The organism is Enterococcus sp. FR204 (assembly GCF_031143325.1).
Lineage (GTDB): Bacteria > Bacillota > Bacilli > Lactobacillales > Enterococcaceae > Enterococcus_B > Enterococcus_B faecium.
Genome location: NZ_JAKZIW010000001.1, coordinates 57,672 through 147,115 on the forward strand (window position 1 = coordinate 57,672; position 89,444 = coordinate 147,115).

The 89,444-nt window shown below is 38.6% G+C and carries 79 protein-coding genes, 1 tRNA gene, 5 pseudogenes and 2 riboswitches (1 of these 87 only partly in view); of the genes and pseudogenes, 15 read left to right on the forward strand and 70 right to left on the reverse strand.

Annotated features, from left to right (window positions below; genetic code table 11):
- The 17 genes from RG571_RS00300 to pdhA form a co-directional block, all read right to left on the reverse strand.
- Positions 1–329: the 5' portion of a SepM family pheromone-processing serine protease gene (locus tag RG571_RS00300; RefSeq protein ID WP_002295493.1), read on the reverse strand. Its footprint begins 715 nt before the window's first position; the window shows 329 of its 1,044 coding nt (coding positions 1–329); it begins with the start codon at positions 327–329; the stop codon falls past the left edge of the window.
- Positions 319–810 (reverse strand): pantetheine-phosphate adenylyltransferase, encoded by a 492-nt coding sequence (gene coaD / locus RG571_RS00305; protein ID WP_010724013.1) that lies wholly within the window; start codon positions 808–810, stop codon positions 319–321. The genes RG571_RS00300 and coaD overlap by 11 nt, the downstream gene beginning before the upstream one ends.
- On the reverse strand, positions 807–1,367 hold the full coding sequence (gene rsmD / locus RG571_RS00310; RefSeq protein WP_002295491.1) for a 16S rRNA (guanine(966)-N(2))-methyltransferase RsmD: 561 nt from the start codon (positions 1,365–1,367) through the stop codon (positions 807–809). Before rsmD ends, coaD begins: the two co-directional genes overlap by 4 nt.
- 129 nt (positions 1,368–1,496) lie before the next feature.
- Positions 1,497–1,835: a YlbG family protein gene (locus tag RG571_RS00315; RefSeq protein ID WP_002295490.1), complete on the reverse strand. Its 339-nt coding sequence runs from the start codon at positions 1,833–1,835 to the stop codon at positions 1,497–1,499.
- A complete protein-coding gene (locus RG571_RS00320) occupies positions 1,819–2,265 on the reverse strand; it encodes a YlbF family regulator (RefSeq protein ID WP_002295488.1) in 447 nt (148 codons plus the stop codon). The genes RG571_RS00315 and RG571_RS00320 overlap by 17 nt, the downstream gene beginning before the upstream one ends.
- Complete coding sequence (locus tag RG571_RS00325) at positions 2,246–3,370, reverse strand: CAP-associated domain-containing protein (protein ID WP_002298986.1); 1,125 nt, start codon at positions 3,368–3,370, stop codon at positions 2,246–2,248. The genes RG571_RS00320 and RG571_RS00325 overlap by 20 nt, the downstream gene beginning before the upstream one ends.
- A gap of 20 nt (positions 3,371–3,390) precedes the next feature.
- Positions 3,391–6,819: a pyruvate carboxylase gene (locus RG571_RS00330; RefSeq protein WP_308947753.1), complete on the reverse strand. Its 3,429-nt coding sequence runs from the start codon at positions 6,817–6,819 to the stop codon at positions 3,391–3,393.
- A 25-nt stretch (positions 6,820–6,844) separates the two neighbouring features.
- A complete protein-coding gene (locus tag RG571_RS00335; RefSeq protein WP_308947754.1) occupies positions 6,845–8,008 on the reverse strand; it encodes an FtsW/RodA/SpoVE family cell cycle protein in 1,164 nt (387 codons plus the stop codon).
- A gap of 2 nt (positions 8,009–8,010) precedes the next feature.
- Positions 8,011–8,313, reverse strand: coding sequence for a YlaN family protein (locus tag RG571_RS00340; RefSeq protein ID WP_002298990.1), 303 nt, complete (start codon positions 8,311–8,313; stop codon positions 8,011–8,013).
- A gap of 113 nt (positions 8,314–8,426) precedes the next feature.
- A complete protein-coding gene (gene recQ, locus RG571_RS00345) occupies positions 8,427–10,199 on the reverse strand; it encodes a DNA helicase RecQ (protein WP_002288736.1) in 1,773 nt (590 codons plus the stop codon).
- A gap of 260 nt (positions 10,200–10,459) precedes the next feature.
- Positions 10,460–12,289, reverse strand: a complete 1,830-nt coding sequence (typA, locus tag RG571_RS00350) for a translational GTPase TypA (RefSeq protein WP_308947756.1) — start codon at positions 12,287–12,289, stop codon at positions 10,460–10,462.
- Positions 12,290–12,456: 167 nt separating this feature from the next.
- Positions 12,457–13,224, reverse strand: a complete 768-nt coding sequence (locus tag RG571_RS00355) for an inositol monophosphatase family protein (protein ID WP_002295483.1) — start codon at positions 13,222–13,224, stop codon at positions 12,457–12,459.
- A 5-nt stretch (positions 13,225–13,229) separates the two neighbouring features.
- Entirely contained in the window at positions 13,230–13,505 is a 276-nt protein-coding gene (locus tag RG571_RS00360; protein WP_131774384.1) for a UPF0223 family protein, read from the reverse strand.
- A 161-nt stretch (positions 13,506–13,666) separates the two neighbouring features.
- Complete coding sequence (gene lpdA / locus RG571_RS00365; RefSeq protein ID WP_002289686.1) at positions 13,667–15,073, reverse strand: dihydrolipoyl dehydrogenase; 1,407 nt, start codon at positions 15,071–15,073, stop codon at positions 13,667–13,669.
- Between the two features lie 7 nt (positions 15,074–15,080).
- On the reverse strand, positions 15,081–16,724 hold the full coding sequence (locus RG571_RS00370) for a dihydrolipoyllysine-residue acetyltransferase (protein ID WP_029485606.1): 1,644 nt from the start codon (positions 16,722–16,724) through the stop codon (positions 15,081–15,083).
- Between the two features lie 24 nt (positions 16,725–16,748).
- A complete protein-coding gene (locus tag RG571_RS00375) occupies positions 16,749–17,726 on the reverse strand; it encodes an alpha-ketoacid dehydrogenase subunit beta (RefSeq protein ID WP_002289688.1) in 978 nt (325 codons plus the stop codon).
- 2 nt (positions 17,727–17,728) lie between these two features.
- A complete protein-coding gene (pdhA, locus tag RG571_RS00380; protein WP_002289692.1) occupies positions 17,729–18,838 on the reverse strand; it encodes a pyruvate dehydrogenase (acetyl-transferring) E1 component subunit alpha in 1,110 nt (369 codons plus the stop codon).
- Between the two features lie 161 nt (positions 18,839–18,999).
- On the opposite strand from pdhA, the gene RG571_RS00385 reads away from it, so the two are divergent.
- Complete coding sequence (locus RG571_RS00385) at positions 19,000–19,257, forward strand: hypothetical protein (RefSeq protein ID WP_080106322.1); 258 nt, start codon at positions 19,000–19,002, stop codon at positions 19,255–19,257.
- 41 nt (positions 19,258–19,298) lie between these two features.
- Here RG571_RS00385 and RG571_RS00390 read toward each other — a convergent pair whose 3' ends face one another.
- The 5 genes from RG571_RS00390 to chvE form a co-directional block, all read right to left on the reverse strand.
- Positions 19,299–20,723: a PLP-dependent aminotransferase family protein gene (locus RG571_RS00390; RefSeq protein WP_002339361.1), complete on the reverse strand. Its 1,425-nt coding sequence runs from the start codon at positions 20,721–20,723 to the stop codon at positions 19,299–19,301.
- Between the two features lie 263 nt (positions 20,724–20,986).
- The gene (gene guaC / locus RG571_RS00395; RefSeq protein ID WP_010724007.1) at positions 20,987–21,964 is read right to left on the reverse strand and encodes a GMP reductase; all 978 of its coding nucleotides are present in this window, start codon (positions 21,962–21,964) and stop codon (positions 20,987–20,989) included.
- Positions 21,965–22,221: 257 nt separating this feature from the next.
- Positions 22,222–23,427, reverse strand: coding sequence for a multiple monosaccharide ABC transporter permease (mmsB, locus tag RG571_RS00400; RefSeq protein WP_002298996.1), 1,206 nt, complete (start codon positions 23,425–23,427; stop codon positions 22,222–22,224).
- Position 23,428: 1 nt separating this feature from the next.
- Positions 23,429–24,955, reverse strand: coding sequence for a multiple monosaccharide ABC transporter ATP-binding protein (gene mmsA / locus RG571_RS00405; RefSeq protein WP_002287995.1), 1,527 nt, complete (start codon positions 24,953–24,955; stop codon positions 23,429–23,431).
- 53 nt (positions 24,956–25,008) lie between these two features.
- On the reverse strand, positions 25,009–26,097 hold the full coding sequence (chvE, locus tag RG571_RS00410) for a multiple monosaccharide ABC transporter substrate-binding protein (RefSeq protein WP_002339364.1): 1,089 nt from the start codon (positions 26,095–26,097) through the stop codon (positions 25,009–25,011).
- A 219-nt stretch (positions 26,098–26,316) separates the two neighbouring features.
- On the opposite strand from chvE, the gene RG571_RS00415 reads away from it, so the two are divergent.
- From RG571_RS00415 to RG571_RS00425, 3 genes are read left to right on the forward strand one after another with little or no spacing between them, the layout of a single operon-like run.
- Positions 26,317–27,333, forward strand: coding sequence for an ABC transporter substrate-binding protein (locus RG571_RS00415; protein ID WP_002339365.1), 1,017 nt, complete (start codon positions 26,317–26,319; stop codon positions 27,331–27,333).
- A gap of 13 nt (positions 27,334–27,346) precedes the next feature.
- Positions 27,347–28,798, forward strand: coding sequence for a sensor histidine kinase (locus RG571_RS00420; protein ID WP_002339366.1), 1,452 nt, complete (start codon positions 27,347–27,349; stop codon positions 28,796–28,798).
- Positions 28,791–30,359: a response regulator gene (locus RG571_RS00425; RefSeq protein WP_258430256.1), complete on the forward strand. Its 1,569-nt coding sequence runs from the start codon at positions 28,791–28,793 to the stop codon at positions 30,357–30,359. The genes RG571_RS00420 and RG571_RS00425 overlap by 8 nt, the downstream gene beginning before the upstream one ends.
- A 129-nt stretch (positions 30,360–30,488) precedes the next feature.
- Here RG571_RS00425 and RG571_RS00430 read toward each other — a convergent pair whose 3' ends face one another.
- The 10 genes from RG571_RS00430 to purC form a co-directional block, all read right to left on the reverse strand.
- Positions 30,489–31,403, reverse strand: coding sequence for an aldo/keto reductase family oxidoreductase (locus tag RG571_RS00430; protein WP_002339367.1), 915 nt, complete (start codon positions 31,401–31,403; stop codon positions 30,489–30,491).
- Positions 31,404–31,524: 121 nt separating this feature from the next.
- Positions 31,525–32,799: a phosphoribosylamine--glycine ligase gene (purD, locus tag RG571_RS00435; RefSeq protein ID WP_002339368.1), complete on the reverse strand. Its 1,275-nt coding sequence runs from the start codon at positions 32,797–32,799 to the stop codon at positions 31,525–31,527.
- Between the two features lie 15 nt (positions 32,800–32,814).
- Positions 32,815–34,350 (reverse strand): bifunctional phosphoribosylaminoimidazolecarboxamide formyltransferase/IMP cyclohydrolase, encoded by a 1,536-nt coding sequence (gene purH / locus RG571_RS00440; protein WP_002339369.1) that lies wholly within the window; start codon positions 34,348–34,350, stop codon positions 32,815–32,817.
- Positions 34,347–34,925 (reverse strand): phosphoribosylglycinamide formyltransferase, encoded by a 579-nt coding sequence (gene purN / locus RG571_RS00445; protein ID WP_002288010.1) that lies wholly within the window; start codon positions 34,923–34,925, stop codon positions 34,347–34,349. Before purN ends, purH begins: the two co-directional genes overlap by 4 nt.
- Positions 34,922–35,974 carry a phosphoribosylformylglycinamidine cyclo-ligase gene (gene purM, locus RG571_RS00450; protein ID WP_002323447.1) on the reverse strand — a complete coding sequence of 351 codons (1,053 nt, stop codon included), beginning with the start codon at positions 35,972–35,974 and terminating at the stop codon, positions 34,922–34,924. Before purM ends, purN begins: the two co-directional genes overlap by 4 nt.
- A 22-nt stretch (positions 35,975–35,996) precedes the next feature.
- Positions 35,997–37,436, reverse strand: coding sequence for an amidophosphoribosyltransferase (gene purF / locus RG571_RS00455; protein ID WP_258430257.1), 1,440 nt, complete (start codon positions 37,434–37,436; stop codon positions 35,997–35,999).
- Positions 37,421–39,643, reverse strand: a complete 2,223-nt coding sequence (gene purL / locus RG571_RS00460) for a phosphoribosylformylglycinamidine synthase subunit PurL (protein WP_002339372.1) — start codon at positions 39,641–39,643, stop codon at positions 37,421–37,423. Before purL ends, purF begins: the two co-directional genes overlap by 16 nt.
- Positions 39,644–40,315: a phosphoribosylformylglycinamidine synthase subunit PurQ gene (purQ, locus tag RG571_RS00465; protein WP_002288017.1), complete on the reverse strand. Its 672-nt coding sequence runs from the start codon at positions 40,313–40,315 to the stop codon at positions 39,644–39,646. It lies immediately after the preceding gene.
- Position 40,316: 1 nt separating this feature from the next.
- Positions 40,317–40,571, reverse strand: coding sequence for a phosphoribosylformylglycinamidine synthase subunit PurS (gene purS, locus RG571_RS00470; protein ID WP_002339374.1), 255 nt, complete (start codon positions 40,569–40,571; stop codon positions 40,317–40,319).
- Entirely contained in the window at positions 40,571–41,299 is a 729-nt protein-coding gene (purC, locus tag RG571_RS00475; protein WP_131774383.1) for a phosphoribosylaminoimidazolesuccinocarboxamide synthase, read from the reverse strand. The genes purS and purC overlap by 1 nt, the downstream gene beginning before the upstream one ends.
- Positions 41,300–41,554: 255 nt before the next feature.
- Here purC and RG571_RS00480 point away from each other — a divergent pair, with 255 nt between their 5' ends.
- Positions 41,555–41,932, forward strand: a complete 378-nt coding sequence (locus tag RG571_RS00480; protein ID WP_002339376.1) for a hypothetical protein — start codon at positions 41,555–41,557, stop codon at positions 41,930–41,932.
- Between the two features lie 181 nt (positions 41,933–42,113).
- Here the strand turns inward: RG571_RS00480 and purB are convergent, their stop codons facing one another.
- The 14 genes and pseudogenes from purB to RG571_RS00550 form a co-directional block, all read right to left on the reverse strand.
- Complete coding sequence (purB, locus tag RG571_RS00485) at positions 42,114–43,409, reverse strand: adenylosuccinate lyase (protein ID WP_002306865.1); 1,296 nt, start codon at positions 43,407–43,409, stop codon at positions 42,114–42,116.
- 12 nt (positions 43,410–43,421) lie between these two features.
- On the reverse strand, positions 43,422–44,546 hold the full coding sequence (gene purK / locus RG571_RS00490; RefSeq protein WP_002306867.1) for a 5-(carboxyamino)imidazole ribonucleotide synthase: 1,125 nt from the start codon (positions 44,544–44,546) through the stop codon (positions 43,422–43,424).
- The gene (purE, locus tag RG571_RS00495) at positions 44,539–45,027 is read right to left on the reverse strand and encodes a 5-(carboxyamino)imidazole ribonucleotide mutase (protein ID WP_258430258.1); all 489 of its coding nucleotides are present in this window, start codon (positions 45,025–45,027) and stop codon (positions 44,539–44,541) included. The genes purK and purE overlap by 8 nt, the downstream gene beginning before the upstream one ends.
- A gap of 292 nt (positions 45,028–45,319) precedes the next feature.
- A complete protein-coding gene (locus RG571_RS00500; protein WP_002295470.1) occupies positions 45,320–46,627 on the reverse strand; it encodes a nucleobase:cation symporter-2 family protein in 1,308 nt (435 codons plus the stop codon).
- A 2-nt stretch (positions 46,628–46,629) separates the two neighbouring features.
- Positions 46,630–47,211 carry a xanthine phosphoribosyltransferase gene (locus RG571_RS00505; RefSeq protein ID WP_002306871.1) on the reverse strand — a complete coding sequence of 194 codons (582 nt, stop codon included), beginning with the start codon at positions 47,209–47,211 and terminating at the stop codon, positions 46,630–46,632.
- 115 nt (positions 47,212–47,326) lie between these two features.
- Positions 47,327–47,424, reverse strand: a riboswitch (purine riboswitch).
- Positions 47,425–47,781: 357 nt separating this feature from the next.
- Positions 47,782–49,075: pseudogene (locus tag RG571_RS00510) on the reverse strand (Gfo/Idh/MocA family protein).
- A complete protein-coding gene (locus tag RG571_RS00515) occupies positions 49,072–49,695 on the reverse strand; it encodes a hypothetical protein (RefSeq protein WP_002324684.1) in 624 nt (207 codons plus the stop codon). Before RG571_RS00515 ends, RG571_RS00510 begins: the two are co-directional and overlap by 4 nt.
- 2 nt (positions 49,696–49,697) lie before the next feature.
- Positions 49,698–50,534 (reverse strand): annotated as a pseudogene (locus tag RG571_RS00520) (carbohydrate ABC transporter permease).
- A 16-nt stretch (positions 50,535–50,550) separates the two neighbouring features.
- Positions 50,551–51,438, reverse strand: a complete 888-nt coding sequence (locus tag RG571_RS00525) for a carbohydrate ABC transporter permease (RefSeq protein ID WP_258430420.1) — start codon at positions 51,436–51,438, stop codon at positions 50,551–50,553.
- Positions 51,439–51,453: 15 nt separating this feature from the next.
- Positions 51,454–52,737, reverse strand: a pseudogene (locus tag RG571_RS00530) (ABC transporter substrate-binding protein).
- A gap of 682 nt (positions 52,738–53,419) precedes the next feature.
- A complete protein-coding gene (locus tag RG571_RS00535; protein WP_002331840.1) occupies positions 53,420–54,103 on the reverse strand; it encodes a hydrolase in 684 nt (227 codons plus the stop codon).
- Between the two features lie 17 nt (positions 54,104–54,120).
- Positions 54,121–54,738 (reverse strand): glycoside hydrolase family 73 protein, encoded by a 618-nt coding sequence (locus RG571_RS00540; RefSeq protein ID WP_002295461.1) that lies wholly within the window; start codon positions 54,736–54,738, stop codon positions 54,121–54,123.
- Positions 54,739–54,747: 9 nt separating this feature from the next.
- On the reverse strand, positions 54,748–55,572 hold the full coding sequence (locus RG571_RS00545) for a D-alanyl-D-alanine carboxypeptidase family protein (protein ID WP_002321179.1): 825 nt from the start codon (positions 55,570–55,572) through the stop codon (positions 54,748–54,750).
- The gene (locus RG571_RS00550) at positions 55,565–56,125 is read right to left on the reverse strand and encodes a hypothetical protein (RefSeq protein ID WP_002295457.1); all 561 of its coding nucleotides are present in this window, start codon (positions 56,123–56,125) and stop codon (positions 55,565–55,567) included. Before RG571_RS00550 ends, RG571_RS00545 begins: the two co-directional genes overlap by 8 nt.
- A gap of 173 nt (positions 56,126–56,298) precedes the next feature.
- On the opposite strand from RG571_RS00550, the gene RG571_RS00555 reads away from it, so the two are divergent.
- The gene (locus RG571_RS00555) at positions 56,299–57,255 is read left to right on the forward strand and encodes a Gfo/Idh/MocA family protein (RefSeq protein WP_002339381.1); all 957 of its coding nucleotides are present in this window, start codon (positions 56,299–56,301) and stop codon (positions 57,253–57,255) included.
- 304 nt (positions 57,256–57,559) lie between these two features.
- On the opposite strand, the gene RG571_RS00560 is transcribed toward RG571_RS00555, so the two are convergent.
- The gene (locus tag RG571_RS00560) at positions 57,560–58,516 is read right to left on the reverse strand and encodes an aromatic acid exporter family protein (protein ID WP_002339382.1); all 957 of its coding nucleotides are present in this window, start codon (positions 58,514–58,516) and stop codon (positions 57,560–57,562) included.
- Positions 58,517–58,620: 104 nt separating this feature from the next.
- On the opposite strand from RG571_RS00560, the gene RG571_RS00565 reads away from it, so the two are divergent.
- A complete protein-coding gene (locus RG571_RS00565) occupies positions 58,621–59,223 on the forward strand; it encodes an aromatic acid exporter family protein (RefSeq protein WP_002339383.1) in 603 nt (200 codons plus the stop codon).
- An 87-nt stretch (positions 59,224–59,310) separates the two neighbouring features.
- On the opposite strand, the gene RG571_RS00570 is transcribed toward RG571_RS00565, so the two are convergent.
- Both RG571_RS00570 and RG571_RS00575 read right to left on the reverse strand, forming a co-directional pair.
- Positions 59,311–60,810: a flotillin family protein gene (locus RG571_RS00570; protein WP_002297122.1), complete on the reverse strand. Its 1,500-nt coding sequence runs from the start codon at positions 60,808–60,810 to the stop codon at positions 59,311–59,313.
- Between the two features lie 15 nt (positions 60,811–60,825).
- Complete coding sequence (locus RG571_RS00575) at positions 60,826–61,350, reverse strand: NfeD family protein (RefSeq protein ID WP_002295447.1); 525 nt, start codon at positions 61,348–61,350, stop codon at positions 60,826–60,828.
- Positions 61,351–61,524: 174 nt separating this feature from the next.
- Between RG571_RS00575 and RG571_RS00580 the strand changes: the two genes are divergently transcribed.
- Entirely contained in the window at positions 61,525–63,174 is a 1,650-nt protein-coding gene (locus RG571_RS00580; RefSeq protein ID WP_002339384.1) for an ATP-binding protein, read from the forward strand.
- Positions 63,143–63,859, forward strand: a complete 717-nt coding sequence (locus tag RG571_RS00585) for a response regulator (RefSeq protein WP_002321172.1) — start codon at positions 63,143–63,145, stop codon at positions 63,857–63,859. The genes RG571_RS00580 and RG571_RS00585 overlap by 32 nt, the downstream gene beginning before the upstream one ends.
- A 101-nt stretch (positions 63,860–63,960) precedes the next feature.
- Here the strand turns inward: RG571_RS00585 and RG571_RS00590 are convergent, their stop codons facing one another.
- From RG571_RS00590 to RG571_RS00615, 6 genes are all read right to left on the reverse strand, one after another.
- Positions 63,961–64,980 carry a 2-hydroxyacid dehydrogenase gene (locus RG571_RS00590; RefSeq protein ID WP_002339386.1) on the reverse strand — a complete coding sequence of 340 codons (1,020 nt, stop codon included), beginning with the start codon at positions 64,978–64,980 and terminating at the stop codon, positions 63,961–63,963.
- A gap of 18 nt (positions 64,981–64,998) precedes the next feature.
- Positions 64,999–66,000, reverse strand: a complete 1,002-nt coding sequence (locus RG571_RS00595; RefSeq protein WP_306702751.1) for an AEC family transporter — start codon at positions 65,998–66,000, stop codon at positions 64,999–65,001.
- 278 nt (positions 66,001–66,278) lie between these two features.
- Entirely contained in the window at positions 66,279–67,427 is a 1,149-nt protein-coding gene (nagA, locus tag RG571_RS00600) for an N-acetylglucosamine-6-phosphate deacetylase (protein ID WP_002339388.1), read from the reverse strand.
- Between the two features lie 75 nt (positions 67,428–67,502).
- Positions 67,503–68,339: a helix-turn-helix domain-containing protein gene (locus tag RG571_RS00605; protein WP_002339389.1), complete on the reverse strand. Its 837-nt coding sequence runs from the start codon at positions 68,337–68,339 to the stop codon at positions 67,503–67,505.
- Between the two features lie 183 nt (positions 68,340–68,522).
- Entirely contained in the window at positions 68,523–69,740 is a 1,218-nt protein-coding gene (locus RG571_RS00610) for a pyridoxal phosphate-dependent aminotransferase (protein WP_002303757.1), read from the reverse strand.
- A 148-nt stretch (positions 69,741–69,888) separates the two neighbouring features.
- On the reverse strand, positions 69,889–70,068 hold the full coding sequence (locus RG571_RS00615) for a hypothetical protein (RefSeq protein WP_002303756.1): 180 nt from the start codon (positions 70,066–70,068) through the stop codon (positions 69,889–69,891).
- 54 nt (positions 70,069–70,122) lie between these two features.
- On the opposite strand from RG571_RS00615, the gene RG571_RS00620 reads away from it, so the two are divergent.
- Positions 70,123–70,206 (forward strand) — tRNA-Leu (locus tag RG571_RS00620).
- A gap of 239 nt (positions 70,207–70,445) precedes the next feature.
- Here the strand turns inward: RG571_RS00620 and RG571_RS00625 are convergent.
- Positions 70,446–71,816 (reverse strand): DUF6056 family protein, encoded by a 1,371-nt coding sequence (locus RG571_RS00625; protein ID WP_002295438.1) that lies wholly within the window; start codon positions 71,814–71,816, stop codon positions 70,446–70,448.
- A 990-nt stretch (positions 71,817–72,806) separates the two neighbouring features.
- Between RG571_RS00625 and fosX the strand changes: the two genes are divergently transcribed.
- Positions 72,807–73,217, forward strand: coding sequence for a FosX/FosE/FosI family fosfomycin resistance hydrolase (gene fosX, locus RG571_RS00630; protein ID WP_010723919.1), 411 nt, complete (start codon positions 72,807–72,809; stop codon positions 73,215–73,217).
- Between the two features lie 265 nt (positions 73,218–73,482).
- Here fosX and RG571_RS00635 read toward each other — a convergent pair whose 3' ends face one another.
- Together RG571_RS00635 and RG571_RS00640 are read right to left on the reverse strand one after the other, a co-directional pair.
- Positions 73,483–73,773, reverse strand: coding sequence for a hypothetical protein (locus RG571_RS00635; RefSeq protein WP_002295437.1), 291 nt, complete (start codon positions 73,771–73,773; stop codon positions 73,483–73,485).
- A gap of 207 nt (positions 73,774–73,980) precedes the next feature.
- Positions 73,981–74,674, reverse strand: a pseudogene (locus tag RG571_RS00640) (DNA-directed RNA polymerase subunit omega).
- A gap of 394 nt (positions 74,675–75,068) precedes the next feature.
- On the opposite strand from RG571_RS00640, the gene RG571_RS00645 reads away from it, so the two are divergent.
- Positions 75,069–75,692 carry a LysM peptidoglycan-binding domain-containing protein gene (locus RG571_RS00645; RefSeq protein WP_258430419.1) on the forward strand — a complete coding sequence of 208 codons (624 nt, stop codon included), beginning with the start codon at positions 75,069–75,071 and terminating at the stop codon, positions 75,690–75,692.
- 83 nt (positions 75,693–75,775) lie between these two features.
- On the opposite strand, the gene RG571_RS00650 is transcribed toward RG571_RS00645, so the two are convergent.
- The 8 genes from RG571_RS00650 to RG571_RS00685 all read right to left on the reverse strand — a co-directional run bounded on the left by RG571_RS00650 (position 75,776) and on the right by RG571_RS00685 (position 83,740).
- Positions 75,776–76,498, reverse strand: coding sequence for a TatD family hydrolase (locus RG571_RS00650; RefSeq protein WP_131774377.1), 723 nt, complete (start codon positions 76,496–76,498; stop codon positions 75,776–75,778).
- Positions 76,488–77,225 (reverse strand): ABC transporter ATP-binding protein, encoded by a 738-nt coding sequence (locus tag RG571_RS00655; protein WP_131774376.1) that lies wholly within the window; start codon positions 77,223–77,225, stop codon positions 76,488–76,490. The genes RG571_RS00650 and RG571_RS00655 overlap by 11 nt, the downstream gene beginning before the upstream one ends.
- Positions 77,226–77,236: 11 nt before the next feature.
- Complete coding sequence (locus tag RG571_RS00660; RefSeq protein ID WP_002339393.1) at positions 77,237–78,229, reverse strand: ABC transporter substrate-binding protein; 993 nt, start codon at positions 78,227–78,229, stop codon at positions 77,237–77,239.
- Between the two features lie 14 nt (positions 78,230–78,243).
- Positions 78,244–78,987, reverse strand: coding sequence for an ABC transporter permease (locus RG571_RS00665; protein ID WP_002297003.1), 744 nt, complete (start codon positions 78,985–78,987; stop codon positions 78,244–78,246).
- 73 nt (positions 78,988–79,060) lie between these two features.
- A riboswitch (TPP riboswitch) is annotated at positions 79,061–79,165 on the reverse strand.
- A gap of 62 nt (positions 79,166–79,227) precedes the next feature.
- Complete coding sequence (locus tag RG571_RS00670; protein WP_002339395.1) at positions 79,228–80,550, reverse strand: NAD(P)/FAD-dependent oxidoreductase; 1,323 nt, start codon at positions 80,548–80,550, stop codon at positions 79,228–79,230.
- Positions 80,537–81,502, reverse strand: a complete 966-nt coding sequence (locus RG571_RS00675; protein WP_002289763.1) for an ABC transporter ATP-binding protein — start codon at positions 81,500–81,502, stop codon at positions 80,537–80,539. Before RG571_RS00675 ends, RG571_RS00670 begins: the two co-directional genes overlap by 14 nt.
- Complete coding sequence (locus RG571_RS00680) at positions 81,499–83,037, reverse strand: ABC transporter permease/substrate-binding protein (protein ID WP_002289765.1); 1,539 nt, start codon at positions 83,035–83,037, stop codon at positions 81,499–81,501. Before RG571_RS00680 ends, RG571_RS00675 begins: the two co-directional genes overlap by 4 nt.
- A 415-nt stretch (positions 83,038–83,452) precedes the next feature.
- Positions 83,453–83,740: a hypothetical protein gene (locus RG571_RS00685; protein ID WP_002324669.1), complete on the reverse strand. Its 288-nt coding sequence runs from the start codon at positions 83,738–83,740 to the stop codon at positions 83,453–83,455.
- Positions 83,741–83,873: 133 nt separating this feature from the next.
- Between RG571_RS00685 and RG571_RS00690 the strand changes: the two genes are divergently transcribed.
- Positions 83,874–84,542, forward strand: a complete 669-nt coding sequence (locus RG571_RS00690; RefSeq protein ID WP_079157998.1) for a YitT family protein — start codon at positions 83,874–83,876, stop codon at positions 84,540–84,542.
- A 297-nt stretch (positions 84,543–84,839) separates the two neighbouring features.
- On the opposite strand, the pseudogene RG571_RS00695 reads toward RG571_RS00690, so the two are convergent.
- The 4 genes and pseudogenes from RG571_RS00695 to RG571_RS00710 all read right to left on the reverse strand — a co-directional run bounded on the left by RG571_RS00695 (position 84,840) and on the right by RG571_RS00710 (position 87,942).
- Positions 84,840–85,579: pseudogene (locus RG571_RS00695) on the reverse strand (hypothetical protein).
- A gap of 129 nt (positions 85,580–85,708) precedes the next feature.
- Positions 85,709–86,656: a LacI family DNA-binding transcriptional regulator gene (locus tag RG571_RS00700; protein ID WP_002289258.1), complete on the reverse strand. Its 948-nt coding sequence runs from the start codon at positions 86,654–86,656 to the stop codon at positions 85,709–85,711.
- 128 nt (positions 86,657–86,784) lie between these two features.
- Complete coding sequence (locus RG571_RS00705) at positions 86,785–87,549, reverse strand: alpha/beta fold hydrolase (RefSeq protein ID WP_002289259.1); 765 nt, start codon at positions 87,547–87,549, stop codon at positions 86,785–86,787.
- Positions 87,550–87,552: 3 nt separating this feature from the next.
- Entirely contained in the window at positions 87,553–87,942 is a 390-nt protein-coding gene (locus RG571_RS00710) for a hypothetical protein (protein WP_002297001.1), read from the reverse strand.
- 134 nt (positions 87,943–88,076) lie between these two features.
- On the opposite strand from RG571_RS00710, the gene RG571_RS00715 reads away from it, so the two are divergent.
- Together RG571_RS00715 and RG571_RS00720 are read left to right on the forward strand one after the other, a co-directional pair.
- Positions 88,077–88,619, forward strand: a complete 543-nt coding sequence (locus RG571_RS00715) for a DUF2179 domain-containing protein (RefSeq protein WP_002289260.1) — start codon at positions 88,077–88,079, stop codon at positions 88,617–88,619.
- A 147-nt stretch (positions 88,620–88,766) separates the two neighbouring features.
- A complete protein-coding gene (locus tag RG571_RS00720) occupies positions 88,767–89,399 on the forward strand; it encodes a hypothetical protein (protein ID WP_195193466.1) in 633 nt (210 codons plus the stop codon).
- The last annotated feature ends 45 nt before the right edge of the window (positions 89,400–89,444 follow it).

An 89,444-nucleotide genomic window follows, 5' to 3' on the forward strand; every position in this document is an offset into this window, starting at 1 on the left:
TGGGAAGAATCCATATAATACTGCTGCATTTGATTATATTCTTCATTTGTCGCCCCACCAGTCAATTCTTCTTCACTGATCAATTCTTCAAAAGGGGTCATTTTAGCTTTTAAAGCTAAGAAACCTGTAGCTTGCCTGATACCAACAGAGGTAAGAGAGAAAGACCCAGAACCTTTATCTTCCTTATCATTGACTGTAATTAGTTCTTTCAGATCGATCGTGGCTCCCGGTGATTCTACATAATACGGCAAGGGAACTACTACAAATCCAATGATCAACATTCCAAATATGATAATTAGTACTGTTTTCAACCATTGTTTAGCTTTCATTTGATTCACGCTTTCCAGCTAAAGCTTCGTTGATCACTGGCGGTAAGTAGCTGCTCACATCTCCGCCAAAGTGCAGTACTTCTTTTAAAATACTGGAACTCACGTGACTATATTCTGGTTTTGCTAATAAGAAGACAGTTTCCAATTCATCATATAGATGATGATTCATCTGAGCAATCTCTCGTTCATATTCAAAGTCTTTGATACTTCGTATGCCTCTGATCAACGCATCTGCACCAATCTCTTTTGCTGTTTCTACCGTCAATTGATTTTCTTTATGCATGACTTTTACATTAGGAAGATGAGAAACAGCTTTTGTGATCAATGTCATTCTTTCTTCTGGGGGAAACAAACTTTTCTTTGAAGTATTGATAAAAACACCAATTACTACCTCATCGAATAATTTAGCCGCACGTTCCACCGTATCTAAGTGACCTTTTGTAAAAGGATCAAAACTTCCTGGGAATAATGCACGTTTCATTGATTTCCCTCTTTTCTATAGATAGTTACGGCCGTTATGCCATAAATCTGTTTTCTTATTTGATGGAATCCAGCCACAGTTTCTGGCAATTCGACTGTTTTATCCGTTTCGCATACGATAACTGCGGTTTTAGAAAACAGTCCCAGTTCTTCCATTTTATGGATTTGATCGATTATTTTTTGTTTTGCATATGGCGGATCAAGAAACAAGTAGTCGAATTGTTGTTTCTCCGCTGCTAGCCGTTCGATTGCTTTGTCCGCATCAAGTTTTATTGTGGTAAATTTCTCTGGTTCTTTCGTAATTTCGATGTTTTCTTTGATGATTTTTAGCGCTTGGTAATTTTTGTCTACGCATACCGCATGACTGCAGCCTCTAGATACTGCTTCGATAGCTAAACCACCGCTTCCTGCAAACAGATCCAATACTGTCTCTCCATCAAAATATGGTCCAATCATATTGAATATGGATTCTTTTACTTTATCTGTAGTTGGTCTGGTGTTCGCCCCTGCTAAACTTTTTAAACGGCGCCCGCCATAATTTCCTGATATTATCCGCATCTACTCACTCCTTAGAAATGGTACTGGTACTAGTATACCAAAAAAAAGACAAAAAAATACTTGGACAATGATCAAAAATCGATCGTTATCCAAGTTATTTTTTATTTAAAAACTGCTCATAAGAGATTTTTAAAGATGTTCAGCTAATCGGATTTCTGTATTTAGCTCTTCGATTTCGAAACCTTCGTCTTTTAATACTGTTTTGTTTCCTATTTTTTCGGCAAAATTCATTTCGATATCCGGTCGGTAAGAACGTTCTACGTTTCGAACAAAATGTAATTTACGGATTCGTTCTTCTGTTTCTTCAAATGTCTCTTCATTTAAGTAAAGCACGACATATTTCATTCTTCTTGAGACATAATGCAACAAGCCGAACTTTTTCAGATTCTTTAATTGTTTTAAGCTGTAGACCCATACGATCAGCCCGCGTCGTTTTGTTATTTCAAATTCACTATTGTCTAATTGCATGACAATTACCTCCGCATCCAAAGTGTTTTTTCGTTTCAAAAAACGGGCTACCTGCATCTACTTTGATTTCATTAGAAACTTCTTCGGCAAGTACTTGGACAATTTGATCCAACAGACTTTGCAGCTGTGTTTCACTATATCGGAAAGCTGCAACATGCTCATCCATATCAAGCTGTCTTTTTGCTTTTCGAACAGCTCGTTTTTTTTCACGATAATCAGGTGCATACTCACCATATGCCGCTACATTTTCAAATGCTTCTTTCTTAGACAAGAACGCTTCTTTCAACTGGCAAACTTTTGCAGATTCTTCCATTGACTGTTTATGTTCAAGATAAGAAGCCATCGTTTTACTCTTTTTTATCATTTCAGCGACTTGGAGGCATTGATCCTCCAGTTGAAACAGCTCTTCGTTAACGATCACTGCTATCACTACTTTCTCCGTTTTCTTCTTGCAATAAGACTAACATATTTTCTTTAGAAAAAGCAATGCCTACAGAATCCGTTCCCGGGTCCATGAAACGGTCATGGTTGTAAGGATCGCTGTACCAATATAAAAACGAAAAAGTAGCGTCGATCGCCGGATGAATAAATAGCCCACTAGTATTTTCTAATTTTTGTTTACTGATTAACTTCTCCAATTCATCATTCGTCAGTGAGAATTTCACTGTCGTTTGAGCACTGCCTAGCGATTTTTGCCAATCAGCCATACGTTCCTCTGACAATATTTCCTCAGGCCTTGTCAAAAAATCATGTAGTAGCAGCTGACTGTGGTTTTGAAAGGCAAGTGTTTGATTGTATATGGGAAGTTCGTCTTCTCTTCTAAGCATATTTAATAAAGTCGTACTTTTTCGTTCTTTAACGCGATTGATTGATTCCCAATCAGCCGATTTATCTGCTTGATAATGTGGAAGGCCTTCACCAAACACTTGATATGGCAATAGTTTCAAAAGACTATCTTTATCTAAATACACAACTGAAAATAGGCCGTTTGTTGTTTGATCAAAAAATAAAATAGCAAAAGTGTCGTTATCAAAAGCAATTAGCGGACGGTAATTCATATCCTCTTCCATTAGTTCGATTCCAACTTCTGTATCATGGTACTCAAAAGTGAAATTAGTATAGATAGTAGTGATTTTCGTAAGGTCTTGCATCGTCATCCCTAAATAAAACGGCGCGATATCAGCAGGCCCTGTTTGCAGTACTTTAACAGTTGTGACTCTGCTGTCTTGGATGTTCGCTTCAAATGTGAGATGACTAGCTTTATTTTCATAATATCTTGTTTCAAAACCAAATCCGCTAGTTAATCGATCATAGGCTTGGCCAAAATCCTTTTCCAGCTGATCGATCGGTTTTCCGATATAAGTAGAAAAACCAGTTGCTTTAAGCTCCTGGTATTTCCACGTTGTCATTTGGTTTGCTATTTGTTGATCAGAGTTTTCCTTCACTTCAAGTTTTGGCGGAAACAAGACTGGTTCCATGTAGAATGCCACAATAACTAATAGCAGAATCAGCCAAAACAAACCCAGTCTTTTCATGTTTCCCCACCTTTCGCTTATTATTTCTCAGTCACTTCAATCAAAAGGTCACCAGATGAAATAGTGTCTCCTGAAGACACATATACATGTGCGACTTCTCCGTCAAAACGTGCTTCGATGGCCGTTTCCATCTTCATCGCTTCAGTAATCATCAACGTATCACCTTTTTTAACGTTATCGCCTTTTTTCACTAATACATCCAAAACAGAACCAGACATCGTTGCTCCAATTTGTTCTAGGTTTGTCGGTTCAGCTTTCAATCGGGTTTGGACCGTACTGATGATCGAATTATCTTTGATAGTGATTTCACGTCTTTGTCCATTCAAATTGAAGAACAGTACGCGATTCCCTTCGATATCGGGTTCTCCGATTTCATCTAAACGAATGATAAGCGTTTTTCCGCGTTCGATTTGTACATTGATTGTTTCACCCAAACGTATACCTTGGAAAAATGTTGGTGTGTCCAGTAATGTAACATCGCCAAATTGATTATATGCTTTTTGATAGTCCAAAAAGACTTGCGGATACATCAAATAGCTTAATACTTCGTCTTGTTTTGGTTCATAGCCAATTTTTTCTGCCAATTCTTTTTTTACTTCGTTGAAGTCGACTGATTCAGCCAAAAGACCTGGACGTTCATTCAATGCAGGTCTGCCTTTAAGAATAATCTTTTGCAATTTTTTAGGAAATCCGCCAACGGGTTGCCCTAGTTCTCCTTGGAAGAAAGTCACAACAGATTCAGGGAAACTTAGTGTTTCGCCTTTTTCATAAATATCTTCTTCTGTAAGATCATTTTGGACCATAAATAGTGCCATATCTCCAACTACTTTAGATGATGGAGTTACTTTAACGATATCGCCAAACATCAAGTTGACAGTATGATACATTTGTTTGATTTCATCCCAGCGATGACCTAATCCGACAGCTTTTGCCTGTTGCTGTAGATTCGAATACTGTCCTCCTGGCATTTCATGCATATATACTTCTGTTTCAGGAGCATTCAAGCCGTTTTCAAACGGTTTGTAATACATGCGCACATCTTCCCAATAATGGTTTAATTTCTGTGCATTTTCAATCGTGATTTCTGGCAGCCGTGGACCATTGACCAGTGCATAATACAAGCTGCTCATGCTAGGCTGACTAGTATTCCCACTCATTGCACTCATTGCCACGTCAACGATGTCTACTCCTGCTTTTGAAGCAGCAGAATAAGTGATGATTCCATTCCCGCTGGTGTCATGAGTATGCAGATGGATTGGCAGATCTGTCGTTTCTTTCAATTCACTAATCAAACGATAAGCTGCCTGCGGTTTAAGCAGCCCAGCCATATCTTTGATTGCAATGATATGCGCACCCAGTTGTTCTAGTTCCTTTGCCATGTCTTTATAATACTGAACATTGTATTTTGCCCGACTTGGATCGTTGATATCGCCAGTATAGCAAATAGCTGCCTCTGCGATTTTACCAGTATCCCGTACAGCTTGGATACTTTTTTCCATTTGTGGAGTCCAGTTCAAACTATCAAAGATTCGAAATACATCGATTCCTTGCGCTGCTGCTTCTTTGACAAATTCCACCAATACATTGTCAGGATAATTAGAATACCCAACGGCATTTGAACCTCTGAAAAGCATTTGCAGCAACGTATTAGGCATTAAAGAACGAATTTTTCTCAACCGTTGCCAAGGATCTTCATTCAAAAAGCGGTAAGCCACATCAAATGTTGCTCCCCCCCACATCTCACTTGAAAAGAGTTCAGGAAGACCTTCTCCAGTCAAATGTGCAATCTGCTTGAAATCCTTTGTCCGAACACGAGTTGCTAGCAGACTTTGATGGGCGTCTCTAAATGTCGTATCCGTCAACAACAAATTTTCCTGTCCTTTGATCCATTCGACCAAAGCATCGGCACCCTTCGCATCTAATACATTCTTAGCCGTTACGTAATCAGTTCTTGTGATTAGATCTTTAGGCATACGTGGTTCTTCATAAAATGGTTTTTCGCCACTTTCGATACCTGGAAAACCATTCACAGTAATTTCACCGATATATTTCATCGTTTTGTTTCCGCGGTCTCGTAGTCGAGGAAATTCAAATAATGTTGCTGTACTATCAATGAAGGTTGTTTTTGCATTTCCTGATTGGAATTCAGGATGTGTGATGACATTGAGCATAAATGGAATGTTTGTTTTCACTCCACGGATTCTAAATTCTTTCAAGCAACGTTCCATTTTCTGAATGGCTGTTTCAAAAGTAGCACCATGCGTACATACTTTTACTAGCAATGAATCAAAATACGGTGTCACTACATAGCCCGCGTAAGCATTTCCGACATCCAGACGTACGCCAAAACCACCAGGTGAACGATACGTATCGATTTTCCCTGTGTCTGGTAAAAAGTTATTCAACGGGTCTTCTGTAGTGATTCGGCATTGAATGGCTGAACCATTTAATTTAATTCCTTCTTGCTGAGGCAATCCGATTTCTTTATGCAGATCCAAACCTTGAGCAATCAACAGTTGCGTTGTTACGATATCAATATCTGTAATCATTTCTGTGATCGTATGTTCCACTTGGACGCGAGGGTTGACTTCGATAAAGTAAAAATCATCTCCTTCAACAAGAAATTCTACTGTACCTGCGTTGACATACCCGACATATTTCATCAATTGGACAGCTGCCTGGCAGATTTTTTGACGTTGCTGTTCATTCATAGAGACACAAGGCGCTACTTCTACTACTTTTTGGTGACGGCGCTGAACAGAACAATCTCTTTCAAAAAGATGGATGACGTTTCCATGCGTATCCCCGAGAATCTGTACTTCGATATGTTTAGGATTAGCGATGTATTTTTCAACATACACTTCATCACTACCAAAGGCTGCTTTTGCTTCGCTTTTCGCACGTTCGTAGCCCTCTCTTGCACTCTTTTCATCGTGAGCTACACGCATGCCGCGTCCGCCGCCGCCTAGAGCTGCCTTGATCATAATCGGATAACCGTATTGTTTCGCAAACTCCAAGGCATCGTCTATAGAAGCGATTGGTCCATCTGTGCCTGGAATCGAAGCAATCCCCGCTTCGATAGCTGCAGCTTTTGCTTTGATTTTATCTCCAAAAATATCTAAATGATGCAGTTTGGGTCCAACAAAAATGATGCCTTCTTCTTCGCACCGTTGCGCAAAATTCAAGTTTTCCGACAAAAGACCGTAACCCGGATGAATAGCGTCAGCTCCGCATTCTTTCGCGATAGAAATGATCCCTTCAATATCTAGATACGCATCAATCGGTTTTTTTCCTTGTCCTACTAAATATGCTTCATCCGCTTTGAAACGGTGTACGGAATATTCATCTTCTTCTGCATAGATTCCAACAGTTTTAATTCCTAATTCTGTACAAGCACGAAATACACGTACAGCGATTTCACCCCTGTTAGCAACTAAAACTTTTTTCATCGAACCACTCCTACATCTTTTTTTATTATAAACCTAAGCTCTTGCGTTTTTCATCCGCACTGATGTTGAGGACAAAGCCGACACAAATCGAAAGCATCAGCAAACTGGAGCCTCCTTGACTTAAAAATGGGAACGTGATTCCTGTCAAAGGAATAACACCAGTAATTCCTCCAAGATTGACAAATACTTGGATCAAAAACATTGCACCGATCCCAATGCACAAAAGCGAATTGAACGGATCTTTTGAACGGATACCTACAAGGATAATGCGCACAATCATAAAGAATAGCAACGCTAATATCAAAATCCCCATAATCACTCCCAGTTCTTCCACTACGATTGCATAAATAAAATCGGTTTGTGCTTCTTGTAAAAATCCTTTTTTCTGGATACTGTTACCTAATCCCCTGCCAAATAGTCCTCCGTTGAACATGGCATAGTAGCCGTTGACTAGTTGATGCCCTTTATTTAATTCGTCTGAGAAAGGATTTTGGTAAATAGCAAATCGATTATAGATATACTGTAAACGTCCAGGTAAGATCTTTCCGTTTGTGATATTGATCAGCCAGATCGTAAAAGTACTTAGACAAAAGCCTCCTACTCCTACAATCAAAGTATACACATAATTGACTCCGCTGGCTAAAAGCAGAACCAAAATAATCAAAAAGATAACTGCCGCATTACCAAAATCGGGAAGAATAGCGACTAATGCAGTAAGTCCGATAACCATTGCAAGTGGACGTTTCACAGTCCCAAGAAAATCTTTTTGTACACTGTTTTGTCTTTTAGATAAAGTCAGAGACAGGTACCAGATAGAAATGATTTTTAGGTATTCGGCAGGTTGGATCGATAATCCTGCAATTTGCAGCCAACCTTTCGCCCCATTGATCTCCTTACCAAAAAACACAACAATCAGCAGCAAAATCGTCAAAACTGCGATGGCTGCCATGATCAAACGCTGGTTTTTCAAAACATCTGTTTTCATTTTATAAAGTAGTGCGATAGCAATCAAGCTAAGCACCCAAAAAATACTCTGGTTAATGACTGATGCGGACGGATTTTGTCCGTTTTCTAATAATAGATACGACGTAGAACTATATACCATGATCAATCCCAATACACATAAAATTAAATAGGGAATCAAGATGCTATAGTCTAATAGATGCCTTTTTTTCACTTTCTTAGGCAAGTCTATTCCTCCTTGCCAACTTCTTTTTTATCATAATTTTCTTGGTAAACCTCACTATATAACTGATTCAATTCTCGTTCTAGCTCACTTAACATCAGCTGGCCCTCGTTCTTTCCGATTACTCCTATACGGACAGCAAAACCGACTTGCCGGGAAAAGCCGTACATCTGTGTATCTACCACTTCTTCGAAGGCTTTGCATTGTGAGATACAGAGACTGTTGTTTTGATTTCGGATTAATCGTTTGATCCGTTCTGCTTCATCATTTAATACTTGGATCGCAAGTTTTTTCGACAAAGAATCCATCTGTGCTTACCTCCCATTCTAATTCCTTAATTATAACATATTTGATTTTCATAAGGAGCAAAAAAAACAGATTTAACCAGTTGTTTTTATTCATTTTTACGTATTCGTTCTTTCTACTTATCCAGAACGTTAGAGTCCGCATTTTTTATCCGAGATAAAAAGGCTTCGCCATATTTATCAAGCTTGCTTTGCCCAACTCCTTTTATCTGAAGCATCTCCAATCTGCTTGATGGACGTATTCGGCTCATTTCTTTCAATGTGGAATCTGAAAATACGACATACGGGGGAACGCCTGCTTCTGATGCTAGATCCGTTCGCAGTTCCCGCAGCACTTCAAATAGTGTATCGGTTTCTTCATCCGATAGCTGCTGGACTTTCTTGGGTTCCTTTCGATAAACAGATTCTTGTCCTTTCAATACTTGTATCCCTCTTTCTGTTACTTTCAAAACAGGATACTCACCATTGATGGTCAGAAGATAGCCATTCGATATCAAATATTCAATTAACTGCATCGTTTCTTTTTGCGATTGGTTTTTCATCAGTCCATAGGTAGATAAATGTCCAAAACCTAAAGCTTGCAGCTTTTGTTCTTTCGATCCTGCTAAGACTTTCATCAGCATTTGTTTACCATAGTTCTCACCCATACGTTTTAAGCAAGAAAGAACCATCTGTGCTTCTGTCGTTACTTCTACTATTTCTCTGTCATCTAAACAGTTACCACAACGGTTGCACGGACTGCTTGTCTCGCCAAAATAGTTTAGGATGTATTGCTGAAGACAGGACTCAATATACACGTATTCTGTCATCGCTTTTAATTTTTCATATTCTTTTTGCTTTTGCCCTTCTTCTCTTTGGGACTGCTGGATAAAAAACTTTTGGACTTGGATATCTTGAGGAGAGAAAAGCAGGATGGCTTCACTGGAAAGACCATCTCTTCCCGCCCGACCAGCTTCCTGATAGTATGCTTCTAGAGAGCCAGGAATTTGATAATGGATAACAAAACGGACATTGCTTTTATTTATACCCATACCAAATGCATTTGTCGCTACAATCAGCTGCAAGCGATCGTATAAAAAGGCTTCTTGCATTTCTGTTCGCTCATTCTCATTTAGACCACCATGATATCTACCCACGGAAAAATCGAATTTTTTAAGCAAATGATAGAGACGGTCTACTTCTTTTCTCGTTGCTGCATAAATGATACCAGATTGATTTTTGTTGATCTTTAAATATTCGATTAGATATTGTTCTTTTTTTTGATCTTTAATTACTTGAAATCGTAGATTTTCTCGTTCAAAACCAGTCTGAATATGGTTGTTTTCTGGAATTTTTAAAAGTCTTTTTATGTCAGCAGCTACTTGCACAGTCGCTGTAGCTGTCAAAGCAACAATTACAGGACGATTTGGCAGTTGATCTAGCTGGTTCGCCATCTGTAAATAACTTGGGCGGAAATCATGCCCCCACTGAGAGATACAATGTGCCTCGTCAATAGCGATCATACGGACGTTCCATCGCTTCATTGCTTGGATAAAATCTGGCATGATAAAACGTTCAGGAGCGATATAAAGTAAACGGTACTGCTGTCTATCGATTTCTTGGAAGCGTCTAGCTGTTTCGTAACCATCTAACGAGCTATTGATAAAAGTGGCGGGTATACCTAATTGATTCGCCGCGTCCACCTGATCCTTCATCAAAGAGATTAAAGGGGACACAACCACAGTAAGCCCATCTAATAGTAAAGCTGGAAGCTGGTAACAGATTGATTTCCCACTTCCGGTAGGCATGATTCCTAATACATTTTCCTGATCAATGACTTTCTGGATAATTTCTTTTTGACCAGGTCTAAACTCATCATAGCCAAAGTATTGTTTTAATAAGTCGTTCATCTTCCCGCTCCTTTCTCTTGCCATTTTACTTCGATTTTCTTCGAAGGACAAGTTGATCTCCTTTCGTGAAACATTATCTTATTATGAAACAAAAACTCTCTAGAAATAAGTTTTTTAAACGTCTTTTAAACATCTTTTGGCGTATTTTCTGAATTTATGTCCATTGACAAAGATGACTTCTCCACAGAAAAGAGTTGGACAAAAAAAGAAACCAGCTATTTTTTATAACAAGCTGGTTTCTCTCTTCATCCTTTTACAGATTATTTTTTCTTTTTAGATGCTTTTTCACGAGCATTTTTCTCTAAAATTTGTTTTCTCAAGCGAATGCTTTCTGGTGTTACTTCGCAATATTCATCATCATTCAAGAATTCCAAAGATTCTTCCAACGTCAATTGTTTTGGTTTTTTGATGACAGATGTTTGGTCTTTAGTAGCAGACCGTACGTTTGTCATTTGTTTTGCTTTCGTGATGTTGACAGTCAAATCATTATCACGGCTGTTTTCCCCGATAATCATTCCTTCATATACTTCTGTACCTGGTTCTACGAAGACTGTACCGCGTTCTTCGATACTCATGATAGAATAAGTCGTTGCTTTTCCTGTATCGATCGAAACAAGCGCCCCTTGGTGACGTCCGCCAATTTGACCAGGAAGCATTGGCAGATATTGGTCAAAAGTATGGTTCATGATTCCGTAACCACGTGTCATTGAAAGGAATTCAGTTGAATAACCAATCAAACCGCGGGCAGGTGTTAAGAATGTCAAACGGATTTGTCCGTTTCCTGTATGGACCATATCTTGCATTTCACCTTTACGTAAGCTCAAGGACTCGATAACACTACCCATATATTCTTCTGGTGTATCGATTTGCACGCGTTCAAACGGTTCGCATTTTACACCGTCGATTTCTTTTTCAATAACTTCTGGACGAGATACTTGCAATTCGTATCCCTCACGGCGCATGTTTTCAATCAAGATAGACAAATGCAATTCTCCACGACCAGAAACTGTCCATGCATCTGGAGAGTTTGTTGGTTCAACTCGTAAAGATACATCTGTTTGAAGTTCTGCCATCAAACGTTCTTCAATCTTACGAGCGGTTACGAATTTACCTTCTCGACCGGCAAATGGTGAATTATTAACTAAGAAAGTCATTTGCAATGTTGGTTCGTCAATGTGAAGGATAGGTAACGCATCTTGATGATCCACAGGAGTAACTGTTTCACCGACAAAGATATCTTCCATACCTGAGACAGCAATCAAGTCTCCAGCTTTTGCTTCTTGAATCTCTAGACGTTTTAGTCCAAAGAAACCAAATAATTTCGTTACACGGAATTTCTTAACTGTTCCGTCTAATTTAATTAATGCTACTTGGTCTCCTACTTTGATTGTTCCTCTAAATACACGTCCGATTCCGATACGACCTACATAATCGTTGTAGTCAAGTAATGAAACTTGGAATTGTAATGGTTCGTCGCTGTTATCGACAGGAGCAGGGATTTTTTCAATAATTGTATCAAAAATAGGTGCCATGGTTGGTTCTTGATCTGCTGGATCATCTGACAAGCTTGACGTACCATTTAGTGCAGATGCATAAATCACAGGAAAGTCTAACTGATCATCATCTGCTCCTAATTCGATGAATAGTTCAAGAACTTCATCTACGACATGCTCAGGACGAGCAGAAGGTTTATCAATCTTGTTTACGACAACGATTGGTGTGATATGTTGTTCCAGTGCTTTTTTCAATACAAAACGTGTTTGAGGCATTGTTCCTTCATACGCATCTACGACCAACACAACGCCGTCAACCATTTTCATGATCCGTTCTACTTCGCCACCGAAGTCCGCGTGTCCTGGAGTATCCATGATGTTTACGCGAATTCCTTTATAGTCTACAGCTGCGTTTTTGGCTAAAATCGTGATACCACGTTCTTTTTCTAGCGCATTTGAGTCCATCGCACGTTCTTGCAATTGCGTATGTGCGTCTAATGTATCTGATTGTTTTAATAGTTCATCAACTAATGTTGTTTTTCCGTGGTCAACGTGGGCAATAATTGCGACGTTACGGATATCGTTTCTATAATTCAATGTAACTAACTCCTTTTTTATTGGTTCTTTATGACAGGGCAAATTTTACTCGACTGCTAATTATAGCAGACTTTTTTCATGAAATATAGTAAAATGTTTTCATTTTTTCGAGAAAATTAATCTTTTGCCCGTTTTTATCATTTTTGTGAATGATTTCTACCTTTTTTTCAGCCTTCTTTTTTCAAAAGGTCTGCGATTTCTGCATATGCACAAGAAGTCCCTGCTAAATAGTATTCCCTTTTTTCAAATGTCAAAGGAGTACCAAAAAGACCGCTTGTTACCATACCAAACTCTTCCAATAAGACATTTCCCGCTGCATAATCCCAAGGGCTAAGGTTTGAAATATAAGCAATGTGGTTTCCTTTCAAGATTGCCACTAGTTCAAGACCAGCGCATCCGTACATACGTGTCCCCATGCTGCTTTCCGCAATTTCTCGGATTCCATATTTATTATGACCGAAAAGATAACTATTCACACCAAGTAAGCCTTCCGATAAGGATTTATTTGCTGGTCTAGGCAATGGCTCATCATTTTTATACACGCCTATTCCTTTTCCACCCCAAAAAAGTTCATTTCTCATCACGTCATAAATGAAACCAAGCTTTCCAACGCCGGATTCATAAACAGCGAGCATAATACAAAAATTTTCCCCTTCAATCACAAAATTCAAGGTGCCATCAATAGGATCGATGATAAAGACTCTTCCATCGAGATCCGATAATTGATTACACCCTTCTTCTTCTGCCAATATTTTCGCCTCTGGATCAAAGGAATGGATTTTTTCGATTAGAAAATTCTGGATGTTTCGATCGACGTTTGTTACTAGATCCGTTCGATTTGATTTTTGCGAGATTGTTAATGTTTGTTGAGAAGATTTGATTTTCTCACCAGCTTCTTCAAGCCAGGACTTGATATGATCAATCATCTGTTCCATTTATCTCACCCGTTCATTCTCAAAGTTTTGTTTGGATTTTTTTTTGCTTGCTGCACTGTACGATATAAAGAATAACCGGAAGCTTTTTCAAATTCCCGTCCCAATCGTTTTTCCTCACCAATGGATTTGACAACAGTTTTAAACTGCTGATAAGTCTTCAAAAAAGCTTCATTGTTTATCCCTTTTTCATTCGCACGTTCCAGATCTTCCCACATCTTCATTACAATGACCATTTCGTCTGTTGTCCAATCTAAATCAAGTGGATACTGATATTCTCGCATCTTCAACTCTCCTATTTCATATTCCTCTTCAGTGTAGCATAGGAAGTGGTAATAAACCAAGAAGTTGTCATATTTTTAAGTTTACATAATAATATTATTGATAATTCTAAAAAACAAAACGCAACTGATTTTCCAGTTGCGTTTCGCTTGTATTATTCAAATCAAATATGGATTGGTAAACCTAATGCTAATTCCGAAGCATCCATGACGATTTCGCCAAGAGATGGATGAGGATGAATCGTCAAGGCGATATCTTCAGCATTCATTCCTGATTCGATTGCTAAAGCTAATTCAGAGACCATATCACTTGCGCCGACTCCACCGATTTGCGCGCCAATAAGCACGTTATCTTCGATCGTCGTGACTAAACGGATGAATCCTTCCGTTTTACCTAGCGATAATGCTCGACCGTTCCCTGAGAATGGAAATTTATATGCTTTCGCTTCGATACCTGCGTCTTTTGCTTCTTTGATTGTCATACCTACAGAAGCCAATTCCGGATCAGTAAAGGCAACTGCTGGCATTGCTTTATAATCTACAGCTACTTTTTTGCCAGAGATTGCTTCAGCAGCGATTTTTGCTTCGTAACTAGCTTTATGCGCTAATGCCGCCCCTGGAACGATATCACCGATGGCATAGATATTAGGTACGTTCGTACGTCCTTGTTTATCTACTGTGATCAATCCACGTTCTCCTACTTCGACACCCGCTTGTTCTAAGCCCATATCATCCGTATTTGGACGACGTCCTACAGTGACCATCACATAGTCAGCAGTAACAGATTCTTCTTTCCCGTCCACTGCATATTTCACTGTCACACTGTCACCGTTATCGACTGCTTCTTTTGCCATCGCATTCGTTACGACTGTTACACCTTTTTTCTTGAAATCATCTTCTACTAATTTTACGAGATCTTTTTCGTAAGTTGGTAAAATTTGTGGTGAGCCTTCAAGAATCGTTACTTCTGCTCCTAAGTTTGCGTACGCTCCGCCCAATTCGGCACCAATCACACCGCCACCGATGATCACAAATTTCTTAGGTACTTCTTTCAATGCTAATCCGCCAGTAGAATCTAACACACGTCCGCCGAATTTAAATCCTGGAATCTCGATTGGACGGGAACCTGTTGCGATGATTGCGTTATTGAACGAATAAGTTTGAGCTGAATCTGGATGAATGACGCGTAGTGTGTGATCATCTACGAAGAACGCTTCGCCTTCGATTGTTTCAACCTTATGTTTTTTTAATAGAAAACCAACACCAGAAGTCAACGTATGGACAACTTTGTTTTCTTTCCATTCTTGTGTTTTCGCAAAATCTAGTTTGACATTTTCGCTAGTTACTCCAAACATTTCGGAATCTAGTGACTCTTGATAATGGTGTCCCGCAGCTATCAATGCTTTTGAAGGAATACAGCCGACGTTCAAACAAACACCGCCAATATACTCTCTTTCAATGATTGCTACTTTTTGTCCCATTTCAGCAGCACGGATGGCAGCTACATAGCCGCCAGGTCCCGCACCGATTACAACTGTATCTAATTCTACAGCAAAATCTCCAACTACCATTTGTTTATCATCCTTCCATCATTAATAGCTCTGGATCAGCTAAAAGACGTTTGATATTGTTCATTGCTTGTTGCGCAGTTGCTCCATCTACGATACGGTGATCAAAACTTAGTGATAGTTTCATCACACGACCGACAACGATTTCGCCTTCAGCGTTTACGATTGGTTGTTGCGCAATCGTTCCTACACCTAAAATAGCTACTTCTGGATAGTTGATGACTGGTGTAAACCAACCGCCACCTACAGATCCGATATTGCTGATCGTAATTGTTCCATTGCGCATATCTTCTGCAGATAGTTTGCCGTCATGAGCTAATTTTGCTTTCTCATTGATTTCGTCTGCAATAGCAAACATTCCTTTGCGGTCTGCATCTTTTACATTTGGTACATATAATCCGTGATCCGTATCTGTTGCAATGCCGATATTGTAGTAATGTTTATAAACGATTTCTTGGTTTGCATCGTCAATAGATGCATTTAATACTGGGTATTTCTTAACAGTCGCTGTTAAAGCTTTCACGACATATGGCAAGAAAGTAAGTTTCGTACCATTTGCAGCAGCTATTTCTTTGAATCGTTTCCGATTATCCCATAGTTTAGACACTTCTACTTCATCATGCAATGTCACGTGTGGAGCTGTATGCTTACTATTGACCATTGCTTTAGCAATAGCTTTACGTGTTGGTGTCATTGCTACACGCTCTTCCAAATCTCCTAAGTTGGACTTGAATGGTTTTGCTGGTTCAGCGGGTTTGCTTTCTGCTGCAGGAGCTGCTTCTTTCGGAGTTGCCGCTTCTGGCGCTTCTGATTTCGCTGGTGCGCTGCTTGGAGCTCCTGCCAAGAAGTTTTCGATGTCCTCTTTTGTTACTCTGCCACCCTTTCCAGTTGCAGTTACTTGTGAGATATCTACATCTTTTTCGCGGGCAAATTGACGAACAGATGGCATAGCCAATACACGTTTATTTGGATCGGCAACTTCAACGACACTTGCTGAACCTGATGTTTCCACTTTTTCTTTTGGTGCTTCAGCTGATGGCGCACTAGTTGACGGTGCACTATTGTGTCCAGGAGCATCGATTTCTACTAATACATCCCCAACATTTGCTACAGTGCCTTCTGGAACAATCACGTTTTTAACTGTCCCTGTGACAGGTGACGGAATTTCTTCTACTGATTTGTCATTTTGAACTTCTAGTAATGTATCATCTTCATTGATCGTATCTCCTGGTTTGACGAACCATTTGACGATTTCACCTTCTGCGATTCCTTCACCGATATCCGGTAACTTAAATTGGAAGACTCCTTCGCTTGACGATCCAGCTGATTCTGTATCAACAGTGGGTTCAGCAGCCGGTTTAGCTGGAGTTTGGGATTCTGCGGCTACACCACTGTCCCCTTCATTGTCTTCGTGTCCTGGTGCATCGATTTCTACTAATACATCCCCAACATTTGCTACGGTACCTTCTGGAACAATCACATTTTTAACCGTTCCTGTAACAGGTGACGGGATTTCTTCTACTGATTTGTCATTTTGAACTTCTAGTAATGTATCATCTTCATTGATCGTATCTCCTGGTTTGACGAACCATTTGACGATTTCACCTTCTGCGATTCCTTCACCGATATCCGGCAATTTAAATTGATAAGCCATGACTTTGTTTCGTCCCTTCTTTTCTTAAAATTCCGCGATTTCTTTTACTTTGTCTTCGATATCTTTTGCATTTGGCAACCAGACATTTTCTGCTTGTCCAAATGGGAAGACTGTATCAGGTGCAGAAACTCGTCCGATTGGGGCTTCTAATGAAAGGATAGCGCGTTCTGAGATCTCAGAAACTACTTGCGCGGCAACGCCCGCTTGTCGTTGTGCTTCTTGGACAACAACTACGCGACCAGTTTTTTCCACGGATTGAATGATCGTTTCTACATCTAATGGCGCAACTGTACGAAGATCAATGATTTCAACAGAGATATTTTCTTTTGCAAGATTGTCTGCTGCTTTGATTGCTTCACGCACCATTGCCCCGTATGTGATAATAGATACATCTGTTCCCTCACGAGTAACTGCTGCTTTATCCAAAGGAACTTCGTAAGCTTCATCCGGCACTTCTTCTCGGAATGAGCGATATAGTTTCATGTGTTCTAGGAAAACAACCGGATCGTTACTTCTAATAGAAGAAATCAATAGTCCTTTTGCATCATAAGGGTTGGAAGGAATCACTACTCGAATACCAGGAGACTGAGCGATCAAACCTTCTAAATTATCCGAATGCAATTCTGGTGTATGAACACCGCCACCAAATGGCGAACGAATTGTGATGGGTAGATTTCTAGTGCCGCTCATTCGATATCTTGTACGAGCCATTTGAGCTACTACTTCGTCCATTGCTTCGAAAATAAAACCAAAGAATTGGATTTCAGGAACTGGACGAAATCCTTCTAACGCAAGACCGAAACTCAATCCTGCGATTCCAGATTCAGCTAAAGGAGTATCGAATACTCGGTCTTCTCCGAACTTTTCCTGCAATCCTTCAGTTGCCCGGAAAACCCCTCCGTTTTTCCCAACATCTTCACCAAAAACAACGACATTCTCGTCATTTTCTAGTTCAAGTGCTAAGGCATCTGTGATTGCTTGGATCATTGTTTTTTGTGCCATGATTATTTCGACTCCTTCGCTTCATAAATTGCAATTTGTTCTTTGATTGATTGTGGAGATACTTCGAACATGTTTTTCAAGAAATCTGAAACCTTTTGTTTTGGTACTTTGTCGGCTTCAGCAATAGCTGCTTTTATTTCTTCTTTAGTTGCTTCGATGACTTGTTCTTCTTTTTCTTCAGACCAAAGTCCTTTTTCCGTCAAATATTTACGGAAGCGGATCAATGGATCTTTTTTCTGCCAATCGTCATCTGTGTCTTTTGTACGGTAGCGGGTTGGATCGTCACCAGATAGTGTATGTGGTCCATAACGATAAGTCAGTGTTTCGATTAGGACTGGTCCATTTCCACTGATCGCCCATTCCCGTGCCATTTTAGATACAGTATATACTGCAAGCGGATCCATTCCATCGACTTGAATACCAGGAATCCCAGCTGCGACAGCTTTTTGTGCAAGTGTTTTTGCTGCAGTTTGTTTTTCACGAGGTGTAGAGATCGCATACCCGTTGTTTTGGATATAAAATACGGCATTTGCATGGTAAGCGCCAGCGAAATTGATTGCTTCGTAAAAATCACCTTGTGATGAACCGCCATCACCAGTATAAGTGAAGACGACATTTTTCTTGTTTCGTTTCTTCAAACCTAATGCAACACCGGCTGCTTGTACATATTGTGCACCGATGATGATTTGTGGTGGTAGAGCTTTCAATTCTTCCGGATAAGAATTACCTGCAGCATGTCCTCTAGACCATAAAAAAGCTTGAGATAAAGGTAAACCATGTTTTACTAGTTGAGGTACATCCCGATAACCTGGAAGAAGAACATCTTCTTTATCAAATGCGTAAGCACTAGCCAGCTGACTTGCCTCTTGTCCAGCAGTTGGTGCAAAAAAGCCTAGGCGTCCTTGGCGGTTCAGCGCTGTTGAACGTTGGTCTAATACACGAGACCATACCATATGAGTCATTAATTCAACGAGTTCATCATCGGATAAATCAGGTACTAAATCTTTGTTAACTACGTTTCCATCTTGATCAAGTGCTTGATATACTGGGAAATCTGCATTGACTTCATCTAGCAGTGCTTGGAAGTCGATCGGTGCTTTTTTGTTTGCCATTTGTCACACATTCCTCTCTCATCTATAAGAAAATCTCTTCATTCTGCGATTGAAACAGCGAATAAAACTGTATCACTATTTAACCGTCTTCATTAATAAATTATCATGGATTTATGAGAAATACAAGCTAAAAGCACAAATTTTCACGATGAAAGGAAATTATGCCAATCCGCATATTAACAGTATTAGTGAATAAAATCACAATAAGGAAAGCGTTTTATATTTCATCTGCATTTTTTCTATTTTCTAATCAAACTTACAACCATCTGTTTCTATTTAGAAACGTTGGTGTTATACAGTTTTGTTGCAAATATTTATTTTATTTACACATCGTGAACGGACGTACAAATAATGGTTTTTTTTTAGTTTCTTTATATCGTATTCTTTTTCCGAAAAAAAAGAAACAGCTTGAAATTTAAATCCAAGCTGTTATATTCTTAAATCTATTTACTTTGTGAAATTATTCTGTTAACCACTTTTCTAGAATTTTCATCTTTGAATAAAACAACGGTATTTGGTTTTCATCCAGCCTACTGTAATTGATTCTGATTCCATTTATATCTTGCCCAAAAAGTAGACTTGGTGCAATTCCAAGACCCATATCTACTACTTTTTCTGCTAGTTCGGGGTCTAGTTTTTTCCCATCCCAAGTAATCCAGGCATAGTAACCACCTAAAATTGAATGAAGCTTGAAAAACGATTGTGAATCTCCCCAAGCGCTTATCAGTCGGCTTTTTTCTTTCAACTTTTTTCTTACATCTTGCATTTTCAAATCAATTGCTTCATTAAATACATTAGCCACTGTGATTTGTGTAAGGATATTCATCGAAAACTCCATCATTTCTTGCGCTTGAGCTAGTTGCGAGATAAAAGTCTCAGGTCCTATCACCCAACCGATTTTTGTTGTTTTTCCTAAAACCCTAGATAACGAACCGACGTATAACACATTATCCGGATCAATCGTTCGTATAGGAAGGACTTCTTCTTGGTTTAGAAATGAAAGATCCGTAAATACATCGTCTTCAATAATTGGAAGCCGATACTGTCGACACAATTCTACTAGCTTTTCTCGTCGTTTTTGACTCATCACTTTTCCTGTAGGGTTTTGAAAATTCGGGTTGATAAGCACTGCTTTCAATTTATTTTTATGGATCGATTCTTTCAGTTTTTCTAAGTCGATCCCTTCTTCATCCATCGGTATCCCAAATAAACGCGTTCCTGAAGCTTTGAAAAGAGGTAATCGGTAAAAAAAAGAAGGTGACTCTACAGCTATCCCCTCTCCAGCTGAAAGAATCGTTTGTAAAATCAAAAAGATTGCTTGCTGACCGCCACCAGTCACAAGAAGCTGGTTGGGGGAAAATGCCAATTCAAATTTACTTTCCAAATACCGTTTGATTTTGTTACGTAACGGAGTATAGCCTAAAAGATCCATTTCTTTTTCTTCCGCTAAGATTTCTTCAAGAGAATAAGAAGGAAACTCAAAATTCGGCAAAAGCTCATCTGGCATCTCGCTAGCGTATAAATCAAGAAACGATGTTTTTTGGATCTGCTTTGCTTCTCTTATTTTTTGCTCATACCAGTCCGTCTGCTCATAACGAGGAGAGATCATTTGCCGCCAATCGATTCTTGGAACAGCGAATTTCCCCCATTCAGTCTGATTAACAAACCATCCGCTGCCACGTTTGCTCGTTAGTACCCCAAGCTCCCTAAGCTCTTCCAATGCATGGACAACGGTGGAACGATTCACACCAAAAAGTTTCCCTAGTTTTCGTTCTGATTCAAGTTGACTTCCAGGATTGATCCTTCCGTTTTCGATTTCTCTCATAATCTGTTCCATGATTTGACGATAAATCGGTCCTTGTTTTTTCTCTACTTTTTCCCACATAAGCTTCTCTTTTCTATTGTCTATTTTTTCTTTTGATTTTACCGAATTTACGAGAAAAAAGAAAAACTTTTTTTGCAAAACATAAGGGACTGTGACAAAAATCTTATCACAGTCCCTTATTCTGAATAATGATGTTCAAAAGCTTGTATCTGCGATAATAAGTCCAGCCAAACAAAACATATAAAGAACTATTTTTGTTTGGCTGTTCTTATTACTTAATGCAGGACAACTTTTTCACAACATCCTAATATTTTATTTATTTTTTAGATTGTGTCTCCATTAAAAATCGAATTTTTCACGATGACATAGTCAACTTTTCGAATGGCTTCCAGATCTCTTCCTCCAGCATAAGAAATAGATGATTGAAGGTCTTGTTGCATTTCCACTAGTGTATCTTTCAAAGATCCTTTATGCTGGATCCAGATTTTCTTTCCTTCAACATTTCGTTTTTCGCCTTTTTGGAATTCTGAAGCAGAACCAAAGTATTCTTTATACACGATTCCATTTTCGACTTTTGTTTCGCCAGGAGATTCCTCGTGACCGGCAAACAATGAACCAATCATGACCATTGTCGCACCAAAACGGACAGATTTTGCAATATCGCCATGTGTTCTGATCCCACCGTCAGCGATGATCGGCTTGCGAGCTGCTTTCGCACACCATCTAAGAGCTGCCAGTTGCCAGCCTCCAGTCCCAAAGCCTGTCTTGATTTTTGTAATACATACTTTTCCTGGACCAATCCCGATTTTTGTTGCATCTGCGCCCGCATTTTCCAATTCACGGACGGCTTCCGGTGTACCAACATTACCGGCAATCACAAAAGTTTCAGGCAAATATTTTTTAATATGCTGAATCATATCAATAACTGAGTTAGCATGTCCATGTGCGATGTCGATAGTGATATAATCAGGATTTAGCGATTCTTCTGCCAACTTCTCTATAAAGGAATATTCCTCTTTCTTGACGCCAACACTGATTGAGGTAATCAATCCACGCTTTTTCATTTTTTTGATAAACGGAATTCGAGCTGCTTCATCAAACCGATGCATGATATAGAAATAACCATTTTCCGCTAAGAATTCTGCGATTGTTTCATCAATAATCGTCTGCATGTTGGCAGGCACTACTGGCATTTTGAATGTATGTTTACCTAATGTGACCGTTGTATCACATTCAGAACGGCTATTTACGATACATTTATTAGGAATTAATTGAATATCTTCGTAATCAAATACTTTCATTACATTATCCTCCTGATGTTCACATCCAGCAAAACACGAACATTATTAATTTAATCAAGGCTTTTTTTAGCGCCCTATGTAATTTAACTCAATTAAGCGAAAAAATCAAGAGAAAAAAAGACAAATTATACGAATAATAAAAAAACAAATATTATTTTTAATCTACTTTAACAAAGTGACAAATGTTCGCTTTTAGCGAAAAAAAGACTGTGACAAATGTCTTGTCACAGTCTTTTTTCTGGATAACCGGCGTTCTCCTACGTTGTTCGTTTTTTCTTATTATACAAGTCTAGCACAACGGCTAAAAGCAAGATCAATCCTTTGATTGCCTGCTGCCAGTCTACCCCGACGCCTAAAATCGACATGCCATTGTTCAATACACCCATGACCAAGCCACCGACAATCGCACCCATGATTGTTCCAATGCCGCCGGAAGTCGAAGCACCACCAAAATATACTGCCGCCATTGCATCCAGTTCCATCGATGTACCTGCTTGAGGTGTTGCCGCATTCAATCGAGCAGCTAAAACTAATCCAGCTAAAGCTGCCATGACTCCCATGTTGACGAATACCCAGAACGTGATTCGCTTTGTTTTGATCCCTGATAGTTCAGCCGCTTTTCGATTTCCGCCCGTCGCATAAATCTGTCGACCTGCTACTGTTTTATTTGTCAAAAACCCATATGCTGCAACGATCAAACCAAGAATGATCAAAATAATCGGATACCCTTGATAAGAGGCAAAGATATAAGTTATTCCTAGTACAACGACTGCTGTAAATACCGCCTTTACCAAGAAAGCTGCTGGAGATTCCACTTCAAATAAATGATTTTTCCGACGATTTCTTGTTCGCCATTGACCAACAACTAACACGATCGTGATGATCATTCCTAAAATCAATGTCAAGAAGTGAAGGCTGCTTCCTTCGCTTAAGTCTGGTAAATAACCCGTAGACATTTTTTGGAAAACAGCTGGAAAAGGTGCTAGAGATTGGCCTCCTAGAACAACTTGTGTCAGTCCACGAAACATCAGCAATCCTGCTAAAGTCACGATAAACGCCGGTATCCCTGCATAAGCTACCCAAAAACCTTGCCATGCGCCGATCAGCCCGCCTACTGCAAGACATGCGATAACTGTCATCCACGGGTTCATTTGGCGATTGACCATCATCATGCCCGCAATTGCACCAACAAACGCCATCACTGACCCTACCGACAAATCCACATGACCTAAGAGCACAACTAATAACATCCCTGCAGCTAGTACTAATATATGGCTATTTTGCAGAACAAGGTTAGTTATATTCAATGGACGCCAGAAAATACCATCCGTCATCAATTGAAACGCAATAAGTAGTCCCGCTAAAATGATCACCATGCTGTAGCGACCAAAAAGATCAGCTGCTCTACTTTTCAAATTTAGTTTTTTCTCTTTTTTATCCGTAAGATTTTTTGCCTGTTCCAACTTAACCCACCTCTTCTTTCGTCATTAATTTCATCAAGACTTCCTGATCTGCATCTTCTCGCGAGACTTCTCCTGTAATACGTCCTTCGTTCATCGTATAGATTCGATCACACATCCCTAATATTTCAGGAAGTTCAGAAGAGATAAGACAGACAGCTTTGCCATTTGCTGCCATTTCTTCGATAATCGTGTAGATCTCATATTTTGCCCCAACATCTATCCCACGGGTTGGCTCATCCAAAAAAAGAATATCGGGTTGTGTCATCAGCCACTTGGATAAAACGACTTTTTGTTGATTCCCACCACTAAGACTACTGACAATTTGATGGATGGAGTTTGTTTTTATACGCATCTTTTTCCGGAAATTTTCTGCCTCAGTTACTTCTTTTTCTTTATCTAATACTCCTTTTTGACTTATTTTATCCAAACTGCTCAGCGTCACGTTTTCCCGAATATCCATCAGCAGATTCAGTCCTAAAGATTTTCGGTCCTCCGAGACATAAGCGAGTCCGTTTGCAATGGCTGAAGGAACGGTCTTAACTGATATCTCTGCCCCTTCCTTTAATATACGTCCGGATATCTTGCTTCCATAAGAATGTCCAAATAGACTCATAGCGAATTCAGTTCTGCCCGCTCCCATCAGTCCAGCTATTCCTACAATCTCTCCTTTTTTCAAATGCAAGTTGATGTGGTCGTTTATGATTCGCTCATGATCAAGAGGGTGATAGACCGTCCAGTCTTCTACTTTAAAATAAACTTCTCCAATATCCGGTTTTCTTTCAGGATAACGATCAACTAAATCTCTGCCCACCATCCCGCGAATAATATGCTCTTCGCTGATCATTTCATTTTCTAGCGTCTCAATCGTCTGTCCATCCCGTAAAATGGTGATTCGATCTGCGATATCCACGATTTCATTCAGCTTATGTGAAATAATGATGGAGGTTACACCTTGCTCTTTCAACTCTCGGATCAATCTCAGCAAATTCGCGCTTTCTTCTTCATTCAATGCAGCGGTAGGCTCATCCAAAATCAACAGACGGACGGATTTTGATAATGCTTTAGCTATTTCAACTAATTGCTGTTGCCCTACGCCAATCTGGGATACTAGAAGATTCGGGTCGATAGATAAACCGACTTTATTCAGCAGTTCATACGTTTTCTTTTCTGTCAGTTCCCAATCAATCACGCCTCTTTCTGCTTGTTCATTTCCGAGAAAAATATTCTCTTTTATTGAAAGATAAGGACTTAGTGCTAATTCTTGATGAATGATGACGATGCCTTTTTCTTCACTATCTTTCAAATCTTTGAATTGACACAGCTTTCCATCATAAAAGATTTCCCCGTCATAGGAGCCATATGGATACAAGCCGCTCAAGACATTCATCAATGTTGATTTTCCCGCTCCGTTTTCTCCGCACAATGCATGGATTTCCCCACGTTCAATCATCAGATTCACGCAATCTAACGCTCGGATTCCAGAAAATTTTTTGGTGATATCTGCCATTTTTAAAATACAATCCGCCATAATTCTTATCCTCTCTCTGACTTAGATCTCTTTAGTTCCTTGTTTGGTTCCTCTTAATTTTTCAGATCGGATTCTTTATAATAATCTGTGTCGATCAGCTCTGCTTGATAATTATCTTTATCGACAGATACTGTATTTGCTAAATACGTAGGGACAGTTTTCACCCCATTATCATAAGTTTCAGTATCGTTGACCGGGACCTCTTCTCCATCACTGATTGCTTTGATCATTTCAATCGTATTTTTTGCTAAGATACGTGTGTCTTTAAAGATCGTTTGTGTTTGTTCCCCGGCAATGATCGATTTAACGCCAGCAACTGTCGCATCTTGTCCAGTAATCACAGGTAAAGGTTTACTTTCACTCCCATACCCCACGCCTTTTAATGACGAAATGATCCCTAAACTTATTGGATCATATGGCGACAAAACAGCATCCAATGTTTGGTCAGTATAATTTGCGCTTAACAGATTATCCATCCTTGCTTGCGCCGTAGAACCATCCCAGCGAAGCGTAGCGATTTGACTGAAACTCGTCTGTCCAGATGGCACAACCAACTGACCGTTGTCCATATATGGTTGTAAAACAGACATCACTCCGTTGTAATTAATTAGTGCATTGTTGTCGTCAGGCGAACCACCAAATAATTCAATCGTGAATGGTCCTTTTCCTTCTTTCAATCCTAAGTGCTCTTCAATATAAGCTGCTTGCGATACACCTACTCCAAAATTATCAAAAGTCGCGTAATAATCGACATTTTCTGAATTCATCAGTAAACGATCATAGGCGATCACCTTGATATCTGCTTCTTTTGCTTTAGCTAACACATCAGTTAAAGCCGAACCATCGATAGAAGCAATCACAAGTGTATCTACCCCTTTTGTAATCATATTTTCGATTTGTGCTACTTGATTTTCTACTTTATCTTCTCCATATTGAAGATCTGTTTTATAACCCAGTTTTTCTAATTCCGAGACCATGTTGTTCCCATCAGCGATCCATCTTTCTGCTGATTTGGTCGGCATAGCGATTCCTACATACCCCGTACTATCATCTGCAGATCCTGAATTGCCACACGCACTTAATAGAATGCTTGCGGTCAAAATAACGATACTCCCAACAATCTTTCTAAATTTGTTTTTCATTTTTTATCCCCCATTTCAATTGATACACCGAGTATAGCTAATAAAGAAAGCGTTAACATTGATTTTTTTATGGGATTTACTTTAAATTTTTTAGGTGTACTTTTTTTGTCTTGGATTTTTTTAAGTTTCTTGGATTTTTTTCGATTGATTCCTTTTGACTTTGATTTTCCCTTTTATCTGATAAGATAGTACTAACAAATCCAGATGGAGTGATTTAAAGTGAAACGTGTTTTATTTTTTTTAGCCCTTGTTGTAATCGCTTACCAAATGATGGGGTGTACACTTAATACAAAGGATGCACCTGACCCACTAGTCGTTGGTTTTTCGCAATCAGGAACGGAGAGTAGCTGGCGGAAAAAGCATACTGAATCAATTATCACTGCGCTTGAAAAAGAAGATTACCAAGTTCTCTACCGAAATGGCTACATGAATCAGGAACGACAAATCCAAGATATACGGACGTTCATTGCCTATAAAGTGGATATGATCATTTTTACTCCTTTGCAAGAATCCGGGTGGGACTCTGTATTAAAAGAAGCAAAGCGAGCAGGGATCCCTGTCATACTTGTCGACAGACATATTCAAACGAATGATCCCGAGCTTTTCGTCACCCACATTGGCCCCAGTTTCAAAGCAGAAGGAAATCGGGCGGGTTTATTTGTCAGCAATCACTTCACAAATTCAAAGAAACAGGAAATCAGAATCCTAGAACTTGCTGGTTCAGAGAACTCCACACCGACCAAGCTACGCTCCGAAGGATTTTTGGAATCAATCAATCGTAAACCAACCCTAAAAAAAGATGGAACCATCGACCATAAACCTCCAATGACTATTGTTCACCGAATTGTCGGTGATTTTATTCGGATGAAAGGAAAAGACCAGATGAAACGATATTTAGAAACAAATGATTTATCCGAAATCGATGTATTATACAGCCATAGTGATGAAATGACCCACGGTGCTTTAGCTGCGATAAAAGAAACATCGGTTAAACCTGGAAAAGATTTGATTATTGTAACGATTGATGGACAAGAAGATATGATCGAGAAGCTGCGGTCAGGAATCGTCAATTGCGTAGTCGAGTGTAAACCTGATGTCGGCTGGTATGTAGCCAATACCGTTACTCGTTATTTTGGAAATATTCAAACAGGAAAAACATTACCTAAAGATATTTTTATTTCCGAGACTGTCTTTTCCCAACAGAATATGACTAATATTCCAACCAGAAATTATTGACTGGAGAAGTATCATGACAAAAAATTTAAGCATAAAACAGATTTTTGCCCAAGCAAACAAAGCCATACTTCTATTTGCTGTTATCCCTTTGCTACTGAGCATACTGTTATATTCGCAACAGCTTTTGATTTATCAACAGACGATCGCAAATATCCAAAAAGCAGATGCAATTGCTTTGAAGGTTGATCAAAAAGTTTTGGAAAGTATGTGGGACTTGATTTCTGGCCAAGTAACCGTAGATGAGTTCAATGAGGAAAATATCCTAGAAGAACTTAGGAATGATATTCGAGAGATCAAAAATAATACAAATACACTTAAAGAAATTAGTACGTTAGATGTATCGCTACGTACGATCGATACACTGGAAGATTATCAAAACGAGCTGATCAATAATATCTTGGCAAAAGATTTTATGGATACCAATGAAGAGATCATCAATCAGGTAGATTCTGTCACTCAACTGCTGTCAGATATCTTACAAGATTTTGTTCGTGTGGAGATCGACTTAGCAAGCAAAAAAAATACGACACTTGTCCGCTCGCTCATTCTATTAACAATAGTGGAACTTGGAGTTCTTAGTACCATTTTTTTCTATGCGAAAAAGAATCGTCGCTTTTTAGAGAGAAAGGTCCAAGAACCGATCAATCAGCTGATCGAGATGTCAGAACAACTTTCTTCAGGGAACCTTGGCTTTCGTTTAACCCTGCCGGAAACACTGGAATTACAAACACTTACCGCTAGCATGAATAAAATGGCGGAAGATCTAAACCAGTCTTTACGGGAGAACGCTTTGAAACAATACCATTTAGCACAAAGTGAAGTTCGTGTATTGCAAGCTCAGATTACTCCCCATTTTATTTATAACAGTTTGGATGCCATTATTTCTTTGATCGAACAAGACTGCTTTGAAGAAGCTCTGACTATGACCCATGCACTTTCCGGCTTTTTTCGTACGTCTTTAAGCAAAGGACAAGACTGGATTCCTCTTGAAAAAGAAATTAGCCATATCAATGATTATCTAGTCATCTTAAAAATAAGATACGGCCATATGCTTGACTATAAGATCGATATACCAGAAACACTTTTTCCTGTTTCTATTTTAAAAATGATCTTGCAGCCATTGATTGAAAATGCTGTATACCATGGAACGAAGTACGTCCGTCACAAAGGATTTATTCGTATTACCGCATGCAAAATCGATGAGATGATCCAATTCAAAGTCACAGACAACGGGATTGGCATCCCTGCAGAAAAACTGGCAGAAATACGTAAAGAGTTAGCCAAAGGTATCGATTCAGATTTCAGTATCGGCTACGGACTTTACAACGTAAACAAGCGTCTCCTTCTTTATTACGGAAATGATCAAAAACCTATCACGATTGACAGCAAATACCGAGAAGGAACAACTGTCACACTGATGATCCCTCTATCTCCCAAAACAATTGGAGGAAACAAACATGTATAAAGTTTTTATCATCGAAGACGAATACCTCATTCGCAATAACTTGCGGGAACAAATAACTGTCCTTGGTTCTTATTATCCAATCACTTATGTCGGCGAAGCTGGAGATGGTGAGATGGCACTGTCTTCAATTATCGACTTACAGCCCGACATCATTCTGACTGATATCCAAATGCCTTTCATGGACGGGTTGACTTTTTCAAAAGAAGCAAGGAAACTACTTCCTTGGACTCGTCTCATATTTATTAGTGGATTCGACGATTTCGATTATATGAAAGGAGCAATCCAGGTACAGGCAGATGATTATCTGCTTAAACCGATTAAAAGTAACGAATTGAAACAAGCAATAGAAAAAGCAGTAACTGCTTTAGATTTGCAGCAAAAAGAAACGCACACTTCTTCTGATCTTGTTTTCGAATTGAAAAAAAATCATTTCTTGAACGGTTTGTTCAAAGGCTCACTTACGATCAGTGAAACATTGAAACTTGCTGAATCTTTCAATCGCTCTTTAGCAGGGAAAAAAATGACCGTATTATTAGCAGCAAACCAAGTCAGTACAGACTTTGAAGATTACGCTCATCTCAGTGATTATTTGAAGTTTTTATTTAGGAAGAATCAACAAGTGATCTTCTCTGCTGTTTCCTCTCGATTCATCAAATTTTTAATAGTTGATTCTCTTGAAGAAAATGTGATCGAGACCAGTTATCAGGTAGCCCAAACGTTGGTCCATGAATTAGAAAAGGGACAAAAAAATAATTTTTCTGTCGCCATTGGTCCTGTCGCAGAAAGAATCAGCGAATTACCTGCATCTTTTGAGATCACGCAGATGATACTTGAAACCGCCAGTTCCCTTAAAGAACAAATTATCAGCTATGAGGATTTGATTCAAGAAGCGAAACTTCCAGTTGATTCTGTCTTTTACTTTGACCTCTCACTTGATTTGTCTTCATTATCGAAAAACGAAGTATCTAAGTACATCGAACACTTGACGAAACCACAAGGCACACCAACTCGAACACGATTATATCGTTTATTTGTCTTGACTAAGCTACTCCAGCATGTCTGCCTGAAAGAAAAGAAAATCCCGCAAGAAATGGTTCATTGCACATCCACCAGTCAACGCTTAGCAATCAGCGCCGACGACTCGCTTTACCGTTCGACAGTTTATATGTTCATTTCTTTCTTAACTGCTCTGCCCTCACAGCCTTCAAGGAACAAATATCAGCCAATTTTGAACCATGCATTGGATTTTATCAAAGAAAATTTTACCGATCCAGATATGTCCTTAACTTGGGTCGCTCAACAAGTTGCATTAAGTCCCTCTCATTTCAGTACGATTTTTTCTCAATCGTTTAACCAAACATTCATCGATTATCTGACAGAACAAAGAATCGAATTAGCAAAAAAATTATTGCAGCAATCAGACTATCGTATTTCAGATATTGCTTTTGAAATTGGTTATAATGACCCTAACTATTTCAGTTATTTATTTAAGAAAAAACAAGGGATTTCTCCAAAAGAATATCGGACACAGCTTTTCCTTAAAAACAAAAATAACCAATAAACGAAATCCGTACAATGATACTCTTTCCATTTGCAATTAAAAAAGACAGAATATCTCGAAGCTGAAAACAGCTTTCAAGTTATTCTGTCTTTTTAATTTATAGCCCTTTTGACCTGCTTATGACAATCTTTAAGGTAAAATGTTTCCAGCAGCACGGTACAATTCGTACCAATCTTCCCGAGACATATTAATTTCTGAAGCTTGAGCGATTTCCTTGATTCGCCCTATGTTCATCGTACCGGCGATCACTTGCATATTGGCTGGATGGCGCAAAATCCAAGCAGAAGCCAAGCCAGTTGGTGTCGTTTGATATTTAGCTGCTAGTTCTTCTAATGTTTGGTTTAATTCAGGGAATTTTTCGTTCCCGATAAATACACCTTCAAAAAATCCATACTGGTATGGTGACCATGCTTGGATCGTCATATCATGCAATCGGGAATAATCAAGTACACTACCGTCATGATCGATACTTGCTTCATCTGTCATATTGACATGAATCCCTTGATCGATCATTCCAGTATGTTTCAAGCCAAATTGCAGCTGATTAGCTACTAATGGTTGACGAACATATTTTTTCAGCAATTCGATTTGCATTGGTTTTTGATTGCTGACGCCAAAATAACGAACTTTTCCTGACCGTTCCAATTCATCAAACGCTTCAGCTACTTCCTCTGGTTCTACCAATGTATCTGGACGATGAAGAAGTAAAGCATCCACATAATCCATTTTCAGACGGGTCAAACTTTTTTCTACAGATTCAATGATATGTTTTTTAGAAAAATCAAACATCACACCTGGAACGATTCCACATTTTGTTTGAATAAAAAGATCTTCTCGTTTGATTGATGTTTTTGCTAGAGCATCTGCAAAGATTTCTTCATATTCACCGTTTCCATAAATATCTGCATGGTCAAAAAAATCAATGCCGTTTTCATAAGCTGTCTCAATCACTTTTACTGGATCTTCCGCATTGTTGATACGCATACAGCCTAAGATCACTGCAGCTGCTTTCTGATCAGAAGTACCTAATTGAATTTTTTTCATCTGAACTCCTCCTTATTTATATACACAACAAAAGTGTACCACACTCTTTATGAAAAGGCTTCACTAAAATCGGCGCTTCCGATTATGTTTGTTGTATTTTTTATAAATGGAAGCAGCTGATTTACTTCACGATCAGTTCGCTATTGGCAGCTTTTTCTCCAATATCTGTACGATAAAATGTTCTATCTGTCGTTTTATCCATTAACGCGGTGTAGATTTTTTTCTGTGCTTCTTTGATCGTCTCACCGTATGCTTCTACTAAATAAAGACGTCCTCCTGCTCCAACTAGTTTGCCGTTATTTGAGGAAACTCCAGCATAGTAAACAGAGAGCTCTTCTTCCGGAAAATCTGGTAGAACCATTCCTGTCTCATATTCTTCGGGGTAACCGGCAGCTGCAACCACAACGCCTACATTGTATCCTTCTTGCTGCCACTTTAACTCTACTGTACGATTCTCTAATAAATCATCGATTACTTGCGCAAAGTCACTCTTCAACCGAGAAAGAACGACTTGCGTTTCAGGATCACCGAAACGCGCATTGAATTCGATCACTTTTGGTCCTTCCTTCGTAGCAATCAAACCCGCATATAAAACACCCGTGAAAGAGCGTCCTAGTTCTTTCATTCCCAAAGCCGCTGGTTTTAAAACTTCTTCCACAGCTTTTTCAATCATCTTTTTTGAAATTTGCGGTACTGGTGAATAAGCACCCATTCCGCCTGTATTTGGCCCTTTATCGTTATCAAATGCCCGCTTATGATCTTGCGAAATGACCATCGGATACACCTTGGTATCACGGACAAACGCCAAAAGGGAGAATTCTTCTCCTGCCAAAAACTCTTCTACGACGATTTTTTTGCTGCTATCCCCAAATCGATGCTGGTTCAACATTTGTTCTGCCGCATCCAGCGCTTCCTTCACTGTGGTAGCCACGACTACACCTTTCCCAGCTGCTAAGCCGTCCGCTTTCACTACGATTGGCGCACCATTTTCTTTGATATACGCTGCTGCTTTTTCGTAACATTCAAAACTTCTGGATTTAGCTGTCGGGATTTGATAAGTATCCATTAATTGTTTAGCAAAACTTTTCGAACCTTCGATCAGAGCTGCTGCTTTTGTCGGACCGAAGATTTTCAATCCTTCCGCCATAAAATCATCGACGATCCCATTTAACAAAGGAACTTCAGGACCAACGATACTCCAATCAATAGCCTCTTTCTTAACAAAATGGATTAACGCTGAATGATCTCGCTCACTGATAGCGACACAATTGATACCATCTTTTGTCATCCCCGGATTTCCTGGCGCACAATACACCGTATCCACCTTCGGACTGGCTAAAAGTTTTTTACTTATTGCATGTTCACGACCACCTGCACCGATTACCAAAACGTTCATTTATCCGACTCCTCTCTAATGTCTAAAATGCCGAACATCAGTAAAGACCATTGCTAGATCGTATTTATTCGCCATATCAATAGAATCTTGGTCTTTGATGCTTCCTCCTGGCTGAATGATTGCTTTTATACCATGTTTGGCTGCATATTCAACCGAATCATCCATTGGAAAATAAGCATCGCTAGCTAAAACTGCACCTTCCATTTTCTCTTTCGCTTGTTCAATCGCAATTTTTACTGAACCGACTCGATTCATCTGCCCGGCTCCGATTCCTACTGTCTGACGTTCGTTTGCCAGTACGATCGCATTAGATTTCACATGTTTGACAGCTTTCCAAGCAAACGCCAATGCTTTTGCTTCTGCTGGAGTCGGCTTACGTTTTGTCACGACTTTCCACTCTTCTTCATTTTCTATTGCCAGATCTTGATCTTGTACAAGAAGTCCACCTAAGACTGAGACCGTTTCTTCTCGATTTTGATTTTCTTCCTGCGCAAAGTCTATTGTCAGTAATCGGATGTTTTTCTTTTTTTGCAGTAATTCCAAAGCTTCTTGTGTATAAGAAGGGGCAATGATGATTTCTAGAAACAGCTTATGCATCTGTTCTGCTGTTGGCAGATCTACTTCTCGATTCAAAACGATGATCCCACCAAAGATTGAAACAGGATCTGCTTCATACGCTGCTTCCCACGCTTCTAAAATCGTAGATGCTGTCCCAATACCACAAGGATTCATGTGTTTCAAGGCGACTACCGTTGGCTCGTCATATTCCTTCATGATCCGTAGCGCAGCATCTGCATCTCGGATATTATTATAAGAAAGTTCTTTCCCATGGAGTTGTTTTGCTGCTGCGATCGAATATTTTTCCAGAAGAGCGGACTGATAAAAGGCAGCGGCTTGATGGCTATTTTCACCGTAACGAAGCGTTTGTTTTCGTTCATACGTAAGTGTCAATTTTTCCGGTTCTTTTTCTTCCACCCAATCCGTTAAGTATTGAGCGATCAGTGCATCATATGCCGCAGTATGACGAAAGACTTTTGCCGCTAGTTTTTGTCTGAAAGAAAGTGAAGTATGCCCATACTGACGTAATTCTGAAAGTACTTCTTCATAGTCAGATGGATCAACAACAGAGGTGACAAATTCATGGTTTTTTGCTGCACTACGGAGCATACTAGGACCACCGATATCAATTTTTTCAATAGCTTCTGCTATTTCGACATCTGGTTTCATAATCGTTTCTTTGAAAGGATATAAATTGACACAAACAAAGTCGATTGGTTGGATATTTTCCGTTTCCATTGCCTCCATATGGCTAGGGAGATCGCGTCTTCCTAAAAGACCACCATGGATTTTAGGATGAAGTGTTTTGACACGGCCATCCATCATTTCAGGAAACCCTGTCACTTCTTCGATCGAAAGCGTTTTGATCCCAGCTTTATCCAACGCATGCTTTGTTCCTCCTGTTGAAATGATTTCTACTCCTTGTTCAATCAAACCTTGGGCAAATGCTACAATCCCAGTTTTATCTGATACACTGATCAATGCTCTTGTCATTTCAGATAGCCTCCATTTTCAATAATTTCACTAATCACTTCTGGATAGATTCGATGCTCTACTCTATGGATTTTTTCTTCTAAAGAATCGAACGTGTCCTCCTGTTCAATTCTCACTTTTTCCTGCCGGATGATTGGTCCAGTATCTACACCTTGGTCGATATAATGAATTGTGACACCCGTTTCTTTTACTCCAGCTTCAAAGGCATCACGTATGCCATGCAAACCAGGGAAGGCAGGTAAAAGAGACGGATGGATATTGATGATTCTTTTATCATAATTTTTCAGCAATACCGGTCCAATGATTCGCATATATCCAGCTAATACGATCAAATCGATCTTTTTTTCTTTCAATTTATGCAAAATTGCTTCTTCATACTCTTTTTTTGAATCAAATTCTTTAGGTGAAAAACAATCTGCCGGTACACTCAACGCAGTTGCACGTTTCAAAACATATGCTTCAGGCTGATCACAAAACAACCAGTCAATCGAAGATTCCAATCCTTTTTTCGATAGATAATCGGCTAGCGCTTGAAAGTTGCTTCCGTTTCCAGAAGCAAAAACAGCGATTCTCATCGTTCTTCTCCTATAAACACCACACGATGTTTTTCTTTGGCGATCACTTTCCCGATTTCATAAACTTTTTCGCCAGCTTGCTCAATTTCGTGTACTATTTCTTTTACTTTCGATTCTTCGACTGCCAGGACCATGCCGATGCCCATATTGAAGATTTCATACATCTCCATCTCAGGAATTTCACCATATTTTTGTAAACAGCCGAATATTGGAAGAATCGGCCATGAGCCAAGTTTGATTTGTGCAGCCATAGATTCTGGTAACATTCGCGGGATATTTTCTACAAACCCTCCACCAGTGATATGTGCAGCTCCTTTTATTTTCTTTTCTTTGATCAGCGGAAGCAAAGAAGAAACATAGATTTTCGTTGGCTCAAGCAATTCTTCGCCAAGTGTTTTTTTCAATTCTGGCAGTTTTGATGATAAAGAAAACTGCTGCTGCTCAAAGAAAATTTTGCGAACAAGAGAGTACCCATTTGAATGAATCCCGCTAGATGCTATTCCAAGCAACACATCTCCTGGGTTGATCGTTTCTCCTGTCAATAATTGAGATTTTTCAGCTATCCCTACAGCAAATCCGGCTAGATCATAATCATTACCTGAGTACATACCAGGCATTTCAGCTGTTTCTCCGCCAATCAGCGCCATATTTCCTTGAACACATCCATCTGCTACACCTTTTACTACATTTTCCAAACGTATCGGATCATTTTTCCCCGTTGCTAAGTAGTCTAAGAAATATAACGGCTCTGCGCCTTGTGCTAAGATATCATTGACACACATCGCTACGCAGTCGATCCCGATTGTATCGTGTTTGTCTGCTTCGATTGCCACTGCTAATTTTGTCCCCACACCATCGGTCCCCGAGACAAGGACTGGCTCTTTTAATTGAAAGACCGATAAATCAAAACAACCGCCGAATCCTCCTATAGCGCCCATCATACCTAAACGTTCCGTTTTTTTGACATGCTTCTTGATCCGTTCTACTACTTCATATCCAGCTTCGACATCTACGCCAGCTTTTGCGTATGCATTTGCCATTGAATTCATATACTCCCTTCTTGGTCTGCTTTTAAAAGAACGATACTTTTTCTTTTAGCGATTCCTGATACTTTTCTTCATAGTCATATAACGGCGTTGGATAATCTCCGTTGAAATAAGCCATACACAATCCTGAATACGGGCCATCCTTTTTCAGTCCAATCGATTCGATCAGACCCTCTTCACTTAAAAATCCTAAAGAATCTGCACCGATACATTCTTTGATTTCATCAATCGTGTGATTTGCCGCAATGAGTTCTTTACGCGTTTGAATATCAATCCCGTAAAAACATGGATATTTCAAAGGAGGAGAAGCAATCCTCACATGGACTTCTTTTGCTCCTGCTTCTTTCAAAAGATGGACGATCCGTCTGCTTGTCGTACCCCGAACAATTGAATCATCGACCATAATCACCTTTTTACCTTCCACCACTCCTCGTACAGCAGATAATTTCATTCGAACACCTTGCACTCTTAGCTCAGGCGTTGGCTGGATAAATGTTCGGGCAATGTATTGATTTTTTACTAATCCGATTTCATAAGGGATTCCACTAGCTTCCGCATAACCGCTTGCGGCTGACAAAGAAGAATTAGGTACGCCGACGACCATATCTGCTTTTACTGGCGATTCTTTCGCTAAATTCCGTCCCATATTTTTCCGTGCAGTATGCACATTGATCCCTGCGATGTTTGAATCTGGTCTGGCAAAATAGATATATTCCATCGAACAAATGGAAAGCTGCGTATTCTTCGTAAAGCAATCAATCTGGATTCCTTCGTCATTGATAATCACTATCTCTCCAGGCTGGACATCTCTTATAAAACGTGCCCCGATAACTTCTAATGCACAAGTTTCCGAGGCAATCACGTATGCTCCGTTTTTCATTTGTCCGATTGCTAATGGACGAAAACCATTTGGGTCCAAAGCGGCAATCATTGCCGTTTCTGTCATTAATAAATAGGCAAATCCACCTTTGACTTCATTTAAAGCACTTTTCAATTTATTTAAAAAATCTGTTTCTTCACTTCGTCGGATCAAATGCATCAATATCTCCGTATCGGAGTTAGAATGGAAGATCGCCCCATTTTCCTCTAACTCTTTTCTAAGTGAACGAGCATTGATCAAATTGCCGTTATGCGCTAAGCCGATCGACTGATCATGAAATTTGAATAGAAAAGGCTGAATATTGTCCACACTTCCATTGCCTGCTGTTGCATAACGTACATGTCCGATTGCAGCTTCTCCTGTTAACTGCTGCAGTTTTCTTTGATCTTTGAATACCTCAGAAAGCAGCCCCAGATCTCGATGACCCATAAGCTTTCCTCGATCATTGGACACGATGCCCGCACCTTCTTGTCCTCGATGCTGAAGACTATGGAGCCCGAAGTATGCCACACTAGCGGCATCCGGATGACCCCAAACGCCGAAGATCCCGCATTCTTCATTTAAACTCTTCACTTCATAAGACATACGATTGCATCCTCCCAGCACTTTCTTGCTACTGCAGTTTCTATTTTGATCTGACCGTCAGTTGCTGAAATTTCGATCATCGCTTCTTCCGTCACTTTTCCTGCTAAAATAGCAGAATCACCCATCATTTCTTCGAATCGTGTCTTATTTTCCGGTGCGACTGTCAACACAAATCTTGATTGAGTTTCTGCAAATAATTGAGCAGAGGACAATTCAAACTGTACAGATATCCCTAGCTGATGTTTGAAAGCTGATTCTGCCAGTGCAATTGCCAAGCCACCTTCTGAACAGTCATGAGCACTTTCAATCAATCCGTTTTGGATGGCTGTCAATACTAACTCTTGGTTTCTCTTTTCAATGGATAGATCAAAGTTTCGGATCACACCTTCGATTCTTCCAAGCTGCATCTTTTGTAATTCACTGCCATCAAAATCTGCAAACGTCTTACCTAATATATAGATTAGATCCCCTGATTTTTTGAATTCCTGAGTAGTGATATGTTTATGATCCTCAATCAATCCGACCATACCAATCATTGGTGTTGGATAGATTGCTTGACCATCCGTTTCATTATATAAAGAGACATTTCCTGAAATAACAGGAGTTCCTAACGTTTCACACGCAGCAGCAATTCCATCAGCTGAAGTCGATAATTCCCAAAAAACTTCTGGTTTATCAGGAGAACCATAGTTCAGGCAGTCGGTGATCGCCAAGGGCTTGCCACCGCTAGCAATAATATTTCTAGCAGCTTCTGCCACTGCTATTTGTCCTCCGATTTTTGGATCCAAATAGAGATAGCGAGCGTTGCAGTCTGTGGTCATCGCTAATGCTTTATTCGTCCCTCTAACCCTCATCACAGCAGCATCGCTTCCTGGACGGACAACTGTATTTGTTTGTACTTGTGAATCATAAGTTTCGTAGATTGAACGTTTTGAAGCAATCGTCGGTTGCTGCAGCAGATCAAGCAATACTTGTCCAGGTTCTTCGATAACTGGCTGATAAGGAGCTAACTGCTGAAATTCTACGATTCGAGCTGGTTCTTTCATTTCTTTATGATAAACTGGTGCATCTTCAGCTAATGCATCGACTGGCAGATTTGCTACTTCTTCTCCTTGATGATATAGCCGATATTGCCCGTCGTCTGTTACTTTACCGATAGTGACTGCATCTAGATCATACTTCTGAAATAGTTCTTGGATTTTTTCTTCCTCTCCTGATTTGACACAAATCAACATCCGTTCTTGTGATTCCGATAGCATCATTTCATAAGGTGTCATCCCAGTTTCTCTTTGTGGGACTTCATCTAATGTCAATATAAGTCCTGAGCCAGCTTTTGAAGCCATTTCCGCACTAGATGAAACAAGTCCTGCTGCTCCCATATCCTGTATACCTATTAGAGAATCCGAATGATGCAAGATTAATTCCAAACACGCTTCAAGCAGCAGCTTTTCCATAAAAGGATCGCCTACTTGTACAGCAGAACGTTGCTGTTCTTCTTCTTGATTAAATTCTTCTGAGGCAAAAGTTGCTCCGTGGATACCGTCGCGACCTGTTTTTGCACCTACATACATGATCGAATTACCGACGCCAGCGGCTTGCCCTTTCTGGATATGTTTGTGTTCAATCAAACCTACGCACATTGCATTGACTAATGGGTTTCCTTCATAACAAGGATCAAATGCAATTTCGCCGCCTACAGTCGGTATGCCGATACAATTGCCGTATCCGCCGATACCTGCAACTACTTCTTCTAGTAAATATTTCGTTCTTGGATTATCTAATTCGCCGAACCTCAATGAATCTAGCAACGCAATTGGACGAGCCCCCATGCTGAAAATATCTCTGATGATTCCGCCAACTCCTGTCGCAGCTCCTTCATAAGGCTCCACGGCTGAAGGATGATTGTGACTTTCTGCTTTGAAGACAACTGCTAGTCCATCACCGATGTCGACGATGCCTGCGCCTTCTCCAGGGCCTTGCAACACATGAGGTCCACTAGTAGGAAATTTGCGTAGAACCGGTTTAGAATTTTTATAGGAACAATGTTCGCTCCACATAACAGAAAACAGTCCAGTTTCCGTATAATTAGGCATTCTTCCTAAGATATCTTCTTCGATCATTCGATATTCTTCATCAGTCAATCCCCATTCGGCATAGATTCTTTTTTTCTTGATCTCTTCAGCTGTCGGTTCTTTCAATGTTTTCATCTATACGGTCACCTTTCCGAAGTTTTTTAAAATGGAAGCAAAGAACCGTTTCCCATCTTCTGATCCTAGCAAGTCTTCTACTGCACGTTCTGGATGAGGCATCATTCCTAACACATTCCCTGCTTTGTTCGTAATCCCTGCAATGTTTTCCACGCTGCCGTTGATGTTGTCATTATAAGTAAAGGCAATCTGATTATTTTTTTTTAGTTCTTGAAGTGTTTCTTCGTCACAGAAATAATTTCCTTCCCCGTGAGCAACTGGAAGATAGATTATTTCGTCGGCTTCATACTCTGAAGTAAAGGCCGTCTTGGGGTTGACTTTCAATGGTACAGTTTTGCAAATAAAATGCAAAGACTCATTTCGTCTCAGTACACCTGGCAAAAGTCCTGCTTCTGTCAATATCTGGAATCCATTGCATGTACCGAATACTGGTTTCCCTTCTTCAGCAAAACGAATCACTTCTTCCATGATTGTAGAAAACCGGGCAATCGCGCCACATCTTAAATAGTCTCCATATGAGAATCCTCCCGGCAGTAAAACCCCATCAAATCCTTCTAAAGAGGACTCATCATGCCGTACAAATTCGGCATCAGCGCCCATGATCTCGCGAACTGCCCATAACATATCTGCGTCACAATTTGAACCTGGAAAAACGATGACCGCAAATTTCATGTTATACTTCCTCCATTTTTTTGATTTCATATCGATATGTTTCCATATTTACATTTGCAATCAGCTTGTCACAAATCGTTTCAATCACTGTATCGATCGGTTCTTCTGCATCAGCAAGTTGTATCTCAAAGTATTTTCCTATTCGGATATCTTCGATTGTTTCATATCCCATACGATGGACTGCTTTTTTTACTGCCTCCCCTTGAGGATCTAACACTGAATCTTTATAGGTTACATATACTTTTACGAAATACATCATACTCGCTCCTTTTCTTCAGTTAGTTCCGATAGACGGTTATATACTTCTTGATAGACTGGGATCAAATCACCTAGATCTCTGCGGTAAACGTCTTTGTCCATATGTTCATTCGTACGTTCATCCCATAATCGGCAAGTATCCGGTGTTACTTCATCCGCAAGCAAAATTTGTCCATTCGACCGGCCAAACTCTAGCTTGAAATCTACTAAAACCAAACCGACCTTAGCAAATAATTCGGTCAAAATTTCATTAATAGCCAACGCTTGGGCTTTCAGCTCACTGATTTCTTCCGGTTTTGCAAGTTGTAAGAAATAGATATGCTCTTCATTGATAAATGGATCATCCAACTGGTCATCCTTATAGTAGAATTCAATGATTGGTTTGACTAATTCTTTACCTTCGGGAACACCTAGACGTTTTGAGAAACTTCCTGCTGCAATATTTCGGATAACCACTTCCAGAGGGATAATTTGTGCTTTTTTTGCTAATTGTTCGGTTTTAGACAATTGTTCAATAAAATGATTTTTTATTCCTCTTTGAGTCAGATAACGGAAAATTGCACTTGTGATTTGATTATTCAATTCTCCTTTTCCACTTATCTGGTCTTTCCTCGCTCCATTCAACGCAGTTGCCTGATCTAAATATTCAATCCAAATCAAGTTCTCATCAGAAGTAAGATATATTTTTTTGGCTTTCCCTTCATACAAAAGTTCTTTCTTCTCCATGTACGTCTCTCCTTTTTATTTACATTAAAAGCAAATACATCGTTTTTTGTTCGTGTTTTCACTTTAAATTTTAGCAATCATCTTTTTATAAATCAACAAAAATATGTACATTTAAGGCATTAGATTCTTTTAATGTTCGTGTTTTATCAGAAACGAAAATCTTATACCATCAACAAGCGTTTACATTTATACTTAATGATGGTATATTAGAATTAACTAAAAATTTGGATAATGGGTTCGAGGAGGCACTTGCCGATGGAAGATGCAATAAAACAAGGTCAGCTTTTTTTATCAGAATTAACAGCTGAAGAACGTTCCTGTCTATATAATGATTTGCTGTCGATCAAAGACGTTTATTTATGCAATAAAGATACTAGTTTTTATACATTCCGAAAAATCCGCCGAGCAACCAAGCGCTGTGCTGAATGCCGTAAAAGGACTTTTCTTTATCAGACAGAACACAAAGGCGAACTTTTAATCAGTCAGATTCATGAACAGAAGCGTTTCAAAAATCATTATCGTATCCAGATCTTATTCAATGGACAAGAGATGGAATACGCTTTTCTCGAAAACTTGCTGCAACATCTCCATAACCAGCATTTTAGTTATAATAGCCAAGCCATTTATGCTTGACTCCTACATTTTGTATAGATAAAGGTACGATAAAGCAGTAGTATGTCGCTTTTAAAGTCAGGTTCCTATCATTGATAAGAAAACATAATAAACTAAAAGAAGCAGAACCGCTAACGGCTCTGCTTCTTTTTTGGTTATTTTTGCTATTCTATTTTAATTGAATTTTGCAACTCACTCTTCTTTATTCCAAACCTACTCGTTTGAATATCACGTCAACGTTTTTCAAATGATGATGATAATCAAAGGCATCGTCTATTTCTTCTTTTGATAATACCGATGTGATGGTTGGATCTTCTTCTAACAGCGGGCGGAACTGCACTTGGTTGTCCCAAGCGTACGCAGTTTTTGGCTGAACAAGATCATAAGCTTCTTCTCTTGTCATTCCCTTATCGATCAATTTCAGCATAACGCGCTGGCTATAAATCAAGCCAAATGTTGCAGACATATTCCGCTTCATGTTTTCAGGAAAGACCGTTAGATTTTTAACGATATTGCCAAAACGATTTAACATGTAATTCAATAAAATCGTGGTATCAGGCAAGATGATTCGTTCTGCTGAAGAATGAGAAATATCTCTTTCATGCCATAATGTGACATTTTCATAGGCAGTGACCATGTGTCCGCGCACCACTCTGGCTAGACCAGCCATATTTTCTGAACCGATCGGATTCCTTTTGTGCGGCATAGCAGAAGAACCTTTTTGACCTTTCGCAAAAAATTCTTCTACTTCACGTGTTTCGGATTTTTGCAATCCGCGTATCTCTGTTGCAAAACGTTCAATACTTGTAGCAATAAGCGCCATCGCTGAGAAATATTCAGCATGTAGATCCCGAGGGAGAACTTGAGTAGAGATTTCTTGCGGACGGATCCCCAATTGTTTACATACATACTCTTCAATAAATGGCGGGATATTTGCGAACGTCCCCACTGCTCCTGAGATTTTTCCTGCTTCTACTCCTTTTGCCGCATGTTCAAATCGTTCGATGTTCCGTTTCATTTCTGAATACCATGTGGCAAGTTTCAATCCAAAAGTAGTTGGTTCAGCATGGACACCGTGTGTCCGACCCATCATCACTGTATATTTGTGTTCTTTTGCTTTTTCGCCAATGATTTCCGTAAAACGTTTCAAGTCTTCCCGTAAAATATCATTTGCTTGCTTGATGAGATAGCCATAAGCAGTATCTACGACATCCGTACTTGTTAGACCATAATGGACCCATTTTCTTTCTTCTCCCAATGTTTCAGAAACCGCTCGTGTAAACGCAACGACATCATGGCGTGTTGATTTTTCGATTTCCAAGATCCGATCGATATCAAATGATGCATGCTCACGAATTTTTTTCACATCTTCTTGCGGGATTTCACCAAGTTCTGCCCAAGCTTCATCTGCTAAAATCTCGACTTCAAGCCACGCACGGTATTTGTTCTCTTCCGTCCAGATATTCCCCATTTCAGGGCGTGTATAACGTTCTAACATGTTTTTTCTCCTCTAATCCCAAATATTCGTTTGTTTGATTTCTTCCAGCGTTTGCTGGATATCTTCTGTCAAGATAGTGATATGTCCCATCTTGCGACCTTTTTTTGCTTGTTTTTTTCCATAGAAATGAAATTGCCAGTCTGGCTTATTCTCGATCAAGCGATAGCTTTCCAGCAGTTGTTCTCCCAAAACATTGACCATCACTGCATTGCTTGTCAGACGCACTTTTTCTCCTAATGGCCATCCGCAAATACCTCGAATATGGGCATCGAACTGACTCATAGAACAAGCTTCGATAGAATAATGTCCAGAATTGTGAGGACGAGGAGCTAATTCATTCACATATAGCCCGCCTGTTTTTGTTAAAAACATTTCTACCCCTAAAACACCTGAAAGGCTCACTGCTTCTGCAATCACACGGGCAATACGCTCAGCCTCCTCGATCACATCCTGATCAATCGCGGCTGGAGCAATCGTTTCATGAAGAATATTGTTGTGGTGGATGTTTTCCACGACCGGAAAAGTCGTGAAATCTCCTTGACCATTTCCTGCCACCATGATCGAAATCTCTTTTTCAAACGGGATCCATGCTTCTAAAACACAGGTTCCTTCTCTTAAAAGGTCCATGGCAGGAGCTAGATCCGCCCGACTTTTCAAAACATACTGCCCCTTGCCATCATAGCCGCCTCGAGTGGTTTTCAAAACACAAGGATAGCCAATCCCGTCAATCGCATCTTGGATATCCGTCGGACTGACGATCGTTGCATAAGGAGCAATCACGATGTTGTTCGTTTCCAAAAAAGATTTTTCTAACAGGCGGTCTTGCGTAATCGCAAGCAAGTCTGTCCCTTGAGGAATAAATGACATGGGTAAAATCGCATTTAACGCCTCTACACTGACATTTTCGAATTCATAGGTAATGACATCTGTTCTTCTGGCAAGCTCTTTCAGCGCAAAGGTGTCATCATAGACACTTTCAATGTGCCAATCTGCAACTTGTGCGGCTGGACAATCGCTCACAGGATCCAGCACACCTACTTTAAAGCCCATTTCTTTTGCACTAATCGCCATCATACGACCTAATTGACCGCCACCGACGATCCCGATCGTTGAACCAGGCAACAAAGGTTTAACCAAGTTGATCACTACTTTCTATAACAGTTTTAGCCAACATTGAACGTCTTTCAGCCAATTTAGCCTCCAATTCTAAATCATACATGGAAAGTATCTGTATCGCAAGTAGTCCAGCATTAATTGCTCCCGCTTTTCCGATTGCTGTAGTAGCTACAGGTACTCCTCCAGGCATTTGGACAATCGAAAGAAGCGAATCCAAACCATTTAATGTTCGTGATTGGACCGGTACACCGATAACCGGCAAAGTTGTTTTTGATGCGACCATACCCGGCAGATGCGCGGCTCCCCCTGCCCCTGCAATAATGATCTTGATTCCTTTTTTTCGAGCGTTTTGTGCATATTCAAACATCAAATCTGGGGTTCGATGAGCAGAAACGACCTTTTTTTCATAAGACACACCGAATTCATCCAATATTTGACATGCTTCTTTCATTGTTTCCCAATCTGAAGTACTCCCCATAATCACAGAGATTTTTGCTGTCATTGTTTTTCCTCCCAGTTTTTCTACATTCATATTTTAACAATCACATTTTTTGATGTCAAAGAAATTTCGAATGTTAACAAAGAAAAACATCTTATTGTTCGTGTTTATTAAAGATAAAAAAAAGGAATGTGACAAAAGTTAGGTCACATTCCTTTTTATGGATAAACGGTGTTCAATCAGCTGACCCTCGGTATTAGCTCAAACAAACGGCAAAATACGAGGAACTATTTTTCCGTTTGTTTCTCTAACAATCAGGTCAAAACGCTGATTTCACAACCTTTCTTTTGCTCTATTACTTCTTGAAGGCTTCTTCCAATATTTCTTCATCTTTTTTCAATCCATTAAAGATCAAATTCAATATGATAGCCGTAATGCTACTCATTACGATGCCATTTCCAGTGAACATTTGCAATGTTTGCGGCATTTGACTGAATAATGTCGGCGTAACATTGAAACCCAGCCCAAATCCAACAGAAACAGCAACAATCAATAGATTTTTATCATTGCTGAAATCAACTTCCAACAGCATACGGATTCCTTGGACTGCCACCATCCCGAACATGACTAACATTCCTCCACCAAGTACCGGCTCAGGGATGATTTGTGCTAACGCACCGATTTTAGGGAATAATCCTAAAACAATCAAGAAGAATGCAGAGAAATAGATGGGTTTTCTTGTTTTGATTCCCGAAAGTTGAACCAATCCGACATTTTGAGAAAAGCCAGTATAAGGGAATGTATTGAAAATACCGCCTAAGATAACGGCAAGTCCTTCTGCACGATATCCCTTTTTCAATTCTTCTTCTCCAACATTTTTCCCAGTAATGTCACCAAGTGCAAAATATACACCTGTTGATTCTACCATGCTGACCATGGAAATGATGATCATTAGTAAAATCGACCATACGTCGAAAGTTGGTTTACCAAAATAAAAGGGTTGTGGAACATGGAACAACGGCGCATCTCCAATCGCGCTCAGATCAATCATTCCCATGAAAGCAGCTAAGATGCTTCCTCCGACTAAACCAATCAATACCGCGATTGAACGAATGAACCCTTTTGCCAGCATTTGCACGCCTACAATTAGGAGAATCGTCACAAATGCAAGTAGTAGATTTGTTTTGTCACCAAAATCAGCTGCTGTTGCATTACCTCCACCCATTTTCTCGATTGCTACAGGAATCAAAGTCAAACCAATAACGGTGATAACCGTTCCTGTTACTATAGGAGGGAATAGTTTTTTAATTTTAGAAAAGACACCAGAAACTAACACAACAAAGATCCCAGAAGCGATAATAGATCCGTAGATAGCTCCTACTCCTTCATTGGTTCCGATCAAGATCAGTGGAGCTACTGCTTGGATCGCACATCCTAAAACGACAGGCAAGCCAATTCCGAAAAATCGGTTAACTGTCAATTGCAATAATGTCGCTAATCCACACATAAAGATATCAATTGAAATCAAATAAGTCATCTGTTCTTGATTAAAGCCTAGTCCTGTACCGATCAAAAGAGGCACCGCTACTGCTCCTGCATACATCGCTAGCAGATGCTGCAGCCCTAAAACCGCAGCTTTTCCATTTTGTGTTTCTTTTTCCACGATTATGCGTCCTCCTCAAGAAACTCAACTTGTCCATTCGTCAAGGAAGCAATACGCGCAAGAGAAACGACTCTCAATCCCATTTCTTCAAGTAACTGACGTCCATCTTGGAAAGACTTTTCGATGACGATCCCGATTCCTTCTACTTGAGCTCCAGCTTGCTGGCATAATTCGATCAATCCTTTTGCCGCTTGTCCGTTTGCCAAGAAATCGTCGATAATCAATACTTTGTCTTCTGAAGATAAGAATTTACGAGAAATAGAAATCGTACTTGTCACTTGTTTCGTAAAAGAATAAACAGAAGCTGTCAATAATTCTTCATCCATCGTCAAACTTTTTGCTTTTCTAGCGAAGATCATTGGAACATCTAATTCTTTTGCAGCAAATAAAGCTGGTGCGATCCCAGAAGCTTCAATGGTCACAACTTTCGTGATTCCTTGTTCTTTAAATACTTCTGCAAACCGTTTTCCCATTTGTTCCATCAATACAGGGTCTACTTGGTGAGTGACGAAGCTGTCGACTTTTAATACGCCCTCGCCTAATATACGTCCGTCTTTTTGAATACGTTCAACTAATTCTTTCACTTTATTTGCTCCTTTATCATTTATTAATACCGAAATAACCGCTTTTGTGCAAAAACCTACTATGTTTCTGTTAAAGAAAAACACCCTCCACTTTATCATAAGAAAAGAAGGGTGAAATAGCCAATCTTTTACTTATAGTCCAGCATTTACGGTACTGGCTAGAAACTGTCATCCATATTATGACGATATATAAGTAGGTATGTAAAACTAATAATAGTGTAAATTCATTTTCTTGCAACTGTTTTGCACGTGAAGGCAGTTTGCCATATTTGAATAAACAATGTTGTTTCAAATATTGAAAACAGTCTAACACTACTTTCTGAAACTGACAACGTGGTTTACTTATTTTTTTGTAAAATCTAATGATTTTTAATGCATTATTCCTTTTTGTTCGGGTTTAAATAGTTATTTTTATTTTCTCCTATCTAAAAAAGCAGCCCACATAAAAAGAAGGCATGACAAAAAGCATGTCATAGCCCCTTTTCCGAATAAATAGTGTTCAAAAGACAGCCTATCGGCAATAAGGCAAGATTTTATAAACTACGGGAAGTAATTTCCGTAAATCTATTCTTATTCTTTTAAGCTGACAAGCTCGTCAATCACTACTGCTTTTCCTGAAGCAATAGAATGATTTGCTGCGATTCCTGTCAAAATCGACAAAATACCATCTACGTGAGTTGCTGCCCGATTCCACGGATCTTCTTCTTTTTCTTCACCAAATAGATCATCTAATAAACGCGGATCTCCTCCGCCATGTCCGCCCGCTTCTTGTTCGACGATTACCTCATATGGCTCACCGAACATCGGATAGACATGGATGGACTGAAGAACGGCTGCTCCTTCATCCTTTTTATCTCCACCTGCATTGATGTAAGACTTTTCGATCACTTTCATTTCGATCCGTCCTTTGCTGCCATTGAAAGAAACATTGAATCCTTCCCACGGCATATACGCGTTTAGCGAATACGTCAAAATCGCACCAGTTTCATATTTGACCGTTACGCCTAGTGTATCTTCAATAGAGATATCATCGGAAAATACACTGCGGTCACGAATATATCCACTGTCTTTTTCTGCTTCTAAATACATTTCTCGCAATTCCTCATTGGCTGACAGGTCTATAGCAAATGGATCAGCTTTAGCTAGTTCGCTTCCATAGCATCGACTGTAAAATGTTTCTACTCCGCGTTTCTCCGCATTATGCATCCCATAAAAGTTTAATCCACCGAATGCAAATACCTTTTTGGGACGGCTGTTCAACCAAAAATTCACTAGATCAAAATGATGGGTAGATTTATGAACAAGAAGCCCGCCGCTATTGTGCTTATTTCGATGCCATCTTCTGAAATAATCTGCCCCGTGTTGCGTATTTAACAGCCATTCGAAGTGAATAGAAAACACATCACCAATCACATCACTTTCTATCAGTTCCTTTATCTTCGTGTGATACGGTGCATAACGATAATTAAAAGTGACTCGCAGGCTTCTTCCCGTCTGTTTTTGGACCGTTATTATTTCTTGAGCTTTTTCCTCATCGATAGTCAGAGGTTTTTCGCAAATAACATCATATCCTTTTTTCATTGCACGAATGATATAATCATGATGCGTTCGATCTACTGACGTAATAATGACTTCAGCCGGCCGTACGTCATCCAGTAGTTGCTCAAATTGTGATGGCATACATGTCTTTACTTTTTTCTGTCCATACTTGTTCACAAGTATCCGATTTGCATAATCCATCCTTGTTTGAGATACATCACAAAAACCGACTAGTTCACAAGTTTGATGATACGTAGAGGCAATTGCCTCATAAAAAAAAACGCGCTCTCCCACCAAGTCCGACTTGTACATATTTTTTCTTCATTTAAAGTCATTCTCCTTTTCTTTTAAGCAAAATACTGTGACAAATGGCAGCCCTGGATACAGTAATGCAGTGAGTAAAAAATCATGCTGTATACACCAGAACAGTCCATACAAAAGGCATAAATACCACAGAAACCCTTTGACGTTTTTTGACAACAGCCAGATATTCCTTTTGATCAAATAAACAAGACTATCTGCTTTATCTTCTTTGCAGATATCAATTAGCGTACTAAAAAAACTATGGGATACAAAAAGCAACAGACACAATAGAAAAGGAATCAGATACCAAGCTCCAATCTTTCCCACTAATAAATACCAATCAACTGCAAAAATAATGACAAACAGCTGAAACAACGTAATGATGAAACACATCCGTTTGATTTTTTCTTTCCTCCAACATACCTTTTTTTCTGCCAAGTAATGGACAGATAGATAATAAGAAGGATACATCATCAAAAAATAAATCAGATAGACAACACGAGCAGACAGCACTAATCCTAAAGTGAACAAACATCCTAGAACTAAAGCGAAAAGAGCATTACTGATAAGACTGGTTAAAAAAATCCGACAGAAATAGTAGTTGAGCTTGTAAAGAAACATCTCTTCTATTGGCTTTTTCATATTCAGCCCTTCAGACCGCTTGTACTGATCCCCTGGACAAGATATTTATTGAAGAATAAGAAAATCAGAAAAACCGGTAGCAGCGACAACGTAGACATCGCAAACATACTCGCGTAAGTCGTACTAGATCCAGCATCTGCAAATAATTTGATGGCAATCTATACCGTGTAAGATCTCGGCTTGTTTAAATAAATCAATGGTCCCATGAAGTCGTCCCATTTCCAATAAAACTGGATGATGATCGTCGTGATGATCGAAGGTTTCAGCAAAGGAAAAATAATTTTGGTAAAGACACTATACTTGCTGCATCCGTCAATAATCGCTGATTCATCTAACTCTTTGGGGATGCTGACCATGAATTGCATGATCTGGTAAATGAAAAATGCTTGTCCAAAAAAATGTGGTAAAATCAGCGGCACATACGTCCCAACCAAATTCAGCCGATTGTAAATAATAAACTGCGGAATCAAAATCACTTGTGCAGGAATCATCATCGTTACTAACATGACGACGAACCAGAATCTTTTTCCTTTGAAATCAATTCTCGATAATGCGTAAGCAATACAAGTCGAGCTCAGAACTGTCCCTATCGTCGAAACTGCAGAGATGACAAACGAATTCCTAAAGAAAGTAAAAAATGAAATTCCAGCAAACCCCGCCCATCCTTTTGCGTAATTTTCCCATTGAAAAGTCTCTGGAATCAAATTCAGCGAACCACTCAGAATCTCTTGATCCGTTTTAAAAGAACCTGCGATCATCCATAAGACCGGATAAATCATGACTAGACCTAATAGCAAAATAAAACCGTATTGAAACCATTTCGTTACTGTATTATTCATTTTTTCCTCCTCTCATTCACACAACGACCCATTTTTTTGATGATTTGAAAATCAGAAAGGTGACAGCTTCCATAATCAACAGCATGATCCACGAAATAGCACTAGCATACCCCATAGAATTAAAAGAAAAAGCTTGGTTATACACATAAAGAGCATAAAAGTTCGTGGCATCATTCGGACCACCTTGGGTAATGATAAATGCCTGCGTAAAAGTCATAAACGCCGCGATTGTCTGCATAACCAAGTTATACAAAATGATCGGCGAAAGAAGAGGTAACGTGATCTTGTAAAACGTCTGCCATTTGTTCGCTCCATCGATCTCTGCCGCTTCATAATACGAGCCTGGGATCTCTTTGATACCTGCAGCAAAGATGATCATTGCCGAACCGAATTGCCAAGCAGACATCAAAACAAGAGGGATCATGACCAGTTTTTGATCGCTAAACCAGGAAAGCGCAGGTGCGCCTAATCGTTCCAGAAAAATATTCACTAACCCGTTTTTAGAAAACAACTCCCGCCAAACTAGAGCGATAGAAATACTGCCACCGATCAAACTAGGCACATAATACAAAGAACGAAAGAAAGTCGTTCCTTTGATATTCCTCGTTAAAAGATAAGCAATCAATAGACCAAAGATCAGTTTCACAGGTACAGATGCAAATACATAGAGAAAAGTGACTCGGATAGAGTTCAAAAAACGGGCATCACTCAGCATCTTTATATAATTATCCAAGCCGATCCATGAGACTGGATTTCCCAAACGATAATCGGTGAACGAATAATAAAGTGACAAGATCATCGGTATCACTGTTATCAATAGAAATCCTAGGATGAATGGAGAAGCAAATACGTAACCGACCACATTGTCTTGATCCAAGAACCGTTTTAGTTTTTCTTTTTTCATGCCTTCCTCCTGCTGCTATCCTAGAATGTTTGACGCAAACTCATAAAGACTCTCTGCTGCTTCTTCTGCTGTTACTTCTTCATAAATGACTTTTTCAACTAAAAGATTGTATTGGTCTTGAATTTCCGGATTCAAAGCACTATCAAAGACATTCACTTCGCCGTTGTCCATATCGGAAATCATTTCTAACTAGTCAAATGTCGCTTGCAAAGTTGCATCATCTGCACGAGCGAGCTGTTCTCGAATATTCGACATGATTGGCACACCACGTTCTCCTTTTAAAATTTCATTGGCTTCTTCACTGTTTTGAAAGAAATCAATAAACTTAGCAGCTTCTTCTTTATGGGCTGAGCTTTTTGCCATACTCAGCATTTGCGAAGAACGTAAAGGGATACCAGATTCTCCATCTGCTTTTCTGCGAGGTGGATTAATCAACTGAATCTCCATATCTTCAGGCGCTCCTGACAATATTTCTGTCAACTGGTTACTTGATAGAAACACCATTGCCGCTTCTCTATCCCTAACCGCCTGAAAAGACAGATCCGTCGTACTTGCAGCTCCACCACCTGGTTCCGGATGGGCACCTTTGTCTACCAGATTTTTACGCAGCTGGAAAAAATCTGTTAGATAGTCTGGATTTTCAAATCCCAAGCTGTTAGATAGATCTTCCCGATTATAAAAATTCAATCCTTTCTCAACTTGTGGTATTTGAATAATACAGCCAGCTATAAAATCTTCGAATCTTGAAATAGCATAGATTCCTAATTCTTCAGTGATTTGATAGCTGATTTGTTCAAATTCATCCCATGTCCAATTTGAAGCAGGTTCAGGGATATTTAATTGTTCAAATATATTTTTATTGTAAGCAATCGCAAACGAATTCACCCCGTTAGACAGTCCAACTAATTGCCCATCGTAAGTCGTCGTTGCTAAATAGGATTCATCTGCATTAGAAATATCAATTATCCCTTGCTCCACATATTCATCTAATGGTTCAATCTGATTGATGTATTGAGGAAATCGATTGTTCAGTTGGAAAATGTCCCAGATATCATCTGATGCTGCTAGTGTACCTAATTTTGTGTAATATCCTTCATAATCATAAAATTCATAATCGATCGTCACATGGGGATTTTTTTCTTCATAAAGCTCGATTACTTTTACTGTTGCATCGTGTCGGACTTGCGAACCCCACCAAGCCATGTTCAGCGTGATTTTTTTGTCATCTTCTTGCCCACAAGCCGTCAAGAAGAATAACATAACACTTAAAGCTAAGATGATTCTCATTCTTTTCTTCATTCTCTGCACCTCTACTTCCATTGTTATTTTTCAATATACTGTATTTTTATACAGAACATATTTATTAAACGATCTTTTTCAAGGGGAATAAAAACCAAGACTTGCCTTATCGTTCTGCCTAGGATGAACAACTCAATACTTTCAAGGAAAATTAGATAGTGCTGATTCTTCTTTCATCGCTAAAAACACTTCTTGCTTCAATGATGGGAGGATAATTACGCAAAGAAAAAAGGATATCAGACAACTGCCCAATATCCTTGACATAGCTAAATAATCATGCTTCTTCGTGTACGCTCTTCCCTAAAAAACAGAAAAATAACTAGTAATTCTGTATGAAATTAGGTACAATATACACGTCGATGCACAGGCATTGACTATGGCAACTTGATTGGTCAGTTCCCGCTGACTTTTCAAGCCCCGACAATTTAGCTGCTACTAAATTGTCGGGTGCCTTTTTTAGTTTTTATTCGTTTTTCATTCTATAGAAAGCGCTTCAATAAATCAAGACATTTTTTTGTTAGAATGCTAATAATAACAAAAGGTTTTAACTCTTCTTATGTACATTACAGATAAAAAAACAAAAAAATTTCTCTTTTTTTTGAATTCTGAACAAATAGTACTGGAGTACAAAAGACGAGGAAGAGCCACTATCTGCTCTTCCTCGTCTTTTGATTCTCACCTGTTATTCATGATTCTTTTTCTCAGTTTCCCGATATTTTTCCATTTTACGACTAAAAAGCTCTCCGCTACTTGGTGGCGTATATGTGATGGCATTTGCTCCTGCTTGAATGGTCTCAGCAATACTTTCTTCCGTTGGACCACCTGTCGCAATGATAGGAAGTTCAGGATATTTTTTACGAAAATGGCGTACTGCGTCTGCAGTTTCTTTACCTGCACTGATATTGATAATCGAAATACCAGCTGCTAACTTTTCATCTATTTCTGTATATTTCGACGTTACCGTACTGATAACTGGAATATCAACTACTCGACAAACTTCTTTTACTGTCTCTAAAGGCGTAGGACCGTTCAAAACGACCCCTAACGAACCTTGCGCTTCTGCGAACATGCTCATGTAGGAAGAACGAGCACCTTGTGTCAAACCACCACCTACACCGGAGAAAACTGGAATGTCAGCTGCCTCAATAATGCTTTTAGTAATCGCTGGATGAGGTGTAAAAGGATACACAGCAATTACTGCATTCGCATTTGTATTACGTATGATCGCAATATCCGTAGTAAAGATGATCGAACGGATCAATTTTCCAAATATCTTGATCCCGCTTGCTTCTAAAATGATTTCCGGTACTCTTACGATATCTTTTCTCAATTCCGTCATGATTTCTGGCGTAAATTGTTCTGCCATCAGCCACTTCTCCTTTGCTATCTCCGGTCATACTGATTCAATTGATACGTCTCGATGACCTGGATGATTTTTTGCGCATAACCGGGGTCTGTCGCATAACCTGCATCTTGCAATGCTTGTGCGGCTTCCTGATAGTTGGTGGCCGTAATCACTTTTTCATACAGCGCAGGATTCCAATCTACTCCTTGGACGAACAGTTGTGTATGGTCATCCATGGACTGTTCCCATGAATCATACACTTTGAAGTCTCCTTGGATAGTTATCCATTCTTCGTTAACAAATTCCTTTGTTTCCAGGCTTACTTTCTTCTGATCCCCATAAGCCTTGATCCCGAAAAGATTATTGTATTTGCTAGCCAAGGTACTTTTTCCCCAATTTGATTCTAATATAGCTTGTCCTAAAATGATACTAGGAAGCACTCCATAACCATCTTGTAGTTCTTGGGCATGCGGAACAAGCCGTTCAATAAATTGCTGATGGGATTGCGCTTCATTTTCTTGCTGATTATCAGTAAAAGGAGAAGACAGATTCTTCAAGGAAAAAACAAAGGCTAAGAGTATCACTGCTACACCGGCAACCACTGCTGGCCAACGGATATTCTTGCGCTTTTGCTTTTTCCACTTTTTTTTCGCCATGATCAATTCCTACTTTTCATTTAATTCATTCAGATATTCTTCTAGCGTCAATTGGTGTTTGGTGATATACTCAGCATTTTCTTTACCGACATAACGTAAGTGCCAAGGTTCATATGTGATCTTAGTTATATCTTCGTGTCCTTTTGGATAACGAACGATAAATCCATACTGCGCAGCATTATCTGCGATCCATTTAGCTCCAGGCTGATCTCCGTAACTTGCATCCAATACAGTAGAAGGATAACTGTTGTACCAGTTTTGATCGACGACATCGACTGCCAGACCTGTGTGGTGTTCGCTGTATCCTGGCTCCGTAATCGTTTCTTTAGTAATCTTTGTCGCCTCCTCTTCTGATACACCTTGACGACTCATCACATCTTGGACATTTTGTTCGAAAACTTGTTGTTGGGATGATACAGACCGGTAAGCTGAGACCATCACTAATGGAAATCCAGCTGCTTCAGCAGCCTTGGCAAATGCTTCATATTCTGGAGCAATGCGTTTGTCGATCAAGTATCCGTTACTTAATGATGCCAATTGAGTAGACTCATCGATTTCTTTTTCTAATTTGTGATCTGGACCAACCAAAACTAGCTTCCAATCGTCTGTTTTAACATCTGGCAATTGTTTGGACGTACGATCTTTTGTTTCTTTGTCCTTTACCTTGCTGCTGGTTGTTTGACTGTTCTTTTCTTTACTAGCAGTTGTTTTGGTGCTTGTTCGTTCGACTGCTTGATTGCCGGCTTGAACATGCGAATCATCATCGCTAAAAATAACATAGCCCATTGCTGCGATCATAATCACAACTGCTCCAAATCCTAAAAATTTATTCACTTGAAAAATCCTTTCGTTGTTCTTCACGTTCCCCATTCGCCTCATGAACGTAAGTTTCTTCCAGATTTTCATTCACCCAATCGAGAAGTTCGATTTTTTCTCCTTCGATCTGTTTTTGAACATCTGCTGGCAGACGAAAATTCAAAATATCATCATAGCCCCATTCATCATATTGAATACTTACTTTCAAGTCAAGGTATCTACCAGCCTGCTGATTATTTTTCAAAGGGATCAGCTCGACTTTTGCTGCTTTGCTGCTAAGCCATTTTTGCGCGATGCGTGTTTTGATTTGCTTGTACTCTGCAACGGCAACGTTTCGTTTTTCGGGAAAAATAATCGTTTGACGCAAAATCTTTTGCGTTAGCATCCATTCATAATCAGTGAAAAGATTTTTTACTTTCTGCATCGCTTCAGATGGCAGATTTTTCTCGCCATCTTTCCATTTTTGCCATTGTTCTGGACTGATCAGCAAGTATTCATCTAAAAAATTTTTTTCAGTTTCAAACTGTTCTAATAATACACTCATAATAAGATCAATATATACTTGATGCATGTTTATCCCCTCCTTTTAACTATTCTACTTAAGTTTTGATCAAAAAGCACCTCTTAAATCGCTGCTTTCATTTTTTTTAATGTTTCAAGTCCTCTCCCCTTTATTCTTCGTGATTTTTGTTATAATAATAGACAGACAAGAAACTCAATCCAACTATGAAGGAGCGTTTTCAGATGAAAAAATATCAATGGGGAATCGTTGGTCTTGGTACCATCGCACATGAGTTTGCCGAAAGCTTCAATCAAGAGACGAGCGAACTAACAGCAGTTGCTTCCAGAACTTCAGAAAAAGCGGAAAACTTCGCTCACCGTTACAATATTCCAAAAGCTTACGGAAGCTATCAAGAAATGTTAGACGATGCTGAAATCGACATCGTGTACATTGCTGTACCAAATAGACAGCATATCGACCATATCTTGGCAGCATTGGAAGCAGGCAAACACGTTCTATGTGAAAAAGCCATCACGATGAATAAAAAAGAACTGGCTGACGCTATGCGCTTAGCAGAAGAAAAGAATTTGATCTTAGCAGAAGCGATGACAATCTTCAACATGCCACTTTATCAGCAGTTACGCTCAATAATGGATACAGGAAAACTGGGGGCTTTAAAAATGATCCAAGCACCTTTCGGCAGTTACAAAGAACCAGACCCTAAAAACCGGTTCTTCAATCCAGAATTAGCTGGAGGAGCTCTGTTGGATATCGGTACGTATGCTGTATCTTTCGCTCGTTTCTTTTTGAGCTCTCAACCTGAAGTAGTTGCCTCTACAATGGTTCCTTTTGAAACAGGCATGGACGAACAATCCGTCACTATCTTGCGTAACAAAGAAAATGAACTTGCTGCTGTCAGCTTGACTTTTCAGGCAAAAATGCCAAAAGTCGGTATCGTTGCCTTTGAGAACGGTTATGTGACGATTGCTGATTACCCGCGTGCTGATCGTGCGGAGATCTTATTTACAGATGGTACAAAGGAATTCATCGAAAGCGGGAATACATCTGAAGCAATGAATTACGAAATAAAGAATATGGTACACATGATTGAAGGTGACTTGCCCAATCGCTCTCTCTTCTTGACAAAAGATGTCATCGAAATCTTGGATCAAATGCAAGTTCTATGGAAAAATATGTAATTTTAAAAGGTTGTGAAAAAGCTGTTCTGCATCAAGTAATAAGAACAGCCAAACAAAAATAGCTCCTCCTATTTTTCGTTTGGCTGGACTTATTACCGCAGAGGCAAGCTTTTGAACACCGTTTAAGAAAGAGGTTGTGAGCCTGCCGTTCAGCTCCGAGTCACAAGGAGCAATTTCAAAAAACAGCTTCTCATGTTTGTTGAATATTGTGACTTGTGACCGAGGAGTTGGCAGGAGAACACCGTTTAAAGAAGAGGTTGTGAAATCAGCTTTTTGACCTGAATATTAGCTGAATTCACAACCTCTATTTTTGGATTTTTTGTTGGGAGAATTCTGCCTTGATTTCAATAAAACTTTTAAAAGACTGCAAAAACTGGAACAATTCTGCTCGATCCTCGAATTCAGGGCGACTAGTCGGCAGAGGCATTTGCCGATACAATACATAAACTTCTTCAATACGTGCTAAAATTTGTCTGCCATCATTTGACTCTGAAAATGTTTCTGCAGTATAAATCAATAAACCATAGATATGTTTTCCATAATAAGCTGGTTGCTGGATTCTCTCTAGATTTTCCAGCATGTCTTTAATCACATTGGCCTGTGCTCTTCTCATAGAGAAGTAAGTTTCGTAGTATAGCGGCTGTCTGAGCCAGTAGTTTTCTTGATGTTCTCTGGCATCTTCTTGGCTTTCGCGAATGAATGCCAGTAAATGTTCGCATTTGATCTGCACATCTTCTTTATTTTCTGATAAAAGAAATTCTGCCATTTGTCTCAAAATATTTCGAAATTCTTTTTCGATCTGTATTTGGTTTTCCTTCAGCTGCTTCGTACGATCTGGCATGTAAACATTTGCAAGCAAAGCAAATACTAATCCAATCGCCATTAATCCCGCTTCATTGCCGATCAGCTGCCAAGACATGTTTTCCTCCACTAAATAATGAGTGACCAAAACCGAATTTACTACTATCCCTTCGGTTAATTTGAAGCGAGAGGCAAGCGGGATGAACAGGAATAAAAAAAGACTGAAGCCAAAAATAGTATACCCAACAGCAAAAAAACTGAACAGTGCTGTTGCCGTAGCTAATATAAAGGCTGCGATTCGATTCATGCCCGTACGCAATGTAGAGCGCTTGGTATTTCCTACACTTAATAATGCAATGATCCCTGCAGCTGGCCAATACAACAGCGATAAGCTACCCGCTGTGACCATCGAAAAGAAGACACTGATCACTGTTTTGACTGTTCGCATTCCTATACGCATTTACTTCCCCCTTTTTTTATTTTAATTATACTTGAATAATGAAAAACTAGCTATCAGACAAAAGTTTAGGTATGATAGTAAAAAGACCAAAAAGGAGAATCTCTATGCAATTTGGCCGTTTTCGACTAGGTATGCGTACGATCAAAAGTGCCTTAGCTGTTTTTTTATGTATCTTGTTTTTTCATTTGACTCAACGAGGAATCCCGATGATTGCTGCATTATCTGCTGTTTTTTCTTTGCGTCAGGACTTGACTACAACCGTTTCTTTTGGAAAGTCTAGGATCATCGGCAATACATTAGGTGGTACATTAGCTATCATTTATTTTTTTGTCAAAAGCTATTTTCACAATGATTTTTTGGTAGAATTGATCTTTCTTCCTATTCTAGTTATTATTGTGATCGTCGTGTCAGATGGTATTAACAATAATTCCGGTATCATTTCCGCAATCGCTACGTTGTTGCTGATTGCGTTGAGCATCCCTCAAGGCGAATCCGCTTTGTATGCTATCCAACGTGTACTAGATACTTTTATAGGGACATTCATTGCAATCGGTATCAATTTCTTTCTTCGTCCTCCTGAAACAGAAAAGAAGGAAGAACTATCAGAAGATTTGGTCGAACTCCAAAAGAAAGAACGATTGCTAAGAACAAATTTACAAGAGATAGAAGCTAAGATCCAAAAACAAAAGAAAAATAGCGAGGACTAATTTTCTTTTGCAATAAAATAAAAAAATGGAGAGAAGAACTTTAAAAAGTCTTCCTCCATTTTTGATTGAACGGTGAAGTGTACTACTTTATTCTTCCTTCATCGAGTTTTGTTCTGCCTCTTTTGGCGCTTCATACATATTTACTTGGCTAGTAGTCCCACGTGTCGACAAATTCTCTACGATTTCCTTCAAGTCAAGTCCTGTTGTCGCTTTTAGTGTTTCTTGAGTAGAAGAAAGCAAATTTGTGGCATAATTTGTCACTCGGTTCGCTCCACTGGTTTCTCCTGAACTGCTTCCTGTATCGACAACAGAGATTTTTTCGATATTTCCTAGCGGCTGTGCTGCTTCGCGCATCAATTGCGGTAGCATATCGATAACCATACTCAAGACAGCTGCTTCGCCATATTCCTTGAAGGCATTGGCGATCTTTTGTTTTGCTTCGGCTTCGGCTTTTCCTTTTGCTAGTGCTGCTTCGGCTTCTGCTTGTCCAGCTAAACGTGTCTTATTGGCTTCCGCTTCTGCCAGTGCTTCCACACGGAATCGTTCTGCTTCGGCTTCAGTCACTTCTTTGACTTTTTGAGCTTGTGCTTCTTGTTCTTTGGCGTACCGATCGGCATCTGCTTTTTTCTTCACTTCCGAATCGTATTGCTTTTCTCGACGTGTAATTTCTTTTTCTTCCAATTCGATTTGTTTTTGACGTTCTACGATTTTGATCTGCATTTCCTGTTCGATTACTTGTTGTTGTGCTCGGGCACTTTCTAAATTGTAGGCTTGGTCTGCTTTTGCTTTAGCAACATCTTGTTCTTGTTTGTAGGTTGCTAATTTCAGTTCTTTTTCTTTTAATGATTCTGCGATCTCTGTTTGTCGTTGTAATTCAGCTGCTTGTGATTCTTTTTCCGCTTGAGCTTTTTTGATACGCGTTTCTTTTAGAGCTTCCGCTTCTGCTATATCTGCATCTCTTTTGACTTGGGCGATTCTTGGTTTCCCTAAAGAGTCAAGATAACCGTTTTTGTCTCTGACCTCTTTGATAGTGAAAGAAACGATGATCAACCCCATTTTTGCAAGGTCTACAGAAGCGACTTCTTGTACACTTTGACTGAACTTATCGCGATTTTGATAGATTTCTTCTACAGTCATAGAACCAAGAATCGAGCGCAAGTGTCCTTCTAATACTTCTCTTGCTTCATTTTCCAGTTCTTCTCTTGTCTTGCCTAAAAACTGTTCTGCTGCTGTAGCAATCTCTTCTACAGATGAACCGATTTTGATGATCGAAGTACCATCACACATCACCGGTACGCCTTGTTCCGTATACACTTCAGGGGTGGAGACGTCCAATTTACTCGATAATAGACTGATCCGATTCGAACGTTGAAAAACCGGCAAGACGAATGCGCCACCTCCACGCACAATTTTGATTTTGTTATTGCTTTCATCAATGTGCACATTTTTGCTTCCTAAATAACTTCCACTGATGATCAACGCTTCATCCGGTTTTGCTGTCTGGTACTTCGCTACAAAGACGATCAGCAACATCAGTAAAATCAAAGCTGCAATTGCGATCGCGATAAAAACAACTGGTATTTCCATTTAACACACGCTCCTTTAAGCTTTTATCATGCTTTCATAAGGCATGACATAACAGATTCTTTCCTTGATCTCAATGATCAATACTTTCGTTCCCCGCTCAGCTGTCTGTTCTTGGGGGCTGTAAAAACAAGCTGGACGACTAATGGAACCGGTAACACTTTTCAACTGAATTTCTCCCATACCTCGTACAGGGATCGGTGTGATCACAACAGCTACTTGTCCTTCCAGAGTTTTTTCAGAAGACGACATCGTTGATTCGGCATGTTTCATCGGCATCAATATATAGAAATTAAGCAAAAATACCAACACTATCGATATGCCTCCACTAGCAATAAATAAAAATAAAGATGATTGATCTGTTAAACGCTCACCTAGAAAACCAAATAAGCTTGTGAAAGTTAACCAAGGGATAATAAGCATCGGATCAAGCGGGCCATCAAAATCGAATACATCTCCAAAAATAATCAATAGGACTGCCAATCCTGCACAAATCAGCAATGTATACCAATAAATCGTCTCAAGTGCGATTCCCCCTATCATATACACGCCTCCTTCCATTTCTACGTCTATCATACCAATGTTTGAAAATTCTGTATAGCTTCTTTTACCGACTCAGTGGTGTTTTTTATAGGAAGGTTGTGTTTATCGTTGACAATTTGTTAAATTTTTGTTTTCATGTTAAAATTTTCACAATAAATTCTTTCGAGGTAGCCTATGTTTCCTTTTTTTAAGAAAAAACCATTAAAGCTCCAGAACACGATCATCCTTGTCGTTTGTTTCTCCACATTCGTTTCTTTGATTGTTTCTGCCATATTGATCAGGAATTTTATTCTTTCGATGAACCGATCTAGTGTGTCAGATAAAATCTCTAGCATTGCTAAAATCGTTGCCAATGATAAACTCATCCAAAAAAAGCTGCAGACTGGTGACCCGACACATGCGATTCAAGGAATAACAAATGAAATCATGATTGCATCGAATTTAGATTTTATCGTTGTCATGGACCCTGAAGGCATTCGATATTCTCACGCAGACCCAAGTTACATCGGTCTTCCTTTCTCAAGTCATGAAGATGTGAAAAAAGTGATTGGAGGACAAGAATTTTTCTCTGAAAAAGAAGGAATGTTAGGGTTCGGCTTCCGCTATTTCGTCCCTATTTATTATGATCAAGAGATTATTGGTGCAGTTTGTGTTGGCTTAACAAACAACACGATTGACAATCAAGTCAAAGATGGACAAAAAATGATTGTTTTTTCATTGATTATCGGACTTAGCGTAGGCATCATAGGCGCCGTTTTTCTTGCCCAAAAAATGAAAAAAGTACTGCTTGGACTTGAACCACAAGAAATAGCAGAACAGTTAAGTGAAAAAACGATTATCGAAAATGAAGTAGATGAAGGAATCTTAGCCATCTCTTCTGATAAAACTATCCTCTTGATCAATACACCTGCAAAAAACATTTTCTACCAAACAGAGCAGCTATTGGATTTCGAAGTAGGAAAAAAAATCAGTGATAATCTATATGACGTTTTGTTTAAAGAGACGATTGAGCATCAAACGACCGTTCGGACTCAATCCATGTATTTAAATGGGATAGAAACTATTTCTAGCGTTACACCTCTTTTTAGCAATGACCGTTTTTTAGGAGCAGTCGCAACTTTACGAAATCGATCAGAAGTAATGAAATTAATGGAGGAGCTTGGGGGGACGAAACAATATATAAACTCCATGAGAGTTCAAACCCATGAATTCATGAATAAACTTCATGTCATTTCTGGTTTGATTGATTTGAAGAAGTATGAAGAAGTCACCCATTTTATCCAGCAGCTAAATCAAAATTATAAAAAAGAGATTGGCCAAGTCTCAAGTCTGATCAAAGTACCTGCAATTGCCGGTTTTTTATTAGGCAAAATAAACGAAGCCAAAGAACAATCTGTTGAAATGCTGTTAGAAAGCGATTCTTTTATCCCTAAAATGGAGATGGATGACTCCATCCATTCACTTTTGCAAGTGTTAGGGAACTTACTTGATAATGCAAAAGAAGCCGTGCTACAAAAACATGAAAGAAACGGACAGGTCCGGATTCATTTAAACTATGACACAGAAGCTGAAGTATTCATCGTGACCGTCTGCGATGACGGTGTCGGGATATCAGAAGAAATCTCAGAAAAAATATTTACGCTAGGTTTTTCGACGAAGGGAATCAATCGTGGGTTTGGGTTGAATCTCATCCATTCAATCGTCAAACGCCACGGTGGATTTTTAGAATTTTCCAAACAAACAAATGGCGGTACAATCGTCTATCTAGAATTACCAAAAAAGGAAGATCAAAATGATGACAAATGTCCTGATAATCGAAGATGATCCAATGGTTGCAGAATTGAATCGTACTTTTGTGGAAAGTATCCCTAATATGAACGTAATCGAAAGTTTCAGAAATGTAGAAGAAGGAAAAAAATATTTCAGACAAAAAAACGCAGATCTGCTGCTGCTTGATGTATACATGCCTGGCGAAAGTGGTATCCATTTTTTATCTTGGCTTAGACAGCAAGGAAATGATATCCCAGTGATTTTGATCACTGCTGCAGATGATATCGAAACCATAAAGAATGTGATCCGCTACGGTGCCTTAGATTATTTGATCAAACCGTTCACTTTGCAACGTTTTCAGCTGGCGATCGAAAAGTATCTTGCTTTCTCTCAGACAATCCAAACGACTGAAAAAGCCGATCAGAAATTGATCGATCAAGTATTCAACCACACCACTCCCATTCACGAAATACCATCATTCATCGATTTGCCTAAAGGTCTGTCAAAACTGACTTTAAAAAAAATAAGTGCATTTATTCTAAAAGAAGATACTATTTTTTCAACAAAAGAACTGGCTCAAAAAAGCTCACTGTCACGTATATCCGTCAAGAAATATTTGAATTTCTTAGTAGAACAAGATATATTGAACGAAAGAATCAAATATTTGGAAATCGGCCGGCCGCTAACCTGTTATGAATTGACAAAGAATGGGCGGAAAAAGCTCACAGATTACTGTTGAGTCATCGAATTATCCCATACAAAATAGTCCAAGTATACAGAAGTAACAACTGTTTACTTGGACTATTTTTAAACATTTTATTGACGAATATCCATGTTTTCTTATCTTAATTGACGGGCTTTAGGAAGAGATACCTCATTTTTCGTTTTTCCAGTTTCTATTATTTCACGAAAGTTCTCGAAACTTGTCGAAATCATATTTGATAATGCCTCATCTGTATTTGAACCTACATGCGGGGTTACAAGAACTCTAGGGTACATTTCTACTAATTGCTGGATAGCAGGGTCTGGAATCGTCTCCCATGGCTTGAAGGATCGGAAAAAAACCTCTGTTTCATTTGCAAAAACATCGGTTGCAAAACCAGCTAAATGATTGCTTTTCAAAGCTCTTAAAATAGCTTCATTATCTTGAAGCTCTCCACGGGCTGTATTAATCAAGATGCTGCCTTTTTTCATTTGAGCTAAAAATCCTTCATTGATCATTTGATCGTTTTCACCTGGGATATGAGGTACATGAATACTGACAATATCGCTTTTGGCTAATAACTCTTCAAGCGAGTGGAACGTCAATACTTTTTTAGCAGCTTCTGTCTGATGAATATCGTAGCCGATCACTTTGGCTCCTAGTCCCTTAAACAAGACAGCTTCCGTCAACCCTATCCTGCCTGTTCCTATGATCCCTACTGTGCAATTTCTGATTTCACGACTAAACATTTGCTCATCCACTCGAAAATCTTTGAAAGATGTTCGGATCGTCGTATACGCAGTATTTCTCAAAAGCATCATGGCAAAAGTCAAAGATAACTCTGCTATCGCATTTGGCGAATACGATGGTACACGGGCTACTGTCATACCAAAATCAGCTGCCGCTTGTAGATCGATATGATTGACTCCCACAGTCCGTGTAAAAACATAACGAATCCCATATTCCTGCATTTTTGCAAGATTGGTCTCATCTGCTATACAATTTCCCCTCAACAATACAGCATCATGTTCCTTTGCTGACACGATATTGTCATGTGTCAACAGTTCTTCATAAAGACTGAGATCATAATGGTAAATATTCAATTTTTCAAAAAAATCTATCTCGTTCGGACGAACACCGTAACATGCGATTCTCATACTTTCTTCCTCCATTTCTTATGAAAATAAACCTATGCCATGAATCATTTGTAATACAACGATCCATACAGGTGTCAGTACCACAGCAAAAATAGTTGACAGTAAGGATGCATTGGAGGCTAAAAGTGCCTCCCTATCAAAACTGATAGCATAGGCTGCTGCCACTGTTGCAGCTGGTGTAGCCATCATAATAACGATTGTTGCCAGTGCTTCAAAATTGACTGGTAGAATATTCGTTGCCGTCAAAACTGCTAGAATCACGATATTCAATGCAGGTACAAATACCACTTTGACTAGACTGTAATACCATGAAGTTTTTTCAGATGCAGCTTTTTTGAAGCTTACTTCACCTAATGTTGCGCCGATTGCTAGCCACGCCAATGGTGAACTTAAACCAGCTAAATAATCCATCGGCTGAAATAGCCACGGTGCAGTCTGGTCAATTCGCAAAAACGCTACTTGGCTTATCTCTCCTTCTGCACCTGTAACTGACACTTGTGGCAGATACCCTTGGAACAGCCAAATGAAAAGGCCGGCAAAAGTAGCGATAATGATTGGATTGACGAACATCGCTTTGATATTTTTAGCTTCCATCTTCAAGCCACTCATTTTTATGTATCCATAAGAATACAAAAAGATTCGGTAGCCAATATTGAAAATTGAGGAATACATCACGCCGACAGGACCATAAATCGCACTGACGATAGGCGTTCCGAAAAAGGTCGTAGAACCAAAGATCGTCAGGACACGCAACGTTGTTTGCTTATCCCCTTTATAGCTTAAGAAAAAAGGTTTTGAAACTAGAATAAGAATAATATAAATAACTAATCCCCAAATCAAGACATTGATTCCTTGCATCAGTAATTCTGTATTGATATCTTGCATGAAAGCTCGAAATGCCAGTGCTGGCAAAGCCACTGTTAAGACGACTTTCGATAGAATTTTTCCAACAGATTCAGAAAAAATCTCCTTTTTTCTACAAACAAACCCTAATAATATAATAAAAACTGTTGAAGTGATTGCACTGACAATCGACATATCTGTCAAAGTCGATCGAAAAATGTCAAATAAGTTCATCTTTCTCCCCCTAATTATGTTTATTTATTCACAATAAAAAAACGCTTTTATTTTGCTAATACGTATTAACATTTTTAATTTTATCTTTACATTGTTACTTATTGAACAATAGGAAATTAAAGAAACTTTTGAAACTTATGTAAAGTGATTTTTACTAGAACGCAAAAAAAACCTTAAAACTAAACTTAAGAAGTTTAGTTTTAAGGTTAACTTAAATTATATTATGCGTGGAAACGTTCCACGCCATCTAGATAAGTTGCTTCCAATGTCATATCAGGGTTCAATACGATAAAGTCTGCATCGCGTCCTTGAGCGATTTTTCCACATGTATCATCGATTTTACAGCTGATTGCTGGAATCAGACTAGCCATCATGACTGCTTGTTCTGGTGTTGCTAATCCCCAGTCTACAACATTTTTAATTGCTTCTTTCAATTTCAATATACTTCCAGCTAAGTTGCCAGATTCTAGACGTGCTGTTCCTTCTTTTACTACTACTGGAAATTCGCCTAAATTGTAATATCCATCAGGCATCCCACCGGCCATCATACAGTCTGTAATTAATGCGACATGATCATGTCCTGCTTTTTCCATTAGGATTCCCGCAGCATTTGGATGTACATGATGGCCATCACAAATCAATTCAGAAAAGACATGTTCTAAAGATAATAACGCACCCACCATACCTGGTTCGCGATGATTCAATCCACGCATACCATTGAAAGCATGGACAAATACACTTGCGCCTGCTTCAACAGCTTTTTGCGCTTCTTCTAGTGTAGCATTACTGTGTCCTAGAGAAACAACTACTCCTTCTTCAGTCACTTGTTTGACAAACTCTTCCACACCTTGACGTTCTGGTGCTAAAGCAATCTTTTTGATCAAACCGCCTGAAGCTTCTTGCCATTCATGGAAAGTATCCAAATCAGGATCACCAAAGTAACTTGGGTTTTGTGCGCCTTTGTGTTCTTCCGTGAAGAAAGGACCTTCAAAATAGATTCCTTTGATTTTAGCTCCTGGTGCTTCCTGATACATTTTGCCGATTGTCTCAGCTACATCTTTTAAACGTTCTTTGCTTGACGTCAATGTTGTTGGTAAAAATGAAGTCACTCCACAAGATAATAGACCTTCAGACATCACTTTGATACCTTCTGCATCGTTGTCCATTACATCATGATTCATATAGCCGTGAATATGTGTATCTACCAAACCAGGAGCAATCCATTTGCCACTTTGGTCAATAATGTTGACTTCTCCCTCAGGTAGTTCTTTCGTGTATTCACCAAAAAGTCCATCGGTAATTTCAAGATAGCCTGCATGTTTGACACCTGACGCTAAAAAGAATTTGTCAGCATAGATAAAAGTTCTCATTCTATTCTCTCCCTTTGTTTTTCTACCTCTAAAGTACTCTTATTTAGAGAAGAAGTCAAGAATGGTCTACACCATTTATAGATTTTTTGAAATTTGTTTCACAGCTTGTGCCAATCCTTCATAAAATGCTGCTCTTTCTGGTTCTTCTTTACGCTTGTATATCAAGCTCTTAAGCACAAATAAATCATTGAGATAATAGTAACTATTTTTCTCTTGAGCCCAATAGATTCCTTGGTTCACTTGCTCTAGTGCTTCGTCAATTTCATTTTGATGGAATAAGAAATTTCCATAATTATAAAAAATTTGCGAAAATTCACTTTTTAATCGTTCATCAGCTGATTGATGCAGCAGTTGGATGCTTCGACTCAAATAGTAGCGGGCTTCAGCAGTTTTTCCTGCCACACCATATATTTTTCCGATACAACTAATCAGTTGTATTTCTGTGTCAGAAACATGGATTCTTTCTTTTTGGCTAGAGTAGCTTAATGCTTCTTTTAAATAATAAAGAGACTGAGAAATATTTTGACGCAACGTGAATTCACAAACACCGAGATAATAATAATAGCGTTGAAAGTCAGTTGCTTGATACAGATTCTCAGAAATATCAGAAGATTTTAGTACTTGTTCTAACTTGCGATAATCACGTTTTTGGAAACAACTATCCAACAGTTCAAATAATTTATCGTTTGTCCGAGTAGTTTTTCGAGAGAGATTCATCACATGATCAATCGTTACCCCTAGCCGTTGACAAATCTGCATCATCACCAATACATTCGGCAGTTCCTCATTATTTTCGATCCGACTTAATACACTTTGTGAACAAATATCTTGCGAAAGCATTTTTTGCGTCATTTTTTGTTCTTTTCGAATCTCTTTAATGATCGTTCCAAAGGACTCGATTAACGTTTCCATAAGTATCCTCCCCAAAATATGCGTATTCGCATTCTATTCGTATTTTACTTTAGGAAGTCGCAAACTTCAAGAAAAGACTTGCAACTAAATAATATACTTTAGTTATTTAAGAAAACTCCACTAGAAAGAGAGCCTCAGTGTGTTTGTCTGTGGCCCTCCTACTGAAAAATTTGGTTTTTAAAATCATTTTTGGCGATAGGTTGCTAGGAATTCTCTCATTTTCTTAGCTGTTTGTTTCAAATCATCCATTTTAGGAAGATAAACGATTCGAAAATGATCTGGCTGGTTCCAATTAAATCCACCACCATGTACAAGTAGAATATGATGTTCATGTAAAAAGTCCAAAACGAATTTTTCATCATCCAAAATATTGAATCGCTTTGTATCAATTTTTGGGAATATATAAAAAGCAGCTTTTGGTTTTACGGCTGAAAGACCAGGAATATCATTGATTGCATTATAGATATATTCTCTTTGTTCATAGATCCTTCCGCCTGGCAGGAGCAGCTCATCGACACTTTGATAACCGCCTAGCGCGGTTTGGATAATTTGCTGAGACAATACATTGGAACACAAACGCATGGAGGACAACATATTCAGCCCTTCTATATAGCCTTTGACGTGTGACTTATCTCCACTTAGGACCATCCAGCCTACTCGAAATCCTGCTACACGATGAGATTTGGATAGACCGTTCAGCGTAACAACGAACAAATCAGGCGCTAATGTAGCAATCGGAATATGTTCTAGACCATCCATCACTAAGCGATCATAGATTTCGTCGGAATAAATAATCAGGTTATTTTGTCGAGCTACTTCAACGATTTCTTCTAATAATTCTTTTGGATAAAGTGCCCCAGTAGGATTATTAGGATTAATGATAACAATAGCTTTTGTCCGACTCGTTATTTTTGATTTGATATCATCAATATCAGGATACCATTCTGCCTCTTCATCGCAAATATAATGAACAGGTGTGCCTCCAGCTAATGCAATAGAAGCCGTCCACAACGGATAGTCCGGCATTGGAACCAGTACTTCATCTCCATTGTCCAGCAACCCCTGCATACACATCGTGATCAATTCGCTCACTCCGTTGCCGGTGTAGATATCATTGATCGTCACATTCGGAAAATGTTTCAGTTGGCAATATTGCTCAATTGCTTTTCTAGCAGAAAAGATCCCCTTGGAATCTGAGTAGCCTTCTGAGTCACGGGCATTCATGATCAAATCACGAATGACTTCGTTTGGTGCTTCAAATCCAAAAGGTGCGGGATTTCCCGTGTTCAATTTTAAAATACTAATGCCCTCTTCTTGCATCCGCTCCGCTTCTTCTAGAACGGGACCGCGAACATCGTAACTGACACCTTCTAATTTGTTGGATTTTTCAAATTCTCTCATCACTTAGCCAATCCCTCATTTCAAAAAGTTAGAACTTTCCAAATTTTTTGTTATTTACTATTTCAATATCATACTCCATCCTAGAAAATTTTGCCACTTATTTAGGAAAAACGTAAGTATTAAAAAAACACAAACAAGCGTTGAGAACTTAATTGTCATGATAGTCATTCCATAGATTCGCTGCCCAATCCATTGCAATTCCACAAATGATTCCTAGCATAAAACCAAGCAAAAAACGTCCGAATGCAAGTCCAATCAATACACCTAAGATCATTCCCAGTCCTGAAAATTCTCCGTCATATTTCTCCATCTTAATAAGTCCTCCCATTTTTGAGCTTGACAACTATGTAAAACCTCGCTATCATTAGTGTGTTATTATTACGCAGATGTGTTGGAATTGGCAGACAAGCATGATTGAGGGTCATGTGAGCGTTAGCTCGTGTGGGTTCGAGTCCCATCATCTGCACTACAACTCGTGAAGTTAATTTTGCTTCACGAGTTTTTTTGTTTGAACGTTTCTTTATGCCATTATATACATATCACTGTATCCTTTACAAAAAGAACGTACAATCATGTAAACAGCCTGAGGTGAGTATATGAAGGTCGGAAACAAGCTACTCGTAGAAACTTGCAAGTGTTAAAACAATTAATCGAAAAACGAGTAAAATCCCTCACCTAATACTAAAGCGAGGGATTTTTTGTATATTATCTGTTTATCACCGTTATTATAAAGGTACAAATACCAAGCACGGTTAATCCAAATTGCATAAATTCATTTTTTTGTACACTCATGCTTTTCATTAGCTCTTTAACTGCCATTAGTACTAAGATGGCGATAACAACATAAAGTATATAGTACGTCCGCATTCCGGAAGCCCATACTGTGGGAGAAAATCCCATAATTAACCTTGAACAAAATCCCATTATCATCAAAATAACTAAAAAAATAGAAGTTTTCTTATTGTCAAAACTTAAATAAATTCCAACAATTAAACATAGTAATAATGCCAAGACTACTAAAGTAGCTATCCAAGTACCTGGATAAAAAAGTGACAGTTTCGTTCCTAACTCTGTAAAGAGATTATTCAGGTTACTACTACTCCAAATCATTGCCCTTTTATTTCCATTGACGTAAGTAAAGCTTTGACCCATTGTATTACCAAAATAAATAATCAGGTTTAAGAAAAACGGTAATGCAGTCAATATACGCACATAATAGTTTTGACATTTCCTATATGTTAGAAGGAAAATTAAGAAAAATAGCAATAAAAATAAGATATTCATGTCTAAAAAAAACGGCTTTCCAAATGATGAAATACCTAAATCTAACTTATTAAGAAAGTTGAAATTTTTATATTCAGGAAACCATTTATTAATTTCATGTGCAGCACGTAATGCATTCCCTGGAGTTGTCAAAGAGAAAATTAATTCTGCTAAGCTTATTATTGAAAATACTGATAACTTATAATTATATCGTCCATTGACAATCAAATATAAACTAACTATACTTGTTAGAACAAAAAAACAGGCGTTGACTTGTTCTTGATTAGTTAAAAATATCAATAAAGGAATACTTACCCAATATATTTTTCTATTTATTTCTTCTCCTCTTAAGAGTTGAAAAAACGGATAAAAAGTTAGTAAACTAAATGCTACTGGCCACTGATAGTTCAAGGTGGTTGCTCTCCAACCGGTTTCCCCCATTACTGTCAATGGTATTAAACAGTATATAGAGCAAACCAATAATAAATTTTTAACATTTATTTTCTCAAAAACATACTTGCAAAGTAATACTACAATTCCTAACATAATCGTAGAATTTAATAATTTCCATAGCATAAAGTGTTTAGAAAAGAACATTAAGAATAGTTCTATAATAATTCTTGAACTCCATGTCTTATAATGTTCTATCGAAGCACCCAAATAGCCAAGTTCATCTAATCTACTTGCATAAACTACGTCATCCGCTCTCATAGTCGGCATATACATATTAAAGAGTAAAAAGATACCCCAAATCCCTATTAGTAACAAGATCAGTTCTTTGTTATTCGTTATTTTTCTATTATGTTTGTTCATTTTTATACTCCTTCTTATATTTCCTAATAGAGTATAACATAGCTTTAAGCATTACTTAAAGATAACTTAAAAGTTATCTTTTAAATACTTATATGTATCCCCTCATGTGTGGGCTGAATATATCGTCAAATGAATATCAGAAATCGCACATCCTTCACTACACCTTCATCGTTTGACTGATTGCATCGCCACATTGATTCCGTATGCCTTTTTGATGTCTTGCCGAGCAGTCGCTTGAGATTAAATACACGTTAATTCTTTAGGTGTTCCGTGTTCTATCAAAAGTACGTAAACATAAGTTCCAACTACACCTTGTGGTTTGTCGAGAACCAGCCAGCCACACGAACTGTTTTGTCTATTACTTTTTTGAAATATCTAGTTTGCCATAAACGTTTCCTTGATGCGTTAGCGTGCTTGCTGATACTTTATCATCAAGGCTCTGATCTTCAGTACTGCTATCAGGTTTCAATGCGGGATTATCGTAGTATTTTTTAAACTGTGAATAAAGTAGTCTTGCATTTGAGCAGTGATTGCTGCAGGAACTGCAAAGTAAGATTACAGCCATAATGCCCTGTCAGTAGGCACGTTATTAAGCCATTTATACGACATAAAAAACCATTCAACGAGTGATCTAATATATAACTGCAACTTATATACAGGTAGTTTACGTACACTCCTTTCGCCACAACGCTCTATTTTTTGCAGTCGGTTATTTTGCTTTTTTAATCGTTTAATTTCAAGATTGACGCCTGCTGCGGATAGATATAATGCTATATTTTTCTCACTTATGAATTAAGAAATGGCTTCTTTTCACTTCTTGAAATACACTTTTTAAGCGATTTATCTCTTAGATCATATAGATGAAATACTGTCTTGAACGCTCATTCTGCTTCCATATTTTTCTTTTGAAATAACTTTTAAAACAATAAAATTAAAAGCTTTTCATCAAATTGACCCTATGTTAGAATCGATAAAAAGAGGAGGTTTGATATGGAAATTTCTCATATTACGTTAATTGTTAAAGACTTAAATAAAACTTCTGTATTGTTAAATACCTTATTTGATGCAAAAGAAATCTACGATAGTCAACAAAAAAAATTTTCATTATATCCAGAAAAATTTTTCTTAGTTAAGGACCTATGGATTGCAGTAATGCAGAATTCGTCGAATAAACTGCCAAAGACATACAATCATATTGCTTTTAAAATTGACGAACAAGATATAGATTCGTTTGTCTCAAAAATCCAAATGTTAGGTTTAACTGTCGAACCAGGACGTTCTCGTGTGAAAGGCGAGGCTTCTTCAATTTACTTTTACGACTATGATAATCACCTCTTCGAGTTACATACCGGTACTCTCCAGGAACGTTTAAAATCCTACAATTCCACTACCTGCGACTAGTAATGACTAGTCGCTTTTTATGGCCTCTGATCCCCCCATTGAGCGAATACTAATAGGGCTTCGAATTGATCTGTTCAATCTTTAAGCAATATCCCTCAAATGAGTTTGTAAAGTTTAGTGATTCATCACAAATACTTAAATACATGTAGTTGTATATAGATTGAGGTTCTTGTGAGCGTATGCTCGTGTGGGTTCAAATCCCATCGTCTGCATCCATCTTTCCAAAACAAGCGGCTAGGACATTTTTGTCTCAGCCGCTTGTTTTCTAGTTTATTCTTTCATCTTGTCGGACCTTTTTTCTTGGGTATAGACTTTTCTCATATTCTACCACAATTTTGGGTTTCCCTAACACATGATAGGATCTCACAACAAATTGCTTTCTATTATTATAATAACCTGTAACGACTAACTTCATCCCTTCGTCTACTTCAGCTAGGAAGTTCAAACTATGGGAAGCAATCAAACAATTGACCCCATTTAAACTGAAACGGATCAACGGTCTGGCACTGACTTGCAAAGTACGGATCTTATCTACTGTTCCATATTTTTTCTCCATAACCTTCACCTCAATACCATTATACGAACATACATTCCCTTTGTAAAGAAGAAACTCTGTTTTATCTTGTTGACTTTTTGTCTATTACCTTTCTTAAAATCATATTGGCACTTCCTGCGAAGATGAAGGACATGTACTAAAAAAAAGAGGCAGCAGTATAGATTACTGTTGCTTCTTTACTAATTTAGGTTTACTTGTTAAGAAAGATTATTTACGCAAATGTTCTTCAACAATTTGCTGAGATTTATCAGCTGTATCTTCCACTTCATCTTTTGCTTTTTCTAACTTTTGAATATATTGTTTCAAGCTTGAGTTTTCAGCAGTTGCTTCGTCTAATTTCTTTTGTGTATCTGTTAACTGAGTTTCTACATTTGTTTTTTCTTGTGTAAGTGTTGCGATTTGTTGGTTCAAACCATTTACAGTATTTTGTAATTCTGAAAGTTTTGCTTGTGCTTCTTGTAGTCTTGCTGTCCAATCTGCATTCAGATGATTGATTTCATCATTTTTTTGGTTGATCTCATCTAGTTTGACATTGATTTCATTTTGTTTGCTTTGTAGTTGTGCATCCTTGCTGACTAATTGACTTTCTAAGTTTTGTTTTTCTGCTGCCGATTGATTTTTTTGGTTTTCTAATTCATTTACTTTTGTTTGGTATTCTTGGACATCTGCCTTTGAATCTTGCAATGTCTGTTCTTTTTGTGCTAGTCGAGCGGTAAGATCTGTAATCGCTTGCTCTTTATCTGTCAATGTATGATCAAGCTGTGTCAGATTCTCATTGATTGTATCAATATCTGTCTCTCCACCCCACAAAATAATTTCATTTTGCGTACCGCGTGCCTGTGTAGCCAATTAGACATAGAAATGCAACGACAATCCCACCAGTAATAAATTTCTTTTTCATTTGCATAGCTCCTTAATCCAATACTTTTACATACTAAAGGTAAGTGATCTCAAACACAATGTCAAGCGTTTTTAAATTACATATGTAATTTTAATATAAATACTATCAAATACTCATTTAATCCTCCTTTTTTATCTATTTAAAAAATCTTTTTTATAGAGAAAAATGCAGGTTAATACTTTCTTAAATAAATATTTATGGTGAACAAAAACAAAAAAGCAAGTTTTATTAAACGTAACCCTTTTCATTTCATAGATTACTGTATTTATTACAAAAAACGTGGATTTGTCATAAATTGTCATGCTTCTTTTACCTATGAAATATTTTCACGTGTTAAAGTATTCCTCGTTGAACACAACAAATAAAACTTTTTAACGAATAAAGGAGATTTTTCATGACATCACTTAAAACTTTACTTTTTGGAACAACTTTGGCTGCCGGCGCTGCATTCTTCATGGGAACGACTGCTCATGCGGACGAAGCTTATACCGTTCAATCAGGTGATACTCTATCAACGATTTCTCAAAAATACGTTGGTGATAACTCCTTGATCAATGCCATTGCAGAATCAAATTCAATTTCTGATATTAACCTGATTTACTCAGGACAACAATTAACAATCCCAACAGAAGGCCCTGCACAAGCAGCTGCTGAACCTCAAGCAGCCGTTCAAGAAGCACCAGTCCAAGCTGAACAACCTGTTGTACAAGAAACGGTTCAAACGGAAACACAAGCAGCGCCTGTTGCTGAAACACAAGCTGCTCCTGCTGTAACAGAAACTGCTGCTACTCCAGCAAGCACAAGCTCTGCAAAAGAATGGATCGCACAAAAAGAATCAAGCGGTTCTTACACAGCAACGAACGGACGTTACATCGGGCGTTACCAACTAGATTCTTCTTACTTAAATGGTGACTACTCTGCTGCGAACCAAGAAAAAGTGGCAGAACAATATGTTGCTTCACGTTATGGTTCTTGGGAAGCGGCGAAAGCATTCTGGGAAGCAAACGGTTGGTACTAAGATTCATTTATTAATCGAACGGTTTACTTTTATATAAAGAAAGCCAAAAAGAGGTGCGACACTAGTTGTGTCACACCTCTTTTTTATTTACCTAATCTAATGAAACGTTCCAAGTTTTGATAAGTATTTTTTTTAACTTCTTCAACTGATAGCTCTTTGATCTCAGCGATTGTCTTTAACTGTTCTTCAAGCAGTGAGACATAATCTTTTTCTGAAAGAATCCCCCCTAAAGCCCACTCTGCTGCATGTAGTCCATCCGTTTCAATAAGTAAGTGGTCGATTGGGACTGCTTTAGCTAGTTGCCAGACTGCTGGATTCTTTTTCAAATCAAGACCAATACTGAAATAACAGCCTAAATCAATATAGTCTTGTTGATAGTCCAAAGAAGAATACCAATGGATCAAATAGTGATTAGGGTAAGCTTGGATATAATTTAAGATCTCTTTTTCGCATCCTTTTGTATGCAGTACAACAGGTTTCTCATTTATGGCTGCAAAAGCAAGCTGTCGCTCAAATACTTTTTTTTGTGTAGTCATCGGTACATTCGTCCAAATATTATCTAACCCTATTTCACCGATGATCCTTGCTTTTTTCAAAAAAGGCTCAACTTGTTCAAACGTATAGCTATCTGCTTTCCAAGGATGGATACCGTAACTTAAGGCTTGAGTCTTACTTGCTGCAAGCTGTCTGTTTTCCTTCCATTCTTCTGGCGAATCACAATTGATGATCGTCAAAATCGTGTGTTCCTGCTGAAGGAGTGCTAAACTCTGACTCCCATCTAAATGACAATGAGCATCACTTAACATCTAATTCACCTGCCAATAACTGATAAATCGTTTGCTTCAACTCTGATTGCTGCAGTAGCCATTCACGTGACCGTCGTTTTTCAGGCACTGGAATCTCAGCAATCACATGTGCCGGACGGGCGGAAAGCACAAGAATCCTGTCTGATAAATAAATTGCTTCTTCGATATCATGCGTCACAAGTAAAGTAGTCCGCTTTGCTTTTTTAGGCAGCTTCAACATCCAGTCTTGCATCTGCCCTCTGGTCATAGCATCTAACGCTCCAAATGGTTCATCAAGAAGCAAGTAAGAAGAAGGATTCATGATTGTTCGTAACAAGGCCGTTCGCTGCTTCATCCCGCCAGATAATTGTTCCGGCAAAAAATGTTCATAGCCGTTTAACCCAAAGATATCCAGATAATCCCTTACTTGTTCTTCATTGATTGTTAGATGATTGATTTTTTGATATAACGTAACGTTTTGATAGACGCTCAGCCAAGGAAGTAACATATCTTCTTGCGGCATATAACTAAATGCTGTATGGAGACCAGTTACTTTTTGATCGTCTACTTTGATCGTTCCAGAAGTCATAGGCTGGACTCCTGTTAAAGTTTTCAGCAATGTTGACTTACCGGCTCCGCTTGGCGCGACAATCGATGTAAAGGTATCTTTAGGGATAGTGAAATGGATGTCTTCTAATATTTTCAGGTTTTCAATGACTACATTCAAGTGGCTGATTTGGATTGACATATCTATCACTCCTATTTTATAAACTGATTAGTGAATAGTTCTTGCGAAGGTACATCTTGCTTGATCAATCCGTTTTCCTGCATAAAAGCTGTATAATTGCGCCAAACTTTTTCTTCCATCAATCCCCAATTCTCAGGATCATCCGTATAATTTTTTGACAAGAATGCTTGTGATTCTTCTAAAAACGTCCGATCATTTTCTTTTGCATATTTTTGCAACAGTTTAGCACTGTCATTTGGATCCTTAATAGCTTCCTGATAGCCTTTTTTCGTGGCATCCATAAAAGACTGTACCAATTCTGGATCACTTTTGATCAGTTGATCATTCGTAATAATTACCGGAGTATAGTAATCTAACCGTTCATCTAATTCTTTCAATGGGATATAGTTTAGTTCAATACCCGCTTCTTTTGCTTTGATCATATCCCAACCTTCAAAGTACCATTGGATATCTGAGGATTTTCCTAAGCTTTCTGGCCCTTCTCCATTGCTTCCTACCATTGTCAGTTTTGAAAAGTCCCCGCCGTCTTTTTCCATCACAGCTTTTAAGACAGCTTCTTCACTTGGACTTTGCCAACCTGCATATGTTTTTCCTTCAAAATCTTTTGGTGAATGGATGTTACTGTCTGATAGGGTGGCGAATCCAGAAGTATTATGTTTGATCACTGTAGCAATTGCTTTGACTGGTATATTCTGTCCATCTGCGTGAGCATAAGTGACATCTTCTTGATAACTTACGCCAAATTGTGCTTTGTCCGCACCTACTAGACCAATACTTGTCGAATTATCTCCTGGTTCGATGATTTGGACATTTAAACCAGCCTCTTTATAATAGCCTTTTTCTTTTGCTAGGTAGATGCCAGTATGATTAGTATTCGGTACATAATCCAAAACAAGTGTCACTTTTTTCAAATCCTTTGTTTCTTGTTTGCTACTTGTTTCTTTTGCAGTGCCACAAGCGGATAAAAGCAACAGTAGCGGTAATAAAAGCCATAATTTTTTCATTTGATCCCCTTCTCTTAAAAAATATAAAGCATACGATAATACCCTTTTTTCAATAATGAACAAGCGCCATTCAGCAATAAACTCAATAGAATGACACAAATGATCGCAGCAAAAACTTTATCGATCTGGTAGCTGTTTTTTACGCGTATCATGTAATACCCTAAGCCTGCTTGAGCGCTTAGCCATTCTCCAACGACTGCTCCGCTGACACAATAAGTAGCAGCCACTTTTAAACCGGAAAAGAAGCCGGATAAACCCGCTGGTATTTTATATATTCGATAAATCTTCCCTGTATCTGCCCCCATCGTTTTCAAAAAGATGATTTGCTCTTTTGATACTTTCCTCAATGTATCCGAAAAAGAAACTACGATCGGAAAATAGCTTATCAAGACAACAAGGATCACTTTTGGAAGCATACCGAAACCAAACCATAGGGTAAGTAATGGCCCTAACACCATGATTGGCAACATTTGTGAAATCACTAGTAACGGATAAAAAGACATTTCTAAAAACTTCCAATAATCCATTGCCAAGGCAGTAATAAAAGAAAGAACGCTAGCTATTACCAAACCAAGCACTGCTTCATTTAATGTCGTGACAGAATGGGAAAGTAATACTTGTGCATCTGCCGCTAATGCAGAAAATACAGCAGCAGGTCCGGGTAAAATAAAGGCAGGTATTTTCCAAACTATGACAACAATCTGCCAAATAATTAAAATGAATGCCATACTGACTGCTGGATAAAGATTTTTCTTCATTTTGTTACCTCCTTTCTTCTAATATGAATAACAAAAAACGCTTGAAATGGGCACGACATAGTAACCCGCTTCAAGCGTCTGCTATGTTTCTCCCTTCACCAGTATTAACTGACAGGTTCAATGGGTCTAAGTTCACAACTTACTCTCATGTCGTCTACGACATCCCCAGAAACAGGTATTCATTTTTTAAAGTGTAGCACAAGAAGGAAAAAGCAACAAGCGCTTTAGTTATCATGCTGATTATTTCAATAAATAGGAGAGATCACTTGCCAATGTCGGATACCCCATGATATAGCTATCCAACTCTTTTTTAGTCAATTTTTGATTGATGACTAGTGTCAAATCATCGATCAATTCGTCTGCTTGCTCGCTAATCACTGCAGCACCAATCAAATAATTTTGCTGGTCAAAGGTCAATTCAGCCTTAGCAACTGGTTCATTGACACGATGATAGGTGAACCAACTGGTAAGATCCATCTCTACCACTTGATCTGACGAAGAGGCGTGACTTTTTGTAACTCCTACTTCAGCAAGTTTAGGACTGGCATAGACAATCGTAGGTATAATCGGATATTTGATAGGTTCGCTTGTTGCATCCGTTATCCGCTTAGCTACATAATTTCCTTCAAAAGTGGCGACTGGTGTCAATTTGGGGGTTTTCCTTGAAACAATATCTCCACACGCAAAAATTTTTGGATTGCTCGTTTGCAGATAATCATTGACTGCAATTCCGTGTTTATCAAAGACGACATTCGCTTGTTCAAGTGCTAAAGATTCTGTATTCGGCTGTCTCCCAGTCGCACAAAAAATCATATCTGCTACTAATTCCATCTCTTTTCCGACTAAACGATAGCGAGTACCTTCTGAAATGATCTTTTGGGTTTCAACATCAAAAGCAAACTGAATGCCAGATGCTTCCATTTGATGGACGGCTTCCTCTACCAAAGACGCCTCAAATTCTTTTAATGGCCGTTGATTATGATGGACAATGGTTACTTTGCTCCCTGCAGCATTGGCAATCGTAGCTAGCTCAAAAGCAATATAACCACCACCGATAAAAATGATTTCTTTAGGCAGTACAGGCAATGATAAAAAGTCTGCACTAGTTTTCAAGTATTCCTTTCCCTCCACTGGTAAGATCGTAGGTCTTTGCCCGGTTGCCAAAACAAAGTAATCCGCATGGAAGACTTCTTCGTTGACTTCAATAGATGAATCATCCAAAAAACGAGCGGTTCCTGAAAGATGATCGATTTCAGCTTCTGCTAATTGTTTTTTTCGGCTTTCTGGGACTGGATCCGTAAATGTTCGTTTGAATTTTTGAAGTTCTTCCCAGTTGGCAGTTGGGATCTCGTTAAAACCTTTTCCACTCAATTGTTTTACCCGATTACGTGCCTCTACTGCACTTAACAAGACTTTTTTAGGATCACATCCACGGTTAGGACAAGTCCCGCCCCATAGATCTTCTTCGACCACTAGTACTGTTTTACCTGCTTCTTTCAATCCATAAGCAGCACTTAAGCCACTCACACCTGAACCGATGACGATTGCATCATATGTTTTCATTTCCTTCCTCCTCTCGACTTAAAAAAGCAAAGATTTCTTTACTTGTCAGCGACCCAATACTTCTTTGCTTTTCTACTATCACAATGCTTGGATACACCGAAAGAAGCGAATATACTTCTTTCATAGGCGTATCAAAGCAAACTTGTTGACGAGCATTTTCTGGTATTTCATTTAAGAAATATCCATTGACGACTAAATCTTCTACTCGCCACTCTTTCGTCTGTTTCGGTTCATCAAAGAAATGCCGAACGTAGTCGTTTTTAGGATTCATCAATAACTGCTCTGGTGTGTCACATTGGATAATTTCTCCATCCTTCATAAATGCAATACGATCACCTAGCTTGATTGCTTCTTCCATATTGTGCGTAACGAAAACGATGGTCGTGCCCAATTCTTCGTGTAAGGACAAAACCAATTCTTGTAATGAGTTTCTTGAAATCGGATCTAATGCGCTAAATGGCTCGTCCATCAAAATCACATCTGGGCTTGCAGCAATAGCTCGGATGATCCCGATCCGTTGCTGTTCTCCTCCAGACAACTCTCTAGGCATACGATCTCGATAAATATCAGGAGATAAGCCAACTTTTTGAAGAAGTTCATCTACACGGTCTGCTCTTTTCTGCTTTTCCCAACCTAACATTTCAGGGATGACTTCAATATTTTGCTTGACTGTCATGGTCGGGAACAAAGCGATTTGCTGCAGCACATATCCCATATTCCACCGCATTTTCTGCAGATTATATTCATTTAACGATTTTCCTTTGAAGTAGATGTCTCCTGCTGATGGTTTAGATAATCCATTGATCATTTTCAAAGTAGTTGTTTTTCCACTACCGGAAGGACCAACCAAAACAAAGATTTCTCCTTTTTTGATTGCCAGATTTAGGTCATCGATGACATACTTTCCATCATACTTTTTTTGCACATGTTTGAACTCGATTAATTTAGTCACTGATCTTCCTCCTTTACTAATCCTTCATTTTTCAGGAAGATTCGTGCTACTTCTGTCGGCTTTTTCTTTTCGACATTGACTTGGTAATTCATATCAATCATTTGATCCTCTGTTATTTTTCCGCTTAATTTATTCAGTGCTTTAACGATTTCAGGATGTTCTTTAGCAAAATCTTTTTTCATCAGCGGTGCGCCTTGATAAGCTGGGAATAACCCTCGATCATCTTCTAGAGTCACTAGATCGTACTCCTTGAGCTGGCTATCTGTGGAATAGGCATCCACAATATTGACATCTCCATTATTGATTGCTTGGTAACGCAAACTTGGCTCCATGCTTTGTACACTTGAAAAATTCAAGCCATATGCTTCTTGGATTCCTTTATATCCATCTGAACGATCAATAAATTCCAGTGTGAATCCCGCTTTGATCTGATCAGAGATAGCTGCCAAATCGGAAATCTTTTTAAGTTGATGTTCGTTCGCAAAAGATCTCTTGACTGCCAAGGCATACGTATTTTGGTAAGCCATTGGTTTTAATAATGTCATATCGAATTGCTTATTCAATAATTCTTCTGCTTCGTCATATGTTTTTTCTTTTGTCAAATCAGCACTTTTCATTGCTTCAGGTACCTTCACCAAGCTTTCTAGGACAGTACCTGTGAACTCAGGATAGATATCGATTTGACCTTGATCCAGTGCATTGAACAAAAAACTCGTCTTGCCAAAATTCGGTTTTAATTCAACTTCTGTTTTTGTGTTGTCTTCAATCAATTCTTTATACATTTGGATCAGGATTTCAGGTTCCGCTCCTAATTTTCCAGCAATCGTGATGGTTTCATTTTTAAACAAGGCAGACTGATATAAAGAAACGCCGCCAAATAAACACACCACTGCTGCTAAAGTAATGATGGAATATCGAGGTTTCTTATGCTGCAACCAACGAATCAGTCCGCTGAATATAATGGCAAGCAAGGCAGAACTGATCGCACCAATCAATGTCAAAACAGGTGTATTTCGGTCAATACCTAACAAAATAAATGTCCCTAATCCACCTGCTCCGATCAATGCTGCCAAAGTAGCCGTACCGATGATTAAAACTAAGGCAGTTCGGATACCTGAGATAATGACAGGTAATGCGATGGGAAGCTCTACTTTCAGCAAGCGTCTCATTCTGGACATACCAAATGCTACCGCTGCTTCTTCAATAGACGGGTCAATTTCAGCTAGACCAATATACGTGTTTTGGAAAATCGGAAGCAAAGCGTAAATAACAAGTGCAATCAATGCTGGAACAGTTCCGATCCCTACAAATGGGATAAGTAAACCTAATAAGGCAAGTGAAGGAATCGTTTGGAGCACACCCGTGATCTGCAATAAGACTTCTGCCATTTTTTTATGATTGGCTGCCCAAATCGCTAAAGGAATAGCAATCAGTGCTGCAATCAGCAAAGAAATGAGAGAAATGGACAGATGTTGAAATGCAGCTTCCAGCAACTCGCCTTTTCTTTCACTTAATGTTTGTATAAAATTATTCATGCGACCTTCCTTTCTGTTATTCTTTAAGTATAAACATTTCTTTCCTTTTTCCCAACTAACTTGTCTTGCCTTAACCTTACAGCACGAACAAAAAAAAGAAAAAAATACCTCTAAATATGCTGACAAAAAAAGAATCCAAGCAACAAAGTCGGATCAACTTTTTGGTTCTCGTTTTTTCACTACGAATACCATAAAAATCTATACGAAATTGTCACTTGGAATCAGCTATATCTTTTTTACACACACAACTTTTATTTTAATAAAAAGAAACAGCCAATAAAGTAGAAATCTCGTGGGGGAGAACACCTTTATTGGCCTGTTCAACGAATATTATACTGTATCATGACACTTTTTTGCCAAAAATGTAAAAAACGGTTGTTTTGACATCATAAACGTCTTGTTTTCTTATTTTTACTTATATCACCACTTTATTTTCTATCTCTTTCACTCCATAAAGCGGAATGAGTTCTTCTTTTGACTGATAATAAACAGCTTTCTCACGGTTCTTCATCAAAAAAAGAAAGATGTCTTTCATAGCAAGTGGTGCTTTGCCGTGTTCAAATAAAAAGATAAATTGATTTGCTTTATTTATCTGGACCATTGTCACAGGCACCAGTTTTTGTTCTTGAGCCAAAAAAACTCCTTTATACTCTGTTTTTTTGGGTGATTTTGTAAGAATTGTCAATAAGTCTGCTGCTCGCATTTTTCCACTCCTTATTTGATAAATAAAAAGAAACAGCCAAAAATAATTTTTTTTCATTTTCCTCTTGAAGTAAGAGTATAAGTCAGTATAATAAAGAAGTTGCTGAAAATTTTCAAAAGAAAAGAGGCTAGAAATGAAAAAAATAAATTTATTTACAGAATTGTGCGGAATCATTTTAGGCGCAGGAATCTACGGATTAGCTGTGACAGGAATCAATATTCCATCTAAGCTGGCAGATGGTGGGGTTACTGGTATTGCTTTGCTTTTGCATAATCTTTTTGGATTCGCTCCTTCTGTCACTTCACTGCTTTTTAATTTACCTTTATTGCTTATCTCATTGTTTCTTTTTGGAAAACACGCTTTTCTCCGGACGATCGTCGGAACATTTGCGCTAGTTTTCTTTTTACATTTATGGGAGAGCCTTCATATACATTTTGCTGTAGATAGTCTACTGATCAATAGTTTGATGACAGGTATTCTTTCTGGCATTGGTTGCGGTCTCGTCTTTCGATTCGGCGGAAGCACAGGCGGAACAGATATCATTTATCAAGCCATTGAAAAATATTTTCATATTAAGATTGGCAAAAGTCTTTTCTTGATTACTTTTGGTATTTTAGTTGTCTCCTTGCTTTACTTGGATCTCACACATTTTCTGTATACATTACTTAGCTGTTCTATTCTATCTTATACATTGAATAAAGTGAAGTATCTGGAAATTGGATCTGTTTTGCCCCAATTGGAAGCAAAACAGACTACAGAAACATTTGAACCACTTGATCCTCTTGAACAGTTAGAGCACTGATTCTTATTTTTCACTACTTTGTTTAATTTACAGAAATATCATTATGTAAACTAAAATGATATTATTCAGTAAAATCTTCTTTATAAAAAAATAAAAAATAAACTATTTTTGCAAACGATCTGCGAAAATAGTTTGTTTTTTTATTTTGCCATTATTTTCTTACTTATTGGGAGAAAAAATTCGCTTAAACTCAAAAAAATCTGAGGATACGATATAAACTTTCGGATAGAGTATAAAATAAGGAAACGCCGCAGCGTTTCCTTTCCAACTGTAGCCGAATATAAATTTGTATATCACTTATTTAAAATAGCTATTTTCTCCCAAAGAGTTTCCTTGATCATCGATCAATCCTTGTAATGAGCGTTCTAAGATACCATGGCTTTTTTTCGATTTTTTTCTTCTGACTGCTTTGTTTCCTCTAACGTTTTTGTTCGATTGAATGTTCGTACAGACGGCTCACCATTTCTTTTTTCTTGATACGGCGTCGGTTCTGTATCGAACAACAGATAAGAGTCATCCGTTTTTTTCATCGATTCGATTAAATGATCCTCAGAAATTTTGCTTTCTCTAGGGTCTGGGATAATCGATGCGGGTACATATTTAGGAACAAAATAAGAACGCTCCCGCACCTTCGTGTCAACAGATGCGTTTCGTGTAGTATGCTTGGACTCTGTCCTTGTTTCACTTTGTCTGACAGAACGAGAGGAATCACCAAAAAGTTTTTTTCGTCCTGTCGATGTGATTTCTGATTGGTAATGGCCGGTATAATCCGGTAATTTTCCTTTATGCTTTTCCAAATTTTCCTTACGCGGAGCTGACTTCAATCCATTTGTTGCACGACGCTTGCGACGGATTTTCTCGGTGTTCGTGTTCGTGAAATGAAATTCTTTCATCTGCTCAAACGGGGACTGATTCTGTTCAGTCAAAAGATCTTCTTGTCCGTCAAATAATACTCGCTTCTTGTCGTTGGTTAATTTTACGCCTAATTCATCATCGTACGCAGGAAAACGGAAATGTTTTCGTCTGATTTCTTTCATTCAAACCATCCTTCTCAAAAATGGAACTTTTCTCAATAATAGCACAGATTCATTGTTTTCAGTAGCAATGCGCTGATTATTTTAAGAAAATAGCGATGAATTTCATAAATATATATATAGTAATAAGACTTAATTCGTTGTCTCTCTGATAACTAGTTCAGGAAAAAAACGACGATAACCTTGACTCGCCCCTTTTTCTTCTATTTTTTTTAACAACATTTCTCCACATACTTCACCCATACGTATAATATCTTGCTTGATCGTTGTCAATTTAGGTGAACTGATTTGGTCTAAAAATACCCCATCAAATCCAATCACACCAAATTCTTCGGGCAAGTGTCCTCCAGCATTTATAATCCCTCTTACTGCTCCTAGTGCTAGCCGATCTGAACTACATACAAAACAAGTTTTATCTGTAAAATCTGCCCAGTTTTCTGTCATATATCTTTCTACTTCTGTCGAATGATTTGGAAATCGCAAGATTTTACTAGGAAGATCAACTTCCTTCATCACAGATAAATAACCAGTTTCCCTTGAAATTTCAAAAGGCTCGTCCACTTCGATACCGATATAAATAATCGTTTGATAATCTCTTTCTAAGGCATATTGCGTTGCTTTTGCTGTACCATATTCATTATCGCTGTCTACATAATCATATCCTTCAGAATTTTCCCCAAACAAGACAACTGGTTTTTCCAAACGATCGATCCAATCGAAGTCTTTTTTTCTGACACCTGTGATGATGTATCCATCACAAGAACCGACGTCGAAGGCATCATTTGTAACTAATTGGAGAGAATAATGCGCTTTACCGATCCGTTTAGCGATTCCCATCAGCAAATTCATGTAATAGGGCTCAGTTGTGTCGATTTCTTCCAGTATAAATAATTTGATGATCTGCGACCGATTCGTGACAAGTGCTTTTGCAGCAATATTTGGACGGTAATCCAGTTCAGCCATTGCTGAGAAAACTAACTCTTTCAATTCGTCAGTCACCTGTTCCGGATGATTGATGACTCGAGAGACCGTCATTTTTGAAACATTGGCACGTTTTGCAACATCTGCTAAAGTGGGCATGCTCTCTTCCTTTCTAACATGTTGTCATTCTTACTATCAATTATACCAAATTTTCCTAACAGAGTTTATTATAGCCCAAAATAAAAAACGGAAAATCCTCTATCGTCATGAGTGATTTTCCGTTTCAATTATTTATACTTTTTTATCAAATTTTTTGCTAAAAAAGTGGAAGCTTCTTCCATTAGTGGTATTTGTACCATATGTCGCTGTGTTTTTGAGGAACGAAAAACAATTTCTTTTCCGTAAGACTTATGCCGATTTTTTTCTACAAATCGTTCCGTTTGTATATAAGGAATTTTTTCGTCAGCTTGTCCATGCCAAAAGAACAGAGGACGTCCAGCTAACTTTTCCGGCTGCAATGACAAATCATAGCTCTTAACCCATGAAATCAAATCAAAATAGTCTTTTGGTACGACATAATTATATTCCGATGCGCGCCTTACGATTTCTTTTCCATATTCCAAAGGTGCAGGGGAACCCATCAAACACACGCCCGCTACTATATGAGGATGTTTAGCCAACAAGGCGCATGTTGTCATTCCCCCCATCGAAACCCCGCCAACTGCAAGCTGATCATGTAGAAGACCTCTTTTTTCTAAATGCTTGATAAGTGTGTCAAATTCAAACAGATTTCCGTAGATACTATCCCAAAATGTATAGGATGGAATAGAAGAAACCGGCTGTTTGCGCTCCCCATGATTCATCGCATCTGGCAGGATCACACGAATGCCCTGCTGCGCAATTTTTCTTCCTTGCGTCAAAACTAACTCCTTACTTGTCTGCCATCCGTGATAATAGATGACAACGGGAATACGTTCCTCTCTTAATTCTTTCAGAACAACTTCTAACACTGGAATATGATGGACAGAACGTTTCAATATAATTGGATTCAATTGTTACTCACCTATTTTCATTAAATTTCCTGATCGCCATAGCAACCATGCTCCAACAGTTGTCTGGAACAGGTTCAGTGTACCAAATAATATAAATGCAGGACTGAATGGCTCGGGAAATAAGCACAGAGAACAAAGTCCCACCACTCCTAATGCTAGCGAAAGGAGTGGATAAATAGAAAAATTCAAAAAACTGGCAACGCTACCGAAAATATTACCAATAAACAGTATCAAAAAGAAAAAAACGCTTAAAATTAAACCATCTGTCAGCGACATCTGAAAAACAATGTTCTCTACCTCAATTGGCTGTTGAATCGAATAGACACCTAAGTATATACTGAGAAGGAGACTTAGCACGTGGCTGGCACAAAACACACGATTGACCGTTTTCATTTTAATCACCTAACCTATCTTTATAATTCTATTATAATCATTTTATCATTTTTTTGTATGTATAAAGTTTCAATTTTTCTTCACTTACGATTTTCTTTGATATTGTTGTTATATAAATGAAAGGAGTTTTACAAATGATTGATCCAAAAATGTTGGGGATGATCTTCCTCATTAATTTTGCTTATATCACTCTGAACACGTTACGTTTCATGTTGACAATGAAAGGCTATCGACTGATTGCTCCACTTGTCAGTATGGTCGAGATCACGATTTATATCGTCGGCTTATCCCTTGTTTTAGATCGTTTAGATAATCCACTGAATTTATTTGTCTATGCGTTAGGTTACGCAGTAGGTATCAGTGTCGGAATTTTGATTGAAGACAAATTGGCATTAGGATACATCATGGTCACAACGATTTTGCCAGCAAATAGCGCAGAAGATAAAAGTTTGCCGGGTATACTGAGAGAACACGGTTATGGTGTGACACAGACTTCTGCAATGGGGCTGGAAGGTGAGCGGCTAGTTCTCGAAATACTTTCTCCTAGAAAAAGCGAACGTGAACTGTATCGCCTGATCAAAGAAATCGAAGAGCGTGCTTTTATCATTTCTTATGAGCCAAAATATATTTCAGGTGGTTTCTGGACTAAAAAAGTGAGAAAACGACAAGGAAAATAACTCACAAACTTAAAAACTGTCTAATATCTAAATTAAATTTTAAATGTTAGACAGTTTTTATTTATTATTTTGATTAAAAAACATCGACATATACTCATCAATTTGTTATTATACTTTATATACTTATCAATTTAATTTGGAGATATTATGGAAATTCAACGTAGAACCACTAATTTTTTACATTTAGGCTCTTTTTTTGCAACTTTGACGATCTTATTTTTTCTATGTTATTCATACCTTAAGACCTCACATGCGCCTTCTAGTGCATTAGGCTGGTTGCTTTTGGATCATTCTGATATCACAGAAGCCGAAGAAAATCCGTTTTTTTTGATTTTGTCTTCTCTTTGCGGCTTACTGTTTTCTGTTTATTTCGGTGCCTATTTTTTTCATCGACATCCTGGTACGTTAAACGAAGCTTCAAGCGTATTGATTGCATTTAAAACGTTTTCTTTTTTAGCAATTCTTTTTTATTCGTTTAATCACAATACGCTTTTCTTCTTTATCATGAATGGTTTAGTCGTGATTTTATCCATTTTTACTTATTTTATTTTTTCACTCATTTTTAGCCAATTGAAATGTCCGCTCTTCTTTCAATTAGTTCCTGTCACCTGTTTTATTTACAGCTTGTTTTCCTTTTTTGTCCTTGCTTTAATGCCACTGACCAACCCTTCGACGATCCAAGTCGCAGGAAATCTGTTGGATATGCTCTTCATCGTCAGTCTAGGTGTATTTATGTGGCAAAGAAAAAACAAACAAAATAAAAAGCATTTTGAAGCCTGACTATTACAACTTCATAAATGCTTTTTTAGTTTTAAACACTTCAAT

Coding starts and splice junctions, on each gene's coding strand:
- coaD (WP_010724013.1), bottom strand. CDS start 810: ATGAAACGTGCATTATTCCCAGGAAGTTTTGATCCTTTTACAAAAGGT.
- rsmD (WP_002295491.1), bottom strand. CDS start 1,367: ATGCGGATAATATCAGGAAATTATGGCGGGCGCCGTTTAAAAAGTTTA.
- RG571_RS00315 (WP_002295490.1), bottom strand. CDS start 1,835: ATGCAATTAGACAATAGTGAATTTGAAATAACAAAACGACGCGGGCTG.
- RG571_RS00325 (WP_002298986.1), bottom strand. CDS start 3,370: ATGAAAAGACTGGGTTTGTTTTGGCTGATTCTGCTATTAGTTATTGTG.
- RG571_RS00330 (WP_308947753.1), bottom strand. CDS start 6,819: ATGAAAAAAGTTTTAGTTGCTAACAGGGGTGAAATCGCTGTACGTGTA.
- RG571_RS00340 (WP_002298990.1), bottom strand. CDS start 8,313: ATGGATTCTTTGTCGAAAAAACTTGCGATCCAAGTATTAAATGATGAA.
- recQ (WP_002288736.1), bottom strand. CDS start 10,199: ATGAACGACTTATTAAAACAATACTTTGGCTATGATGAGTTTAGACCT.
- RG571_RS00355 (WP_002295483.1), bottom strand. CDS start 13,224: ATGGAACAGATGATTGATCATATCAAGTCCTGGCTTGAAGAAGCTGGT.
- RG571_RS00360 (WP_131774384.1), bottom strand. CDS start 13,505: ATGCGAGAATATCAGTATCCACTTGATTTAGATTGGACAACAGACGAA.
- lpdA (WP_002289686.1), bottom strand. CDS start 15,073: ATGGTAGTTGGAGATTTTGCTGTAGAATTAGATACAGTTGTAATCGGT.
- RG571_RS00370 (WP_029485606.1), bottom strand. CDS start 16,724: ATGGCTTATCAATTTAAATTGCCGGATATCGGTGAAGGAATCGCAGAA.
- RG571_RS00375 (WP_002289688.1), bottom strand. CDS start 17,726: ATGGCACAAAAAACAATGATCCAAGCAATCACAGATGCCTTAGCACTT.
- pdhA (WP_002289692.1), bottom strand. CDS start 18,838: ATGGCAAACAAAAAAGCACCGATCGACTTCCAAGCACTGCTAGATGAA.
- RG571_RS00385 (WP_080106322.1), top strand. CDS start 19,000: ATGCCAATCCGCATATTAACAGTATTAGTGAATAAAATCACAATAAGG.
- RG571_RS00390 (WP_002339361.1), bottom strand. CDS start 20,723: ATGTGGGAAAAAGTAGAGAAAAAACAAGGACCGATTTATCGTCAAATC.
- guaC (WP_010724007.1), bottom strand. CDS start 21,964: ATGAAAGTATTTGATTACGAAGATATTCAATTAATTCCTAATAAATGT.
- mmsA (WP_002287995.1), bottom strand. CDS start 24,955: ATGGCGGATTGTATTTTAAAAATGGCAGATATCACCAAAAAATTTTCT.
- chvE (WP_002339364.1), bottom strand. CDS start 26,097: ATGAAAAACAAATTTAGAAAGATTGTTGGGAGTATCGTTATTTTGACC.
- RG571_RS00420 (WP_002339366.1), top strand. CDS start 27,347: ATGACAAAAAATTTAAGCATAAAACAGATTTTTGCCCAAGCAAACAAA.
- RG571_RS00425 (WP_258430256.1), top strand. CDS start 28,791: ATGTATAAAGTTTTTATCATCGAAGACGAATACCTCATTCGCAATAAC.
- RG571_RS00430 (WP_002339367.1), bottom strand. CDS start 31,403: ATGAAAAAAATTCAATTAGGTACTTCTGATCAGAAAGCAGCTGCAGTG.
- purD (WP_002339368.1), bottom strand. CDS start 32,799: ATGAACGTTTTGGTAATCGGTGCAGGTGGTCGTGAACATGCAATAAGT.
- purH (WP_002339369.1), bottom strand. CDS start 34,350: ATGACAAGAGCATTGATCAGTGTATCAGATAAAACTGGGATTGTAGCA.
- purN (WP_002288010.1), bottom strand. CDS start 34,925: ATGAGAATCGCTGTTTTTGCTTCTGGAAACGGAAGCAACTTTCAAGCG.
- purM (WP_002323447.1), bottom strand. CDS start 35,974: ATGAATTCAATGGCAAATGCATACGCAAAAGCTGGCGTAGATGTCGAA.
- purF (WP_258430257.1), bottom strand. CDS start 37,436: ATGTCTTATGAAGTGAAGAGTTTAAATGAAGAATGCGGGATCTTCGGC.
- purL (WP_002339372.1), bottom strand. CDS start 39,643: ATGAAAACATTGAAAGAACCGACAGCTGAAGAGATCAAGAAAAAAAGA.
- purQ (WP_002288017.1), bottom strand. CDS start 40,315: ATGAAATTTGCGGTCATCGTTTTTCCAGGTTCAAATTGTGACGCAGAT.
- purS (WP_002339374.1), bottom strand. CDS start 40,571: ATGTATTTCGTAAAAGTATATGTAACCTATAAAGATTCAGTGTTAGAT.
- purC (WP_131774383.1), bottom strand. CDS start 41,299: ATGGAGAAGAAAGAACTTTTGTATGAAGGGAAAGCCAAAAAAATATAT.
- RG571_RS00480 (WP_002339376.1), top strand. CDS start 41,555: ATGGAAGATGCAATAAAACAAGGTCAGCTTTTTTTATCAGAATTAACA.
- purB (WP_002306865.1), bottom strand. CDS start 43,409: ATGTTAGAACGTTATACACGCCCTGAAATGGGGAATATCTGGACGGAA.
- purE (WP_258430258.1), bottom strand. CDS start 45,027: ATGACAGCAAAAATCTCTGTGATTATGGGGAGTACTTCAGATTGGGAA.
- RG571_RS00515 (WP_002324684.1), bottom strand. CDS start 49,695: ATGAAAAAGCCAATAGAAGAGATGTTTCTTTACAAGCTCAACTACTAT.
- RG571_RS00525 (WP_258430420.1), bottom strand. CDS start 51,438: ATGAAAAAAGAAAAACTAAAACGGTTCTTGGATCAAGACAATGTGGTC.
- RG571_RS00535 (WP_002331840.1), bottom strand. CDS start 54,103: ATGGCAGAACAATTTACGCCAGAAATCATGACGGAATTGAGAAAAGAT.
- RG571_RS00540 (WP_002295461.1), bottom strand. CDS start 54,738: ATGGCGAAAAAAAAGTGGAAAAAGCAAAAGCGCAAGAATATCCGTTGG.
- RG571_RS00550 (WP_002295457.1), bottom strand. CDS start 56,125: ATGCATCAAGTATATATTGATCTTATTATGAGTGTATTATTAGAACAG.
- RG571_RS00555 (WP_002339381.1), top strand. CDS start 56,299: ATGAAAAAATATCAATGGGGAATCGTTGGTCTTGGTACCATCGCACAT.
- RG571_RS00560 (WP_002339382.1), bottom strand. CDS start 58,516: ATGCGTATAGGAATGCGAACAGTCAAAACAGTGATCAGTGTCTTCTTT.
- RG571_RS00565 (WP_002339383.1), top strand. CDS start 58,621: ATGCAATTTGGCCGTTTTCGACTAGGTATGCGTACGATCAAAAGTGCC.
- RG571_RS00570 (WP_002297122.1), bottom strand. CDS start 60,810: ATGGAAATACCAGTTGTTTTTATCGCGATCGCAATTGCAGCTTTGATT.
- RG571_RS00575 (WP_002295447.1), bottom strand. CDS start 61,350: ATGATAGGGGGAATCGCACTTGAGACGATTTATTGGTATACATTGCTG.
- RG571_RS00580 (WP_002339384.1), top strand. CDS start 61,525: ATGTTTCCTTTTTTTAAGAAAAAACCATTAAAGCTCCAGAACACGATC.
- RG571_RS00585 (WP_002321172.1), top strand. CDS start 63,143: ATGATGACAAATGTCCTGATAATCGAAGATGATCCAATGGTTGCAGAA.
- RG571_RS00590 (WP_002339386.1), bottom strand. CDS start 64,980: ATGAGAATCGCATGTTACGGTGTTCGTCCGAACGAGATAGATTTTTTT.
- nagA (WP_002339388.1), bottom strand. CDS start 67,427: ATGAGAACTTTTATCTATGCTGACAAATTCTTTTTAGCGTCAGGTGTC.
- RG571_RS00605 (WP_002339389.1), bottom strand. CDS start 68,339: ATGGAAACGTTAATCGAGTCCTTTGGAACGATCATTAAAGAGATTCGA.
- RG571_RS00610 (WP_002303757.1), bottom strand. CDS start 69,740: ATGAGAGAATTTGAAAAATCCAACAAATTAGAAGGTGTCAGTTACGAT.
- RG571_RS00615 (WP_002303756.1), bottom strand. CDS start 70,068: ATGGGAGGACTTATTAAGATGGAGAAATATGACGGAGAATTTTCAGGA.
- RG571_RS00625 (WP_002295438.1), bottom strand. CDS start 71,816: ATGAACAAACATAATAGAAAAATAACGAATAACAAAGAACTGATCTTG.
- fosX (WP_010723919.1), top strand. CDS start 72,807: ATGGAAATTTCTCATATTACGTTAATTGTTAAAGACTTAAATAAAACT.
- RG571_RS00635 (WP_002295437.1), bottom strand. CDS start 73,773: ATGGAGAAAAAATATGGAACAGTAGATAAGATCCGTACTTTGCAAGTC.
- RG571_RS00645 (WP_258430419.1), top strand. CDS start 75,069: ATGACATCACTTAAAACTTTACTTTTTGGAACAACTTTGGCTGCCGGC.
- RG571_RS00650 (WP_131774377.1), bottom strand. CDS start 76,498: ATGTTAAGTGATGCTCATTGTCATTTAGATGGGAGTCAGAGTTTAGCA.
- RG571_RS00655 (WP_131774376.1), bottom strand. CDS start 77,225: ATGTCAATCCAAATCAGCCACTTGAATGTAGTCATTGAAAACCTGAAA.
- RG571_RS00660 (WP_002339393.1), bottom strand. CDS start 78,229: ATGAAAAAATTATGGCTTTTATTACCGCTACTGTTGCTTTTATCCGCT.
- RG571_RS00665 (WP_002297003.1), bottom strand. CDS start 78,987: ATGAAGAAAAATCTTTATCCAGCAGTCAGTATGGCATTCATTTTAATT.
- RG571_RS00670 (WP_002339395.1), bottom strand. CDS start 80,550: ATGAAAACATATGATGCAATCGTCATCGGTTCAGGTGTGAGTGGCTTA.
- RG571_RS00680 (WP_002289765.1), bottom strand. CDS start 83,037: ATGAATAATTTTATACAAACATTAAGTGAAAGAAAAGGCGAGTTGCTG.
- RG571_RS00685 (WP_002324669.1), bottom strand. CDS start 83,740: ATGCGAGCAGCAGACTTATTGACAATTCTTACAAAATCACCCAAAAAA.
- RG571_RS00690 (WP_079157998.1), top strand. CDS start 83,874: ATGAAAAAAATAAATTTATTTACAGAATTGTGCGGAATCATTTTAGGC.
- RG571_RS00700 (WP_002289258.1), bottom strand. CDS start 86,656: ATGCCCACTTTAGCAGATGTTGCAAAACGTGCCAATGTTTCAAAAATG.
- RG571_RS00710 (WP_002297001.1), bottom strand. CDS start 87,942: ATGAAAACGGTCAATCGTGTGTTTTGTGCCAGCCACGTGCTAAGTCTC.
- RG571_RS00715 (WP_002289260.1), top strand. CDS start 88,077: ATGATTGATCCAAAAATGTTGGGGATGATCTTCCTCATTAATTTTGCT.
- RG571_RS00720 (WP_195193466.1), top strand. CDS start 88,767: ATGGAAATTCAACGTAGAACCACTAATTTTTTACATTTAGGCTCTTTT.